At 47.2% G+C, this 115343-nt stretch carries 93 protein-coding genes and 3 tRNA genes (2 of these 96 running past the window's edge); 39 read left to right on the top strand and 57 right to left on the bottom strand.

Annotation, left to right across the window (positions count from 1 at the left end; genetic code table 11):
* Positions 1-1064 carry the 5' portion of an ABC1 kinase family protein gene (locus G8759_RS18910; RefSeq protein ID WP_167210775.1) on the bottom strand. It extends 262 nt beyond the left edge of the window, so the window shows 1064 of its 1326 coding nt (coding positions 1-1064); its start codon is at positions 1062-1064; its stop codon lies beyond the left edge, outside the window.
* Positions 1065-1157: 93 nt separating this feature from the next.
* Complete coding sequence (locus G8759_RS18905; RefSeq protein ID WP_167210772.1) at positions 1158-1829, bottom strand: TetR/AcrR family transcriptional regulator; 672 nt, start codon at positions 1827-1829, stop codon at positions 1158-1160.
* A 299-nt stretch (positions 1830-2128) separates the two neighbouring features.
* Between G8759_RS18905 and G8759_RS18900 the strand changes: the two genes are divergently transcribed.
* On the top strand, positions 2129-2674 hold the full coding sequence (locus tag G8759_RS18900) for a hypothetical protein (protein ID WP_167210769.1): 546 nt from the start codon (positions 2129-2131) through the stop codon (positions 2672-2674).
* Positions 2675-2716: 42 nt separating this feature from the next.
* Here the strand turns inward: G8759_RS18900 and G8759_RS18895 are convergent, their stop codons facing one another.
* The 4 genes from G8759_RS18895 to G8759_RS18880 all read right to left on the bottom strand — a co-directional run bounded on the left by G8759_RS18895 (position 2717) and on the right by G8759_RS18880 (position 7721).
* On the bottom strand, positions 2717-4864 hold the full coding sequence (locus tag G8759_RS18895) for a ComEC/Rec2 family competence protein (protein ID WP_167210766.1): 2148 nt from the start codon (positions 4862-4864) through the stop codon (positions 2717-2719).
* Complete coding sequence (locus G8759_RS18890) at positions 4861-5313, bottom strand: GNAT family N-acetyltransferase (protein ID WP_167210763.1); 453 nt, start codon at positions 5311-5313, stop codon at positions 4861-4863. The genes G8759_RS18895 and G8759_RS18890 overlap by 4 nt, the downstream gene beginning before the upstream one ends.
* A gap of 106 nt (positions 5314-5419) precedes the next feature.
* A complete protein-coding gene (locus G8759_RS18885; protein WP_167210760.1) occupies positions 5420-6775 on the bottom strand; it encodes a M43 family zinc metalloprotease in 1356 nt (451 codons plus the stop codon).
* On the bottom strand, positions 6756-7721 hold the full coding sequence (locus G8759_RS18880) for a PhoH family protein (RefSeq protein ID WP_167219104.1): 966 nt from the start codon (positions 7719-7721) through the stop codon (positions 6756-6758). Before G8759_RS18880 ends, G8759_RS18885 begins: the two co-directional genes overlap by 20 nt.
* Positions 7722-8081: 360 nt before the next feature.
* Between G8759_RS18880 and dnaB the strand changes: the two genes are divergently transcribed.
* Positions 8082-9665, top strand: coding sequence for a replicative DNA helicase (gene dnaB / locus G8759_RS18875; RefSeq protein WP_167210757.1), 1584 nt, complete (start codon positions 8082-8084; stop codon positions 9663-9665).
* 53 nt (positions 9666-9718) lie between these two features.
* On the opposite strand, the gene rlmD is transcribed toward dnaB, so the two are convergent.
* The gene (gene rlmD, locus G8759_RS18870; RefSeq protein ID WP_167210754.1) at positions 9719-11176 is read right to left on the bottom strand and encodes a 23S rRNA (uracil(1939)-C(5))-methyltransferase RlmD; all 1458 of its coding nucleotides are present in this window, start codon (positions 11174-11176) and stop codon (positions 9719-9721) included.
* 72 nt (positions 11177-11248) lie between these two features.
* On the opposite strand from rlmD, the gene G8759_RS18865 reads away from it, so the two are divergent.
* Together G8759_RS18865 and G8759_RS18860 are read left to right on the top strand one after the other, a co-directional pair.
* Positions 11249-13486, top strand: a complete 2238-nt coding sequence (locus G8759_RS18865) for a gliding motility-associated C-terminal domain-containing protein (RefSeq protein WP_167210751.1) — start codon at positions 11249-11251, stop codon at positions 13484-13486.
* 62 nt (positions 13487-13548) lie between these two features.
* Positions 13549-14358 (top strand): SDR family oxidoreductase, encoded by an 810-nt coding sequence (locus tag G8759_RS18860; RefSeq protein ID WP_167210748.1) that lies wholly within the window; start codon positions 13549-13551, stop codon positions 14356-14358.
* Positions 14359-14433: 75 nt separating this feature from the next.
* Here G8759_RS18860 and G8759_RS18855 read toward each other — a convergent pair whose 3' ends face one another.
* Entirely contained in the window at positions 14434-15099 is a 666-nt protein-coding gene (locus G8759_RS18855) for a hypothetical protein (RefSeq protein WP_232073869.1), read from the bottom strand.
* Positions 15100-15233: 134 nt separating this feature from the next.
* Here G8759_RS18855 and G8759_RS18850 point away from each other — a divergent pair.
* Positions 15234-15306, top strand: a tRNA-Lys gene (locus G8759_RS18850).
* 70 nt (positions 15307-15376) lie between these two features.
* On the opposite strand, the gene G8759_RS18845 is transcribed toward G8759_RS18850, so the two are convergent.
* A complete protein-coding gene (locus G8759_RS18845; RefSeq protein WP_167210742.1) occupies positions 15377-15790 on the bottom strand; it encodes a DUF3127 domain-containing protein in 414 nt (137 codons plus the stop codon).
* Between the two features lie 151 nt (positions 15791-15941).
* On the opposite strand from G8759_RS18845, the gene G8759_RS18840 reads away from it, so the two are divergent.
* A tRNA-Leu gene (locus G8759_RS18840) sits at positions 15942-16023 on the top strand.
* Positions 16024-16101: 78 nt separating this feature from the next.
* Here G8759_RS18840 and G8759_RS18835 read toward each other — a convergent pair.
* The 5 genes from G8759_RS18835 to G8759_RS18815 form a co-directional block, all read right to left on the bottom strand.
* A complete protein-coding gene (locus tag G8759_RS18835) occupies positions 16102-17238 on the bottom strand; it encodes a DUF4421 family protein (RefSeq protein WP_167210739.1) in 1137 nt (378 codons plus the stop codon).
* Positions 17239-17482: 244 nt separating this feature from the next.
* Complete coding sequence (locus G8759_RS18830) at positions 17483-20122, bottom strand: ABC transporter permease (protein WP_232073868.1); 2640 nt, start codon at positions 20120-20122, stop codon at positions 17483-17485.
* 20 nt (positions 20123-20142) lie between these two features.
* On the bottom strand, positions 20143-20481 hold the full coding sequence (locus G8759_RS18825; RefSeq protein WP_167210736.1) for a PadR family transcriptional regulator: 339 nt from the start codon (positions 20479-20481) through the stop codon (positions 20143-20145).
* A gap of 246 nt (positions 20482-20727) precedes the next feature.
* Positions 20728-21366 carry a response regulator gene (locus G8759_RS18820; protein WP_167210733.1) on the bottom strand — a complete coding sequence of 213 codons (639 nt, stop codon included), beginning with the start codon at positions 21364-21366 and terminating at the stop codon, positions 20728-20730.
* Positions 21347-23185: a sensor histidine kinase gene (locus G8759_RS18815; RefSeq protein WP_167210730.1), complete on the bottom strand. Its 1839-nt coding sequence runs from the start codon at positions 23183-23185 to the stop codon at positions 21347-21349. The genes G8759_RS18820 and G8759_RS18815 overlap by 20 nt, the downstream gene beginning before the upstream one ends.
* A gap of 1530 nt (positions 23186-24715) precedes the next feature.
* Here G8759_RS18815 and G8759_RS18810 point away from each other — a divergent pair.
* On the top strand, positions 24716-25363 hold the full coding sequence (locus G8759_RS18810) for a hypothetical protein (protein WP_167210728.1): 648 nt from the start codon (positions 24716-24718) through the stop codon (positions 25361-25363).
* Positions 25364-25600: 237 nt separating this feature from the next.
* On the top strand, positions 25601-25879 hold the full coding sequence (locus tag G8759_RS18805; RefSeq protein ID WP_167210725.1) for a hypothetical protein: 279 nt from the start codon (positions 25601-25603) through the stop codon (positions 25877-25879).
* 32 nt (positions 25880-25911) lie between these two features.
* On the opposite strand, the gene G8759_RS18800 is transcribed toward G8759_RS18805, so the two are convergent.
* Positions 25912-27519, bottom strand: coding sequence for a hypothetical protein (locus G8759_RS18800; RefSeq protein ID WP_167210722.1), 1608 nt, complete (start codon positions 27517-27519; stop codon positions 25912-25914).
* A 9-nt stretch (positions 27520-27528) separates the two neighbouring features.
* On the bottom strand, positions 27529-28218 hold the full coding sequence (locus G8759_RS18795) for a hypothetical protein (protein WP_167210719.1): 690 nt from the start codon (positions 28216-28218) through the stop codon (positions 27529-27531).
* A 535-nt stretch (positions 28219-28753) separates the two neighbouring features.
* Between G8759_RS18795 and G8759_RS18790 the strand changes: the two genes are divergently transcribed.
* Positions 28754-29236, top strand: coding sequence for a response regulator (locus G8759_RS18790; RefSeq protein ID WP_167210717.1), 483 nt, complete (start codon positions 28754-28756; stop codon positions 29234-29236).
* Here G8759_RS18790 and G8759_RS18785 read toward each other — a convergent pair.
* Entirely contained in the window at positions 29226-29762 is a 537-nt protein-coding gene (locus tag G8759_RS18785; RefSeq protein WP_167210713.1) for a hypothetical protein, read from the bottom strand. The two genes, G8759_RS18790 and G8759_RS18785, sit on opposite strands and share 11 nt — an antisense overlap.
* A 128-nt stretch (positions 29763-29890) precedes the next feature.
* Here G8759_RS18785 and G8759_RS18780 point away from each other — a divergent pair, with 128 nt between their 5' ends.
* On the top strand, positions 29891-30163 hold the full coding sequence (locus G8759_RS18780) for an alpha/beta hydrolase fold domain-containing protein (RefSeq protein WP_317166793.1): 273 nt from the start codon (positions 29891-29893) through the stop codon (positions 30161-30163).
* A gap of 178 nt (positions 30164-30341) precedes the next feature.
* On the opposite strand, the gene G8759_RS18775 is transcribed toward G8759_RS18780, so the two are convergent.
* Together G8759_RS18775 and G8759_RS18770 are read right to left on the bottom strand one after the other, a co-directional pair.
* Positions 30342-30905 (bottom strand): hypothetical protein, encoded by a 564-nt coding sequence (locus G8759_RS18775; protein WP_167210712.1) that lies wholly within the window; start codon positions 30903-30905, stop codon positions 30342-30344.
* 149 nt (positions 30906-31054) lie between these two features.
* Complete coding sequence (locus G8759_RS18770; RefSeq protein WP_167210709.1) at positions 31055-31453, bottom strand: hypothetical protein; 399 nt, start codon at positions 31451-31453, stop codon at positions 31055-31057.
* A gap of 274 nt (positions 31454-31727) precedes the next feature.
* Between G8759_RS18770 and G8759_RS18765 the strand changes: the two genes are divergently transcribed.
* Entirely contained in the window at positions 31728-32174 is a 447-nt protein-coding gene (locus G8759_RS18765; protein WP_232073867.1) for a hypothetical protein, read from the top strand.
* Positions 32175-32453: 279 nt separating this feature from the next.
* Here the strand turns inward: G8759_RS18765 and G8759_RS18760 are convergent, their stop codons facing one another.
* The 4 genes from G8759_RS18760 to miaE form a co-directional block, all read right to left on the bottom strand.
* On the bottom strand, positions 32454-33155 hold the full coding sequence (locus G8759_RS18760; RefSeq protein WP_167210705.1) for an NUDIX hydrolase: 702 nt from the start codon (positions 33153-33155) through the stop codon (positions 32454-32456).
* 140 nt (positions 33156-33295) lie between these two features.
* The gene (locus tag G8759_RS18755; protein WP_232073866.1) at positions 33296-35002 is read right to left on the bottom strand and encodes a tetratricopeptide repeat protein; all 1707 of its coding nucleotides are present in this window, start codon (positions 35000-35002) and stop codon (positions 33296-33298) included.
* A 229-nt stretch (positions 35003-35231) separates the two neighbouring features.
* Positions 35232-38216 (bottom strand): PD-(D/E)XK nuclease family protein, encoded by a 2985-nt coding sequence (locus tag G8759_RS18750; protein WP_167210701.1) that lies wholly within the window; start codon positions 38214-38216, stop codon positions 35232-35234.
* 86 nt (positions 38217-38302) lie between these two features.
* Complete coding sequence (gene miaE, locus G8759_RS18745) at positions 38303-38899, bottom strand: tRNA-(ms[2]io[6]A)-hydroxylase (RefSeq protein WP_162384236.1); 597 nt, start codon at positions 38897-38899, stop codon at positions 38303-38305.
* Positions 38900-39077: 178 nt separating this feature from the next.
* On the opposite strand from miaE, the gene msrA reads away from it, so the two are divergent.
* From msrA to G8759_RS18725, 4 genes are all read left to right on the top strand, one after another.
* Positions 39078-39770, top strand: coding sequence for a peptide-methionine (S)-S-oxide reductase MsrA (gene msrA, locus G8759_RS18740; protein ID WP_232073865.1), 693 nt, complete (start codon positions 39078-39080; stop codon positions 39768-39770).
* 153 nt (positions 39771-39923) lie between these two features.
* The gene (locus G8759_RS18735) at positions 39924-40628 is read left to right on the top strand and encodes a hypothetical protein (protein ID WP_167210698.1); all 705 of its coding nucleotides are present in this window, start codon (positions 39924-39926) and stop codon (positions 40626-40628) included.
* Between the two features lie 90 nt (positions 40629-40718).
* Positions 40719-41732, top strand: a complete 1014-nt coding sequence (locus G8759_RS18730; protein ID WP_167210695.1) for a hypothetical protein — start codon at positions 40719-40721, stop codon at positions 41730-41732.
* Positions 41733-41822: 90 nt separating this feature from the next.
* Positions 41823-42872, top strand: coding sequence for an acetate and sugar kinases/Hsc70/actin family protein (locus G8759_RS18725; RefSeq protein WP_167210692.1), 1050 nt, complete (start codon positions 41823-41825; stop codon positions 42870-42872).
* A gap of 275 nt (positions 42873-43147) precedes the next feature.
* Here G8759_RS18725 and G8759_RS18720 read toward each other — a convergent pair whose 3' ends face one another.
* The 7 genes from G8759_RS18720 to rsmI all read right to left on the bottom strand — a co-directional run bounded on the left by G8759_RS18720 (position 43148) and on the right by rsmI (position 51643).
* A complete protein-coding gene (locus tag G8759_RS18720) occupies positions 43148-43852 on the bottom strand; it encodes a SanA/YdcF family protein (RefSeq protein ID WP_197933030.1) in 705 nt (234 codons plus the stop codon).
* A gap of 1 nt (position 43853) precedes the next feature.
* Positions 43854-44219, bottom strand: a complete 366-nt coding sequence (locus G8759_RS18715; RefSeq protein ID WP_167210689.1) for a VOC family protein — start codon at positions 44217-44219, stop codon at positions 43854-43856.
* A gap of 47 nt (positions 44220-44266) precedes the next feature.
* Complete coding sequence (locus tag G8759_RS18710; protein WP_167210686.1) at positions 44267-46987, bottom strand: DNA gyrase/topoisomerase IV subunit A; 2721 nt, start codon at positions 46985-46987, stop codon at positions 44267-44269.
* Between the two features lie 158 nt (positions 46988-47145).
* Positions 47146-48078, bottom strand: coding sequence for a D-2-hydroxyacid dehydrogenase (locus G8759_RS18705; protein WP_167210683.1), 933 nt, complete (start codon positions 48076-48078; stop codon positions 47146-47148).
* 214 nt (positions 48079-48292) lie between these two features.
* Entirely contained in the window at positions 48293-49585 is a 1293-nt protein-coding gene (locus tag G8759_RS18700) for an acetylxylan esterase (protein ID WP_167210680.1), read from the bottom strand.
* A 107-nt stretch (positions 49586-49692) separates the two neighbouring features.
* On the bottom strand, positions 49693-50949 hold the full coding sequence (locus G8759_RS18695; RefSeq protein WP_232073864.1) for an Lnb N-terminal periplasmic domain-containing protein: 1257 nt from the start codon (positions 50947-50949) through the stop codon (positions 49693-49695).
* Positions 50912-51643 (bottom strand): 16S rRNA (cytidine(1402)-2'-O)-methyltransferase, encoded by a 732-nt coding sequence (rsmI, locus tag G8759_RS18690; protein WP_167210677.1) that lies wholly within the window; start codon positions 51641-51643, stop codon positions 50912-50914. Before rsmI ends, G8759_RS18695 begins: the two co-directional genes overlap by 38 nt.
* A 131-nt stretch (positions 51644-51774) precedes the next feature.
* Between rsmI and G8759_RS18685 the strand changes: the two genes are divergently transcribed.
* The 6 genes from G8759_RS18685 to G8759_RS18660 all read left to right on the top strand — a co-directional run bounded on the left by G8759_RS18685 (position 51775) and on the right by G8759_RS18660 (position 57629).
* Positions 51775-52845: a cellulase family glycosylhydrolase gene (locus G8759_RS18685; RefSeq protein WP_167210674.1), complete on the top strand. Its 1071-nt coding sequence runs from the start codon at positions 51775-51777 to the stop codon at positions 52843-52845.
* Positions 52846-52891: 46 nt separating this feature from the next.
* On the top strand, positions 52892-54925 hold the full coding sequence (locus G8759_RS18680) for a beta-L-arabinofuranosidase domain-containing protein (protein WP_167210671.1): 2034 nt from the start codon (positions 52892-52894) through the stop codon (positions 54923-54925).
* 115 nt (positions 54926-55040) lie between these two features.
* Positions 55041-56030, top strand: a complete 990-nt coding sequence (locus G8759_RS18675; protein ID WP_167210668.1) for a c-type cytochrome — start codon at positions 55041-55043, stop codon at positions 56028-56030.
* Positions 56031-56444: 414 nt separating this feature from the next.
* Positions 56445-56855 (top strand): nuclear transport factor 2 family protein, encoded by a 411-nt coding sequence (locus G8759_RS18670; protein WP_167210665.1) that lies wholly within the window; start codon positions 56445-56447, stop codon positions 56853-56855.
* Positions 56856-56904: 49 nt separating this feature from the next.
* Positions 56905-57042 carry a hypothetical protein gene (locus tag G8759_RS18665; protein ID WP_167210662.1) on the top strand — a complete coding sequence of 46 codons (138 nt, stop codon included), beginning with the start codon at positions 56905-56907 and terminating at the stop codon, positions 57040-57042.
* Between the two features lie 20 nt (positions 57043-57062).
* On the top strand, positions 57063-57629 hold the full coding sequence (locus G8759_RS18660) for an SRPBCC family protein (RefSeq protein WP_167210659.1): 567 nt from the start codon (positions 57063-57065) through the stop codon (positions 57627-57629).
* A gap of 82 nt (positions 57630-57711) precedes the next feature.
* Here the strand turns inward: G8759_RS18660 and G8759_RS18655 are convergent, their stop codons facing one another.
* Positions 57712-61272, bottom strand: a complete 3561-nt coding sequence (locus G8759_RS18655) for a VCBS repeat-containing protein (protein WP_167210656.1) — start codon at positions 61270-61272, stop codon at positions 57712-57714.
* A 126-nt stretch (positions 61273-61398) separates the two neighbouring features.
* Between G8759_RS18655 and G8759_RS18650 the strand changes: the two genes are divergently transcribed.
* The 6 genes from G8759_RS18650 to G8759_RS35700 all read left to right on the top strand — a co-directional run bounded on the left by G8759_RS18650 (position 61399) and on the right by G8759_RS35700 (position 71808).
* Positions 61399-61992, top strand: coding sequence for an RNA polymerase sigma factor (locus G8759_RS18650; protein WP_162384215.1), 594 nt, complete (start codon positions 61399-61401; stop codon positions 61990-61992).
* 77 nt (positions 61993-62069) lie between these two features.
* Entirely contained in the window at positions 62070-63203 is a 1134-nt protein-coding gene (locus G8759_RS18645) for a sialidase family protein (RefSeq protein ID WP_167210653.1), read from the top strand.
* 117 nt (positions 63204-63320) lie between these two features.
* Positions 63321-64382 carry a FecR family protein gene (locus G8759_RS18640; protein ID WP_167210650.1) on the top strand — a complete coding sequence of 354 codons (1062 nt, stop codon included), beginning with the start codon at positions 63321-63323 and terminating at the stop codon, positions 64380-64382.
* A gap of 60 nt (positions 64383-64442) precedes the next feature.
* A complete protein-coding gene (locus G8759_RS18635; protein ID WP_167210647.1) occupies positions 64443-67859 on the top strand; it encodes a SusC/RagA family TonB-linked outer membrane protein in 3417 nt (1138 codons plus the stop codon).
* A 45-nt stretch (positions 67860-67904) separates the two neighbouring features.
* On the top strand, positions 67905-69485 hold the full coding sequence (locus G8759_RS18630) for a RagB/SusD family nutrient uptake outer membrane protein (RefSeq protein WP_167210644.1): 1581 nt from the start codon (positions 67905-67907) through the stop codon (positions 69483-69485).
* A gap of 178 nt (positions 69486-69663) precedes the next feature.
* Entirely contained in the window at positions 69664-71808 is a 2145-nt protein-coding gene (locus G8759_RS35700; RefSeq protein WP_197933029.1) for a family 43 glycosylhydrolase, read from the top strand.
* A gap of 4 nt (positions 71809-71812) precedes the next feature.
* Here the strand turns inward: G8759_RS35700 and G8759_RS18620 are convergent, their stop codons facing one another.
* From G8759_RS18620 to G8759_RS18550, 15 genes are all read right to left on the bottom strand, one after another.
* Positions 71813-73234 (bottom strand): glycosyltransferase family 39 protein, encoded by a 1422-nt coding sequence (locus G8759_RS18620; RefSeq protein ID WP_167210641.1) that lies wholly within the window; start codon positions 73232-73234, stop codon positions 71813-71815.
* The gene (locus tag G8759_RS18615; protein ID WP_167210638.1) at positions 73231-73794 is read right to left on the bottom strand and encodes a hypothetical protein; all 564 of its coding nucleotides are present in this window, start codon (positions 73792-73794) and stop codon (positions 73231-73233) included. The genes G8759_RS18620 and G8759_RS18615 overlap by 4 nt, the downstream gene beginning before the upstream one ends.
* Positions 73788-74033, bottom strand: a complete 246-nt coding sequence (locus G8759_RS18610; RefSeq protein WP_167210634.1) for a 4a-hydroxytetrahydrobiopterin dehydratase — start codon at positions 74031-74033, stop codon at positions 73788-73790. Before G8759_RS18610 ends, G8759_RS18615 begins: the two co-directional genes overlap by 7 nt.
* A gap of 34 nt (positions 74034-74067) precedes the next feature.
* Positions 74068-75696 (bottom strand): hypothetical protein, encoded by a 1629-nt coding sequence (locus tag G8759_RS18605; protein ID WP_167210631.1) that lies wholly within the window; start codon positions 75694-75696, stop codon positions 74068-74070.
* Complete coding sequence (locus G8759_RS18600) at positions 75693-77945, bottom strand: hypothetical protein (RefSeq protein WP_167210628.1); 2253 nt, start codon at positions 77943-77945, stop codon at positions 75693-75695. The genes G8759_RS18605 and G8759_RS18600 overlap by 4 nt, the downstream gene beginning before the upstream one ends.
* Entirely contained in the window at positions 77942-79132 is a 1191-nt protein-coding gene (locus G8759_RS18595) for a BatA domain-containing protein (RefSeq protein WP_167210625.1), read from the bottom strand. Before G8759_RS18595 ends, G8759_RS18600 begins: the two co-directional genes overlap by 4 nt.
* A 67-nt stretch (positions 79133-79199) precedes the next feature.
* Positions 79200-80066: a DUF58 domain-containing protein gene (locus G8759_RS18590; protein ID WP_167210622.1), complete on the bottom strand. Its 867-nt coding sequence runs from the start codon at positions 80064-80066 to the stop codon at positions 79200-79202.
* Between the two features lie 99 nt (positions 80067-80165).
* Positions 80166-81149, bottom strand: coding sequence for an AAA family ATPase (locus G8759_RS18585; protein ID WP_167210619.1), 984 nt, complete (start codon positions 81147-81149; stop codon positions 80166-80168).
* A 113-nt stretch (positions 81150-81262) separates the two neighbouring features.
* Positions 81263-81880 (bottom strand): DUF4159 domain-containing protein, encoded by a 618-nt coding sequence (locus tag G8759_RS18580; RefSeq protein WP_167210616.1) that lies wholly within the window; start codon positions 81878-81880, stop codon positions 81263-81265.
* A 281-nt stretch (positions 81881-82161) separates the two neighbouring features.
* Entirely contained in the window at positions 82162-83499 is a 1338-nt protein-coding gene (locus G8759_RS18575) for a TldD/PmbA family protein (RefSeq protein WP_167210613.1), read from the bottom strand.
* Between the two features lie 79 nt (positions 83500-83578).
* On the bottom strand, positions 83579-85219 hold the full coding sequence (locus tag G8759_RS18570; RefSeq protein WP_167210610.1) for a TldD/PmbA family protein: 1641 nt from the start codon (positions 85217-85219) through the stop codon (positions 83579-83581).
* 112 nt (positions 85220-85331) lie between these two features.
* Positions 85332-86696 carry a TldD/PmbA family protein gene (locus G8759_RS18565; protein ID WP_162384198.1) on the bottom strand — a complete coding sequence of 455 codons (1365 nt, stop codon included), beginning with the start codon at positions 86694-86696 and terminating at the stop codon, positions 85332-85334.
* An 82-nt stretch (positions 86697-86778) separates the two neighbouring features.
* The gene (locus tag G8759_RS18560; protein WP_394353328.1) at positions 86779-88386 is read right to left on the bottom strand and encodes a TldD/PmbA family protein; all 1608 of its coding nucleotides are present in this window, start codon (positions 88384-88386) and stop codon (positions 86779-86781) included.
* Positions 88387-88504: 118 nt separating this feature from the next.
* Positions 88505-89872 carry a TldD/PmbA family protein gene (locus G8759_RS18555; protein WP_167210604.1) on the bottom strand — a complete coding sequence of 456 codons (1368 nt, stop codon included), beginning with the start codon at positions 89870-89872 and terminating at the stop codon, positions 88505-88507.
* A 124-nt stretch (positions 89873-89996) separates the two neighbouring features.
* On the bottom strand, positions 89997-91655 hold the full coding sequence (locus G8759_RS18550; protein WP_167210601.1) for a TldD/PmbA family protein: 1659 nt from the start codon (positions 91653-91655) through the stop codon (positions 89997-89999).
* Positions 91656-92116: 461 nt separating this feature from the next.
* Between G8759_RS18550 and G8759_RS18545 the strand changes: the two genes are divergently transcribed.
* On the top strand, positions 92117-94936 hold the full coding sequence (locus G8759_RS18545; RefSeq protein ID WP_167210598.1) for a M14 family metallopeptidase: 2820 nt from the start codon (positions 92117-92119) through the stop codon (positions 94934-94936).
* A 1031-nt stretch (positions 94937-95967) separates the two neighbouring features.
* Entirely contained in the window at positions 95968-96234 is a 267-nt protein-coding gene (locus G8759_RS18540) for a hypothetical protein (RefSeq protein WP_167210595.1), read from the top strand.
* 147 nt (positions 96235-96381) lie between these two features.
* On the opposite strand, the gene G8759_RS18535 is transcribed toward G8759_RS18540, so the two are convergent.
* From G8759_RS18535 to G8759_RS18525, 3 genes are all read right to left on the bottom strand, one after another.
* Positions 96382-96786 (bottom strand): DUF983 domain-containing protein, encoded by a 405-nt coding sequence (locus G8759_RS18535; RefSeq protein WP_167210592.1) that lies wholly within the window; start codon positions 96784-96786, stop codon positions 96382-96384.
* A gap of 129 nt (positions 96787-96915) precedes the next feature.
* Positions 96916-97716 (bottom strand): helix-turn-helix domain-containing protein, encoded by an 801-nt coding sequence (locus G8759_RS18530; RefSeq protein ID WP_232073863.1) that lies wholly within the window; start codon positions 97714-97716, stop codon positions 96916-96918.
* A 227-nt stretch (positions 97717-97943) separates the two neighbouring features.
* Positions 97944-98747 carry a MerR family transcriptional regulator gene (locus tag G8759_RS18525; protein WP_167210586.1) on the bottom strand — a complete coding sequence of 268 codons (804 nt, stop codon included), beginning with the start codon at positions 98745-98747 and terminating at the stop codon, positions 97944-97946.
* An 821-nt stretch (positions 98748-99568) separates the two neighbouring features.
* On the opposite strand from G8759_RS18525, the gene G8759_RS18520 reads away from it, so the two are divergent.
* A complete protein-coding gene (locus G8759_RS18520) occupies positions 99569-99841 on the top strand; it encodes a hypothetical protein (protein WP_167210583.1) in 273 nt (90 codons plus the stop codon).
* A 237-nt stretch (positions 99842-100078) separates the two neighbouring features.
* On the top strand, positions 100079-100441 hold the full coding sequence (locus G8759_RS18515) for a T9SS type A sorting domain-containing protein (protein WP_167210580.1): 363 nt from the start codon (positions 100079-100081) through the stop codon (positions 100439-100441).
* 160 nt (positions 100442-100601) lie between these two features.
* Here G8759_RS18515 and G8759_RS18510 read toward each other — a convergent pair whose 3' ends face one another.
* The 6 genes from G8759_RS18510 to G8759_RS18485 all read right to left on the bottom strand — a co-directional run bounded on the left by G8759_RS18510 (position 100602) and on the right by G8759_RS18485 (position 105414).
* Entirely contained in the window at positions 100602-101144 is a 543-nt protein-coding gene (locus tag G8759_RS18510) for an RNA polymerase sigma factor (protein WP_167210577.1), read from the bottom strand.
* Positions 101145-102009: 865 nt separating this feature from the next.
* A complete protein-coding gene (locus G8759_RS18505) occupies positions 102010-102429 on the bottom strand; it encodes a response regulator (RefSeq protein ID WP_167210574.1) in 420 nt (139 codons plus the stop codon).
* A gap of 102 nt (positions 102430-102531) precedes the next feature.
* Positions 102532-102936, bottom strand: coding sequence for a response regulator (locus tag G8759_RS18500; protein ID WP_167210571.1), 405 nt, complete (start codon positions 102934-102936; stop codon positions 102532-102534).
* Between the two features lie 108 nt (positions 102937-103044).
* Positions 103045-104298 (bottom strand): sensor histidine kinase, encoded by a 1254-nt coding sequence (locus G8759_RS18495; RefSeq protein ID WP_317166699.1) that lies wholly within the window; start codon positions 104296-104298, stop codon positions 103045-103047.
* Positions 104299-104315: 17 nt separating this feature from the next.
* On the bottom strand, positions 104316-105131 hold the full coding sequence (locus G8759_RS18490; RefSeq protein WP_167210568.1) for an alpha/beta fold hydrolase: 816 nt from the start codon (positions 105129-105131) through the stop codon (positions 104316-104318).
* Between the two features lie 196 nt (positions 105132-105327).
* Positions 105328-105414 (bottom strand) — tRNA-Ser (locus G8759_RS18485).
* Between the two features lie 340 nt (positions 105415-105754).
* Here G8759_RS18485 and G8759_RS18480 point away from each other — a divergent pair.
* From G8759_RS18480 to G8759_RS18445, 8 genes are all read left to right on the top strand, one after another.
* Complete coding sequence (locus G8759_RS18480) at positions 105755-106051, top strand: hypothetical protein (RefSeq protein ID WP_167210566.1); 297 nt, start codon at positions 105755-105757, stop codon at positions 106049-106051.
* 46 nt (positions 106052-106097) lie between these two features.
* On the top strand, positions 106098-106538 hold the full coding sequence (locus tag G8759_RS18475) for a response regulator (RefSeq protein ID WP_167210563.1): 441 nt from the start codon (positions 106098-106100) through the stop codon (positions 106536-106538).
* Positions 106539-106913: 375 nt separating this feature from the next.
* A complete protein-coding gene (gene mltG, locus G8759_RS18470) occupies positions 106914-107951 on the top strand; it encodes an endolytic transglycosylase MltG (protein WP_167210560.1) in 1038 nt (345 codons plus the stop codon).
* Between the two features lie 77 nt (positions 107952-108028).
* Positions 108029-108439, top strand: coding sequence for an acyl-CoA thioesterase (locus G8759_RS18465; RefSeq protein WP_167210556.1), 411 nt, complete (start codon positions 108029-108031; stop codon positions 108437-108439).
* Between the two features lie 79 nt (positions 108440-108518).
* Positions 108519-109463, top strand: a complete 945-nt coding sequence (locus tag G8759_RS18460; protein WP_167210553.1) for a YihY/virulence factor BrkB family protein — start codon at positions 108519-108521, stop codon at positions 109461-109463.
* A gap of 303 nt (positions 109464-109766) precedes the next feature.
* The gene (locus tag G8759_RS18455; protein ID WP_167210550.1) at positions 109767-110774 is read left to right on the top strand and encodes a glycosyltransferase; all 1008 of its coding nucleotides are present in this window, start codon (positions 109767-109769) and stop codon (positions 110772-110774) included.
* Between the two features lie 91 nt (positions 110775-110865).
* Positions 110866-111486, top strand: coding sequence for an L-threonylcarbamoyladenylate synthase (locus tag G8759_RS18450; protein WP_162384180.1), 621 nt, complete (start codon positions 110866-110868; stop codon positions 111484-111486).
* A 103-nt stretch (positions 111487-111589) separates the two neighbouring features.
* Positions 111590-112618: a hypothetical protein gene (locus tag G8759_RS18445; RefSeq protein WP_232073862.1), complete on the top strand. Its 1029-nt coding sequence runs from the start codon at positions 111590-111592 to the stop codon at positions 112616-112618.
* Positions 112619-112720: 102 nt separating this feature from the next.
* Here G8759_RS18445 and G8759_RS18440 read toward each other — a convergent pair whose 3' ends face one another.
* Both G8759_RS18440 and G8759_RS18435 read right to left on the bottom strand, forming a co-directional pair.
* Positions 112721-113491: a nuclear transport factor 2 family protein gene (locus G8759_RS18440; RefSeq protein ID WP_167210547.1), complete on the bottom strand. Its 771-nt coding sequence runs from the start codon at positions 113489-113491 to the stop codon at positions 112721-112723.
* Between the two features lie 427 nt (positions 113492-113918).
* Positions 113919-115343, bottom strand: the 3' portion of a protein-coding gene (locus G8759_RS18435; RefSeq protein WP_167210544.1) for an outer membrane beta-barrel family protein. The gene runs 981 nt beyond the window's last position; 1425 of the gene's 2406 nt are visible here — the last part of the coding sequence; the start codon falls outside the window, past its right edge; its stop codon occupies positions 113919-113921.

Genomic DNA, 115343 nt, shown 5'->3' with positions numbered 1-115343 from the left:
TGCTTAAACAGATCCGAGAAAAATGCCCGGTCTTTGGGTGAATCCTGTGGAGTTAGAAACTCCAGATTTTCAAAAATCGACTCTGTTAAAGCATTGTTCTCGATGGTGTCAGGATTGACAAGCCGAAAATAATTGTCGTAGTAAAATTCAGGAATGACCTTCACGCAGCCAAAATCGATGACGCCCATTGTTCCATCAGGCCGCATCAGAAAGTTCCCCGGATGCGGATCAGCGTGAACCTGCCGTAACGTATGAATCTGAAAATCGTAAAAATCCCACAGTGCCTGCCCAATCTCGTTCCGAATCGCCTGCGACGGGTTCGTTTTCAGGAAATCTTTTAAGTGAAGTCCGTCCACCCAGTCCATTGTCAGGATGCGTCTGGATGAAAATTCGGGATAGTATTTGGGGAATACCAGGCCCGGTATATGGGCACAGGCTTCCGAAATTTCAATTGAGCGACGGAGCTCTAGTTCATAATCGGTTTCTTCGAGGAGTTTCGATTCTACCTCTCCCATATACCGGTCAATATCTCGCTCATTCAGATTCAGCAACCGAACGGCCAGCGGTTTGGCTATTTTCAGGTCAGAACTCACGGCATCGGCTACGCCAGGATATTGTACCTTCACGGCCAGCTTCTTCCCGTCTTTCCAGGCCAGATGAACCTGACCAATACTGGCTGCATTGACAGCATCAATGTTAAATTTATCGAACAACTGGGTCGGGGTTTTCCCAAAATAAGTCTTGAACGTCTTGACAACCAGCGGACCCGACAACGGTGGCGCTGAATACTGCGCCATGGTAAACTTGTCGGAATAAGCCACGGGTAACAAGCCACGGTCCATACTCAGCATCTGGGCCATTTTCAGAGCAGAGCCCTTCAATTCGCTTAATGCTTCGTAAATATCAGCCGCATTGTCCTTGTGCAATTCCTCTTTCGATAAATCGGGGTCAAGAAGCTTTTTACTATAATGTTTTATATAATTCCCGCCGACCTTCACCCCGGCCTTCACAAACTGGCTGGCACGGGCAACTTTGGTCGTTGGAACGGAGTTTTGGGTTTTCATTTGTTAATGAGTGATTGCGCGACAGGGTGAACAAATGACCGTGTGGAACTGGCTTAGCCAATTAAACACGCTATCGTTCGTACCTCCATTCGCTTATTTATTCTGATAGATAAATTTGGCGAAGTCGAACAGGGTATCGAGCGGAGAACGACCAATAAGATCGAAGGCGGTGTTAACGGCTTTTTCGATAGCGGTATCGGTTTTCTCGAAGTTTTTACTGACATCACGTACCCAGAAATCGAGTAAATAGAGCGTTTGAGCCCATAAAGCATTCGGGTAACGATCGGTAATGAACGGACGTGGTTCTACCTCTTTACTTTCCCGGCCTTCAGCCAAAAGATCGCGGGCATAGTCGAAGAAAGCTTCTTTAAAGGGATTCAGAACCTGGGTTTTAGTCGAAAGGCTGCCGGACAACCTGCCCCGAGCACTGTGTATGCCGCTTTCTGCACGCAGCCGCCCAAAACTATAGACAACAAAACTGCGCTGTGCTTTGAGTAACTCGATCCAGGTATAATAAAAGGCAAGCAATTTTTCCCTGACCGAATAACCTTGGTAGGTATCGTCAGCCTCAACGGTTGCTTTTGCCTGGTTAAAGAACGTTAACCAGATATCAGCTTCTATTGCATCAAACGATGCGTAGTCGTTATAAAAGTCAGCCTCGGCCAGCTTTAGTTTCCTGGCAAACTGAAAGACGGAGGTGGGTTGTTTTCCATTTTCCAGTACGTACTCGGTGTACGCCTTACGGATTTTTTCGAGCGTTTCCATATACTTGGCTAACGGACTGTTTGCGAGAAAAGTTTTGGCTTATTTCCGTTAAATTAAAGGCTTTTCTGGTTTATTACCTGGCAAATGGGCAGGCGAAGCTTCTCGCATTTGGATAAACTTTTTTTACCTGCTTCATACTCTGTCTGTCCCCTATTTGACGATTCACAAGCAATCTTACTGGTTTTTATTGGCCTATTTCCAGAGTTGGCAGGAACCATTCGTTCACTTGTTGTACAATTCTTTTAATTTTTACCGAACTTCGTATTTCAATAACTGTACTTGTTTAGCAAACAATCATCATGAAATTCCGAATTCGTTTAACCACATTGATTTCTAGTATATGCCTGAGTGCTGGCCTACTCTTTGGCCAGCAGAGCTTTGGTCAGTATGGGGGCTATGGTGGTGGATACGGCGGTGGGTATGGCGGCCGGATGGGTGGCGGTATGGGACAAAATATGCCCAGTTCTCCTCCACGGGCTTCAATTCCCAATATAGCCGGGGATATGGCCAATAAAGAAACGAAGTGGTTGAAAGAAAACCTGTCTTTATCCAAAGACCAGCTAAAAGCCGTTAAATCCCTGAATAACGAATACGCCAGCCAACAGCAGGACGCCATTAAAGATATCGTTGGCACGGGTGGAGGACGCCCATCTCCCGAAACGATCAAACAGATTCAGGATATGATGCTGATGATGAACGAAGAAAAAGAGGATAAACTTCATCCAATCCTAACCAACGATCAATGGGCTCTCTATCAGTCTAAAAAAGAAGACATGAAGAAGGAAATTGGGGGGTTCCGTCCACCAGCGCCAAAGAAAGATTCGCTAACTAAGGCGGTAAACTAGTGATAAATGGAGTGATCGTGTATCACTTCTGTTTACACGCTATCACTCTAATTCTCTAACATACGCTCCCATCTGACGTACGGAGTAACAGCTAATTCCACGCGGCCGGGCTTCAGTCAATAGTCTGTCAGTCAGCGGTGTTTTGTTCGAATCATCAAAAATAATGTGCCGGGCCACTACCCGTCCATTCAGTTGATTCCAATCGTGCAGCGCGTTTCGGCGGATAATCAGGTAATCGATAACCGCAGGCAATCGCCATCGGTTTCGGCCCGTCAGTTTATTGACCAGTAAAAGCGTTTTTCCCTGCCAGACCCATAAAGCGTACTCGCTGGTCTGGTAAAACGTGGAAACTCGTTTCGATCCTGACGAGTTGAAACGACTGTATTGTGCAGAAGCCCGATTAAGTCGCGAAACGCCCCATTGGCCGAATGTATTCCTAAGGTAGAAATCAAACGAGCGAGTGTCAGCCGAATCGAGGTCGGTCAGCAGCGTACTTTCGTGGCCAGAAGTCAGGCTAACTGCTGTTCGATGAGGCAGAAAATGAACGGCGAGTCGTTGCTGGTGAGCCTGCTCATAGTCACTCCAGAGCATTGCACCGGAAAGTAGTAATGCACTCATGCATGTAGCCCACAAAAAGGCTCGATGACGAGTCATGACCAGTGCAACACCACACAATAGTACGGCATAGGTAAGCAGCATTGCTACTGGTGTCAGCCATAAACCATCCCAGGCCGCTCCAGGAAGCTGACCGGTTTGTGTTACGGCATAGTTTAAAAGCCAGGCCGTTTTCTGCAAAAGCCAGCCCAACCAATCAGCCAGATAAGGCACCCAGCTAAACGCCAGCGTTGCCATAGCCAGTGGCAATAAAATCTCCGACATGATAATTACGACCGGATTTGCCACCAGAAAATAAGTCGGAAACTGGTGAAAATAGAACACTCCGAGCGGAAAGGTAACGAGTTGCGCCACGATAGCCACTGTCGTTAGCTCCCAAAGTCGATTCAACCATTTATTACGAAATGTAAACAATTGGTTTAGTGATGATTGCCAGGCACCAATTCCTGCCACTGCCAGATAGGACAGTTGAAAACCGGCGGAGAACAAGGCATAAGGATCGAAACATAGGATAAAAAAAGCCGATGCACCTAGCGTATTCATTAGTTGCTGTTGCCGACCGAGCGCATTAGCCAGTATGAGCAGCGTAAACATACCCGCCGACCGAAGTACGGGTGGTGAAAATCCTGTAACGAGGGCATAGAACCACAAAATCACCAATTGCAGTACTGCCATTATGATTTTTCCCCTTGGTCGTTTAATCAGAAAGCTCAGGATGTAAGTCAGAACGGCAAAGAGAATGCCGACGTGCAATCCTGACACCGACAAAATATGAACTGCCCCAGCCGCTGAATAAGCCCGATACAAATCCGCGTCCAGATCGTCGCGAATGCCCAGAATCATGGCATTAACAATACCGTATTCAGCGCGGGAGCCAACTTGTTGAGTAAAAACGCTGTCGGCCCAACGATTAACAACAGTAGCCAGTTTTGTTACCGGATTAGGGGGATCATTACCCACAACCGTTCGTTGATAAGGGCGCAGGTACTGCTGATGATAGATGTTCCGGTAGCTAAGGTAGCGTTTGTAATTAAACTCACCGGGGTTAAGTGGAGGATCGATTGGCCGGGGTGAGCCCGAAACAAGCCATATTTCTCCATAACGGGGCATCCGCTGGCCAGCTTTATCGAGGTACACGATAACCCGACCGCTGATCGATTGCCAGTGGTCACGACCCGTCTTAACAGCCCATTCGCCCTTAGTCATTTCCAGCTCAACGCGGTATGTTCTGGCTCGTTCTTCAGGTTGCGATGCGACTACACCTACATAAGCGCGTAATGATTCACGGAGATGAATACTATTATCGGAACGATTGCTGTCCGTATGCAGGTAGGCAATAGACCAACCCAAGGCGTTAAGTATTAACAACCCTCCAAGGCCTTGCTTGATCTGGATGGGCTTTATAGTCTGATTCGAATGGCGGAGAAATGCCCAACCGAATAGCCCTGTTCCCAGAACTATAGCCAGCAACGGAATAAAAAAGAAATCCGGGAATTGCACATACAGAACAATCCCTGAAATCAACCCTGCCGCATACCGAACAAATGGTTGGCCTCGTGTGCCCAGACCGTTCATTCTTTCGTATAGGCTGAACCGGGTAACACCATTTTATAGTGCTGAATACCAGCCTCTTCGAACATCGGCCCAACGGGTACAAACCCAAAACCCGTATAAAGAGGCATGGCGGTTAACTGGGCATGCAGGTAAATACGTTCGATTGGTTCGGGCTGTTGGCTAAATACATCATCAAGGACGGCCCGAACAAGCGCCTTGCCAACGCCCTGCCCCCGAAACGCCTGAAGAACGGCGAAACGCTCTAACTTAACACCGTTAGATGTGCGTCTCCAGCGGGCAGTACCGCAGGGTTCACCATCGGCGCGAGCCAGAAAATGTGTACTGGTTGATTCAAATTCGTCATATTCCTCCTCAGATCGCACCTTTTGCTCCTCAACAAAAACGGTTCGTCGTATGGAAAAAGCAATTTCCAGCTCCTTAGGATTTGATATTGGTAAAACAGCTATCATAACTTGCCAGTGTTGTAATTTTTCGGGTTACGGTTGCCAAGTATACGATTTATTCTGATAGTTCAGTGCTCGAAATAAGCTTTAAACCATTGCTCAGGCAATCTTTCTACTGAATCAGTAACCGTTTGCTGGAGGATTCACTACCCGTCTTGACCCGTACGACATACAATCCAGTCGTTAATCCACCGATGGGAATAGTTACGCGCGTACTGGGTGCATCGGCGTAATTAAGTGCACGTAACTGCCGGCCACTCATGTCAAAAAGTTCAACCGAAAACGATTGAAATCCCTTTAACTGCACATCTACAGTCGGATCAGACGCTGCCGGGTTCGGATACAGGTTAATGGTCAATGTTTCTGTTTCAGGCAGAGCTGCCACAGACCGGAGAAGTTTTACCCGGCGCGGGCTGAACTGCAACACGGCCCTCATCCGATCGACCTGCCCCTTCGTAAACAGATTCATGCACGCATCCGGTGAATAATCCATGTAATCTTCGGTCAGATCACGGGTCTGTTTACCATTCACACAGGTCGAAAACGTTGTTCGGCATTGTGTCGTTTGATTCGGTGATTTTGTTGGAGGGGTATCGGCTACGTAGTCTTCGGCACAACCATCGCCATCTCCCCAGGTATGAATCAACCCCAGCCAGTGGCCGATTTCATGGGTTGCCGTACGGCCCAATGAGTAAGTAGAACTGGTTACTGTACCTATTTTTCGGCCAAAATACCGATAATCAATCATCGAGCCATCCACAAACTCATTCGAATCACCAGGTAAGCCCTTGATCGTATCGGCCGCCGTCGGAAACTGGGTATAGCCCAGGTAGTTGTTTTGTAAGGTTGTCACCCAGATGTTCAAATAGCGGTCACTTGGCCAGTAAGCAATCTGCGAAAGGAGTACATCATCCGAAAAGATATCAAACGATGATTTCTGGGCGTAATAATGTCGGGTAATTCCCGTCGTTGGCTGACCATTCGGGTCAGTCGTTGCGAGGAAAAATTCAATTTTAGCATCGGCTCCTATCGTGCTCGAATTAAAGCCGTTCGTGCCTTCTTTACGACGATAATCTTCGTTAAGAACCTGAATTTGCGAGGCAATCTGCTCATCGGAAATATTCGGATTGTTGGCCCCGCCAATCTGGCCGGATGCATTACTATGCACCACATGAACAACAATTGGAATCCGGTAAACCGTCTCATCGGCAGCCTGTCGAAGCGAACTACCGTTCGTTTCTGCTTCCTGAATTCGGCGGTTCAGTTCATTAATTTGCTGAAGTCGGTTCGGGTTTCGAACCTGCAAAACCATTTTTTCATAATCGCTGGTGCCACACCGCTTTAGATCCGAGTCTCCTGGTGTCTGTGCCAACGCTGGCGACATCAGAAAGTACATAAAAGAACCGGCCAGCCATAGCCAGTCGGTTCTTAGAAACGTGTTCGTCAGGCTATTGCCCTGCTTTTTCATATGCTGTGATAATTTCCCGCACAAGCCGATGCCGCACAACATCGCGACCGTCAAGTTCGACGAAAGCGATTTCCTTTATCGATTTCAGAATCTCAACAGATTCAATTAGTCCTGATTTCTGCCGATTGGGCAGGTCAATCTGTGATCGGTCGCCGGTGATGATTGCCTTCGACGATGGACCCATCCGGGTCAGAAACATCTTCATCTGCATCGGCGTCGTGTTCTGCGCTTCATCGAGCAGAATAAACGCATTGTTGAGCGTTCGGCCACGCATGTAGGCCAGTGGAGCGATTTCGATGATTCGATTTTCGGTATAAAACTTCAGCTTTTCAGCCGGAATCATATCATCGAGTGCATCATAAATAGGCCGCAGGTAGGGGTCTATCTTTTCCTTCAGATCACCCGGCAAAAAGCCCAGGTTTTCGCCTGCTTCAACGGCGGGGCGCGTAATGATGATTTTCTTTACTTCCTTATTTTTGAGCGCCCTGACCGCAATGGCTACAGCGGTGTAGGTTTTACCTGTACCGGCCGGACCGATGGCAAATACCAGATCGTACTTCTCGGCCGCTTCAACAAGACGTTTCTGATTATCGGTTCTTGCACGTACGACGACGCCACGATTGCCATAAACGAGCACTTCATCATCATCAGGCAGCGCTGGCAGTATTCCCCCGTTACTACCAAGAGGCTGACCGCTATGACTGATGTAGTTCTGCACGTTTTCCTGAGTGATTTTGCCGTACTTTTGATAATGTTCCATCAGCGAATCCAGAATATCACTGATGCGGGTTATCTCGGGCGTAGTGCCTTTGATCCGGATTTCGTTACCGCGTGAAATGATTTTGCTCATAGGGAACGCAGCAGCCACTTCTTTAATGTTGTGGTTCTCTACACCCAGAAAGTCGATGAGCGAGACATTGTCGAGGGTGATGACTTTTTCGACCAAACGATAGTTAGCGTTTAAAATGTGATTCCGAAAAGTAAGCGATTTCTCTTCTTCTACAACACATTTCGCCAAAAAATTATTCGTATATACTAATTTCTTACCGAGTGCGCCCTGTGGATAAAAATGGATGCATTTGTGTGAAGAAATTGCTACCTTGCTGACACTCAGCCTCCTGCCGTTTTTCATATCCTATACGCGAAAATGCCCCTCTACCGTTGCGCAAAAAAAGTATTTTTTTTTCAGGCTGGTAGTGCCAACATTACCAGAATGTTACGGGCAAATCGTGGCTTATATGAACGAAACAACAGTCAACCAGGGCTTGCCTTATGCAGGGATGAATGCGTAAACTTGCAGTAAGAGATGGAAAATAACGCACGCCCTAACCAACACCTTCGCAAACCCTCGGCCTTTGCCGGAGGCCGTCAGCAAGCAGGCAATCACTGGCTCGATACGGGACTTGGTAAACTGCCGCCACAAGCGCTCGATCTTGAAGAAGCGGTGTTGGGTGCGTTAATGATCGAAAAAGATGCCCTCTCATCGGTCGTTGATATTCTTAAGCCTGAAACATTCTATAAAGAGTCTCATCAGCGTATTTATAACGCGATTCTGACCCTATTCGGCAACTCTGATCCGATCGATCTGCTGACGGTTACCAATCAGCTTCGCAAAACAGGAGAGATTGAAATTGTTGGGGGCGGTGGGTTTGTCGCTGAATTAACATTCCGGGTCAATTCGGCGGCTAATATTGAATATCACGCCCGGGTCATTTCAGAACAGGCGCTGAAACGGGCGCTGATCGCGATGTCGTCTACGATTCTGCGCGATGCCTACGAGGATACAACTGATGTGTTTGAACTCCTCGACCGCACGGAGCAATCGCTCTTCAAGATTTCGGAATCGAACATCAAGAAGAATTACGCCGACATGAGTACCATTGTCCGGATGGCCTTAAATGAACTGGAAACCAAGAAAAACCAGGAAGGGCTAACCGGCGTACCATCAGGCTTTACGAATCTGGACCGGGTAACGTCGGGCTGGCAACCCACTGAATTGATCATTCTGGCGGCCAGGCCAGCCATGGGTAAAACTGCGTTTGTGGTTTCGGCGCTCCGGAATGCGGCTGTCGATCATGGTAAACCAGTTGCCATATTCTCGCTGGAGATGTCGTCGGTCCAGTTGGTTAATCGTCTTATTTCGGCCGAAGCCGAGATCGATTCCGAAAAAATCAGAAAAGGAACGCTGGCCCCCCACGAATGGACGCAATTACACCACAAAATTCAACGGCTGACCGAAGCGCCCATTTTCATTGATGATACCCCTGCCCTATCCATTCTGGAATTGCGGGCAAAATGCCGTCGTCTGAAAGCGCAGCACGACATTCAGATGGTCGTTATCGATTACCTTCAGCTGATGTCGGGCGATACGTCGGGGCGGGGTGGTGGCAACCGCGAACAGGAAATTGCGTCGATCTCACGGGCACTTAAAAACCTGGCGAAAGAACTGAACGTGCCGGTTATTGCGCTGTCGCAGTTGAGCCGGGCCGTTGAAACGCGCGGTGGCGATAAGAAACCACAGCTTTCTGACCTTCGGGAATCAGGATCAATCGAGCAGGATGCCGACATGGTCTGCTTCCTCTACCGTCCTGAATATTATAACATTACGCAGGATGAAAACGGCAATTCAACCGCTGGTATCGGCGAAGTAATCATCGCTAAAAACCGAAGTGGTTCGCTCGATACAATCCAGCTCCGGTTTATTAACAAGTTCACCAAATTCTGTGATCTGGATTCGTATTTTGAACCCGTTCCCACTCAGGGATTCAGTCCGGATACAAACGGATTGAGTAGTTTCGATTCACCACCCATGGGTAATGTCTTCAAAAGCAAGGCAAACGACCGATCCAACTTCGGTAATGCCGATCCAAGCCAGGAAACGCCATTTTAAATCGATGAGGTCTTTTTAAACCTATAAGGTCATAAAGACCTTATAGGTTTGGGTTATCGTTTCACCAATAGAGCTACATTTTCTACGTGGTGGGTATGCGGAAACATATCGACTGGCTGCACATCGGCAACCCGATACCCTTCGTCCAGAATTCCAAGATCACGCGCTTGGGTTGCCGTATTACAACTGACATATACAATACGCTCAGGAGCCGCTTTTAGCAGTTGACGGGTAACAGCTTCATCCATGCCCGCTCGGGGTGGATCAGTGATCACTACTTCCGGACGACCATGCTGATCAAAGAAACCATCCGTCAAAATGTCACGCATATCACCTGCAACAAACGTCGTGTTGGTGATCCCATTTACGTCGGCGTTGACACGGGCATCAACTACGGAGGCTTCGACGTATTCGACACCGATCACATGCTGCGCCTGTCGGGCAACGAACAAGGCGATTGTTCCCGTACCGGTATATAGATCATAAACCCGTTCGCGCCCCGTCAGCCCCGCCCAGTCGCGGGCAACTTTATAGAGATTAAACGCTTGTTGCGCATTGGTCTGGTAAAACGATTTGGGTCCAACCCGAAAGGTCAATGGTTGCGGCTCTCCGCCAAGACCACTACCCGCATCCATTAACTCTTCAATATAGGGTTTACCACCCCAATTAATGACCTCCTGGTCCTGATAGCTATCGTTTTTCTTGGTGTTGATGATGTAGTTCAACGACGTGATCTGCGGGAAAGTAGTTTGCAGGAATGTCAGCAATCCGTTCAGTATTTCCGGCTCATCCTGTGCAACCTGCACCGTCACCATGAGCTGACCGGAGGAAGCTGTTCTAATGATAAGAGTCCGAAGAAAGCCCGTATGTACTTTCAGGTTATATAAAGTTAAATCATGCCGGTTCACATAGTCGGCAACTGCCAGCCGGATGGCATTCGACGGATCGGGTTGCAGATAACAGTGATTGATCGGCAGTACTTTATCGAACCTACCCGGCACATGAAACCCAATTGCTCTGGGGTCGACAGGCTGGCTGGTACCCAGTTCGGCCTGTGTTATCCATCGGCCTTCGGCGCACGTAAATTCAAGTTTATTGCGGTAATATTGAGTCGGTTCAGCCGCCATTATCGGGCGAATGTCGGGCAATTGCACTTTACCAATTCGTGTCAAATGATCGACAACCTGCTGGTGTTTGAACCGCAATTGTTCATCGTATCGAATATGCTGCCATTTACACCCGCCACACGTACCAAAATGTTCACAAAAAGGTTGCGTTCTGACCGCCGAAAATTCGTGTATACGCTCAGCAACAGCTTCCCTGTATTGCTTTTTTTTGTTCGTGATTCGGAGGTCAACCACGTCGCCGGGAGCTACGCCTGGCCCGCCCGTTGGATTTTCTACGAAAATTACGCCCTCTTCGGTACGTACAATACATTTGCCCTCGGCTGCAACGGCATCGACCAAAACCGCGTACAACCGTTCGGGGGCTTTATGACTCCTTCTACGCATAAGTCTCCTAAAAAACCGCTAATTTAAGCAGCCGTTTCCGGACGGTCTTACTTTACCTAACCAATTCCTTTTATGGTGCATCTATACCGTAGACGCTTGTTGATGATGGGGATAATCAGTTTATTGCTGATTGTCAGTGGGGTTGTACGCGCTACGCATATCGTTGGAGGTGAATTAGAACTGCGTTATCTCGGTCCGCAGAGCGCCTATTCTCACCGAATTAATTTAAATCTTTATTTTGATGATGTGAATGGCGACCAGGGAGCCGATGATGGGCGCGTATCGGTCGGTGTTTTTTCGAAACGAACGAACGAACTTATTGGATTCGTGCCACTCAATCGGGTGAGCAGTGAATATGTTCCTTACACCAATAACAGCTGTCAGACGGCGATGCTGCGAACCCGGCTTATACGGCACACGCTGGATATCAATCTTGATCCGAATGTGTTTAACGATCCGGGTGGGTATTACTTATCCTGGGAACGATGCTGCCGCAACAGCAGCATTGTTAATTTGCAAAATCCCGGCGATGCAGGGTCAACATTTTATTTGGAATTTCCTGCCCTGTCAACCAAAAATTCATCCCCTGTTTTTACCGTTCCTAAAGGGGATTATGCCTGCATTGGTCAGCCGTTTAGCCTTGACTTTAGTGCCAAGGACGCGGATGGTGACAGTCTGAGCTATACCATTGTAACCCCTTTCAATGGATTTAGCAACCGTGGCACGCCTAACCCTGGTGCGTTAAACCAGCTTAATAATCCTATTTTCTATCCGGGGCCCTACCCGCCCGTTACCTGGATCGCGGGCGTTTCGGTTGCAAATGAAATCCCTGGTACCCAGCCACTACAGGTCAATGCGCGCACCGGGCTCTTGACCGTAACGCCCAATCGCGTGGGGCTCCATGTGTTTTCGGTGCAGGTGGATGAATTTCGAAAAGGAGTTCGGATTGGGCGCGTCCGGCGTGACTATCAGGTATTGGTGGTAGATTGTCCTAAAAACGATCCGCCAAAGTTACTCTTCAGGCCGGAAGGACAGGCAAAGTTCTATACACAGGGCACCGTGTTAACAATTGCCGAAAAAGATACCAATTGTCTTGACCTGTATGTTACCGATCCAAATCCCAACCAACGCATTCGGATTATTAATATGAGTGGATCGCTGCCCGGCCTCACCCTGGCTCCTGGCGACTTGTTTACCCGAAGTACGAGCGATACCTTACGAACCAAATTCTGTTTTGGGCGTTGTGTTGGTGGAAATGGCCAGCCCTTTACGCTATTGATTCGGGCCACCGATGAAGGGTGCCCACAAGGGTTGAGCGATACAATAAGCATCCGGCTGAACATTATTCCTTCCCCGAACAATAAACCGGTTGCTACTACGGACTTACCCAGTAACAAAGGAAATGCCACGGTTGGATCGTCATTAACCTTTACCGCATTTGGCAACGACATCGACAACGACAATATCACGATTCAGGCCGTTGGGCGTGGCTTTACGCTGGCACAGGCAGGAATGACATTTGGTTCGGCAACGGGGGTTGGCAAAGTCGCCCAACCGTTTACCTGGAAACCATCCTGCACCGATGCTACCCGTTCCGAATACATCGTGGATTTTATTGTAACCGATACCCGCTGTAATCGCAACCTGCGCGACACCGTATCGGTCAATTTAGCGGCCACTGGATTACCCAGTAAGCCGCCAACCGTTCGCACAACGCTCTCGCAACAGGTAGTCGAACTAACCGTTGGCCCCAAAGATTCAGTGGGTAGCGCCTTCACGGTTATTGGCGATGATCCCGACCGCGACACGATCCGGCTATCGGCGGTCGGCCGGGGATTTGACTACAAAGCCATGGGCATGAACTTTACCGACAAAACCGGACCCGTGGCTCTCCAATCCTTATTCGGCTGGAAACCCACCTGCGAACTGATGGCCGGTAAGTCGGAAGCTACGTTTGTGGTTGATTTTATAGCCGACGACCGATCCTGTCAGCCTAAACATACCGACACCACAACGGTCATCTTTCACGTAAAAGATCCATCAGTGGCTGCCGACATTAAAGTACCGAACGTTTTTACGCCCAATGGCGATGGTTACAATGATTTTTTTGCCGTGAATGGTCTGCCCGAAAATTCCTGTGCTGAGCAGTTTAATAAGGTTGAAATCTCGAACCGTTATGGACGGACGGTCTTTACCTCCAGTGATCCTAAATTTCGCTGGCTCGGCACGAATGATCCGGCAGGGACCTATTATTACCTCATCCAAACCACGACCCGAACGTTTAAAGGTCCTGTAACGCTAATTCGGTAAGAGGGCAACTGATTATCATACGTACCCTTTTACTGAATTCCCTTATCTTCGCATCCACGATTATGAAGGATAAAGTAGTTCTCATTACAGGGGCATCGTCGGGAATTGGCCGTGCGCTTGCGTTTGCGTTTGGCCGCGAAGGGGCCCGTATTGTTATCTGTGCCCGTAAAGCGGAAGCACTTCAGGAAGTTAGTACTGACTTGCAACAGGCAGGTATCACAGTCCTTTCGCTCATTGCCGATGTTAGCCGGGAAGCCGATGTTCAACAGCTAATTGAACAAACCATTGCCCGATTCGGAAGACTGGACATACTCATCAATAATGCAGGCATTTCAATGCGCTCCATGCTGATTGACACCGATCCTGCAGTGATCCAGAAAGTGATGGACATTAACTTTATGGGCACCGTTTATGCCACTCGTTATGCACTCCCTCATATTCTGAAAACCAAGGGCTCAATCGTTGGTATATCGTCTATTGCCGGTTACCGCGGACTTCCCGTGCGAAGTGGTTATTCAGCCTCAAAATTCGCGATGAATGGTTTTTTAGAGGCTGTACGGACGGAGTTATTGCATACAGGAGTTCACGTTTTAACAGCCTGTCCTGGCTTCACTGCATCTAACATTCGTGTTTCAGCCCTCGATGCCCACGGCCAGGCAAAGGGCGAAACCATGCGTGACGAAAGCAATATGATGAGTGCAGAAGAGTGTGCCGACTACATACTGCGGGCCGTAAAATCACGTAAACGCGAACTCATCCTGACAACGCAGGGGAAATTGACTGTTTTCATTAACAAATGGCTGCCCGCCCTTGCTGACAAACTCGTGTTCAATACGCTGGCCAAAGAGAAAGACTCTCCTCTTAAGAAATGATTGAGTGGTTGAATGATTGAATGGAATTACACACGACTCATTCAACCACTCAATCATTTAATCATTCTATCATTTCTAGATAACCCAGACATTATCGCGTCGGATGTAGTATAATTCATTGTGCCAGAACACCCGAAGGTAAATATCCTGGCTACCAATGATGTTTACTTTATGGCCACGTCCAATAATTTCGGCGACGGGTGCTGCTGCCGATGGATCCGTACGAAGCAAGACACGATCATGGCTTGTTATTCCTGACTGAACACCTTCCGGCAGGTTTACAAAGAGTAATAAACCGATTAGATACAGCAGTAAAACCCATTTCTGCCGAACTGGAATTGTTTCCTTTCGAAACAATTTAACGAGTAGTACGCCAAATGCGTACCCTGCCGGAATTAGCAAAAAGAGAAGGAAATAGATACCGTACTTTTTATAGAACAAATAAAAATAATTGAGGTCGTCCGTTTCATATCCATTGAGATTGTTAGCACGGGCCACTTCGTTCATACGGTGTAGCACGGCATCATCGGGGTGACGGTCAAAATAGACCTGAAGGTAATAAAGAAGGTGAGGTATGTCGTTCTGGTGTTCATAGGCGCTGGCCAGTTTAAGCAACATACCATCTGTGGCTGATTTTCCCTCTGCCATTGCCGTCTCATATAATTTTGCAGCATCAGCCTGAGACCCAGCGGCAAACAGCGAATCGGCCCGCCGAATTGGGTCAACCTGGGCGGCTTTCATCGGCAAGCAACCAGCCATTAGACAAAAAAATAGGCTTATTTTAAGGATAAAGGCTTGCATTGAACGAAATAAGGCTATAATTTTGCACCGCGTTTGATAAACATACCCCTTATCATATATCGCTTATCATCCAAGATTTGGTAGCTCAGCTGGTAGAGCAATACACTTTTAATGTATGGGTCCTGGGTTCGAATCCCAGCCGAATCACTAAAGTAAAAAGGAGGACAGAAATTGATTTCAATTTCTGTCCTCCTTTTTACTTTAGTGATTGTTAGCATCAGAAAGGCAAATCATTGCTTTCATCGTCAAATGTTGTGTTGAAAGGCATTGCAGCTGGTTGGCTCTGAGCAGCCGGGCGCGAAGTCTGGGGTTGCGCCGATCGTGCTGGTGCTGGTGCCGAATAACCGCTATCGCCTTCAGCCACTTCAATCCGAAAGGCACGAAGTTCAGTGTACCAGCGGTCATTATATTCACGCGACTCGGCACTAAATGTTGCTTTCAACGTGTCGCCATCGGCAAACTGTTTCAGGTCATTTGCCTTATCGCCCCAGGCTGTCAGACACACTTTTTTAGGGTACTGGCTATCAAGTGTTTCAATCACAAACTCCTGTTTATTCCATGCACCATTTTTGCCTTGTCCAGTCACTTCGGGCAATACTTTTATAAGTTTTCCTATTAGTTCGAGCGCCATGCTTTGTAAACTTTAAAACGTTATTTCAAGGACTAAAAGTACAAAATTTTGGCCACTTTGAGGGCAGTTTTCAAGAAAATATGAAAAGAAAAACAAGACAATTTGGATCCATAAAATCAAACTACTATGTTTGCACCCGCAATCAGGAAATGGCCACGTGGTGAAACTGGTAGACACGCCATCTTGAGGGGGTGGTGCTGCAAGGCATGGGAGTTCGAGTCTCCCCGTGGTCACATAATCGATTCAATATGAAGCACTTACAAGCAACGGTAAGTGCTTTTTTAATTAGTGGGTAAGACAATGTATTTCCTTTATTGCATCCCTGGTAGTTTCTTGATCATCCCTTTAGGTCTGTAGCGTAGCCGCTTGCCAGCAACTAACCGTATGTAGTCCGTATCTGTACGTAGAAACTCATTCCTGAAGGCTCGATTGAGCCAAGCCGCTGAGGCATAGATACCCCCGTAATACCTGTCTGTGCTATAGCCCAATGTTAAAGAAGCCAGACCCTGCCAGCCCAGACCCAGATGAGTTTGGGGCGATTGATTGGTAAACTTAGTTTGAGTCACCAGAATCGATAAACCAGGGCGTAGGCTCATGTTGATAAAGTAGTACTTGCCCAGTACAACTGTCTGCATATAGCCGCCATCCACCCCTAGCGCCCATGAACTAACGCCCTGTAAAGAAGAGGTGTTTTGAAAGTCGGTCAGGAGAGCAAGGGGGACCAAAGCGGAATCAGCATGAATCCGTTGATATGTTAAAAAGCTCCCAATAACCCATGAACCCGCTGCCTGTCGCTGTCCCTCCCGCTGAAGGAGGCTGGCCGGAATGGATATCTGCAAAGGATTAAACAAATACTGGACATGACTAGTGAGTGTCTGGCTTTTCAGATCATTTCGGTAGGGATACATCGAGTGATTGGCCAACCAGTCGGGCTCTAATAAATGAGGATTAGCCATATAGAAACCCCGATAAAACTGGTACTGACCTGCTATCCAGAGCCGCCGGTTATTAATGTTAAGGCTAATTCCAAAAGGCTTTGTCTTTCCTTTCTGAGCCGTATTATAGCCCAGAAAGGGCAACTTAATCGTCAATTCAGTCCCTGCCCATTTGTAGTCGAATCCCATGCCTAGCGTCCAGGCCAGGTTCGGTTTATAAAGTATGAAATGGTCTGATCCTCTTAATCGCAGGGCGTAATCCTGCCGGTCACTGATCAGATACAGATGTAAACGCCCGTAATAGGTCGTAATATAAGCTGGATTGACTCGTGGTATTTTAGTCTTCAGCAGGGTATCCAATGGAATGCCTAGCAAGCGAAGCCCCTGTCCATAAACAGTTACTGGGTTGGCCAGGCTGATCAGCAACAGCCCTGTCCACACGCTCCAGTTTTGGCAGAAAGTTGCACGTTGCTTTATTCCAGCCTTTGGAATCAGTAGGTTGCAGGACAGCATAGGAATTAGTAGCCGATTAAGATGACTACTAGCTTAATCGACAAAACAGTAAGATGTTTTTCCAGCCTCTATTTTTCCTGCTTTCCTTTTCCTGAATCAGGCTACTGGTAGGATTAAATGATCTAAGTCGGATTATCATGTTCGCTAATGGATTGAATTAGTAAAGCCCCTTACCACTCGTAATAGTTCATCAAAAAAGCACCGCAGAAAATACGGTGCTTTCCAGAAACAGGATGAATTAATCCTACTCGCTACGCAGGCTCCTGACCGGGTTCAGCAGGGCGGCCTTTATACTCTGATAACTGACCGTCAATAGTGTAATCCCTAAAGCGCCAATCGCAGCGACGACAAACACCCACCACGAAATGTCGACCCGGTAATCATACCCCTTGAGCCAGTCGGTGAGGTAGTAATAGGCAATAGGAGTAGCTATTACACAGGCAACCAACACCAACAGCGCAAAATCCTTGGTGAGTAACTGCCAGAGATTCATTACACTGGCACCCAGCACTTTGCGAATGCCGATTTCCTTAGTGCGTTGCTCGGCAATGAAACTCGCCATGCCGAAAATACCCAGGCACGAAATAAAAATGGCCAATACGGCAAAGTAGGCCGATAAGGTACCAATCCGTTCCTCCGCTTTGAATTTGCTACCATACTGCTGATCGACAAATTCATACTGAAAGGGAACATTTGGTACGTATTTCCGCCAAATCTGCTCGAGCACCGCTATTGACTGGCTCGGACTTTTAGCCGCCTTCAGGCGAATGGTCATATTCCATGGCGTATCCGAATCGATGTGATACAGCGAGGGACGAACAGGATAAAAAGGCGATTCAGCCATAATATCACTCACCACGCCAATAATCGTGTAGGGCTTATTCTCCCATTTCAGAATTTTGCCAACCGGATTCTTGAAAGGCAGAAATTGCTTCATGGCTTCATTGATGATAAAGGCCGATGAGTCGGTTGCAAACTCTCGGGAGAAATCGCGCCCTTCTTTTACTTTCCAGCCCACTGTTTTGCCCCATTCGTAGGTTACATTGGAGTTGGGAAAATCAACCCCCAGGTTAGGATCTTTGCCCGCCCAGTCAAAACCACCGTTGGTATTCCACACACCCGTCAGCGGACTACTCGAGGCCGCCATTTCTTCGATGGCACCGGCCTCTTTCAGCTCGGCCCGAAAGGCCTCGAAATGCTCTTTTATTTCTTTCTCAACGCCCAGGTTGACCAGCCCGTTGCGGTTGTAGCCAATGGGCCGGTTTTTGGCGTGCTGGATTTGTTGATAGACGACGATCGTGCCAATAATGAGGACTATGGAGACAGTAAATTGGACGACCACTAAGGCTTGGCGAGGAACAGCAGCCCACTTTCCAACCCGAAACGTGCCCTTCAGCACACTAAGCGGCTGAAACGACGACAGGTAAAAAGCCGGATAGCTACCCGCCACCAATCCGGTGATACCAATAAAAGCCAGGCAGATGAACCAGAATTGGGGCTTGTTCCAAAGAAACTCGATTTTTTTGTCGGCTACTTCATTAAAGGGCGGTAGGAGCAGTAACACCAGCAACACAGCGACCAGGAAGGCCAGAAAAACCACCAGATACGATTCGGCAAAGAATTGATTCACCAACTGCGACCGCACCGAGCCAACAGCCTTACGGATGCCCACTTCTTTGGCTCGTTTCTCGCTACGGGCTGTTGCCAGGTTCATGAAATTGATACAGGCCAGTATCAGGACAAATACGCCAATGATGCCAAACATCCAGACGTATTTGATTTGACCGCCGGTGTTCATGCCATTTTTAAATTCCCCATACAGTTCCCATTTACGCATGGGATGCAGAAAAGCCACCCATTTATACCGGGCTTCTTCCTTACTTAGATTATCAAGTTTTACGTTTTTGATTCGCGTCGACGCATCTTCCATAGCTACGTGGTCAGCCACCTGGGCGTACGTCTGACTAAAGTTGCTTCCCCAGGGTTTTTTCATTGTTTTTACCCAGGGGTTGTCGATGAGCCACAACGCCCAGGGCATAATGACACTTACTTTCCGAAACGAGGTGTTATAGGGCAGGTCTTCATAGACACCTGTCACTTTTACTTCATATTTCCGGCCGACTTTCAGCGTTTTGCCCATCGGATTCTGGTTACCAAAGAGCGACTTGGCAACCGACTCCGAAAGCATAATCGAGTAGGGATCTTTCAGCCCGGCATAGGTTCCCTGTCGCATTCGCAGCCCAAGCATGGCCGGGCCATCGGGTTCAAAATAGATCCCTTCTTTTGATACATGATTATCACCTACTGACAAAACATACGAACCTGGCCAGGACGCCTGCACCACATATTTAAAATTACTCCCATACTTTGCCCGGAGTTCGGGGCCCATGACGGCGGGGTTAGCCACCTGCGATTCGACCTTTCCATTGGAGGTAGCATGCTGCATGACCTGAGCAATTCGGTCGTAGTTAGGGTGATATTGGTTGAAACTGAACTCATCGTATACCCAAAGGCCAATGAGCATGGCAACGGCCATGCCTACCGCCAGCCCACCAATGTTGATAGCCGAATACACTTGATTCTTAGTGAGATTTCGAATAGCGATTTTGAGATAATTCTGAAGCATATCCGTTGTAGAGGGGTTTGGGTACTTATTGGTTTGTCGTTTATAGAAAAAGGGAGTAAGGTAGTGCAGCACTGCCCAACCATACTCCCGTCGGGCTTGAGTGAGACCTACCTGAGTGACACGCTTCAGGAAGATTTCCTGCAAGTCGCCCTGCAGGTCTTCCCGCCGGTGAGGGGCCACAAACCGGTCCAGTAGACGGTCGGCCCAGTGGGGCGGTCGGGGCATCGGTGGTTCAATCCATTCCTTGTTTGTTAACATCAGTTAAGGCAGGTGTTGAATTATTGACCAATCAATTGAAGTTTACCATTTGGGATTGCCTCCCACAACTGCTGGCGCATGGCCTGAATCTCAAGCAGGGCTTTGCTGCCCAAAGCCGTTAATGCAAAAAAGCGCTTCCGCCTGCCACCCCGCTCAGAAGTGGCACCACCCAGCTGCGAGGATAAATAGCCTTTTTCTTCGAGTCGGTACAGCGTGGCGTGTACGGCACTGATGGTGATGCTACGCCCGGTCTGCTGCTGAAGCTGCTCCCAGATAACGACGCCATAGGCATCGTCAGCACAAGCGGCCAACACCAGCAGGACCACTTCTTCAAACTCCCCCAGAAAGGTTCTTTTCATTGGATTGGCGCTCTGAACAGTTAGTTGTAGTAAAGCAAAACAAATCCAGTGCCAATCTGGATAATAAGGCGATTGGGAGTAGAGAGGCCCTATTTGTCCTCAAAAGATCAGTAGCGTCTGTCCAGAAACGGACAGCCAGCGGACACAGGTGGACAGCTAACTGTTAGTCTTTAAATGATCTTCTGCCAATCGAGCCGATTCCTTATCGAGAAGTTATGAGTAGTATTCGGCTAACCGCTTATTTACCTACAATCCATGCTCCTGCGCAAAGTTGATCAGTTCTGAAAGGTGGGCAATTCCCAGCTTACGGTAAATGTTCTTGCGATGTGATTTCACGGTTTCTACGCCAACGAACAACTTTTGGCTAATTTGTGGATTACTGAGTCCCAGTCGAAGTAATTTGATGATCTTGATTTCAGTAGGTGTAAGTTTGAAACGGACGACAAAGTTATCATCAGCATGAAGATCGGTTGTGGGGGGGCTCGGGAAGATACGCTCTCCGGCCATTACATGCCGGATGGTATCGAGCATAGCCGGTACGCGAACATGTTTAAGCAGATAGGCAGCAGCGCCGGCTTCATAACACTCGTTTATGAACCGTCGATAACCATACATCGTCAGCATAATTGTCTTAACCGAAGGGAAGGTAGCTGATAACTGCCTGACACACTCAAGGCCATTGGGAACAGGAAGATTGATGTCCAGCAAAACGATGTCCGGGCTATATTCATGGACGGCAGGCAGTACATCACTTCCCCGGAAAACCTGCGCTACGACCGTTACTGAGGGATCTGCCTGGGTGAGTTGCAAGGCTAGTCCATCGCTGAAAAGCGCATGATCATCAGCCAGGAGAACGCGGATTGATTCAGGGAAGGTGTAGGTCATACGGTATTTCGAGCCGAATGGTGGTACCTGCTACCGATGTGTCAACAGCCATCAGCCCTCGTAACCATTCGGTACGTGAAGCTACACTTTTAAGCCCAATTCCATTCATTGAGCCCGTGTTTTTATTGGGAAATCCCCGACCATTATCTTCTATGGTAATATTCAGCAGATCAGGATGATATACTAACTGAACAACCGACTCAGTAGCCTGACTATGGCGCACTACGTTGTTCATTAATTCCAATATAGCGCGGTATAGAGTCAACTCGGCTATTTGGGAAAGCGGAACGGTTTCACCTGCACTTATAAACAAAAATTTAATTCCTGATGAATCTTCTAACCGACGTGCAGCTTCTCCTACCGCACCAGCCAGCCCAAGCGTCATCAATTCATCGGGCATCAGATTGTGCGACACCGCTCGTACGTCGGCAATAATCTGATCGAGGAAATTGTGTGCATCGGAGCTGTTGGCGGGAAGTTTGCCACGCAGGGCAATAAGCGAAGTGCCGATGTCATCGTGCAGGTCTTTGGCAATACGTCGTCGTTCCGTTTCCTGGGCGTTGAGGAGTTGTTCGGCATACTGCTGGTGTATCGTACTAACCTCCGTTAACGACTCTTCTTTCTCTCGAATTAATTTAAATCCAATACCAATGCCTAACACGATGATCTGGACAAATGGAATAGCATAACCAAACTTAAAAAACACCCAACTTATATCGACCGAAAACAGTACCGAAATGGCAAACCAGGTAATGCTTATTAGTAGGGGGAGAAAGCTAATAAAATAGATCAAGGCTTCATATTTTCGATGAATTAGTCCAAAAACAATAAGGCCTAATATGAGAAGTTCTGTAACCAGGCCAACGATAGCTATAATGGATGAGTTTGTAAAACTGAAAGGCAGGATCAATACATAAACGGCTGCTGAGAGTGAGAGTAAGGAAATAATTTTTATACCATTAATCCATTTCCGATTCAATAGACTCCGAAGTAGCAAAAACTCAATTGTAAAATTTAATTGTGCAAATCCGGCTATACCAAACATAACCAAATGCGTGTTTTCTCCCAATAGAGGGATATTGGGCATATAGTGATCCCAGATACCTACCATGCCCATAAAAGCAATTCCGTAGCTTACGGTATAAATCGCATAATAGCATAACAGACTTTTTTTTGTTACCAGAAATAACGATAAGCTAGTTAAAAACGCAATGAGCAAAATGCCGGTGCCCAGCGAAATCAGCAGATCGAATGAAAACCCGTATTTTATAAATTCATGCTGGCTGTAAAGTGTAATAGGTAACATTAATACACTCTTCTCACGAATTGCTCGGCAATAAAGGGTTAGTGTCTGGTTCGGCTTTATGATCACTGGAAAGGCAAACATACGGTGAGCCATTGGCCGATCAACAATCGGAGTTCTACGGCTAATATGTTCCTTCCTGTAGCGTACTTTTCGCTGATCATCCACGATGTAGAAGGCAAGGTCGTCGATATAAACAAAATCCACCCCAAATACTAACGCCTGTTCCTGGTTCGCTTCATTTCGGATTTGGCATCGGACCCAATGGGCCCAGGGAGCAAATCCTATATTTAATATCTGTTTATCAACCAACTGAAAATCATACTGATTAGCCCTATCGGACAAAAGAGCCTCAATTGTTACGGTTTGAGAGGTATCACTAAAATAGGCTGCATGGCCAAAAAGTGTATTTTTTGCAAAATGGCCATCAATACGCAATACACTTGGGTTATGCTGTGCCATAGCTGTATGGCTACCCCATAAAAACAGAAAGCACAGGCAAGTACGTACCAACATGATCGTAATAGTAAAACCGAAAGCACTAGCAAAGAAAAAATAGTTTAGGGACACAAAAAATCCCCCGGTTGGGGGATAGTTTAGGGCTTTGGGGCATGATAATTTTGTGACGGTCAAAGGCTTTGTTTCAGAGCATCTACGATTGTTTGATGGGCAAACAAATGTGTCAACTAACCAATAGTTCATCAGGCTTTTTCGTACGCAGCTAACAAACAAGCGGCTTTCCGTTACCTATCCACACCTTTCTGATTAATAAAAAAGTTCCACAACTCAATCACCCCTTACCATCCATTTTTTCAATCTTTACTCATTGCAGGACTTTCGCTCATCGGTGGGCGAACGAAAACAACACGCGTGCAAACCCCAATTGGCACAGTTAATTCAGGAAAACATGGGGTTTACACACTGCTTAACGAGCTTTTATTATTACCCATGTCCTACAGTTGCTTTATGTTACTCAAACCTGCTAACATTTACATATAAAGCGCTACAATTCCTTAAGGAATAGTGCCCAATCACAGGTTCCTCTACATTCATCTCCAATGCCACCTGAAGTGGAAATTCATAAAAAGAGAGTTTTGTTTCTGCTAATGCCCTGAACTGGTAACAGCAGGCATTATTGTTGTAATCTTTTTCTGCATTAACAACTTTATTTGGATAGTAGTATACTAACGCCGTATCGTATAGACACGGCGTTTTTTATGCTATCTGTCCAAGTATAGCTATCGTTCATTTAGGCCGGGCTGGCCACTTTTATTCGTATATCGCTTTACATAACCCCTATCCGTAAATTCTGGCCAGATTAACTTAAAACACTTGCGCAGAGATTCCTTTATGATGATACTAAACAGATGAAGGCAAAGGAAACTTTAATCGTCCGCTGGCCTGGTTTTTGCTGACTGGCCAGTGAACTATTAGAAACGGTATAGAAAAGCAGAAAAGTAGGGATTTGGTCAGGTAACCAATAGCTTTTTTCGTTGAGCGATGGCAAATAGGGAGCATTAGATTCAGCTCGTGACAAGCAAGGCCCTTTGTTACCGATTTTTCTATTTAACAAATAAATGCGATATTGCATTAAACAATTAGGATTCAATACAAAAAGTGATCTTAAAGCCCGGATTCGGTGAGTCCGGGCATTTTTATGGTTTACGTTTTTGCGATGTATTACTGTTCTGTATCCGTTTCTTAAATCCGACACCTCAACGACGGTTCGCCGATGCGATTTGAAAACCTGTTCATTCAGGACAGCTGTGATTTATAAAACTGAGGTAGTCAGGTTTTTGAAACGTTCCGCACGCCAATACTCGCAAATACTGATAAATCAAGCCGTGTAGTCTCTAAGTTCAGCAGTTTTATCGATCGTAATCATTCACTCATTTCTGTAGGCAAGTTACCGTTGGGATCGACTACGACACCACTGGAAGAAGCAAATTTCCTTTCCAACAGGAGACGATAACGCAATTGACACATTCCCCAAGCAACGGTTTCGTCCGACTTAGCATCTTTAGCTGGTAAACCGACATCTCATCCATGACCCCTGCTCAACAAAACATACTATCGCTGGTCTGTCTACTGGTCATCATGGCTTATACCATAGCTAAATATGTTGACAGTCAATCTATAGTCAGATGGTCTAGTAAACAGGCTCATAACGATCAACTTAGCCCAGATAGCCTGCAAAAAAACCAACAGCGTTTAGCGGACATTGTATCACTAAACGCTGATCCCAGGCGAAAACAGAAAATAAAGGACTTCAATGATATAGCTTCCCTGCAAACGCACCTGAGCCGGATTGGGACCGGTAAATTACACGGCTGGCGGCAGGCTGATCTGGGTTGGTTATCGTTGGGCGATGTGTATCATTTCGGTTCACCTGGGCCGAACGGGCTTCGTAATAACTTTTCGCTCTCATTGCAATCCCCTTCTGAATCGTCTATTCAAACGCTTACGCTTAAGGTCAACCTCAATAACCCTAATCAGAAGCATATATTACTTATGGAATATGCTTCGATTGGCCAAAGCACCTTAAAAGCCATTGGTATTACCGCGCCGGTTGGTTTGCTAACAGCCTTACTGAATGGAGACCCTTTTGAGGACGAGAACGATCAGCGATTGATCCGCAATGTATTCGAGCCCGGTCGGATTGACTCCTGGAAACTGATTGTAGTTTCGCACTAACCAGCTCGCCAGGTTGGAAATCACATACACATCGACAGAACTGTTGCTTTCCTTAAACAGTATAATGTCACCTACGAATTTAACTAATCTAGTGACCTGACCAGTAAAACGTTCGGCTCAGAATGAGACCAGTTGTTTTATACTCATTACGTAGTCGTAAACGCTAGTAGAGAATGGAAGTTCATGTGTTTTACTAGTCAGGGATATACAACCATTATTTATAAATCGACTCAGCTCATGAAAACAATTCATTTTTCACTGGACCTTCGCTCCTTTTTTCTGGGAGCCCTTACGATAATAGGTGTTCTGATTCTGGCGAACTTTACCGCTAAGGGAACGAATCAACCAGAACCTGGCCAGATCGATACGCGCCGATTCCAGGCCGTATCAAGTGAACGGGAATCCATTATTCTCGACACCAGAACGGGCCAATTTGTCATTTTACCAAGTTACCTTGGACAACCCCGCTGGATCAAAGCCGACTTTGATGAGATTCAAACGAAGGCTAAAAAATAGCATTTTCCAGGCTCCAGCTACATTTCTGGTCGCTACTGTTGACAGATACTGATCGTGTCAGGAAGCTTGATCCGGATAGTCTGATTCCCTGACGTTTGTCCGGAATTGATACGAACGGAGTTGAAACCATTGTAGTCAACTCCGGCTTCATACTCGGTATTGGGCTCAAGACCAACTAGTTTCCCCTGTCCAGCCGTCAAAAATGATTGCTGCCAAATGTCGGCTCCAACTTTCCGGTACCGTACCCAGACGCTTGGAGAAACGACTATATCAGTTCTATTTTCGCAATAAGCAGTCACCGAAATGTCCAGATCAATCAGGTTTTGTGGATAGGTAACAGAGACAGTGTGACTTCCGCATGCATCGCTAACCATCGAACTACCAACAAGCTTACCGTCGGGCGAAAACAAGTCCAGGCGAGCAGTCCCAGACGATAGTCTGGGAATAGTAATCGTATTCTCCGATGATAAACCGTCGCTTACATATTGCTGGTTGGCATTGTAGAGTACCCATTTTATGGGCTTCCCTTCCGGTTTTCCCGATAGGACCCATTGACCTCCTTTGACACAATTCCCCGATGGTGTCCAAAAAGCTAAGTGATAGCCCGACAAATGCCTAACCGGAATCGAAACTACTAAACCAGTAACTGCCTGCGTGAGTGGTACATGTTGCTCGTAGGTCCATTCGCCTGTATTCTCGTTATAGCTAAATACGGGCAGTTGATCTCCCAGTTTTAACGGCTGGCCAGTCTGTGGATTCTTGAGTTGACCGGCGATTTCCAGCGTGGCTATAACGGGTTGGCTAAGCGTAGCCACTTTCTGACCGCTAGCCGAAGTAAGTTCAATGGACAAATACCCAATTGGCGAAAATGTCCCTTTAACATTCGCATTACCCTCGTCGTCGCGAGTTACCCGTGTGGTAAACCCTCCCGGAAAAGCACGTAGCGAGAGTTCCGTTTGACTTGAATAGGCGACCATTTGTGCTGAAAGATTCCCGGAAACAGGTTGCCCTTTAGCATCTGTCAGGAGTATATTGGCGGGTATAGTTACAGTTGCACGGCTCGTCATCGATGCGTTCGTTGGCGTCGTTATTATTTTCGCCTGTTTTGTCACACCCGTTGTTGCTGTTTCAACACCCTCCTGATTGAGAACAACGCCGGCTGGCGGGTCAGTTTTTTTTACAAGCCTGATTGAAAAGGGCTCGGGTCTGGCTTTGTCGATGAATAAATAAATGCTTGAACGGATATAACCGGTTGCGCTGACGACAATCCTTAATTCTGCCGGTTTGGAAGACGACGGCACTTCGCCTTTTAGTCCCAGAAATAAATCCGCTTTAGGACTTTGAAAGGTTGAGACGGCTTCACCCTCATAACTAACGACCCGGTTGGCATCGGGCCCGAAAATAGTAACCTGAACGGGTACACTGAGCGGAGTGCCGGTTTTAGCATCGACCACCAATCCCTGAATGGTGGTGGGCGAAGGTTCATAACTGATCTTGAACACAACCCCTCTCAGCGGATCAAGCTGTTGAATGTCTTTCAGATCCTGACATCCCACCATCAATCCAAGCAGGAGACTTGACAGGATCGACCTATACGAACGAGAACGACTTAACCAGCCAATACGTTTGTAAATGCTCATGTGGTATGGCTAATAGCGAGTGAATCGAATCGTGTAAGAAAGGCCAATGCTGATTAACGGATAATATTTCAGCGGTTTCAGATTGTTCTCGATTACTGGCCCCTGATCGCCGGAAGGTGCTAGCATACCCGTTGTTACGAGTTTGATGCCAGGGGATTGCTGGTAAAAGAATCCGACATCGGCCAGGAGCTTTACCCTGCTGCGCATAAACGGATGCCCCCAGCCAATTCCCACGTATGGGGCTATACGGGGAAAATCCGCCTTTCCTTCAACAATGCCAATCTGATCAATCGTAAAAACGACATCGTTAAATCGAACGTCTTTCGTTGGCTTACCCAGAAAGGTAACCTGATTTAAGTTGTAAAAAGCACCTGCCGTAACTCGAAATCCCGTTTGTTTAAAAGGATAATAATCGAGTAATGCGTTGAATGATAACAGATTTATCGTGTAATTAAACCCGATCTGGAGTTCATCCGTGTCATTACCCGATGTTAACGTTCCTGTATAGGTGAATTTGTTCGCACCGATTCGTAGTGCGAAATGTCGAGAAAGTGATTTATCAATGTTAATTCCGAATCCGGCTGTACCCGCATGGGCAATAAGGGCGATACCTGGCTTAAAAGCTGTACTTCTGTTGGACTGGCCTTGGCTGAGGCAGGGCAGCAATAGAACGGCCCAAATAAGAGCGAACGGCTTCATACCTCAGTCTTTCTTTAAAGTAAGCACTAGTTTATAATATACTACAATAGCATATATTTTGTTTTCTTATTCATTAATTAATTAACTATTTATCTTATTGATTCATAACGAATTAATTAGGGACTACATCCTAGAATTACTAGATCTCAATTAGATTTTGTACTACGTTAGTGCCTTACAATCAATAAGTGATTTTATGATGCATGCGCAATAGCAAGCTTACATGATCAGGCTGGCTTTACTAAGCGTGTTTAGTCCTGTTCACATCACCATCATTAATACACAGTCAGTAAATGTTGTCACTTGCTGCTCGAATGACAGGTTTATTCCACGGCCAAGACAGTAAAATTTTCCGGGAGGTTTGCGTAACCAATGGGTCGCCAGGTTTCAACCTTAGCCAAACATTGGGCGTTTCATTGCTACGAGTGATCAGCAATTAATCAAACCCACTACGATAGCTTAACAGGCAGGTTAATTTTTATAACCTATAGACACAATAGATTGTTACTAAGAGATATTAACACGCTACTAACCCATGAAACTGTCTGCTGATCAATTAGCACGTAAAGCCAACTTTAAACAGGCCAAGTTACTCATCGTTGAAGATAATGACGATCATTGGCTACTTATCCAGTCTGCGATCCGACAGTGCCTGAGCGAAGTAACAGTCGTCCGGGTTAGCACAACTCAGCAGGCACTGGATCGACTCGATCAATGGCAGTATCAGGAGTGGGAACAGCCTAAATTGATTTTGCTGGATCTATACCTTCCCCACAATACCGACGGCTGGCAGTTACTCGAACAGATCAAACAAATGCCGGCTCCACTAAGCCATATTCCGATTGTTATCTTTAGTTCATCAGAGCATAATGACGATATTCTTAAAGCCTATCAGTTGGGTGCTTCCTCTTATTTGATCAAACCTATGAATGCCGAAGAGTGGCTATTTTTTTTTCGTAAGCTACGGAGTTACTGGTGGGATACGGCTACGCTCCCGCGTTCAGGTTTTAGTTTTTGATCGTTAACTCGCCAAGTCGATACACGGCTTGTTGATGGATCAGGCACACCTTTTTAAGTTGCTCCTCATAGTTGATAAGTAGGGAGGCAAAATGATAGCTGACCGCAGCGAAATCAGGATCTTGCAGCATACTGCTTTCAGCACGACAAAGCAGTTGCTTAAAGCGGCTGATATTGCTCTCAATCATTACCATTTGCAATTCGTACTGATCGATACGTTTCTTAAGCCATTCGATCAATTCCGGATGATTGCCATTATCGGCGATTCCGGAAGTCGGCGCATAACCCAGAACTGATAGCCATTCCTGTTTCAATTCCTCGATGGCACCCAGAAAAGGCGCTCCATCAAATGCGTCGATCGGGAGATGGATTAGCTGATTATCTTCTTCCGTACAGGCTTGTATTAAAGTATTTCCCCTGCCAACAATTTCATTTAGAAAATCAAAGGCCTGTTCAAGTTCAGGAAACTGGCATGAAAACTCACGAGTTCGGCTGTTCACATCAATTGCAGTTATGAAAAGAACCATAGGGCTAACGGGTTTAACTGCGTTCAAATAGCTATAAAACGGGATTAGTCAATCAATAGCCTGTTCATAAAGCTAAAATTTAGTTTTGGGCCACGGCAGGCGATTGGGGCCGCGGGCTTCCTTCACATATCTTATCCGTTTATCCTGATCTGAATACGCCTTCCTACAACCAGTTTGCCAACACCATGTCATTAAATCGACCTTTGGTTCAATGGTTCGTTGACAAGTTTTTCCGATCGCCAGCTGGTGGTAATAGTCAACTGATTTCGCTGGTCGCCGTAGCTGATCTGCACGGCATCCCTCCTACTACGATCATTGGTGTAGAAATCGATCCCTTACAAACCGAAGGAATGCAGTTGCGGGATAAGTACCTATCAACTCTTTCAGGGGGTTACCCATGAATTTTTCGGGACATATGCTATTGTACCAAAGGCAGCTCAGGCTCAGGAATTGGCCGCGACTTAATTGCGTAATGCTTTTCAGTAAACTTGCTGTCTTTTCAAGATTAAATTACGAACAGGCGTATGGGTACAGAATTCACTGTACCCATACGCCTGTTCGTTCATGAAAAATCGTTTACTATAAAGTAGCCGTTGATGTTGCCGAGGCTCGACCTGATTTTTGAAAATCGAAAAGCAGCGAAATGTTTAGCAGGAGATAACCAATGATACACACTGGCAGAAGATACCGTACATAGATGGATAACCAGAGGGAAATCTGGAGATAATTAATCCAGTAATTGGTAAATGTGTAATCGGGATAAGCCTCCAGAAGAAACCGAATGGTTTGAGTAACTGGACTAAAAATGGGATAAGCAAGCAGCAAAATAGGCAGAAAGCTGAGTTCATAACGGACAAGGGATGTCCAGTTTAATTTTACCTGGGTAATCTTAAACAAGCGGTGAAACAGGTTCAGCAAGGCCGCGATAATAAGCGCGGTAGAGATCTCAGGAATAATCAGGCTTCGTACCAGGGCAGTTATATATACCCACAGTCCTCCTGCACGGTTGATTAGTTTTAGTTTTGCCTCATAGGCGATGTTCCATGACAGTAACTCGATGAACACTACTATAACAAGCAGAATTATCAGGCTGCTTAAGGGATTCTTTAGAAAGCTTCGAGTCAACTGAACTTCTTTCATCATGTGTTTGGCTTTTCCAGGAAGGTCAATAAACTGCAATCAGTCATTGATTATTAGCAATTTAGCGGGTTGTCGATAATTCGACTGTGTAAATTGATCGATCGGTTGCAGATTAAGACACGGGAAAGGGAATGCCGTATCTTACTCCTGTACTAGTCGTCCAGTAACGTCAACCCTTTCTCTTTATCCAGAAAATAATGACGATAGTTAGATGCTCCATTAAAACCTACATCGAGCCAGAACTCCGTCTCTGAAACCAGCGAGGTCATGCTCTGAACCGAATGGCCCCCATACACCCGAAAGTAATAGGTGTGTCCTCGCTCGAAATGTAAATAGGCGGTTTTCTTATTGGTTACGACAATACCTAAACTATCCGCGTTGGTTTCCAGTAGTGTGCAGCGACCAACCTTGATGGGTTTATCCGGATTCAGCGTCGTATGCAAAGAATTGGCAGGCATAGCTATAAAGTACAGCCTTGTGGTCGCAGGACTCTGGCAATAAGCGACAACGCTAACCATCATTAGCCTTAGAAAGAGCAGTAGTGTTTTCATAAGTTGAGATTTTTCCTAAAAACAGTCAACTGCACCGACTTTACTGTATCAATACGGAAAATTGTGCCGACTCTGAGGAGCCGCCCGACTAGTTCTCACTGTATCACTCGGAAAATGAGATAATCCGGGAATAAGTAGACTATGAAACGAAGAGCTTTAAATTGTATAATTCGACGCGCAAGTAAAACATTTTAAGTATTATATATTTTATTCTTATTGATTCCATCATTTACTTTACTTAACACATTAGTACTATTTATTTGACATCAACGGGATGAAATCAACGAGGATGGTTGAGAGGGCAGCTCTAATTGCTTTGGGTCTATTAGGTTCTGTTTCCTGTCAGGAACGTTCAACGACAACGCCCTGTAGGTTTGCCGATAACATAGCTGTTACAGGAGATTGCTATGATCCATCTGCTGGCCTAACCCTAACGGCTACTGGCTATGGTGATTCGCCATCGGGTTTTGAGTGGGTTATCTATGCGCTTAAGGATTCAGCATCCATAAATGGTTTTACTGCTCGGGACTTGAAGATCAATATAGAGGCCAGTGATCACATGACGGTACCTGACAGCATAGTAAATGCCAATGGACGGTTGATCGTGAAGGTCGCTACCAATTGCCAGGGCACATTAAAGCACTCCATGTACTATGCTTTTGTGAAGCGGACAGATGCAGTCAGTCAGTGTACAACATGGGCTCAACAATATACCAAGTAATAGTTTTCTACAAATAAAAAACGCCCGATCTCAGAGAAATCGGGCATTCGCTTCTATCCACACTATTTTAGGCTTTCAGCCCCAGAAAAGGGCTATACACGGCTACCATGTACAGACTTTATATCAGGTACTTACCCATTGGTTTATAGCCATCGTTTTTTTTCAACAAAGCCCTAACGGATCTGACATACGTTGGCAACTAGAGCAATTTCCTCGGGTTAATCGGTAGCCGTTTCCGTCACTTATCTTCAATTAATTCACCTATCAGCAACTATATTTTTACGGAAGAGCGTCTGGATTGGGAATAAAATTTAAAAATGAATGGGTCAATTGCTGGTATTTCTGCGTATCTACCTGATAGAAATAAGCTCCTTTACGAGAGAACCCTTTCTGTTTCTCATCTAATTTAATGAGCAGATTTGTCGAGAGGATTTTTCGACTAAAGTTCCTTTTATCGAATTCTGTATTGTAAATGGCATCGTACAGCTTCTTCAGTTGGGGAATGGTAAACTTCTCGGGTAAGAGTTCAAAACCGATGGGATGCTGAGATGCTTTGTAACGTAATCGCTTAATGGCTAAATCCACCATGTCGGCATGGTCGAAAAGCAGGGTTGGTAAGTCGTAAAGTGAAAACCAGCGGGCCTGATAGGTCTCCGAAATTTTAGAGGCATAATCTGCAACTTTCACCAGGGCAAAATAGGCTACGGAAATCGTGCGGGCAATTGGATCGCGATCAGGATCACCAAAAACACTGAGTTGCTCCAGATAGACATTGTTTAAGCCCGTGAGTTCCAGCAGAATTCGAGAGGCTGCCTGTCCTAAACTCTCGTCGGGTTGCAGCCAGCCGCCCATCAACGACCAGGTGGTTTCTTCTACCCCCCGTTTGACCAGTAATATCTTTAAACTTTCACCATCGAAACCGAAAATAATGGAATCCAATGCTAGAAGATAGGCATGTTGCTTTTTATACAGGTCGATCATTCGTTGCAATAAAGAGTGCTGTTAAGATAATTGATGGGCCGATTCCAGACTTCAAAAATTGGCATTTCCGCTCATCAAAAACAGAAATGGTACAAACTAAATGCAAGCTACTCGATTTTGCATTCAGAAATGAATCAGGATCATTGTCTCAGTTTCCCGGATTTCAGGTCCTGATCTGCCCATTTCCAGGCCAGATTCAATACCGTCTGCGTTTGCTGCGCTTTTTCAATAGCTCCCTGACTGAGTTGGGCCTGATGCAGACCCGACAACGCCCATCCATTGCGTGGAAACACGGTCAGATCCTGAGCAAATACGGCTTCGGCCTCCCTGTAGCGTTTGGCTTTCAGCAAAACAGTGCCAAGTGTATGGCGTACCGGAAAAAACCAGTCAGGCGGTTCCTGATAATTTAGTCCGTCCTCTAAAGAAACGGCTTCGGTTAATAAGTGTATACTGGATGATAATTGTCCTTCCTGTGCCATTATTTCGGCATTCAGAACCCGACGGGCGATTTCCAGAATTGAACTCATCGGATTAATTCCGGCTATCTTTAATTTGGCAATATCTGGGTCGGCTGTCAGTTTGTTGAGCTCCTGTAGTTCCAGTTTCGCTTTTAGAAGTTGCTGTTTACCAACTAAAGCCAGGCCACGGGCATAGTGCCGAATGGCGGTCGGATACTTTAGCCTTACCGTATCGTCCCGACACATACGAAGCAATTCGTCCCATTGTGAAAACTTGATGGCTACATGATAAGGTATGGTGTAATAATGCTGAAGCGTACTCCAGGCAGGATCGGCCAGCAGTTTTTTACTGGTATTTTCGGTAACTTTCCGGGCCGATTCCATCGCTAACCGGTAATTGCCTTCCATTGTAGCCGTGGCTACCAATAAGTGATAATTGTGTGGAAAGTAGTTCAATGGGAATGCTCCCTGTGCATACTTTCCCATCAAATAAAGGCTATCCACTTTCACGGCCTGCAAATTGCTTTGTGAGCCTTCGTGGTAGTCGCCTGTGCGGATGTATATGTGTGAGGGCATATGCACCAAGTGACTGGCATTTGGTGCCACCTTCCTGAGCATTGCCGCACTATTCAGTCCTCGTTCCGGTGTTTTAGACGCTTCTACGGCATGAATGTAATAATGATTAAGGGCTATATGGCTGGGGTTATTCGCCATTAATGTTTCCAGAGTCGTTATTATTCCGGGCGTCCAGGGCTTGGGTTTACCATCATGTTCCCATAAATCCCAGGGGTGTAAGTCCATCAATGATTCTGCATACAGAGCCGCAATGTCCGCGTCCTCAGGGAATTGTTCGTGAACCACCTTTATTGCCTGCGAATAAGCTTCATCATACGGCCTGCGGTCGTCGACAGGCGAGGCAGTATATCGTTTTGCCAGCGCATCGATCAACGCTTTTTCCTTATTCGTACAAGTTGCCGACAATTTAATTGCCCGTTGAATGGCTACGTAAGCGCGCTCATAGTTATCAGCTTCCATACCCGCATTATAGTTTGGTCCCAGCACGTAGGCAAATCCCCAGTAAGCCATGGCACAGGTCGAATCCAACCGGGTTGCTTCATAAAACGAACGGGCAGCTTCGGCGTGATTGAAGCCAACAGCGAGCATGAGTCCCTGGTTGAAATACCGTTGAACCTCCTGTTTCTGGGTAGTGATGGGAAAGTGCAGATTCCCCAGACTATCGAACAGGGGTGCCTTCTGGCCCGAGCTATACCAGGCTTTGTCAGTCGGTGCAGTGCGGCAGATAACCTGAGCTGTCGTTTGCCCGTCGGTGGCTTTTTGCCGGGATTTACAGGCCAGCAACAAGACGAGGAAGAGTACGGTTACCTTCATGTGGGTAGGCGTTTAGGTGGGTGAATTTAGTAGTCGCAACCAGTCATTCAATTACTACTCATTTCGATCAGGTCGTTGGTTCAATCAATACCTGATCGAAAATCTCCGCGAGGATTGCCTACGATTTTGCGCAGTTAAAGGCAAAGCAGCAAACTGATAACTAGCTATTTATCGTAATTCAGGGCAGGCAAATTACGATAAGCGGTTAATACCAGTCACGCCTATTTAGCTATCGGCCGCAGATTCCCTTAAAATCGCAATACTGGCACATTTCCAGTTGATCTGTCTTACGGAACGGCTCTGTGGGGTCGAGCATTTTCTGGACCAACGCCCGCAGCAATTCTTCCGAATCATGGATATACTGCGCCGGACTATCATCGGCTCCGAATGTAACTGGATTTGATTTGAAGCCACCCTTGAGGTCACGGAATGAATAAAACCCAGCTTCAACGGGTAGATTAGCAGCCGGATAGATATTTCGTTTTGCTTTATCACGGGGCAATCCACCGTGTTCGCTGATATTTTTGAGTGCCAGGTACCGGTAGAGCCATAACTGCCTCATTTTATCTTCCTTACCATCTTTCAGGAGCTTTTCGGCCAGATCTTTGGGCGCTTTATCGGGCAAATCAACCTTCCCCGTTTTATAATCTACAATGCGAATCTGGTCGCCGAACCGTTCAATACGGTCAATTTTTCCGGCAATGCGCACCCGGATCGACTGACCATTAATGAGTGGCACATCGAGGTATGTTTCGAGGGTTTGTTCGGTGCCGATAACCGTTAGTCCGACCTGATCGCTTTGCTGCCGATAAAAGTCGAGCATCAGTTTCTTGGCCAGATCATACAACAGCAGATTCATGCCCGATTCAATAACCCGCCCTTTCATCGACGAGGCAAATTCCTCTTCCAGCAATTTCCGTACGATTGACTCGTCGACAGGCTTCCCTTTTAGTCGATAATCAATATCCAGTCGTTCGAGCACCTTATGAAGCCAGCTTCCGAATTCGGCGGCTCCCATCTTTTCTTCTATTTCTTCTTCTTCACTGATGTTCACGATCCGGCTGAAATAAAACCGCATTGAACACGTAACAAATTGATTCAGATATGACGGATACAGTCCCTTTGTGGTCAACAGTTTGATTAAATCCGCCCGAACGCTTTCTGTTTTAGGAACGCTCAGATCGGATGTATCGGCCAATTGATTTATTCCCGTTCGCCCGAAGCGAACCGTTGGATGCGTAATACGAATAAGGCCATTTGAACGAGGCACCAGTTCATGTTCAATCTGCCGGATAAACCGACTGGGCTCGCCCTTGCTGTTTCCATAAGCATCGGTTGAGGTCGTATGCAACAGCACAATATCGCTGGCCCGTTGCAGCAATCGATAGAAGTGATAGGCCATAACGGCTTCCTGGTCGCGATAGGTAGGCAACCCTAGTTCCTGAGCAATATCAAAGGGAATCAGCGAATTGAGTTTGCGGGATTGGGGTAAAATCCCTTCGTTTACGGACAGAATAATAACCCGTTCAAAATCCAGTGCACGCGTTTCGAGCATACCCATGACCTGCAACTGGCTCTTCCCTTCGCTCGTGAATGGAATACTCGTCTGTCGAATCAACTCATACAGAAACTGCCGGAAGCTACGCACCGTAACGGCCGTTTCGGCATTTCCGGATTCCGTCTGTCGCTCAAGAGTTGCCTCCAGTTGTTTCAGAAGGGTAAAGAACAGGTACAGATATTCGATTTCAATGGCATCCTGGCTGGTTCGATATACGTCGCGCAGCAATTCGATCAGGTCATACAGACAACGGATTGCCTTCATCGGCTCCTCATTGGGCCAGCGCGCAAACAGCACCTGAATCAACGGATCATTCTGGCCTAATTCGTGCATATCCTCTTCGGTGAGGTATACGCGCTGATCTTTTACAATGGTTTTGGCAATCCACTGAAACAAAGGCTCCGGGGGCAGAATCTCGCCCGTTTCCTGCACACCTCCCGGCCACTGCAACGCCCGAATTCGCTCGTATTGCTTAATGAACGGATGGTTCAAAACCTTGACAACATGCCGATGGTGATATTTCGGAATGCGCAGATCGCGACCATCCTTCGTTCGGAACTCATGCACAGTACGCTGCATTTCAACCAGCGTATCAACCAGCGTAAACAGCAATGAACTGCGTAACGATAAGCCCATTGTTACGTTCAGATCGGTAACGCTCTCATCGAGCGCGTAGAGCACAGGCATCAGTAACGTTTCATCAGCCAGCACGATGGCCGTCTTTTTGGTCGATTCGCTCCTCTGCTCCCGACCCCAGTCGGCATAAAGCTTTCCGGCTACCTTCGCCTGCATACTGGCATTGGGAACACCAACGACGCGAATATTTTTTTCGGTACCGAGCAGATTATTAGAGAGTTGACTCAGATCTTCGCGGTTCTTTTTCGAGAAGAACCAGCCATTTTCGCGGTATCGACGCAAAAATTCACCCGCTTCCTGCCCCCAGTCCCGGATGTAATATTGATCGGCATCCCAGATCAATTCGGCTTTATTCGCATCAACCAATACGCGGACAATGTGCTCCTCGGCACGACTGAGTGCATTGAAGCCCACAAAATAGACACGTTCATAGCTTAGATTGTCCCGAATCAGTATGTCGACATTCTGGGCAAGCAACCGATAAGCCATGCCCCGATAAGCCAGTCCCTGATCGGTCAGGCGTTTATGCAATGCATGATAGGCTATCTGAAGGTTTTCGAAGAGCTTAAAGTACCGATTAGTACCGGCTGTTTCCAGAATTGGTTTTGCGGAAACCGGTCGATCCACCTGCCATCGTTCGAGTGCTTTGGCTGCGGTCAGGTAGCTAAACAGCTCAGGGGGATCGATCAGGTACTGATCGATCCGGTCGAAGTCGGCCAGCAGGACGGATGCCCAGCCAATAAATTGCTCGAACTCAACCAACGGATCGATCTCCCGGAAAACGTCGTAGAGCTCAAACAACAAGCTCACTGAATCAACCAGCTGTAGACCAGCTGCCTGCGTAATAAAATCATCGACGGCTAACGCATGGGGAGCCAGAAACGGTCGGTCTGAAAGCGATGCCAGTTCATCAAGAAAAACGGACACTGCCCGTCGGGTAGGCAAAATAACCCAAACATCGCTAAGGCTGGGGCCGTGCGTGTCAAAAATTCGCTGAGCTGTTTGTTTAAGAAAAGTCAAATGAACGTACTGGTTAGTCGCACAGTAAAGGTACAACTTGTCGGGCACTGACTCACGTCGAATGGACTCTTTCCTGAGCAACTATTTCAGTGCATCCGATCGCCCCGAACTTCCAGATTAGCGATAATATCGGCTTCAACGGCCAGAAACTCCTTCCACCGCTCCCGCACGCGCTCAGCGGGTATGTATGTTTCGGCCAGCTCGATGAAATTGCGGTAGTGCCCCGCTTCGGAGATCATTAGTTCCCGGTAAAATTTCCGTAAACTCTCGTCGGCAATGTGTTCAGAGAGAATTTTAAAGCGTTCGCAGCTTCGGGCTTCAATCAGGGCGTTTAGCAACAGATTGTCCATCAATTGTTCTTTCTGATCCCCAATCGACCGGCGTAATCGCGCCCTTAACTGATTAACATACTCATCTTTACGTTGACGGCCGAGTGGAATATTGCGCTTCCGAAGTTCTTTCAATACCCGTTGAAAATGCCCCCACTCTTCAGCAACTACTGGTGTAAGTACTTCTACCAGCTCCTCTTTGTCAGAATATTGAACAATGAGCGATATACACGACGAAGCGGCTTTCTGTTCGCAATATGCGTGATCGATCAAAATATCGCCGATATTCATTTCGGCGATGTTCACCCAGCGTGGATCGGTGGGCAGTTCGAGGCCTAAGGTTGTAAGCGACATAGCAATTAGTCAATGCAGCAACAAAGATACATACGAACCGACTGATTGCCCGGGAACGCACCGCTTCAATCGTAAAGAAACCTTTGACCATTGTCGATGTTATTGATCCGGGACTTAGAAAGTCCTGTAGAACTCCCCGATTCGGAATCCTGACTCCAGATTTCGTGTTTTTAAAGCAATGACTGACGTTTTCATGAATTGGAAAAACATACGATTTGTTCCGGGCTATTTGGTCGTTTTTACGCTGCTTTTTATAGCCTGTAAGCAGGCGCCGACCAACGCAGCGGCCGAAAATACCAATCCAGTGGACACGCGTCTGGCGACCCTGCCTGTGTTAAAGTCTGGCGAGGCCATTGCTACGTTTGCAGGGGGTTGTTTCTGGGCAACCGAAGAAGAAATGAAGTCGCTGAAAGGTGTTCGGGCTGTTGTTTCGGGTTACGCGGGTGGTGACCTCGAATACCCGACCTATGAGCAGGTAGGGACGGACCAAACGGGTCATGCCGAATCAGTACAAATCTATTACGACCCGACTATCCTTTCATATGACACACTACTGGACGCTTTTTTTGCCGGTCATGATGCAACGGAACTTAACCGGCAGGGGCCCGATATAGGTAAACACTATCGCTCTGTTGCTTTTTATCGAACACCCGCCGAAAAATCCAGAATTGACGCTGCCATTCGGCGTGAATCGAAAAACCACAAAGCGCCTATTGTTACCCAAGTGGTTTCCCTCGTTACATTCTATCCCGCCGAAATGTATCATCAGGATTATTATCGACAACACCCTTACAGCCTATACATCCATCTTGTTTCGGAACCCAAAGTCGATAAGTTCCGAAAACGAATGGCGGAGTGGGTAAAGGAATAAATCGGATAAGTATCCAAACATTCGGCCCGTCCCAGGACAATTTGTCAGGCCCCGCAACCGTTCGGCCAAATCTGATATTGCGGGATTGACCTGAACCTTGTAACATTGTTCAGTCTTTTACAACACGGGCGTCCCCGTAATGACAGACAAACTATGCCAGAACCTGATAAATCGCTTGGTCAAAAGATTCTGAATTTCTTCGTTAAAGAAGAAGTGTCAGGCGTTGCAGCCGGAACACCCGCTGCCCCAACACCAACAACGCCACGTCCGGCAGCACCCAACGCGCCAACTCCAGGGCCAGCTCAACCGATCCCTCCGGCTCCGGTAGGTACGGGTGCAGTTGACCCCAAGTTTGCCGAACACCTGGCCAATGTACTGGCACAGAACAATCCGCCCGGGCCCGACTATTTCGAGTATCGGGAAACACTGCGAAGTCTGGCTAATCTGGGCCTTCCTGAAGACAAGCAGTATCAGGCGGCCTGGGCTAGTTTTAAGGCTCTGGGTGGTTCCAGTGATATTGCTGCATTGACTAAAACCGCGAATCAGTATATTGCAGCTCTGAATAACGACCGGGATGCCTTCGCAAAAAGTGTCGACGCTGCCCTCGCTGATCGGGTTGGTGGTTTGCAGAATGAGCAGAAACGCCTGCAAACCGAAAATGAAGCACTGGCCAAACAGCTGGTAGAGATTCAACAGAAGATCAGCGCCAACACCGATCGGCTTACGGCTATCGGTGGCGAAATAACGGATCAAAGTGGTAAAATCACGCAGAACCGGCAGAACTACGAAGTGACATTCTCGCATTACACGGAACAAATCAAAAACGACATTACCAAAATAACTCAGTATTTAAAGTAAGTTTTCAGTTTCCAGTGACGACCTTTTCAGTTGATGTAAACTGAGCTATTCATTGAAGACTGAATGACCTTAAACAGAAAACACTAAACAATGGCTACTCCTGATTTTTCGCAACTTGGTGGTAATACGGACGTGGAAAAGCGTTCGTTCTGGAGCCGCCCCGAAGGCATTCTGGGCATGATTACCCTGGCCGGTATTGCCGGTTTCGGGCTCGTTTATTTCAACCGAATCATTGAATTTCTAATCAGAGCTACCTCAAATGTGCTTGAACTGGCGCTCCTGCTCGGTGCCCTGGGCGTCCTGATTTTCCTGTTCACCAGTAAAGATGTTCGGACTGCGGTTTTCTTTCTGTTCAAAACACTCATGCGCAGCCTGACTGGTACAGTCATTCAACTGAATCCCATTGCGATCATGAAAATCTACATTCAGGATTTGAAAGACAAACGGGAGAAAATGCAGGGGCAAATTAATATTCTGGCGGGGCAACTGGTTAAACTGAACAAGAAAATCGGTGAAAACAATGAGACCATTAAACAGAAATTTGCCGAAGCCAATAAAGCGAACTCCTTAAGCGACAAGCCTGGTATGCGCGAAACGGCTCAATTGGCCACCATCGAGGGCGCTGGTTTGCAGGAAATGAACGAAAAGCTGCTGCCACTTCAGCGGAATATGAAAAACGTGCTGGCCTTCATGGAAAAAGTAAACCAGAGCGCCGATTATATTATCAAGGAGACTGAAATCAAAGTTCGTCTCAAAGAGACTGAATACCAGATTGTTAAAGATAGTTCAAACGCACTTAAAACGGCCGTTAGTATCTTTAAAGGCGATCCGGACAAGAAGTTTTACTTCGACCAGTCAATGGAATATATTCAGGACGATATGAGTATGAAACTTGGCGAAATGAAGCGGGCGATGGACCTCTCGATGGACTTCATCAATGGTGTAGACATTCAGAACGGGATTCTCTCCGATAAAGGAGAAGCCCTGCTGGAAGCTTACAATAAAGGTGAATTTAAAATGGTGCAACTCGATGCACCCGCTCAACCCCTTAATTTAGGCCCCAATCCGCAGAAAGACGCCGGATATCGGAATCTGCTCGATTAATCATGTAGGAGTGAAAGAGCGAATGAGCCATTTAGTTGCTCCTCCAATCTTTCACTCGTTTATTCGTTCACTCTTTCATCCTTTCAACATATGCAACGTTTAACTGTGGCCGGTCGGCTGCTCATCACGGCCCTGATTCTGGCCGCTATTTTCTTCGGGTTCCGGTATTTCGGTGGTAGTGAAGCGCTGCGCAAAATTGCGCCGAAACAATCAGAAGAATCCGCTACGCTCCCCAAATCGGACGAGCAGGGATCGTCTACTTCGGCCGACGAGTCATCGGCTTCAGATAATAACTCGGCTTCATCAGGCGAGGCAACGAGTGCTGGCTCAGGTCGGTCATTTACCTATACGCCCCCTGCTCCCAACGGTGGTAAACTCAAAGGTGTTGTGGAGCTAGGTGCCAGTGGATTCAACTCATTTATTATCCGGGTCGATGATCAGAAAAACTGGAAGCTCGAAAAAGCGGAATTCGGGAATAGTCTGGTCATCGAAAACATGGCTTCGGACGATGATATCCGGTCGGGTTTAAAAAGCTACATCGGCAAAATGCTCGATTTTGGGGTGAGTGGACGCGACATCCATTTTGTGGTAAGTTCAGGAGCAGTAAAAGCCGAGGGAACCCAGAAGATCATCAAAGCGCTGAAATCGCTGAATTACTTTGTAAACACCGTTACACCTGAACAGGAAGGTTCACTGGGACTTAAGTCGGTCCTTCCCGCTGATTATTACAACAATTCATTCGTTGTCGATATTGGCTCTGGTAATACCAAAATTTCCTGGAAAGAAGGTAGCTCGACTAAAGCGCTGGAAACCTACGGAGCCAAATATTTTCAGAATGGGACCAGCGATGAGACAGTAACGACGGAAGTAACGGCCAAAGCCAAACAAGTGCCGGAAGATCACCGCAAAACCTGTTTCATTATTGGTGGGGTGCCGTTCGAGCTGGCCAAATCAGTCAGAAAAGATAAAGAACGCTATACGGTCCTCGACGCACCTTCGGCTTATAAGTTAGACAATGCTAAATCGAAAGCTGGGTTGAACATCTACAAAGCCATTGCGGACGCGACTGGTTGCAACCAGTTTGTGTTCGACTGGGATTCCAATTTTACAATTGGCTTCCTACTTAATATGCCCAACTAACGGGTTTGAGAATCAGGCCCATTCAGCAAAAAGCCCGATCCCAGACGTCTGGAATCGGGCTTTTTGTATACGAAGCATTTTTTTAAATTGTTGCTCTAACAAATACTCTTCCAATTTAGATTTTTTACGTACTCGTCATGAATGTGGTTGATTATAAACCGATTAGATTTTTGAAACTTAATCGGTTTAAAGTGGCCGAGCATTAGGTTGACGGGTTATGTTGGCTAAATGATTGAAAGCCCCGGTATTCTGACGAACCGTAAATCCAATAAAATTTACCGGTCTTTTTTTCGCTCCCAGTTACCTTTCTCCGGTTGTGGGCGCAGCAAATATACGTCGAGGAGGGCGTATGGCCGGGCGAGGTATTCGCGAACGAGGGTGCGAAGGGAGTAACCATCGGGAACATCCTGGGCGGCAAAGGCAATAGCCTCTATTCCCTCATGATTACCAATGTAGAGCGCACGGGCATTGTGGAAATTCTGGGAGATAATCGTAATTTTTTCCTGGTTGAAGACGTCTTTGCAGCGAACGACTGAATCGAATGTCCGATAACCAGCGTAATCGAGTGTCATTACGGATGTTGGTACCCCTAGTTTTACCAGTGCCCGCTGCATGTCTACTGGCTCATTATAGTACTCCGAATCGTTATTTCCGCTCAGAATCAGGTATTTAATTTTCCCCTCCTTCCAAAGTCGGGCAGTAGCTTCCATCCGGTAACGGAAGAAAAGGTTTTCTTTTCCAGATCGAACAAACTTACTCGTGCCAAGCACCAGGCCGACATCGTTAGCGGGTAACTCATTGATGTCAAAATAGATCTGGTCCTGTGTGTTATGAACAACCCACCAATTGCTAATCAACACGACCATGGCCCCCGTGAATGTCAGCGCAATGGTAAACTTGATGGTCCATTTGACCACGCGAACGCCAACCGCTTCGCGGGGCGTGTCGTCGCTGTAGTCGGTGGCCAACGTCGTGTTCATTTTACAAACTAAAATGTGGATTTTCGATTAATCCAACAACATTACCAAATGGATCTTTTATGGATGCAGTCTTAATTCCGTCGCCTACATCCTGAATATCAGTGTGTATACTCGCTCCCAAATTAAGAAATCTTTGTATTACTTTATCAATATCGGCAACGCCCCAATAGCTAACGGTGCTACCCTCAACAATTGACGCATCGGGAATAAGTCCCAGTTCATAACCACCCACGTTGAATCCTACGTAAAAGGGCTCATCGAAATAAGGCTCGATCGCCAGTGCTTTTGCATACCAGGCCTTTGTTGCCGAAAGGTCTGGAGCTGCATAAATTACCGTTCGTAATCCTAAAAAAGGCTTTTCTTCCATGGCTGTATTCACCTTCCAGAATCCAGTTCTGGAAGGATTTAATGGTTCTAGGAAAACAATCCTAACTGAACAGACTCTTTTTCGTCTGTCTCCGTTGTACTGGTTTCAACAGGATCTGCCGGTTTTATTGGATTCTTTACCGCATTCGGAATCACAACCTTTGGAGCCAGCAGTTTTACTTCTTTCACCTTAGCAAAAGGAAGTTTATTTCCTAGTGCTTTCCAACCCCGCACTTCAATAAAACCTTCTGGCTCAAGGACCATTTTTTCGAGTGGACCCCTATCCTTTACCTGATGCACAATTTCAATACGCGGAAAGCGATCGGCTGTTACGGCCAGGTTCTTCGATCCTTTGGTATCACCAATAAAACTAAATTTCTTATCAAGCGATGTTGTTTCGACTTTAAACCGTTTCACATACCACGCCTTCTGATTGATCTCGTAATAGATCGCCGACAGGACCGTTTCCGGATCAAATTTCATTAACACAGCCACCTCATTCGGCTCATACCGATTGGTCAGGTCAAAGCTGGTCAATTCATACTGTCCATCTTTATAAACGACCAGAATGCTATCTTTTGCATCAAAATTGCCGAGAAGTCGTCCGCGTTCGTCGCGATTCAACCGCCCGAGGTGGTCGTCATACCAGATATCGACACCGCCCAACGTTGAAACACCGCCCGATTTCTGAGTAATCTTTCGCACGGGGTATTTGGTTAGAATATTCCCCTGGGCTCCCCGATTCTTAATACCGACCGAAGCAAAGTCGAAATCAAACTGCTTGATTTTTGCGGTAGACTGCGCCGTCAGATTTATCGTTATGATTTCTGCCTCACCATTATCATTCGCACTGAAATAGGATAGCTTCGATTTCGGATTACCCATGGTCAGGTCATACTCGCGATCACGTGTGACGCCCGTAACGGGAAAGCGCTTTGCCATCGAAATTCCCGATTTTCCATCCAGATAAACAAGGTTGTAAATCTTACGCTCGTCGTTTTTCTTGAATACAGAAACGTGCACAATATCCTTGCCGACGAATATCTTTTCCTGAATTTTAGTAACCAGACATTTCGCGTCGCGCCGGAAGATAATGATGTCATCGATGTCGGAACAGTCGCTGACGTACTCATCTTTCTTCAGGCCATATCCGATAAAACCACCTTCTCGATCTACATAAAGCTTCTGGTTGGCAGCAGCCACCACATTAGCAGAAATCGTGTTGAAGGCCCGTATTTCGGTCTTACGTTCGCGACCTTTGCCGTATTTCTTTTGCAGATCTTTATAATAAGCAATGGCATAACGGGTAATATTAGCCAGGTTATCTTCTGTCTCGGCCAATTCCTGCTCCAGCCTGCGCATCAGTTCCTCGGCCTTGAATCCATCGAATTTGGAAATTCGCTTGATCTTGATTTCGGTCAGGCGAATCAGATCATCTTCGGTAATTTCCCGGTAGAACTGCTTCTTAAACGGTTTGAGGGCTTTATCGATCGTTACCAGTACGGCCTCGAACGTTTCACACTCTTCTATTTTACGGTAAATCCGGTTTTCAATGAAAATCTTTTCGAGCGAACTGTACAGCAATCGCTCCATTAATTCACTACGCCGAATTTCAAGCTCGCGTTGCAACAACTGTACCGTTTGGTGTGTGTTGACGCGCAGAATATCCGTTACGCTGACAAAATGAGGTTTGTCGCCAATGATTACGCAGGCATTGGGCGAAATCGACACTTCGCAATCTGTAAATGCATAGAGCGCATCAATGCTCACATCGGGTGATACGCCTGGCTGGAGATGAACCAGAATCTCAACGTCTCTGGCCGTATTGTCAACGACGGCAGCCACGTTACGGCTGGGGGCCTTAATTCTGATTTTACCTAATTCAGCCGCTTTAACGATGGACTCAATCAGTTGTGGCGTGGTAATGCCAAACGGAACGTCACGAATTGCCAGTGTTTTCTTATCGACTTCTTCTATTTTGGCTCGAACCCGAACCTTACCACCCCGATGACCGTCGTTGTAGTTACTGACATCAATCAGTCCCCCCGTCTGAAAATCAGGAAAGAGCGAAACGGGCTTGTCTTTTAGGATCTGGATCGACGCTTCGACCAGTTCATTGAAGTTATGCGGCAGAATTTTGGTAGAAAGTCCAACGGCAATGCCTTCTACACCCTGCGCAAGCAGTAATGGAAACTTGACGGGCAGGGTTACCGGTTCACGTTTACGGCCATCGTAGGATAGCTGCCATTCCGTCGTCTTGTCATTATAAATAGCATCCTGAGCAAACTTCGAAAGCCGAACTTCAATGTAACGAGGAGCAGCAGCCCCATCGCCCGTACGAACGTCTCCCCAGCTTCCCTGCGTATCGAACAGCAGTTCTTTCTGACCAATGTTAACAAGCGCTTCACCAATCGATGCATCACCGTGCGGGTGAAACTGCATGGTCTGGCCGATGACGTTTGCGACTTTGTTAAATCGGCCATCGTCCATTTCTTTGAGTGCATGCAGAATCCGGCGCTGAACGGGTTTCAGACCGTCTTCAACGGCAGGTACAGCCCGCTCAAGTATGACATACGATGCGTAATCGAGAAAGTAATTTTCATACAGCCCTGAAACGACGGTTTGGTCATGCAGGACTTCGTTAATGGTGTCAATCGGTTGTTCATCCGGTCCTATAGCGTCGATTGGCTCTGCGCCGTCGGCAGAATTATCTGCTCCATGCAGTGACTGTTCGTCGTCTATCGGTTCCTGATTTTCTTCGTTCATCATGAATTGTAATAGGTACTATTTCAATGGATAATTAGGCGGGGTTTGCCGAACGATATATCCTCGGTTCAACTCCTTAAATATACAAAAAAAAGTTGAAAAATCGGCTTTAAAAGCCCAAAAATCGACAAAAAATACTAAACTGACTTTTGTATTTACGGTTAATATCCCCGGCCCAATTCGACCCCATTCTCGACTGGTTCACCAGCCCGGAACCGGTTAAAGTTTTTGATAAACTGAACCACCTTACCCGCATCTTCGTCGGGTTGTCCACCGCCGGTGTGCTGCGTCAGCAGCACGTTCGGTAACGTCCAGAGTGGGTTGTCGATGGGCAGTGGTTCAACAGCTGTCACGTCGAGTACAGCGCCCCCCAGGTGTCCGGATTGCAACGCTTTGATCAACGCCAATTCATCCGTTGTACTACCCCGGCCTACATTAGCATAGATACTGCCTTGCTTCATAGCTGCCATCAAATCTGCCGAAACAAATCCGGTTGCTGTACCGGGCAGGCAATTCACTACGATATCGGTTTGAGGCAGGACCGCTTTCAGTTCATCAATCGAATGCAGTTCGGCTTTAGGGTCCGTGCGGGCAAGCATTTTGACCACACAATCAAAGCCACTCATCATCTGCCGCACAGCCTGTCCGATTGTACCCGTACCTAGAATAACAACGTGTTTGTTACGGAGCAATCCGGTTCTGGCCCGAATCGGTGCACCAACCCATTCACTCTGGTTCTGCAAGGTTACTAATTCGGGAATACGCCGGTAAAGAGCCAGAATACCCGCCAGCATAGTTTCAGCGCAGGGCCAGGCGAAGTAATCACCCATGTTGGCCACAATTGCCTGAAGTTGAACGTTTTTGTAGCCATCAAAACCGGCAGAATCCAGCTGCCAGAACTTCAGGTTGGGCAATGACCCTGCAAACCAGGCCGATGGCGGGTTTCCCAGTACTAAATCGGCCGTCTGAAAGGCTGTTTGTTGGTCTGCTGGTGGCAGATCATGGCGAAACACAACGGTTATGTCGGCAGGAAGTTGCTGACTAAGTGTATTTTTAAACGTATTATTGAGTGCCGTGTTAACAAATAGTTGCATACTGAAATTACGTAATTCTGACCGATTTGGTTGCGTTCTAGCGGAAAAACCGACTGTTAAAGAGATAAACTACTTTATCCTGAATTTTTGGCTCAGGTACCCGACAGCCTTCTTTTCCGTTTTCAACAGATGCACAAAGAACACAACGAGTTCTCCCTGTGCGCTTTGTGCCTCCGTACGAAATAGTGGATAAAACAGAACGAATGATGCGCTGTTATTTACTACCGCCTTTTAACTGAGCCAGGAGCCAACTGGTCATTTTTTCGGTTTGCTCAGGAAAGGTCCAGTGGCCTGTATCGAGATAAGTATCGAGTTCTTTTGGGCCGGGAATTACATTGTAGGCCGCATACATGGAGGTTGGCGGACAGGTTTCGTCGTTAAATCCCCACGAATACCGCCCCGGCACTTTCACGAGTCGGGCAAAATTGACTACGTCGTAATAACCCGTCGTTTTAATGCGATCGGGCTTGTTGTTATACGCCAACTCGTTGCCCGCAAACAAGTGTGGCCACCCCCCGGCACGACCATTCAGGTAGCCCGTCACGTCGCTCAGCGCTGGATAATAGGCCGCCAGCCATTTAATTCGCGAATCAAGACCCGCCGTAACAATGGACAAGGCTCCTCCCTGACTACCGCCCGTAACGGCCAGATTCTGACCGTCATACTGCGGCATACTTGCCAGAAAATCGACGGCACGTACACAGCCCAGATAAACACGCTTGTAATAATAGCGGTCACGATCGTCGAGGTTAGCGGCCTGATAACCGCTCAATGCCCCTCGGCTGAGGTTATCATACACGATTTGATTCATCGTGACGGGAACGCCGTGAATACCTACTTCGAGCGTAATAAACCCTTTTTCGGCTTCAGAAATCATGCCATTGTACGGCCGAACCCCCGCTCCGGGCACTCGTAGAATAGCCGGGTATTTACCCTCTTTCTTGGGCACACACAGGATTCCGTAGAAGCGGGAGTTGTTAATGTTTTGAAGACTCAGTTCGTAGACATTCGTTAGTTCGGTACAGCGCTCAGGCAGTAACGTCATGCGGGCGTCGATGGGTATGGCAGCCAGATCGGTTTTTGCCTTGTCCCAGAATGCCTGAAAATCGGCCGGATTGGCAACCGTTGGCTTAATGGTCTGTGGTTCAAAACCCGCCGTTGTGAGCCCCCGGTACTCTTTGCCATCCAGTTCAACGGTCGCGATACAGCGCAGGAAACCAGCCGTTTTCATTGTACCACCATCCAGCGCCAGCGTTCCGTCGCGCAAGGTAACGGTTTCCTTTTTCGTTGGCTCCATCTTTTCGGGGCCAATCTCATACCGAAGTTTCGCACCTTTCAGCAGCACGTTACTTCGGTAAACCGAGATGTTAAATTTGACCGGTTCGCCGGTTTTATAAACCCAGTCGTCGTGATTGGGTGTAACGATAACTTTGACGAGACGCTCGGCCGGTTGGGCAACAAGATCTGCAATACAAAACAAGTAAAGGACAATAAATAGCCGTTTCATGCAAGAGGTAAAGATGTTTACCGGTAGAAGTTGATTCGGATTTTGGCCTACTCATTCTGACGGAACTCCGCGATGAAAACGGACAAAGTTGACGTATGCCCTACTTCCTATGCCACTCGTGCGGGTGTCTGGTAACCACGCCGAACCATCTGAATATTGACAATACAACGGATCAGTAAGGTTAATGGAAACACCACGTCGAAGCCTCCCGGCACTTTTGAGAAGATCATCCCCAATAGAATCAATACAGCAGTAAGACTGAAATACATAGTTCGGCGCCGGGAAGTTGCTTTCGAACTGGTAGCCCAAAAAATCAGAGGCAAATGAAGCGGCATCATGTAAAACAGCGTCGGATTCCAGGCCGTTACGCCGTGATCGGTGCCCACCCATAACAGAAAGAGAAACCAGCCCAGAAAACCAACAATACCAAATAGCCATCGATCGAGCCAGCGGTCCACTTTCCCCGCCTGGTAGCGACGTGCCGTAAATAAAGCGATAATAATACCCACCAGCGTAAACACGACATTAGGGTCCAGAATAAATGGCAACTCATGCGGAAAGGTCTTCGCGGCCGTAAAAAGGGTCTGATCACGAGCTACCAACGGCACTACCTGACCGGAAGCCTGTTTTAATTTGGCCTGCGCCATCTGATCATACACATTTTCGGGCAGGTACATAGCGTGCCAGCCATCGGTCTGTTCATCAGCTGGTTGTCCGATAGCCAGGTTCATTCCGAGTTTGGCCCAGGCTTTTTCGCCCAGATAATCATTCATCCAGTCGCGATAGGATTTACCTGTCATTCGGGATCGCGATGGCATTATCAAACTATCACCGCAGGCCTTGGCGATCACATCGCGGGGCCGAGTTGCACAGTTGTCGTAGAAAAACTTGTACTGGTAAGTTCGATTTTCAGGCAGCATGTTGGTTGCCAGCACCGTAAACAATTGCTGTTTCTGACCCGGCGACAAATTCAGCACCTGTTCCCGGATGGTTCGATTTTCGGCCTGATACGCATACATCATGACGTACATCTCGTACGCATCGATGTAGTAGGGTAATGTGCCGCGCAGAAATTTAACGTAGAAATTATTCTCAGCGAACCGGAATCCTCCCCATCCATACGTTCGGTCAATGTTCTGGGTCGGGTCGTAAATACGAATGGCCGTATGGCCAAAAACTGAATACAGTTCCTCCCCCGACCCGAATGTAAGCAAACTTACCTGCGCCGATGGCGAAAACGGCTGCGCAACTGCTTTGTGATGGCTACTGAGTATGAGTTGAAGAACGAGCAGAAAACTGCCGATTATTTGTTTGACCATCCGGTTGCTATTCATCGTCTTCGTTGTCATCAACGTCATTTTCATACTGTCGTTTGGCCTTTCCTTTGGCCGGTTCTTTTCCCTGAACGCAGATAACAAGCTCACCTTTTATCATTTTTTGGGCAAAATACGCAATTAGTTTGGACAACGATCCCCGCTGATTTTCCTCGAAAACTTTTGTCAGCTCACGCGAAACACTGGCCGGCCGATCGGGACCCAATACTTCCGAAAACTGTTGCAGGGTTTTGATCAATCGATGGGGTGATTCATAGAACACCATGGTCCGCTCCTCTTCGGCCAGTTCGGAAAGGCGTGTCTGGCGGCCTTTTTTATGCGGCAGAAACCCTTCAAAGGTAAATCGATCATTGGGAAGGCCCGAATTAACCAGTGCCGGTACAAAAGCGGTTGGTCCGGGCAGGCATTCGACCAGAATATCGTTTTTGATACACTCACGTACCAGAAGAAAACCGGGGTCTGAGATACCTGGCGTTCCGGCATCGGAAACAAGCGCCAGTGTTTTCCCTTCTTTCAGTTGATTCACCAGCCGCTGAACGGTCTGATGTTCATTAAAAATGTGGTAGCTATGGAGCGGTTTGCTGATGTTCAGATGTCGGAGCAACACGCCCGATGTACGGGTATCTTCGGCCAGGATTGCGTCGACACTTTGCAGCACTTTAATGGCCCGGAGGGTAATATCGTCGAGATTGCCGATGGGCGTCGGCACGAGGTACAGTTTCATGCCGCAAGTTAACTGTCAGCTTCCGTCAATCACAAAAACTTCATGAAGCAGGATAGATTACATTAAAAATGCCTTTATACGTGTAAAGCCATCCACCTACTGGTTTTCCTATCTATTTGCTGTCTGATTTTATGAAATCAACCCTATTCTACTTGATTCGCCGATCACTTAACCTCCTGTTCATCAGCCTTTCGTTATGCTATTCGGCATCAGCTCAGCGCTGGACTGCCCAGCAAGCCAATGACTGGTATAAAACCCAACCGTTTCTGGTAGGGGCCAATTTCATTCCCAGTACCGCCATCAATCAGTTGGAAATGTGGCAGGCCGAATCGTTCGATCCGGCGACGATTGACCGCGAGCTGGGGTATGCCGAATCGATCGGGATGAATATTATGCGGGTGTTTCTGCACAATCTGGTCTGGGAGCAGGATGCAGAAGGGTACAAAAAACGGATCGATCAATTTCTGCAAATCGCCGATAAACATCACATCAAAATTATGTTTGTGCTGTTTGATTCCTGCTGGAACGACGACCCCAAACCAGGCAAACAACAGGAGCCGGTTACGGGCAAACACAACTCAGGCTGGGCACGCTCACCGGGTACTAAGCGTCTGTTCGATTCACGCACATGGGGCGGACTGGAACAATATACTAAAAGTGTGATTACCGCGTTCGGGAACGACAATCGCGTCATCGTCTGGGACTTGTTCAATGAGCCGTCCAATAACGGCTACAACGACGCGGTTCTGCCCCTGCTGACCAAGACATTTACCTGGGCACAATCCGTGCGACCATCGCAACCCATCACGGCGGGCTGGTGGAATGACCATCCCCTATCGAACGACCTGATGTTCAGCCAGTCGGATATCATAACGTTCCACAATTATGCTGAAGCGCCCAAGCTGGAAGCGCAAATTCTTGACCTCCAGAAACTTGGGCGACCGCTCATTTGTACCGAATACATGGCCCGAACCCGTAACAGTACATTTGAAACCTGCCTTCCTGTATTCAAAAAGTATAAAGTTGGCGCCATAAACTGGGGACTGGTAAAAGGGAAAACCAATACCATCTACGCCTGGGACGCCCCAATGCCTAGTGGCGAAGAACCAAAAGTTTGGTTTCATGATATTTTCCGCCCCGATGGCTCAGTTTTCGATCCCAAAGAAACGGCCTTGATCAAGCAACTGGCAACGGGAAAATAATCGATTTTATAACCCTGGTCTTTCGCCGATAGGTTTACTTACTACCATGAAATCTACCTTCCTTAGCCTGACTACTGTTCTTCTAGTGACTTTCGTAAATTCATACGCACAGAAAGCGACCTCTGTCAACAATCGTGCTCCACTGGCTCCGCAGAAATACCTTGAATTGCCGCTTGGAGCCATTAAACCCGAAGGCTGGCTTCATCACCAGCTCGAGGTAATGCGTGATGGGTCAACTGGTCATCTGGACGAGTATTACCCTAAGATCAAAGACGATAACGGCTGGTTGGGTGGTAAAGGCGATGGCTGGGAGGAAACACCCTACTGGCTCGACGGTGCCGTTCCGCTGGGGTATCTGCTGGATGACAAAACCCTTAAAGATAAGGTCCAGAAATACATTAACTGGAGCCTGGAGCACCAGCGGCCCAACGGTTTTTTTGGCCCTTATACCAAAAAGGAAGTAGCCAATGGCGGAAAAATGAATTCCTGTGCCGATGGCGAAGACTGGTGGCCTCGCATGGTGATGCTGAAAGTCCTTCAACAATACTACACCGCCACGAACGACAAACGGGTCATTCCGTTCATGACCCGGTATTTTCGCTACCAGCATGAAAGCTTGAAAACCTGCCCGCTCAATAAATGGACCGAATGGGCCGAGTCGCGCGGGGGCGACAACATTATGGCCGTGTACTGGCTTTACAACCAGACTGGCGACAAATTTCTGCTCGATCTGGCGGATATACTTTATAAACAAACGACCAACTGGACCGACCTGCTCGGTGGTCGTAACTGGGCTATTGGAGCAGCCGTCAACCAGACGAGCCAGCGGTGGATGGATCGGCACGCGGTTAATGTGGGGATGGGGCTGAAACTACCCGCCGAATATTATCGGGGCAAAAAAGACGCAAAGTATCTGTCGGCCGTGAAGACTGGTTTTAATGACCTGATGACACTTCATGGTCTCCCTCACGGCATGTTTTCGGGTGATGAGGATCTGCATGGCAACGAACCAACCCAAGGTGTTGAACTCTGCGCCATTGTTGAAACCATGTTTTCGCTGGAAGAAATCATCGGCATTACGGGCGATCCTGCTTACATGGATGCCCTCGAACGTATGACGTTCAATGCGCTCCCAACCCAAACGACCGATGATTACCATTCCCGACAGTATTTCCAGATTGCCAATCAGGTACAGGTCTCAAGGGGTGTTTATGATTTCTCACTTCCCTTCGATCGGGGGATGAACAACGTGTTTGGCCCCTATGCCGGTTACACCTGCTGTACTGCCAATATGCACCAGGGCTGGACAAAATACGCGTCGCATCTCTGGTACAGGTCTGCCCAGGAAAATGGCCTTGCCGCGCTGGAATACGCACCTAACACTGTTAAGTCGCCGGTTGGTGATGGAACAACGGCAACCATTCAGGAAGCAACAAATTACCCCTTTGACGATCAGATTACGTTCTCGATCAGTCTCCCCAAAACAACCACTTTCCCACTTGATTTACGCATACCAGGTTGGTGTAAAGAAGCTACCATACTACTCAATGGAACGAAACTTCGCTCGGATAAGGGAGGGCAGATCATCAGTCTGAATCGGGCATGGAAAAACGGAGATAAAGTAACGCTACAACTGCCGATGCAGGTCACCACGAGCAACTGGGCCAAAAATTCCCGTACGATCGAACGCGGCCCCCTGGTCTATGCTCTGAAAGTAGAGTCAGAAATAACCGAAAAGAAAATCAAAGAAGAGGGGACTTATTACGAATTTCAGCCGAAGGGTAACTGGAATTATGGCTTACCTAAAGCATTGGTTGATGACCCTGTCAAAAATACGACTGTCGTTATGAAGCCAGTCGCTGCCAATTTTGTGTGGAATGAAACCAACGCACCCATCGAAATCAAAACCACCGGGCGGCAAATTCCTAACTGGAAAATCGTTGAGGGCGTAGCCCGTCAACCCGTTACACCCCGGGATGGTGTTTACAAAGGCGAAGTAAACGACAAAACCGAAACCATTACGCTCATTCCGTATGGCTGCACCAAACTTCGGGTCGTAGCCTTTCCGGTCGTCCCATAGCGATTCACATATCGACCGTTTAAAAACACAATTTATTTGCTATAACTACCAATATTCTAAAAATCAATAAATTATCCTACCTTTAAAGTATCCTCTTTTCTAAATTTAACTGAACATGAAAACAGCTTTAAAATGGATTGGCATCCTTGTATGCGTTGTTATTGTAGGAATTGTTGGCGTAATGGCTTATGTTAAACTAGGTCTGCCAAATGTGGGTGATGCGCCTGCGCTGAAGGTGGAGAAAACACCGGAACGTGTTGAACGGGGTAAGTATCTCGCCAATCATGTTGCGGTCTGTATCGATTGCCACAGTACCCGTGATTTTACCCTTTTTTCAGGACCCTTAGTACCCGAAACGCATGGCAAAGGGGGGGAACTGTTCGATCAGAAAGCCGGGTTTCCCGGCTCATTCACGGCCAAAAACATCACCCCTTTTGGCATTGGAAACTGGACCGATGGTGAAATCTACCGGGCCATTACAACGGGCGTCAGTCGCGACGGTCATGCGTTTTTTCCGGTTATGCCCTATCCCTATTATGGCAAAATGAACGATGAAGATGTGCAAAGCATCATAGCCTACCTGCGTACGCTTAAACCCATCGACAATAAGCCCGCTGAATCGAAAGCAGATTTTCCCTTCAATTTTATTCTGAACACCATTCCCAAAAAAGCTGAGCCAATGCCGCTGCCCGACCCCACCGATGAGTTGGCAACGGGTAAATACCTGGTGACAATCGCCGGTTGTATTGAGTGCCATACCCAGGTTGAAAATGGCCAGATTATCAAGGAAAAGGCATATGCTGGTGGCCGCGATTTTAATCTCCCATCAGGAACACTGTATACACCGAACATAACGCCAGATAAAGAGACAGGCATTGGAAAATGGACCAAAGAGCTATTTGTCTCCCGATTTAAAGCCTACGCCGACAGTAGCTACAAGCCCCATAAAATTGGGCCAACCGATTTCCAGACGCTTATGCCCTGGATGATGTATTCTGGGATGAAAGAGCAGGATCTGGGCGCTATTTACACCTACCTGATGACACTGCAACCCGTTCAGAATAAGGTAGCCAAGAAATTTAAGCCCATCGTGGCCATGCGCTAACACAGTCGATTAACTTAAAATAGCAGTTATTCAGTAGGTAGCTCTAGGGTTATCTACTGAATAACTGCTATTTTTTAGCATTTATAGCCTGGTTATCAGCGAGCTCTATAGCGATTAGAAACGAATAAGTCTTCTTAAGCCTCTAAAACAGTATCAAAAAAAGTACGAAAAAAAATAGATTTTGAAATCCAGAAGGTAAAACCCTGATGTATATATGCTGTAAGACTTCCAGGAGGCCTTTCTGAAAACTCGTTACGAATTCGGCTTTTAATCGCCGATCACTCAACTGATTTATTGCGAATCGGACACTCGTTGTCCCAGCCCGCGAGGAGCCTAAAAGCTCCGATTTGGTACCTGTGTGTCTAATTTTTTATCCTAAAAAAAAATGAAATCAAACCAACAATACCGAATCTGATGAAAACCAATACCGAAACCGTTCAGGCCATCTACGAAGCGTTTGGCCGGGGCGACTTACCTGCGCTCCTTGACTACCTGGCCGACGATGTGAACTTGGAAATCTGGGCCGACAACTCTGCTCAAAAACACAATGTACCCTGGATGGAACCCCATACGGGCAAAGCAGGTGCAACGGAGTTTTTCGGCATTTTAGCTCAGTTAAACATCATCGATTTTCAGGTACTGTCGATTATGGGTGGTGGCAATCAGGTAGCAGCCGAGTTTGTGATCGAAGCGGCCCCATCCGCTCTTAGCAAAGGGTATCGCGACGAAGAAATACACCTCTGGACCTTCAATGACGAAGGCAAAGTAACTCGTCTGCGCCACTACACCGATACGTTCAAGCACATTCTGGCAGCACAGATATAATCGAAACGTAGTACGACAACTTAATAATCAATAACCTCAATCAAAATCAATGAAAAAACTGATTTCTGTTGCCCTGCTGGCGGGAGTGCTGACTGGGAATACTATGGCCCAAACCATGGAGATGAACAAAAAAACTGCCCGTGAGGCTTATGAAGCACTCATAAAAGAACGATCGGTCAACGAGTAACGCCCTTGAACGAATCAGGCATGTCCACTAATCAGATTCTCGAAAAATCTGCCCCAGGTATCAACGCCTACCACTTCATCACTCACTGGCATGTAGCGGCTTTGCCCGAAGAGGTTTACCGGACTCTTGAAGATGTAGATGTACTGGCTCGCTGGTGGCCTTCGGTTTATCTCGATGTTAAGGTTCTGGAAAAAGGGCAACCCGGCGGTGTCGGTAAAGTGGTGGAACTTTACACGAAAGGCTGGCTTCCCTACACATTGCGTTGGAAATTCCGGGTAACAAAAACCAGCTTTCCTACGGGTTTCGCGCTCGAAGCCTTTGGCGATTTCGTTGGTCGGGGCACCTGGACGTTTATGGGGGAGGGTTCGGGTACTCACATTACCTACGACTGGCTAATCGAAGCCGAAAAGCCTCTCCTGAAAAAACTGTCATTTTTACTGAAACCTTTTTTTTCCATGAATCACGAATGGGCGATGCGGAAAGGGCTGGAAAGTCTACAACTAGAACTTCGACGCCGAAAGGGCGAAAAAAACGTTCCGCCACCACCAAAGCCTACCTTCCCACACAATCTGTTGAAACGTTCCTAAAACGCCAGGCTTTCAGGAGATTAGTAGTAGAAAAGTCGAAGTAAGGGAAAAGAAATCAGAAAGAAGCACAATTACCTATAAATCAATAATTTACCCAGGAAGACTGTGACAAATAACCAGAGCCATGATAATATTCTACCCGCTCTGTCCGGCCATCGGTATGCTGAATCAGCGAATGTGTTTCGGTCGGTTTTAGTCGCCCAATTGCAGACTGGCTATTTTTTCGGAGGGCTAACCATTGTACGGGCCCATTGGTATTAGTCACCAGATAACTGACCGAAGATCCTATCGATAAAACGGCCAGCCCTTTGGCATCACCATCGATCTGCAATCCTGCTTCAGCCGAAGGCACCGCACGAAATTGCCCCTTCCCGTTGCCCAGCAATACCGTTCCGCGACCAGCATCATACCAGCCCGAATAGGTTTCGGGTGCGTATGAATTACCGATCAGCAACACATCACGCCAGCCATCCGCATTGAAATCGCCGGTTTGCATCCCGAAAACAGGGGAAATCTGGACAGGTATCGGGAGTGGTTGCGCGACAAACCGGCCTCCTCCTTTGTTTTCGATATAGATACTCCTTAGTTCAGTCGCTTCGAGCCGAATAGCTCCCTTTCGTTCATCATCGGTGAACATCTCGACAAATGACTGCTGGGCATATTGCTGAAAACTAACGAATCGTTTACGGGACAGGGGGCTCATCTGATCGTTCATCACATCCCGAATAGCCACTACCTGCTCGGTTCCTTGGAGGTAGTGGGTCAGGATGGGATCTATTTTACCATTCCCGTCAAAATCGTTACCGTAAATGCGTAATGGCTCTGAAGCAGAGACGTTATACCTCGTATTAAGGCCAGTATTACCCGCGAGGTAATCGATGTCGCCGTCGCAATCGAAATCGGCACCAATTATTGAATTCCACTGCCCAGCTGGCAGTGTAGCAGGCTGTTGCTGAAATTTCCCTTTGCCGTTTTTTACTAACGTGATCGGCATAAATTCGCCCGCAAGCAGTAAATCAGGCCAGCTATCATTATCATAGTCAGTCCAGAGTGCTGCGCAAACCATCCCTATCTGCCGCAAGCCGGGAGCCAGTTGATCGGTAACATCGGTAAACCGACCTCCATCATTCCGAAGTAAATAGCTACGGGGTGGAAATGGATACTTTTCTACCTTGACACGCCCTCCACGGAACAAATCCAGATCGCCATCGTGGTCAAAATCGGCGGCTACAATACAAGAGCCCGAAGAAGTCGTTGGTGGTAGCAAACCCTGCGATCGGGTAAATTTGCCCCGACTATCGTTCAGGTATAATCGATCCTGATAAATATGGCTGCTATCGGGTTGCTGACTTCCCCCACTAACGACGTATAAATCCAGATCGCCATCTTGATCGGCGTCAAAAAACAAAGCCCCCATATCGTTGAGGTCATTGGCCCCCTGAATCAAAGGCGTAAACTGCCCGGCTTTTTTCTGTAAATACACCGTTCGCACCTGACCGGGGCCCGCCCCAACAAACACATCGTCAAGGCCATTTCCATCAACATCGGCAACCGCTATGGCAGGCCCATTTTTCCCGTACACCTGCGGGAGCATAGGCGTTCGCTGCCAATCCGACGAGAGTACAGTCTGATGCATAAAAGGGATACCAATCACTGATGCTGGCTGCGTAACAAACAATCCTGTCGAACTGGTATCTCCCTGGGTCGAGGTAGGGCTATTGGCAGGCAAATAGTGAACGGTTTGCGTTTGGTCGGCTTTTAGCTGCCCCAGTGATTGAACGGTTCCGTCCGCCCAATGAATCTCAACCCCAACCGATGTATGCTTCCCGAGACCAAAATGAACAATCGATTCAACGGAGGAGGTATAGCCCCGAACCGGATGTGCCAGTGTGGTCTGTGTTGTTCCATTGGGCAATTTCAGGCGAACTTCAGCCCCCGAACCGTGTCCATCGGCAGGCAATTTCAGTCGCAGAAAGTGGCGGATAATCGGTTTACCGGTTTGATTCGTTTCATTTCGATAGACTCCGGCTGGCTCATCGATGTTATTGAAAACAAGATCCAGATCGCCATCTTTATCCAGATCAACATAGACCGCACCATTCGAGTAATTGAGTTCACCCAACCCCCAATCCAGCGATTTATCCTCAAAGGTCAGGTCACCCCGATTTCGATACACGTAGTTATGAAGCTTTACCTCAGGAAGTTTATACAGAGCCTCCATGGTCTGTTTATGTGTTGCCGCCAGGCCAAAGCTTGAGATCTGCTGGTTGAGATACACCACATAATCCAGATTGGTAATGTCGCGCCGGTAGCCGTTCGAAACAGTAAGGTCTTTCCAACCATCGTTGTCCAGATCAGCCAACAGCGGTGCCCAGCTCCAGTCAGTTCGCGAAACACCCGCCAACTGGCCTATTTCACTAAAGCCCGGTTCCTGATTCAGACCAGATGGCCCCTGATTGAGTTGCAGGGTATTTCGTACATATTCATCCTGATAGCCCTGCTGACGGGCCAGCGTAAAAAAATCCCAGTTGGTTTTAATGAGCATCATTTTTTGCCTCTCATTCGTCTCCGGCATCATGTCAACGACCATCACATCGGGCCGGGAGTCGTTATTGATGTCCTGAATATCGACACCCATACTGTTGTAACTGGTATGTTTGAAATAATCGGCCGCACGATTGGTGAACCCGGTATGATTCCCTTTTTTATCGTGGTTATTGATCCATACGACATCATTCGACAAAAAATCATTGGCGCAGTATACATCCAGCCAGCCGTCCTGATTCAGGTCTGCAATTGTAAGTCCCAGGCCATACCCTTCGGCCTTGATTCCTTCCTGGCTCGACACATCGACAAACTGCGGTAGCGTTGTGGTTTCGTTCTGAAGCTCGCTTTTCTTCGTTGATTTTTGCTCAGTTGGTGATCGGCTTTCATTTCGATATAGCCGATCCGTGCTTAGGCCGGTTCCATCGAGTCGCCGTGGTCGAATACTATTCCGGCCCGTTCGCTCGAAGGCATTGTTCAGAATATAGCAATCCAGATCACCGTCGTGGTCATAATCAAAAAAGGCAGCCTGCGTATTCATCCCGCTGTCTGCCAGACCCACTTGTTCGGCCACTTCCTGAAATGTCGGAACTCCGCCCGGGCTGCATTTCTGGTTGAGAAAAAGCAGGTTTCTTCGAACAGCCTTTGCCGTATCCGGCCCCGCCACACAGACGTAGATATCCAGCCAACCGTCCTGATTCAGATCAACAACTGAAACACCCGTACACCAGATTCGGGTCTGTACACCAGCCTGTTCGGTAATATCCGTAAACTGGAAGGCCGGATTTTCTTTTTTCGAATGTCCTATTTGGTTCAGATACAGACGGCTACTCACCTTATTTCCGGCAAAAAACAGGTCATCCCATCCGTCATTGTTGAAATCACCAACGCCAACGCCTGCCCCATTATACAGGGGGTCGTAGGTATTGGCATTTAGTGTTTCATTTTCGAAAGGCTGGATTTGATTATTGAACGACAGACCCGATTCGTCAGCGCTGATTTTTGTAAATAAAGGAAGACTGTCGGACGCTGACCGACAACCGGCAAACATACTGATCACAGTGAGTAATACCAGAAATAAAGGGCGTTTAACGATCATAGTTGCAAAAGACATCAGCGAGCATTTTTATCCCTATCGCTAAAAATAAACATTATTTTTCACTGAGTAATTATTACTATTCCTATCCATTACTGTAAATTTAGCCGCTTTTAAATCGACGTAAAGTTGGACGCATCATCAGGCTACCTCTACACGACAGATGCTGTGCTTTGGGATAATTTTCTGGAAGGCAGTAAAAGTGCCTATGCTTATCTGTATGCAAAGTATGCGAAGACCCTCTATAACTATGGCTATAAAATTGCGCAGAACCGGGAAGTAACTGAAGATTGCCTGCAGGATCTCTTTCTGACAATTCTGGAGACACGGGAGCGATTGGGCCGAACGGACTCGATCAAATTTTACCTGATGCGGGCCTTACGCCGGGATATTGTCCGTAAGCTGACCAGTGAGCAACGGTTTAATAATGACCTGGACACGCTGGACTTTACGATTGAATTTCATTACGAACCCACCTGGCTCGATGCACAGATTTCGCTGGAACAATCTACCCTTTTGCTGCGCGAACTGAATAGTCTTCCGGCCCGTCAGAAAGAAGCTCTGTTTTTGAAATACTTCGATAATCTCAGTTACGAAGAGATTGCGGGCGTAATGGGCATTGAACAAAGTTCCGTTTATAAAATTGTTTACAAAGCCATTGCATCGCTCCAGAAACGGATGGCCACGCATGTCGTTTTCCTGCTATTGGCACTCATTCGATAGTAACTAGTACTAATTTACGATAAGGAAGAGATAATTTACGAACGTTGGCTCTTTGGTTAGTATTCACGACCTGAGCCATGATGATAAAACCACCCCTGCTCCTATTTATTAGTCTGGTTGCACTCAGTTATTTCGACATTACCTGTGTCGAATGGAAACAGCCGGTACTCATCAACGATCAGCCCGTTTTCACAGATGCGGGGCTGGTATCCCACGCGGGCGAAACAGAAATACGCAAACACGGTAACTACGGTTCAGAATACGGACGTATGCTTCGCCTGTCGAATGGAACCTGGTTGGCTGCCTACACAATTTCCCGCAATAATGGCTACCAGCGCGATCCGAAAGCAGGTCTGGAGCTACAGGTTTCTGAAAGCCGCGACAACGGTCAGACCTGGAAATCAATCAGCATTCTTACCGACCCTGGCCGCGATCTGGACAACGCCCAGCTTTGCCAACTACCTAATGGAGCCGTTCTGCTGGCTTGCCGGTCTGTCCGCTGGCAGGAGTCATACCGACTGCCTGTTTATCAGAGTACGGATCTGGGCAAAACGTGGTCCAAACACAGTACAATAGACGTGGCAGAAGGGAAACCGGGCACACTGGGTAAGCCCGATAAAGGCATTTATGAACCACACATGGCTTTTCTGGCCGATGGCCGTCTATCGGTCATGTATGCGAATGAAAAACACGTTACGGAAACGCCTTCCTACAGCCAGATTATTTCGCAGAAGATTTCGGTCGATCAGGGCGCAAGCTGGGGTCCGGAAATATGGGTAGCTCATGAAACGGGGCACAATGCTTCCCGACCGGGGATGCCGGTATGGACACGGATGACGAATGGTCAGTATATGGTTGTCTACGAAATTTGCGGCCCCGAAAAATGCATGGTCTACTATAAAACCAGCCCCGATGGTGCCCATTGGGCGGAAGGGTTAGGCACGCCCATTCCCGACCAGTTAGGTGGCCCCTACCTGCTTTCAATAACCGATGGCCGATTGGTAGTATCCTCCAACAGCAGTCATATTTCGGTGAGTAATGACTATGGGCAATCCTGGCAGCGCATCGCCGACGCCTGGCCCAAATCATTGTGGAGCAGTCTGTATCAGCCGGGAGCCAATCAGATTATTGTCATGAATTCTGTAGAGCGTTCAATCGGTGGGCATAACGTTCAGATTCGGTCTGGCCTGTTAAGCCGCCAGATCAAGTAAGGTTTACAATTCACCAAATTGAACTCATCCGCCATTAGTTTGTAAAAAAACAGTATGAACGAGGGATAATCTAAAGCCCACTCGTCTTTTCCTACTACAAGTCACCTGTCTCACCCAATGAAATCACCTGATTATAGCCAGTATTCAATGAATGACTTTGTGTTGGACGAGTCGTTTCGACGTTGGGTTTTTCAACCCAATGAACAGACTATGTCGTTCTGGCATTCATTTATGCTCAGGCATCCCGATAAACAGAACGCCATTGATGAAGCAAGCGCGATTTTACTGCATCTGAGGGTGCACTACGACGATTTAACGGATGCCAGCCAGGAACGCATCTGGCAGGTACTGGATACAGCTTTTGACCGTCAGCTAGCCGCTCGGACGGATACTATTGAACGGGATAAACCAATTCTGAGACGACTAATCAGTTATCCATTCAGGCACTGGCAACTGGCAGCCTCACTCACTGGCCTGTTGTTACTGGCTGGCGGTGGGTGGGCTTACCGGCACTACTGGCAGCGGCAGGAAATTCATACCCGTTATGGCGAACTCCTGACAATAACCCTGCCTGATGGGTCAGAAGTCCGGCTCAATGGTAATTCGACCCTGACCTACCCCAATGACTGGACTGATCGCGACGATCGGGAAGTATGGCTTGAAGGCGAAGCATTTTTCAGAGTAACCAAAAAACAGGCACTGTCAGGACGACTGAAATTCATCACCCATACACCCAATCTGGATATTTCTGTACTGGGAACACAGTTTAACGTGAATACCCGTCGGGGCAATACGCTGGTCATGTTATCGGAAGGAAAGGTCCAGTTATCTAACCCGAATGATAAAAAAGCACCTGTCATTCTGATGAAACCCGGCGATCTGGCAACTGTCCAGACGGGTATCGAACAGGTATCGATCACCCCTGCGAAACCTCAGATACATACCGCCTGGACCAAGCATCAGTTTGCCTTTGAGGATACGCCCCTTCGGGAAATTGCCCAGCAGTTAAGCGATACCTGGGGTATCACGCTGGTTTTTGAAGACAATGCACTCGCCGAAAGACGCTTTACTGGAAACTTATCCAGTCAGGATATGGAAACGCTCATTACAACCCTTACTACGGCTTTCAACCTTCAGGCTGATCGCGAAGGCAATCGAATCATCCTCCACAGGCTGTAAATCACCTAAGCTACCCGATTATCTACAAGAACCGCTCGTAATTCCTTAACTCTTGATGGTATGAAAAAAATGTATTTATCGCTTACTCTCTGGATAGCAGGGACGGCTTTCTTCAGCCTTCCACATTCCTCTGCTGCCCAGTTGCTGACCAGGGCACAGACCAAACCTGATCAACCCGCACTGGACACTCGTCCTACGAAGGCACGCGCACTCAAGAAAGTATTGAATGAACTGGAACGACGCTACAAGGTAAGTTTTGCTTATGAAGAACTGTTAATGGCTGGTCGGCTCACCGAAACCGAGCCCGATGGAACAACTTTAGAGCAAAACCTGAGCCAGCTACTGACTGAACAGGGCCTGCGTTACCGGAAAATCAAAGACAACCTGTATGTCATACAGCCTGATGTAAAGCCCGAGCCGGGTATCGCAACACCTCCAGCTATGGCCGACGCAAACCAGCCAGCCACAATCGCTGAAGTTGCTGTTATCCGGCGTTTAACGGGTCGGATTACGGATGAGAATGGAACCGGATTGCCCGGCGCCAACATTGTCGAGAAAGGTACCGCTACTGGAACCTCAACCGATGCCAATGGAGACTTTTCCTTAAATGTTAGTGACGGGGCAAACACACTGATCATTTCAAGTGTCGGTTATGTTGCTCAGGAAGTCGCCATCGGCAACCGGTCGACCATAACCGTTCAACTGGTTGCCGACAACCGCACCCTCGACGAAGTCGTGGTCGTTTCGTATGGTACAGTCAAAAAGTCAAACCTGACCGAAGCCGTAAGCATTGTGAATGTTGCCGACGCCAAGAAGGTGCAGGCGGCTTCAGTCGTTGATCAGATTCAGGGACGGGCTGCTGGGGTAACGGTAGCATCGGCTGGAGGTGCGCCCGGTGCAACGGCCAGCATCAAAATTCGTGGTTCCAGCACGTTTGGGTCGAATCAGGACCCGATATATATCATCGATGGAGTTATTATTGGCAGCGCATCATCCGACTTTAACCCCAATGACATTGAAACGGTTACGATCCTGAAAGATGCAGCGGCTACGGCGCTCTACGGGTCACGGGGTATGAACGGCGCTATTGTCATCACAACCAAGCGTGGCAAAGCGGGCAAAGCCGTTATTGACTACAATGGCTATTATGGCGTACAAAATATTGACCATCGGCTGCCCCTGGCCACTCGCGACCAGTACATCAAAACCTGGACCGCTGCTTATCAGAATGGCAAACTTCCTGTTCCGGATTTTGGCCAGGGAGGGTTTGATACGGATTGGCAAAAAGAACTGATCAAACCCGGAACCATTACCGATCATAACGTCAGCATTTCGGGTGGTGTTGATAACGGGGTCAATAAGTCAAATTACCGGATTTCGGGGGGGTATTTCTCACAGGACGGCACCATTCGGGGCCGAAAAACCGACGGCACGGAGGTGAGTCCGTATTTTAAACGCTACTCGGCCCGGGTCAATGCGGGAACAACCCGTGGAAAACTGACCATTGGCGAATCGGCCTATCTAGCCTATACCAACGAACGTCGGGTCATTGGGCAGCCTTTCGACAACGTTATCCGGATGCCACCTACCATACCCGTTTTTGATCCTACCAACGCCAGTGGCTATGGGTATGGCAATGCCAACAACGCTACGTTTGGTACGAACCCCATCGGTCAGCAAGCCAAAGATGACAACCTCGCCAATAGCTACAAACTGTTGGGTAACGTATATGGAGAATATGCCATACTTCCCTGGCTGTCGTACCGACTGAGTGTTGGGCTGGATTTCAGCAACTACCAGAACAAGTATTTCGCTCGCCCCGGTGCCCTCAGCTACAACAGCCCCAGTGCACCCAACGGCATTCTGGACGACCGGAATGGACGTTTCTTTAACACGCTGATTGAGAATACTCTGAATATCAACAAAACCATTGGCAAGCACCAGGTCAGCGCTCTGCTGGGCTATACACGACAGCGGTTCGATCAGAACGAAATCTACTCCCATACGGAAGGTATTGTTGGTGAGTTTTACCAGCAGGGTGCAGGTACGGCAAGCCCACGGACAGACGGATTCTCCAGTATTTCCGGCCTGATCTCGTATTTAGGTCGGGTAAATTACACGTTTAATGACAAGTACAATATTCAGGCGAACCTGCGCCGGGATGCGTCGTCGAATTTCCCAAAAGACAATCAGGTTGCCTATTTCCCCTCTGTATCAGCGGCATGGAATATCAACAAAGAGACTTTCATGCGGAATATTCCGGCCATTGGCGATCTGCGTCTGCGTGCCAGTTATGGGTCAGTGGGTAACCAGGCCATTGCTCCCTATTCGCTCGATCCAACCATTCAGCCGAACCTGAACTACGTGCTTGGTGGTGGGAATGTTATTGTTCCGGGCGCATCGAATCGCCAGTTGCAGAATTCAAACCTGAAATGGGAAAGCAAAACCACGACGGATGTCGGTATAGACGCTACATTCCTGAACGGCAAGATTCAGTTGCAGGCCGATTACTTTTACTCATTGTCGAAAAATCTGCTGTTACGCGTTCCCCTGCCCATTACGGCTGGCAACCAGGGAGACAATCCGTACGATAACCTCGGGAAAATTGAAAATAAAGGCTTTGAGTTAAGCCTGACCTATCAGGATAAGTCAGGTGATTTCCGGTACAGCATCAATGGTCAGCTTACCAGCATTCACAACAAAGCCCTACAGTTAGTACCCAGCAATGGCAACCAGCCTTTGTATGGCTACGGCAATGTGACACGAACGGAAGTAAACGGCCCCCTGGCTGGCTTTTACGTATTGCGGCAGGCTGGCATCTTCCAGAATCAGGCCGAAATCGATGCAGCGGCCAAACAACCAAATGTAACACCGGGCGATGTGCGTTACGTAGACACCAATGGCGACGGTCAGATCAATAACGACGACCGGCAAATTGTCGGCACCCCGTTTCCCAAATTCGAATACGGGGCTAACATTTCACTGTCGTATAAAAACATCGATTTCACGGTCTTTTTCCAGGGTGTGTCGGGGAATCTGCTGTTTAATCGCAGCCGAAACTGGACGGATCGGTTCGATGATGTCCAGAATGTTCGGTCTGACGTAACATTCTGGACTGGTCCGGGTAGCTCTACCACTACACCAAAACCAATTAAAGGGGATCCGACCCTGAATCCGGCCTTCAATACGGATCGGTGGGTTGAAAGTGGGGCATACGGGCGAATTCGGACCATGCAACTGGCGTATAATTTTCCAACGGCCATGCTAACCAGGCTCAAAATGGGTTCGGCCCGGATTTATGTGAATGCTCAGAATTTGCTGACCATTACCAAGTATTCGGGCTACAATCCAGATGTGATTGGTGATGTGGGCGATGGGAATCCTCAAAATCGGGGAAATTACATCGGTCGTGGTATTGACCAGGGCAACTATCCCGTTTCGCGGGTCATCAGCGCTGGTTTGCAACTGAGTTTCTAAGCCGTACACTGAATCATTCAGACAATCGTATAACACAACTTCACTATGAATACGAAAACACTGGCGCTGACAGCGATGCTTACGGGTGGAATCCTGTTCAGTTGCAGCGAGAGCAAACTGCTCGACCAGGTCAATCCCAACCAGGCATCAACGGCAACCTTCTGGAAAACGTCCGACGATGCCGTCAAGGGCATCAATGCGGCTTATAGCGGCATGCAGGATCGTCGATTTTCGCTCTGGATTCGCTTCCTGACCGATCTTAGCTCCGATGAAGGATACAGTCAAAGCCCCTGGACAGATCTGGGCAATCTGAGTAAGTTCATCGTAACAGACTATAATATTCCGATGAATATCGAATCGTTTCAGGCGGCTTATCAGGGAATTTACCGCTGCAATCAGGTATTGGAGAACGTTCCAGCCATTAAAATGGACGCTACTCTGCAAAAACGAATTCTTGCTGAAGCCAAAGTAATTCGGGCTTATTGGTACTATAACATGGCCAACATCTGGGGTAATGTGCCGCTGGTGTTAGCCTCTCAAACACTGGGAGATCGACCCAAACAGTCAACGCAGGCGGAGGTTTTTGCACAGGTAATTAAGGATTGTCAGGAAGCAACTACCGATTTACCCGAAAGTTATACGGGTCCGGATGTTGGTCGGCTTCACAAGTATAGCGCGGTGGCGTTGATTGGCAAGGCGTATATGCAGCAACGCAAATGGACCGAAGCCGCTGCGTCTCTCAAGCAGATCATTGACCAGACCCCTACCCGTTTTGACCTGGTCGCCGATTTTAAGGACAACTTCACAACACTGCTTGAAAACAACAAAGAGTCGTTGTTCGAGATCCAGTATTACGACGAAAATGAAAGCAAAGTAGGTGGTGCCGTCAACTACGACGTAGCTGGTGGCTCTGAATCCTCCGAACACGCCCAGTTTTTCGGCCTTCGTAATATCAACGGTTTCAGCAAAGGTGGCTGGTGCGATGGGCAGCCTACGAAGTGGCTCCTGAATGAGTTTATGAAAGAAAAAGACAAGGCCGGAAAGGTCGACTACCGGCTCGATTATACCATGTTCTACGGCGGCAGTTCCCTTAAATCACATGGTTTTTCGTATGCCGATCTAACCAAATTAGCGGCTGGCAGCGATTATTTGCCCGAGCGGGATCGTTTCTGGATTAAATACACCAATTATTACCAGGCTACCGACAGCTATTTTTCGGGGATAAACGACCGGGTAATTCGTCTGGCCGATGTTTATTTACTGTATGCAGAAGCACTCAACGAATTGGGTAAACCCGCCGATGGTATTCCATTTGCCAACAAAGTACGGGCTCGGGTAAACATGCTGGCACTGCCCCTGACGATGACCCAGGCTGATTTTCGGATACAGCTTCGCCATGATCGCGTAGTTGAACTGGCTGGTGAAACCCAACGATTCTGGGATTTGAAACGCTACGGTATTCTCGGTCCTGAACTGGCCGGACCTGATGCGGGTAAAAAACCGGCCAATGAATCGGATTTCGATACTGACTTTACCACATTTCAGAAAGGGAAGAGCGAGTTATATCCCTTGCCACTTTATGAAACAGATGCAAACCCTAACCTGAAACAAAATCCGGGTTGGTAATATATTATTCATAGGTTAGTAGTCGTTTAAAGCCGATTACCTCTATGGTGATCGGCTTTTTTAGACCAGTCAACGCATGAAATACTCGGCTTTCTTTTCACTGCTTATCGGGCAAAATGGCAAAAAAAACTGTCTTGAATCAATACTTAATCTGTTCCTAACCTAAATAATTTAGCCGATGTTTCGTAGAAGTACCAACCCAACTTCGAACTGGCTTCCTCAGCCTCGCTCCTACCTTTTTTTCTTGCTGGCATTCGTGAGTGTATCAGGCGTTTGGGCACAGCTGTCCGGCCAGAAATTAGTGGCCGATCAAACCGCTTACTATCCGCGCGTTATACGGCTCCAGACAGATAATCACACGCCCAAACGGCTCCTTGCCAGTTTTGACCGGGGCAATACCGGTTCTTTTTACGAAAGTCTGGACGACGGAGAAACCTGGAGTACCAGCCCGGTTGGAACGGTCACCGAAACCACTCCACCCCGTACCTGCTGTAGCGGATTTTATGAAGTGCCAACGCCATTGAGTTCAACCGAAGCGGGCACACTTTTCTGGGCAACTTCCGTTGGTACCGACCAGAAACCGCGCACAGATTGCTCGATTCGCTTGTATAAAAGCACCGATAAAGCCCGAACATGGTCTTATTTTTCAACAATTGTGAGTGGTAAAGCCGGGCTTTGGGAACCCGAGTTTACGATCGACCAACAAGGGCGTCTCTTGTGTTATTACTCAAGCGAAGAGTATAAAGACCAGGGCTTTAACCAGCTTATTGCGCACAAAACGTCTACTGATGGCGGCCAAACCTGGACCACCGAAGTTACTGACGTAGCCATGACGGGTGGGGTGCTGCGGCCGGGTATGCCGATCATCCGCAGACTAGTTGAACGTAGTTATGTAATGTCCTATGAGTTGTGTGGCGCAGGCTGTGATGCGTATGTGAAATTTTCCAAAGACGGCTACCAATGGGGTTCAGCGTCGGAAAAAGGTACTCGTATCGAATCCACAAATGGGAATCATTTTGCCCACGCTCCTACAATCAGCTGGGCACCAGATGGTTCACAGACGGGCAAACTGCTGGCAATTGGTCAGGTCCTCCACCGAAATAGTGATAACTCCACACCGCCAACCAATGGTAAAGTGTACATGGTCAACAGCAACAGGGGATTAGGCGCCTGGACGGAGATGGTAGCACCCGTTTGGTCGCCCAATCAGGGGACTGATCCCTGTCCGAACTACAGTTCTCAATTGCTTGTTTCGGCAGATGGTAAAAACGTGCTGGAGATCGCTCTGGCCAAAAATACATCCGGACGTTGCCGCCCTTATGTCAATACGATTCCGATCAACAGTCCAGTTACCGAAAACATACTGACGAATACTTCCGATACGCCTGCCCAGACATTCACCAATCCGTTACTCCCAGATGGGGCCGATCCGTGGGTTATTTTTAACGATGGCTATTACTATTACACCAATACGACCGGCCAAAATCTCACCCTTTGGCGCACGAAAGACTTCACAAATTTAGATCAGACGGAGAAAAAGGTGGTTTGGACGCCACCTGCTTCCGGGCCTAATTCACGCGACATTTGGGCTCCCGAACTGCATCGGCTGAACGGGAAATGGTATTTGTATTATACCGCAACGGACAAAGCTAAACCCGGAGACCTAAATCGGTATGTTTTTGTGCTTGAAAACGAGTCAGCGAACCCCTTGGAAGGAAACTGGACAGACAAGGGACGGGTGAACACAAACTACACGGGCCTGGATGGGTCGGTTTTTGAACACAAGGGGAAAGTCTATTTTCTGTATTCCGGTTACGTAGGCCCACAAAGCAACCTGTTCATTGCCGACATGATAAACCCCTGGACCATAAGCACGAAGCAGGTAGAACTTACGCGCCCGACCTATGCATGGGAAAAATACGACGGGCGTGAAATCTGTGAAGGGCCTCAGTTTCTGCGAGGGAAAAACGGCAGGCTTCATATCATTTATTCGGCCAGTGCCTGCTGGGATGACAATTATTCGCTGGGGATGCTGACAAGTAATGACACCAGTGATTTACTCGATCCGGCTTCCTGGAAAAAGTCGGCGACTCCTGTTTTTTCAAAATCAGTCGAAAATCGGGTTTTCGGGCCGGGACATAACTGCTTTACGAAATCACCGAATGGGCAGGAGGACTGGATTATCTACCATGCAAAAGATATGGCCAATGGCGAATGCAAAAACCGAACACCACGCGCTCAGCCGTTCTCCTGGAAACCCGATGGAAGTCCCGATTTCGGTATTCCAGTAGCCAGTGGAAAGGAAGTTTCCAAACCAAACTAGATTTTCAGGATGTTTGCTCTATTCCAGCAGTCGTGCTGTTAGTTCGCGCTTCCCATCGGTAGAGCCATACGGACATCCAGCGCAATAAAGTCGTTGTGCCCAGATAGAAATACATCAGGAAAAGCAGTTTAAAAAAGCCACGCCTGAAGGTATAGGCAATGTTGGCACCGTCTACGTGTTGTATGATGAACCCAAAAATCAGATAAACGCCAGTTATCCAGGCCAATACCACCAGTCCATGCCTGTCCCGAAAAAGGACAAGGTTCAAACAGGTGGTTACCAAAAAGACTGGAACAGCATAATTCCAGTAGGCAGCGTGGAAAACAACCCGCTTGTTCATGCCCGCAAACACAGCGCTCAGTTCGTCGAAATAGTTTTCACTTATGCCATGAATCTGGCCCACGTTGACATGGGCTGGCAGCGCTACATACCCGCGCAGGAATCCATAATTCCAGAAAAGAACCGGAATCAGGCATAGCAAGGAGAACATTGCGGCCCAGCCAACCGCTCTCAACCGGTTACTTTTCCATTCCGTCAGGAGTACGACCACTGATCCAATTGGTACAAAGAAAATCGTTTCACTCCGTGTCCAGCAGGCAAATTCCAGCAATAATCCACTGGTGATCAACATATTCCACCGATTCGATTCAAGATACCGCTGAAGTAAAATAACGCCCGACGCAACAAAAGCAGCATTGGCCCAATCGGTCTGCACCAGAAACGTATACGCAAAAAGTTCGGGCGTACAGGCTAGCATCGTTACCAGTATTCCGGCCAGAATTGGGTGAATGCGTTCTCTCAGTTCGGCATACAGAAACAGGCCGAAGCTGATAACCAGACTAGTAAGCCATAGTTTCCCGAACATAAACAGACCGGAATCCTGAGCCGCCAACCGATAAATAATTTGCTGCATGGCCGTAAATGGCGCATAAAAGGGCTGGTTGCTGAATACAGATACCAACGGCAAATGTTCTGTAAACACAGAGGAGACCAGGGTTCGCTCCCGAACAGCAAACGTTGCGACCAGATCAGGCCCAACAATGGTATCGAATGGGGTGTTCGGAAACCAGGCACATTTCCAGGCACTTATGACCAGTAAATAAGTCCAGAAGCCGAGAAACGGAAGTTCATAGAGTCGGATCGATACCCGTTTCCATTCAAAAATGGCACTTAGATAAGTCCATTGACCACGAAGGAGCCATAATGACCCAAGTGCCAAAACAACCAGAATGCTCAGAATGGGCAAAGGTGCAATTGGCAATTGAGCAAACTGCACCACAAACGGAGTTATTGAACTTACACCCAGACCTACCAGCATTGATAATCCCAGCAGACTCAAGCCATTGGTAAGGACTCTCAGGCGGGTAACGATTCCGAATCCGATCAGAAATTGAGTACAGACAACAACAGCCAGCGGTAAACTCATTTTCGGGAATAATAGTATTGTCGGGCCTGGCTTGGGGTGTACGCGAAAAAACGGGGATCGTATTTCCTGAATTCAGACAAGACCGACAGCCGGTTTTGGGACGAAAGGGCAAATAAGATTACCCGATTATTTTGCACCCAGAGCGTATGTGTTGCCCGCTGTAGTAACGTGTCAGGACCAGTCATTTCCAGCAAATGAACCGCTTTTCCCAGGTGATAATAAAGAACGCTGGGATAAATCCAGACAAAACCATCAGCGGCACCCTGCCGATAGGCGTTTCGAATGAGATAACGTTGGGGCGGAATCAGGAAGTAATCGGTCGGCTTACACTGCTGCTTGATAAGCATCGTGTAGGTATAGGCATTACCATAGGCAGCCCGCTCCCGACTTTGCCGATCTGTTTTCTGACCCAGTTTCTGATGTTGATCGTAAAAATGCTGAATCGGCCCATTCAGCCAGGCGCTGTTTTCAGGTAACAACAAAATAAACAACACCACCAGCCCGCTCGTGATCAGGTAGACAAATTGCTTTACCCAAAACCGACTAAAAAACTTTACCACACTTCGCCAACAATCAGTTTATCAATTGCCGAAGCCAGCTTTTGATCTTTCTCCGTCACTGTGTTACCCGCGTCGTGAGTAGAGAGTTTAATCGTCACCTGATTATAGACGTTCGACCACCACGGATGATGATCCATTTTTTCGGCAATGAGCGCCACACGGGTCATGAAGGCAAAGGCTTCCGAAAAGTCGGCGAAGGTGAAATCGCGCGTAAGTTGATTATCCTGTTCCTGCCACATAATGGTTTCGTTTGGGTATATAACTACAGGAGTACTACCCAAGTTTAGGCTCTACCCAAAGAGCGCTCAGACAGACGACAAATAATACCAGCCAGACCCAGTCCGGCAGGTGGTTTTCGGTCACTCTTGATACAGCCGTTCGTCCACTCTGGTCGGAAGCATGCGCCATTGCATAGGCCCGCACCAGTCGACTTTGGGCAATGGCTGGCAACCCGTTACCCTCGGCATAAGTCGCCAGAGAATCCAGTACCGGCATCCATCCAGCATGGCTTATCTTAAATTTCCCTTCTGCCGAAAGCGGATTAATGGGCGAATAAGACATCTGAACCGTGTCATTGCCCAGTTGAATGATGGAAGGTCGCGTTGGTATGTTGTTCACATGAACGGCCTCCCGGAAACCAGCAAAAACGGGAGCTTCTATGTCGGCGCTGTTGATCGCTGAGGGCTGAAGCTGAGCCAGAATAGCGTTCCAGACCCGATTGTAGGCAAGGCTATCGCCACTCAGTTTCAATGGAAATGTTTCATTCAGCAAACTAACCCCAACCTTGCCGGACACTTGCTGAACAACCACCGGATAGCCAGGAATAACAGCCTGTGCTACAGTCGGGACAATGGAAAAAGGTAACGCATTCAGACCCTCCGAAACTGGCACCAATGGCTCGTTCGACACTTTCCGAACCTGTAAATTACTCCCAAGGGCTTTATTAATCAGGCGGCAATCGGCCTCTGGATTGGTCAGGTTAATGAATAGCACTGATTTTCCTTCTGCAATCGCCCGCTTCACCACCACATTACCGGCATTGGTAGGATCAGTCACGATCACATCCGGTTTCTTCGACACCCGGTTGATCGTTAACTGGTTGCTGACATCTTTAGAAAGCGTTGCGGTAATCTGAACCGAGTTTCCGTTTTTTCCCAGCCAGTCGGCCAGGGTTCGGCTCTCAAAATCGGGCGTTCCAAGAATGAACTGATACGTCAGCGACTTCATGGGGCGGGTAAAAAACCGAATCGTATCCAGCGTAGTCTGATCGAGTACCAGTTCAGCCTCTGTTCGCCCCAACGTGAACGCAGGAAACCGGAGCGAAAACGACGTCAACCCTTCTGGCAGGTTCAGACTGTCGAGCGTACGGTTTCCATACATGAGCTTGATGCGTTGCTTATGTGACGACTGAAGACTCCCCATCACCTGTTGCATCTCTCCTTTCTGGACAATGCTTTTCCAGCGAACAGCCTGCATCTGATCGGGTGCATAATAGGGAATCCAGCGAACCACCTGCCGACTTAATCGGCTCAGTAATTCGGGGGGAAAATCCTGCCCTACGAGTGTCACCGAATCAAAGCGTTCGCTGTTGAATGTTCGGGCTGTTACGACCTGCCGTACATTCAGACTATCACTTATCTTTTGGCGAAATGTACCCGGAACATCTTCACCAGCCAGCAGCGCATGCGTTGAATTGGCCGTTACGGTCAATACTGGTTGCAGAACGTAGCCAAGCACCACCAGCCAGAGCAGTACGTTCAGGGTCAGGCGAACCGATCTCCGTTGCGTTGTGAGCGAATCGTTTCGTAGGGTGAACCAAACCTGAACCAGTAGCAAAATTACTACGAGTACCAGGATGAGCCATGTAATTGGGTCAGATCGGTCAAAATGGAAAGAAATCATCGCAAATGGTGCCAGAATGACCGTTCAAGTTTTCGTTCACTGGTATAGGATCGACTGGTTTGTAGGGACGTACCCGCCAGGTCATAGAGTTTTGTTTTCAGTTGTTTTTTCTCCGGGTCAGTCAGTGTTTTACCACCGGCGAGTTTCTGTAATCCCGTCAGCACCGACCAGTTCGGCAGACCGCTGTTTACGACACGGTCAGCGAGTGTGTTGCCCAACTGCTGAACAGTCTGTCGCTGTGATGGGCTAAGTTGCTCCAGCGACAGGAAACCCAGCACTTCACCGACCAGCAACTCAAGCCGTGGCTGATCATATACGCGCTTCTGTGTTGCACTGGCATTCACATTTTTCAATTCGCCGGTAAGCCGCGTTTCCAGTTCTTTGATCGGTGGTGGATCGAAGCCGGTTTTCTTCACAAATGACCGTGCTTTTTGCTGCGACAACTTCAGGTACTCCAACGCTTTTTTCTCGAAGGGCAATGCCTTTTCGGGTTCATACAACCGCAAATGCAACTCCGACTGCCACATCTGTTCCAGCGCCATTTTCAGCAAACTCCGGGTCGATTGCTCATGGAAGGTATTCGTTTCGGCATCGTCGTGCGAGTGAACATACTGCTCCATCAAAGCGGCAAGCGGGTCTTTACCATCGTCTGCGTGCCCACCGCCACCGTGGTTATGCCCATCGTCCTGCGTATGCGATTCGCGTTGGGGAGCAGCCGTTTGTTCACCCTCCCCTTCATCGTGTTTATGCATATAGGCCTGAATGGCCGCCATACCCGATACAACAGCGCCATCGCTATTGGTCGGTAAGGGCGGAGGGCCACCCCCACCAATCGATTTTTCGAATTCTTCGCCCAGAAACTGACCATAGCGCAATCGCAAGGCTTTCTGATCGAAACCGATCTCGTTCGATAAACTCTTAAAGGCCATCGTCGCACCCGACTTATCGCTCAGGGTTTTGCGCTTCGCAATGAGCTTTTCGGTGTCAATAATGATTTGTCGCTGGCTCCGAAAATATTCGGGCATAATATTCACGGCCATCGTCGCCAGTTCACCTTCTTCTGCCTTAGTCGTATCCTTATAAACCAGGAAATAGGTGTCTGACTTCGTAAAATTCGGTTCAGGCTGGCGGTTATCGAAAGCTGCCCAGTAATAATAGAGCTCATCACCAGGGGCAAAGTTCAGCGCTTTCAGGTCGATTTGTTTCGTCAGTTTTGCCTCCTTGAAATTGGTTTTGTCCAATGGCATTTTCACTTCCCGAAACTTTACGTTTTCGCCTGATCCCCGCGCCAGTGTCGCCACAATAAACGCCTGACTCACACTAAAATCATCGGATATTGTTGCTGACAGCCCAATTGATTTCGGATCTTTCAGGTAATGATAGCTATATAATTCTTTCGAAACAGGAACAATTTTTGGTGCCAGATCCGGTTGGGCTTCCAGCCGGTAAAAGTCAGACTGATAGACCAGAGAATCTTTCCCCGCCAACCCGGACCAATAAGCTTTAATGGCATATAGGCCAGAACTTATCAGTTTGTCCTGGTAGATGAATCCTGCCGCGGATGGCTTAAACCGAACTTCCACTCCCCGATTACTGACTAGTCGAACCGAGAGATTCCGGTTATCGCTGAAAAGCATTCGCCATGTCAGCATTGATCCGTTAATGGCGGCAGCATTAAGATCCGAAGAAGTCCGCTCTGGCAGGCGTGTATAGGCGGGTGGCTGAATGTGCAATTGGGCCGATTTGAACGATGGAGCAACCGGTTTTTCAACCGATATTAATGTTGCCTGGGTCTCGCCCAGTTTGGGTGGCACTGGCTCCGACCGTTGAAGTAATGGATACCCAAAACGAATACCCAAAGCAGCCAGCAGGACAATTCCATAAACCCAGAGCCGCGAGAAAATGACCGTCGGAATTTTGGCCTCGCGGATTCGTTCGCTGAGTCGTTCCAGTTGCAGTTGTTCGGCAACATTGAGCTGGGTTTTATCCAACAGCGGGAGACTATATTCAGTATCGCCAACCGTCTGATGGATCAGTCGAATGGCTTGCGGCTTCTTGTCCTGATACAGTTTCCCCAAAAATATGCCGAGTCCAAGGCCAGCAAATCCGGCCAGCAAAGCGGGGATTAACGAATTGGTGAACGTAGCCGTGAGGATATAAGCTGATATCGCAAGGACCAGGCACCGAAGCAGGGCATTGGCGTACAGCTGCTTGCTGACCGATGATAGAATTTGTCTTGGATCTGTCATGCGTTCTTTGTTAGCGCCATCCATCGTTCTCCAATCAGTAGAACGACAAAAAGCAGTACGATTACGTTATGAACCAATGTCTGTGGTTTCCGGTCGGTCCGGTTTGCCACGGCAAACAACGACTTCAACTCTTGCTGACTCAACGGTAACGAACTGACCTGCAATCCGTAATGCTGAATCAATTGCTCACCTAACCATTCGGGCAGTTGCCCATTAGCGACCCGTTCATCGGTTTGCGCTGTCAATGCATTCCCCGTATAACAAATATTGGGAGCCATCGGATAGCCCGATTTACCCGAAACGATGTATAACGTCTGGGGCGAAGGATTCGCACTAATCCGATCTGTCAGCACCCATTCATAGGGCGTAGTGCCCGTCTGGTTATGGTCAATCAGAAAATCAAGGCCATATACCTCAGTCAGTGCCTTGAGAGCCGCTTCAACGGTCTGCTCTTCGCGCTGGCTTCGATAATCGAGTAATACACGCAACTGGCCACTATGAACCGGTGCCTGCTGAAACTTCAGCGCTGGTTCGAACACGGCGCTATTTGTTAGCTTTCCTTCATGACCCACAAACAGTTTCTGGCTGCCTTTTGTCACCAGATAAGCACGCGGTGGCCGGGTTGAATCGACAAGCGTATGCAACTGAAACTGGGATGGCACATAAATCGACGGGACGGTTGCTATGGATTCATTGTTCAGTAAATACAGGTGTAGCTCGGTATTTTCCCGACGTAGTTTATCAATGGCTGCCTGAATCAATAACGGCGTAACTGCTTTCCGTTCAGGCAATTCAGTCAATTTGTCGATTGGCTCGGCGGTTTGATTTATCCAGTATAGCTTCTCTCCCCGTTTACTGGCCTCTTCCAGCTCAAACCGAAAATTAGTACTCACTAACGCATTTGGCTGCACCAGATGAATCGGCTGGCTATCGGCCTTACTTTTCAGACTGTTCAATACGGGCTGACTCAGGAGAACAGCCAGCAAGATCAATAACAGACACCGAAGAATCAGCAGCAGAATATTGTCCAGTTTCAGACCACGCTGTTGTTGCTGGTTTTTTTCAACGAGCCATTGGGTAGCTGCCCAAGCCAGCGGTTTCCCTTTTTTCTGGTGCCAGAAATGGATGATGACCGGAATTACTACCGCCAGCGCACCCCACAACAAAAACGGTTCTAAGAATGCCATTTATCAATTAGATGTTGGGTAATGGACATTGGCGTCAATGCCAATTGCCAACGTCCTGAATCCCTTATCACAAGTTCTTCCCGGTCAGAAACGCACTTAACACTCGCCCAATTGGGTCACTCAATCGAACACGAATGAGTCGAACGTGCGGAATACGCAGGGCATCGTCCAGTTTCGCTAAATAATCAGCAGCCGCCTGCCGAACCGTGTCCCGAACTGCATCGGCCTGTAACTCAATCTCTTTACCCGTTTCCAGATCCTGAAATCGGTAAAAGCCACTCAGGTTGAAATCAAGCTCCTGATCGCCCAGAATCTGGAAAATAACGATCTCCCGACGCGGGGCCGCTATACTCTGGATGAGTTTAATCCACTCATCGCCAACCTGTAAAAAGTCGGACACCAGAACCAGCATTTCGGCCTGTTTCCGGCTAAAGTCCGGAAACGAAGGTTGTTTTATGGTCCATTGCCCGGCTGCCTCCGATGTTTCCAGTGTTCCTACAATTTTCAGGAATGCCTGTTTTCCGGTTGGTACCAATGCCTGAACGGCACCATTTTGCAGCCCGTACAAACTCAGTTGATCGTTCTGCCTGTAGCCCAGATAGGCCAGCGAGGCCAGCAGAATCTGGGCATATTGCAACCGGCTTACCCCGGCTTCAGCATAGTTCATCGACCCCGACAAATCCAGCAATAGTCGAATTTGCTGGTTGCTCTCCGTTGCCGATTCCCGCACCAGATAATGACCGCTTCTGGCAAACAGTTTCCAGTCGATTCGCTTCGGATCATCGCCCGGCTCGTAGTGACGATACTGCTCAAATTCGGTTCCGACACCCGACCGACGGCTGGTTTGAATACCCAGCATCATTTCATCACTGACAAGTTTGCTCGCCAGTTGGAGATTATTTAATCGAATCAGATCGGACGTTAGTTGGGGCATACTGCATTTCGTTTTCGGTATTCTGCTTACTGTTTCGCAGGTTTGGTCTGCCACCGTAGTGATAGACCCACCATGAATCAAAAACTGTAAACCGAATCGCTATTTAACAGTAGTCAGCAATTCTTTAATCACCCGATCCGTCGTAATTCCTTCCGCATCGGCGCGGAAATTCAGGGCAATCCGGTGGCGCAATACAGGATAAGCCAGCGTTTGAATATCGTCGGGAATAACGGAGAATCGCTCACTGAGAACAGCTCTGGCTTTTGCGCACAAGACCAGTGCCTGCCCGGCCCGTGGACCCGCGCCCCATTCGCACCATTGCTTCACAAAAGCCGATGGGCTATCCTTTGGGCGCGACGCCCGTACGATCCGATTTATGTACTCGATCAGTTCTTCGCTGATGTGTACCTGTCGGGTAAGGCTCTGCAAATTCAGAATATCTTCGTCGGAAAGGATCGTTTGCAGCACTGGCTTTTGGGTACCCGTCGTGCTTTTCAACACAACCAGTTCCTCCTGTTCCGACGGATAACTCAGTTTAATATAGAGCAGAAAACGGTCGAGCTGTGCTTCCGGTAAGGGATAGGTCCCGGCCTGTTCGATGGGGTTCTGGGTCGCAATGATGAGAAAAGGGCGGGGCAACGCATAATCGCTACCGCCGTACGTGACCTTATACTCCTGCATCGCTTCCAGCATAGCTGCCTGCGTTTTAGGTGGCGTCCGGTTGATCTCATCGGCCAGTACCACATTGGCAAATATCGGCCCTTTGTTAAACTGGAAGGATTTCTTTCCCGTTTCGTGGTCTTCTTCCAGAATTTCGGTACCGACAATATCACCGGGCATGAGATCGGGCGTAAACTGAATACGCTTGAAGCGCATGGCCAGCGCATCGGACATTGTTTTCACCATCAGCGTTTTAGCAAGCCCAGGCACACCTTCCAGCAGGCAGTGTCCACCCGCCAAAAGTGCGATCAGCACTTCGCTGATGACTTCCTGTTGACCAATGATCACTTTACCGATTTCGTTTCGTAGCTGTGGCAAGCGGGCCACGAGCGTTTTGTAGTGGGTTAAGTCTGTTGATTCCAAATTTTTAAGTCAGGTTGTATAGAAGAATGGATGATGAAGATTATTGACTGTACAATTCACGCCAAAAGCAACAGGCACACAATATATATCCTTCGTCATCCATAAAAATAAACTCAGGCAGTCAACGCGTACGTAATGATGTTTACGCCAAATTTCGTGTTATCCTCGGCCAGAAAACGCTTGTTACGAAAATCGTAATCCCATTCGCAACCATAATCTTTGTTGCTGTAGAGAACACCAATGCGACCGTTGATCATAATGGCTTTGAGGTAATCATGCACCAGATCATCCCCCCAGCCGTTCAGTTCGAATGAGGTTGTCGGAGGCCCTTCGTCAAACTTAAAAAAACAGGTGTACAGCGGATGGTTGTTCGGGATCTTCTGTAATGCCTTCGGCCCGAACGTACGGGCCATTTCCTGCTCGAACGATCGGGCAAACAGCGCATCGATGTCGTGATTGCAGTCGTCTACAAATACGAAGCCGCCATTTTGAACATAGCGTTTGAAATGATCGCGCTCCTGGGCGGAAAACTCGACCAGTTTATGACCGCTCATGTAACAGAATGGACTCCTGAACAGGTCAGGACTGCTCAATTGCACCACTTTCTCTTTCTGATCAACCGGAATAGTCGTGTACTCCACCAGTGAGTGCAGTATATTGGACGGCATTCTCTGATCGGTATCCCAGTCGCCGGACGTATATTGGATTCGGGTGAAAATAAATGGTTTCAAAAGAGATTCGTTGCGAAGTGTTTTTTTAAGAAATCATCAATAAATCCGGGCGTTTAACCCCTACCCTTTCTGCATCTGATTGATGATTTATTGGCTTCCAACAAGTCAGTAACACATTTTTAGAGCATTACGGACTATAGTTTTCAGCAGTTGAAGTTACGAATTTTTCAGCGGAGTCGAGCGTAAAATTCGAACTCCGCCGAAAAAGCAAAACAATTCTACATCTTATCCAAAAAACAGCCAATTATAAACCTAAAAACAGCCCAAAAGTCAAAATATTCCTACACTGCATCAGACAAACTCGTGAAGGTAAATTCCCGAATTTTCATCGGCGGTACCAGATAATTCTGATCGGTTTCCGTGCTGACTACCCGTTCCGGCTTGCCCAGCGACTCCAGGTTATTGAGCATTATGATGGGGCTTTCATTGAAGCGGAAGTTCTTGACGGGATACTTGATCTTGCCGTCTTCGATATAAAACGTCCCGTCGCGGGTAAGGCCCGTCAGGAGAATGGTTTGCGGATCAACTTCGCGGATATACCAGAGTTTGGTTACCAGAATACCGCGCTGGGTCGTCCTGATCATTTCCTCCAGCGACGCGTTACCCCCCAGCATGATTACGTTTGTTGGGTTAGGTACTGCTTTTTTACCCGTCTTCTGTGCCCAATACCGGGAATAGGTCAGATTTTTGACAACCCCCTTCTCAATCCACATCGTTTTTTCCTGCGGACGACCATCACCCGACCAGGGCGACGAAGGAAGCTCCGCATTTGTCGGGTCGGTATAGATGGTTACTCGCTCATCAACAATTTTATCCCCCAGCCGTGATTTTCCGCCTGTTTTACTGAAGTAAGACCGACCCTCATCGGCACTCCGGGCATCCAGATTAAAATAGATGTTTTCGAGCAGTACGACGGCAGCTGTCGGTTCCAGAATGACCGTGTATTTGCCCGGCTCAATCGCCCGTGCTTCGGCAGAACCCTGTGCTTTCTGGATCGCAATCCGCGTTGCCGCAACGGTATCCAGCTTTGTAAAATCATTGTAACCCCGAGCCACATAACCCGACCCTTTCCCATCGTCGGTACGGACGGTCAGGGAGAAATTAACGTTTGAGCTGGGGTAATAGGCAAACAATCCTTTGGAGTTCATCATAGCCCTGTAACCATGATTATCCTGCAAAAAACCAGCCGCTGTCAGCTTTTGGTCGCGCGCCAATTGCAAGCTTTTAGCAACAGCCTCCGCCCGGATGTCGGGTGTTATGTTAGCTGTAGCATCAACATAACCGTTGGATTTCAGGTATTGCTGAGGACTGAGCACACCAACGTGTTCAGGGTTTTCGGGAGCCAGCCGAGCCAGTTCCTCCGCCCTTCGTACCACTTTTTCCAGCGATGCATCATCAAATTCATCAATCGTAGCAACGCCTACTTTTTTACCAAATGCCGACTGGACCTGTAAATTCTGATTGGTCAATGAACCGCTCGTAGAGACTTCATTACGAGCATAGCGAAGATTTCCCCGTTCTTCACCGAGAATATTGACCTCACACTCGTCTGCTTTCGAATAACTTAAAACTTTTGTCAGCAGCGCTTTCGCTTCTGCTTCGGTGAGTATGGTTGCCATAAAAGTGTCGTGTTTTATACGCTTCCAGTTTTCAATTGGATGACTCGTCAATGAACTGAAAACTGTAAACGGAGGGCTTTTAGATTTTCCGGGCTGTATTAATCACGTTGACCCCGTTGAAGCGGGCGGTCGAACTACCGTGCGATACTGCGCTGGATTGCGGTGGTTGCCCTTTGCCATCGAAAAACGAGCCCCCTAGTCTATAATCACGCTCATCGCAGACAGCGACGCAGGAGTTCCAGAATTCCTGCGTGTTCGATTGATAGGCTACATCTTTCAGCATACCAGCAATCTGACCGTCTTTGATTTCGTAGAAGAGCTGTCCGCCAAACTGGAAGTTGTAGCGTTGCTGATCAATCGAGAACGAACCATCCCCAATGATGTAGATGCCTTTTTTCACATCTTTAATCATATCCTGAACCGACAGGGGCGTTTTACCAGCGGCCAGCGACACATTGGCCATGCGCTGAAACTGGACAGAGCCCCAGTTATCGGCATAACAGCACCCCTGCGATTCATTTTCGCCGATGATGTGGACCTGATCACGAATGGCCTGGTAGTTCACCAGGGTTCCCTCTTTCACCAGATCCCACTGTTTGGTCTTTACGCCTTCGTCATCCCAGCCAACAGCACCTAATGAACCAACCTGTAATTTATCGGCAAAGAGGTTGACCTGCTTGCTGCCATAATTGAAGTTCTTGGTTTTCCACTTATCCAGAGTAGCAAACGAGGTACCGGCAAAATTGGCTTCATAGCCCAGCACGCGGTCGAGTTCGAGTGGGTGACCCACCGATTCGTGAATGGTCAGCCACAGGTGTGAAGGATCAAGTACGAGATCATATTTCCCGGCTTCAACGGATTTGGCGCTGTGTTTCGCCCGCGCCTGTTTAGCGGCTGCGGTCGCATCTTCAAGCATGTCATACCCCTTATTGTAACGTGTAGTAACGCCTGTCACTTTATCCGCAGGGTTGGCTTGCAGATATTCGTAACCCATGCCGACCGGCGCACTCAGTGCATTGCGCGTTTCGAACTTGCCTGTCTTGGGGTCAATAGCGGTTACGTTGAAAATTGGCCATAGCCGGTGAATATCCTGATCGGCGTAGGTGCCATCGGTCGAGGCAAAATACTTTTGCTCATTTACCATGAACAGCACTGAGTTTACGTAGTTGGCTCCGTTTTTGAGCGCAGCGCTGTTTACGGATAATAAGAGGTCAACCTTTTCTTTAATCGGGACCTCAAACGCATTTTTCTGAATCGGCGCTTTCCAGCTTACTTCGCCGTAGCCTTTCTGGGGAGCCAGTTGAACGGGTTGTTTCATCAATCTGGCATTTGCTTTCGCGATAGCTACGGCTTTTTCGGCGGCTTTGGCCGTATCTGCCTCGCTCTTGGCATCGACAACGGCAGCAAAACCCCAGCAGCCATCGGCAATGACACGAACCCCAACACCGTAAGACTCTGTGTTAACGATATTCTGAACTTTATCCTCACGCGTAATCACGAATTGATTCAGGTAACGACCAATCCTGACATCTGTATACGTGGCCCCTTTGCTTTTGGCCGCGTTCAATGCTGCATCGGCCAGGCGCTTTTTCGTGGCAACATCTACCCCCGGCTCCAGTAAGGCTTCAGGGCTAACGGTACGGGAAAAAGCAGGCAAGTTAGGAAGCAATATCCCGGTTGCTCCCATACCCATCAATTGATTAAAGTTTCGGCGGTTCAAAATAAGTTGTGGTTTTTAGTTTGCGATTCTTAGTTCGTTGTTTCTGGTCTGTAGTTCATGCATTGGGTCTTTGCTGACCTTACCGCATTTACCACAGACCAGAAACGGACGGCTATACAGCGTCCGACAAGCTCGTGAAGGTGAAATCCCTGATTTTCATTGGCGGAATCAGGTTACCCCCCGCCCGAACCGGTTTGCCCAGGGCTTCGAGGTTATTGAGCATGATAACCGGGCTTTCGTTGAACCGGAAATTCTTGACCGGAAACTTAATTTGCCCATTTTCAATATAAAACGTCCCGTCGCGGGTAAGGCCCGTGTACAACTGGGTCTGTGGATCAACAGCGCGGATGTACCAGAAGCGCGTGACAAGTATGCCCTTATCCGTACTTTTGATCAAATCAGCCAGCGATTGCGTACCGCCCTGAACGATGAAACCAGATGGTGGTGGAACAGCTTTAACGCCTTTCTTATCAGCCCAGAAGCGCGAGTAGAACATGTTCTTGACAACGCCATTTTCAATCCAGGTTATCTTTTCCTGAGGTACGCCTTCGCCACCTCCGCCACCGCCAAAGCGGCCACCGCCACCTCCTCCGCCACCACCACCAAATGGAGCGAGCGGCAGATCGGCATTCATCGGATCGGTAATAATCGTAACCCGTTCATCGAACAGTTTTTCGCCCAGACGGGTCCCTCCTCCTTTTTTGCCCAGAAAGCTACGGCCTTCATCGGCACTCCGGGCATCCATGCTGCGCATCATATTTTGCAGCAATTCAACCGAAGCCGTTGGTTCCAGAATAACCGTGTATTTACCCGGCTCAAGCGCTCGGGCACTGGCCGATGCCAATGCTTTCTGCATGGCTATTTCGGTGGTAGACTTTGTGTTTAGTTTGCTGACGTCGTTTACGTCGGGATTGGCATAACCAGATCCCAGCCCGTCAGCAGTCCGAACGGTAATGGAGAAATCAACACCCGTTGACCGATTATAGCCGAATAAGCCCTTGCTATTGCCAATGGCGGTAAAGCCTGTTGTATCTTCCATGTAGCCCGCAGCGGTCAGATTCTTCTGACGGCATGGATCGATGCTATTGAACGCAGCCTGAGCCCGAAATTCAGGGTCAATTTTAGCCGTGCTTTCTGCATACGTACTTGTTTCCAGGTATTTCTGCGGCCCGAGCATAGACATGTACTCTGGATTTTCGGGAGCTAAGCGGGCAATTTCTTCAGCCCGCCGAACGGTTTTCTCCAGCGAAGCATCGTCGAACTCGTTGATCGTAGCGGTTCCGCTGCGTTTGCCGAATACGGCAGTAACCGCCAGCGCTAAATTGTCCGTTTCACCACTGGTCGAAACGGAGTTTCGGGCATACCGAATGTTACCGGTCCGACCACCATTCAGGCTAACACTGGTTTCATCCGCTTTTGAATAGCCCAAAACCTTATCAATGATTCGTTTGGCTTCGTCTTTAGTTAAAATAGCCATTTATTTAGTTTGTCGTTTTAGGTTTATAGTTTGCGGTTGGTTTACACACCGTTTTGCCAGTGTCAGCCAGCCGAAAACTTTTTTAGATTTTCCGGGCTGTATTGATCACGTTGACCCCGTTGAATCGGGCGGTCGAACTACCGTGCGATACCGCGCTCGATTGTGAAGGCTGGCCTTTCCCATCGTTGAAAGCACCCCCTAACCGGTAATCGCGCTCATCGCAGACAGCGACGCAGGAGTTCCAGAACTCACGGGTATTGGCCTGATAGGCCACATCTTTCAACATACCGACAATCTGACCGTCTTTGATTTCGTAGAAGAGCTGTCCGCCAAACTGGAAGTTGTAGCGTTGCTGATCAATCGAGAACGAACCATCCCCAATGATGTAGATGCCTTTTTTCACATCCTTGATCATTTCATCCACGGACAAGGGCGTTTTACCAGCCTCCAGCGACACGTTGGCCATGCGCTGGAACTGTACCGAACTCCAGTTATCGGCATAGCAGCAACCCTGCGATTCTTTCTCGCCGATGATGTGCACCTGATCACGAATGGCCTGGTAGTTCACCAGGATACCATCTTTGACCAAATCCCATTTCTTGGTTTTCACGCCTTCATCGTCCCAGCCAACAGCACCTAACGAACCGACCTGTGTTTTGTCGGCCACGAAGTTTACCGCTTTGCTACCATAGTTGAAGTTCTTCGCCTGCCACTTATCCAGAGTAGCAAACGAGGTACCGGCAAAATTAGCTTCGTAGCCCAGCACGCGGTCGAGTTCGAGTGGGTGACCTACCGATTCGTGAATGGTCAGCCACAGGTGTGACGGATCGAGTACAAGGTCATACTTCCCGGCCTCTACTGACTTAGCCGACAACTTTTCTTTTGCCTGTTTGGCGGCTATGGTAATATCTTCCAGTAAATCGTATCCCTTATTGTAGCGGGTCGTAACACCAGCCAGTTTGTCGCCTGGATTGACCTGAAGGTACTCATAACCCATCCCCATCGGCGAACTCAACGAGTTACGGGTAGAGAACTTTCCATTCTGCGGATCAACGGCCGTTACAGTGAAACTCGGTCCAATCCGGTGAATGTCCTGATCGGCGTAGGTGCCATCGGTCGAGGCAAAATACTTTTGTTCGTTGACCTGAAACAACACATTATTGACGAAGTTCGCGCCATTTTGCATGGCCGCTGCGTTAGCCGCCAATAACAAATCGACCTTTTCCTTGGCCGGAACCTCAAAAGCACTTCGCTTAATGGGCGCTTTCCAGCTTACTTCGCCGTAGCCTTTCTGCGGTGCTAATTGCACGGGTTCAGTCAACAGCCGGGCATTTGCTTTGGCAATTGTCACGGCAGTTTCAGCGGCTTTGGCAACAACGGCTTCATCGCGGGCATCGCCTACGGACGCAAAACCCCAGCAGCCATTGGCAATAACCCGAACACCAACCCCAAACGATTCGGCGTTGATAATTCCCTGTACTTTATTTTCGCGGGTGAGTACGAATTGATTGAGATAGCGGCCAATACGGACATCCGCATAAGTAGCTCCTTTCGCTTTAGCGGCATTCAGGGCCGCATCAGCCAGACGCTTTTTGATCGATACATCCATGCCTGGCTCCATCAGGACTTCGGGAGCGACAGACCGGGAAAAAGCGGGCAGGTTAGGCATCAGCATCCCCGCTGAGCCCATGGCTAGTAGTTGGTTAAAATCGCGACGATTCAAAGTAGTTTTTAGTTTATGATGTTCGGTCTATAGTTTACGGCAATCAGCAAATCGTAGCAACGGATGCCGGGTAAGCCATAAATTTTTACACAGCATCCGACAAGCTGGTGAAGGTAAAATCTCTGATTTTTAGTGGCGGGATCAGATTCCCACCCAGGCGGACGGGCTTGCCCAACGTTTCGAGGTTATTGAGCATAATAATCGGACTTTCGTTAAAGCGGAAGTTTTTGACCGGAAACTTAATCTGCCCATTTTCAATATAGAACGTACCATCACGGGTTAATCCCGTATAAAGAAGCGTCTGTGGGTCAACGGCACGGATATACCAAAAGCGAGTGACAAGAATCCCTTTTTCGGTGCTTTTTATCATATCCGCCAGCGATTCGGTACCACCTGCCATGATAAAATTGGCTGGAGGAGGAATCGCCTTAACGCCTTTTTTATCGGCCCAGTAGCGCGAATAGGACATGTTCTTAACCACGCCTTTTTCGATCCAGGTTACTTTTTCCTGCGGACGCCCGTCGCTCCCACCACCGCCAAGGCGACCGCCACCGCCACCACCGCCAAATGCGGCTGCTGGTACTTCGGCGTTTGTGGGATCGGAGTAGATGGTTACACGTTCATCGAACAGCTTTTCACCCAGTCTCGTACCACCACCTTTTTTACTGAGAAAACTGCGGCCTTCTTCGGCATTACGAGCATCCAGTGAATTCATCATGGCGGCCATGAGCGACGCATCAACATTGGCCAGGAGTGCAGCCGGTTCCAGAATGACCGTGTATTTGCCGGGCTCCAGTGCCCGGGCATTTGTTGAAGCCAAGGCTTTCTGCATGGCGATCTCGGTTGCGTCTTTCGTGCTTAACTTCGACACGTCAGTTACGTCGCGGGTTGAATAACCGGAACCTGTTCCATCTGCAGTGCGAACCGTAATTGAAAATTCAACGGATGTCTCCCGATTGTAAGCCGATAAGCCTTTGGTGTTGCCTATTGCCGTGAAACGCGTCGAATCCTCCATATAACCAGCAGCAGTCAGGTTCTTTTTCCGGCAGGGGTCAATGCTGTCGAAGGTTGCCTGAGAGCGATAAGCCGGGTCAATATTGGCCGTGCTTTGGGCGTAGGGATCAGCTGCCAGATACGTCTGAGGCCCTAACATGGGCATATACTCCGGATTTTCCGGGGCTAGTCGGGCAATTTCTTCAGCTCGCCGAACGGTTTTCTCCAGCGATGCATCGTCGAACTCGTTGATGGTGGCGGTACCGCTTCGTTTGCCAAAAGCCGCCGTTACGCTCAACGACAGATTGGTACCCTCGCCACTGGTCGATACGGCATTGCGGGCATAGCGAATGTTACCGATACGACCTCCCGTTAGATTGGCACTCAATTCATCTGCCTTCGAGTAAGACAGTACTTTATCAATTATTTTTTTGGCTTCGTCTTTGGTTAAAATAGCCATAAAAAAGGGTTCCGTTTTTAGGTTTACGAGTTGTCAGGAGCAGGTTTTCACTTCAAATACGAGTCGCTTTTCGTATATGTTCAATACGAACGAAAACCGCAATGGCAAACCAGCGTAAACTGTATTAGATTTTCCGTCCGGTATTGATCACGTTGACACCATTGAAGCGCGTCGTTGCACTGCCGTGCGACACAGCACTCACCTGAGAGGGTTGCCCTTTCCCATCGAAGAAAGAACCGAACATGCGGTAGTCGTCTTTGTCGCAGAGTTGTGCACAGGAGTTCCAGAATTCCTGCGTATTCGACTGGTACGCAACATCGTCGAGCATGCCCACTATTTCGCCATTCTTGATTTCGTAGAACAGTTGACCACCGAACTGAAAATTATAGCGCTGTTGATCGATGGAATAAGATCCACGGCCAATGATGTAAATGCCTTTATCGACTCCTTTGATCATGTCGAAAACCGAACGTTTTTCAGTCCCATGTTTTAAGGATACATTCGGCATCCGCTGAAACTGCACAGAATCCCAGTTATCGGCATAACAGCAACCATTCGATTCTTTTTCACCCAGAATAGCTGCTTGATCGCGAATGGCCTGGTAATTGACCAGAATACCGTCTTTAATCAGATCCCACTCTTTACTGGGCACACCTTCATCGTCGTAACCAACTTTACCCAGTGAATGGGGCTGTAATTTGTCGGCCACGATGTTAACCAGTTTACTGCCGTAGTTGAATTTTTTGGTTTTCCATTTATCCAGCGTGGCAAAGCTTGTACCGGCATAATTGGCTTCGTAGCCCAATACACGGTCGAGTTCGGTCGGGTGACCTACCGACTCGTGAATGGTCAGCCCCAGGTGGTTTGGATCGAGGACAAGATCATATTTACCCGGCTGAACCGTTTTTGCAGTCAGTTTTTCCTTAGCCTGTTTAGCCGCCAGAATGGCATCCTCAACCATATCGTATGAATTACGATAGCCAACGAGGCCGTTTGGAGCTGCTATTTTTTCGGACGCCAGTCCGTCGAGGTATTCATAGCCCATGCCCATGGGTGAGCTGAGCGCATCGCGGGTTTTAAATTTACCCGCAGCTTTATCGACAGCCGTAACTGTAAAGGTTGGCCAGACACGGTGAATGTCCTGATCGGCATAGGTGCCGTCAGTCGATGCAAAATACTTTTGTTCGTTGACGAAAAAGAGATTAGAGGTAACGAAGCCTGCTCCATTTTTCATGGCCTCGCTGTTTACTTTCATCAGCAGTTCAATTTTCTGTTGAACTGGAATTTCGAAAGCATTTTTTGTAATGGGTGTTTTCCAGGTAACTTCACCGACTCCTTTTTGGGGAGCCAGCACCACCGGCTCGGTCTGGAACTTCGAGTTAGCCTTAGCGATGGCTACGGCTGTTTCTGCACAACGGGCGATGGCTTCGGGCGTAACGTTGCTGGTCGCGGCAAATCCCCAGGTTCCGTTAGCGATCACGCGAATACCCACACCATAGGATTCAGCATTGACAATGTTCTGCACCTTCATCTCGCGGGTGAACATGAACTGTTGCAGGTACCTTCCGATGCGAACGTCGGTGTAAGTAGCCCCTTTGCTTTTTGCGGCATTGAGCGCAATGTCGGCAAAGCGTTTTTTAGTAGCTACATCCACACCGGGTTCGAGCAGGTACTCAGGCACCACTGAATTTCCCAGAACCGGAATACCGGTTGCCGGGATACCGGCCGTCAGTAACGCCCCCATGCCCATGCCAGACAAGTGGATGAAATCTCTTCTTTTCATGTGATGAATTAAGTAATTTACTTAGTTATTTAGCCTTAGTAGGTTAGACTTATTGGTTTTGAGAAGCGCGAATATGGCCAAAAATGACCATTCGAACAATGAGCGACCAAACTTTTATGATGAACGGTGAGAGAATCACCAAATTTTCATTGGCACTAGTACACTTTTTACCAGAAACTTGCTATATCCAGCGACCATTTATACTCTTTTGAAAAAAGCAATACATGCGTGCGTTTGGAGCACCTTTTTTTTTCTGCATCTTATCACACGCCCAATGAAATTTATGCCGCTTTCTTCTTTAAGTTTATGAGGGATTTTGCACAAACTACTGATTTTTGGATTTTCAGAAGAATATATACGACGTAATCTGGTAACGTTCCGCAGAATATTAGGGCGGTATCTATTCTGACCAAACATCAACAACCTCTTTTATGCATTACCCTAAACTAACTCAATTTATCATGTTCAAAGTTTTCCGATTAGTGGCCATTTTACTGCTGATGGTTCAAACCAGCGGATGGTCACAAACACTTCCATCACCCAAAGAGCATTTTGGTTTTAATATCGGCGACGATTACCAACTTGCTACGTACACGCAAACTGAAGCCTATTTTAAAAAACTGGCTACCTCCGATCGCACCAAAATGGTCGACATTGGATTGACGGAAGAAGGCCGTCACCAATTCATGCTGATCGTTTCCTCGCCGGAAAACATTAAAAAACTCGACCGGTACAAGGAGATCTCTCAGAAACTGGCCCGTGCCGAAGGAATTACCGAAGAGCAGGCCAGGGCTATGTCCATGGAAGGGAAAGCAATCGTCTGGATCGATGGGGGCCTTCATGCTACCGAAACGGTAGGTACGCATCAGCTTATCGAAACTGCCTGGCAGTTAGTAAGCCGCAAAGATCCCGAAACGCTACGCATTCTGGATAATGTTGTTATCCTGATGACCCACGCCAATCCGGATGGTCAGGAAATAGTCAGTAACTGGTATATGCGTGAACCCAAGCCCGAAAAACGGTCGCTGGAAAATTTACCCCGACTGTATCAGAAATACGTTGGCCACGATAACAATCGCGATTTCTTTATCATGAATATGAAAGAATCGCAGAATATCGGCCGTCAATTGTTTGTCGAATGGATTCCTCAGATCATGTACAATCACCACCAGCGTGGCCCAGCTGGCTCTGTACTGGCAGGTCCACCCTATCGTGATCCGTTCAACTACGTCTTCGACCCGCTGATGATTACGGGTATCGACGCGTTGGGAGCTGCGATGATCAACCGGCTCAATGCTGAAAACAAGCCTGGTTTTACGCGTTTAGGGGGGTCCGTTTTCTCGACCTGGTATAATGGTGGATTGCGCACTACGACGCACTTCCATAATATGATTGGCCTGCTGACCGAGATTATTGGTAACCCGACGCCCGAAACGGTTCCCCTTGTTCCACAGCGTCTGATTCCGAATGGGAATACACCCTTCCCGGTAACTCCGCAGAAGTGGCACTTCAAGCAATCGATCGACTATTCACTTTCACTCAACTACGCTACGCTCGATTATGCAGCACGGCACCGCGATGAGCTTCTGTATAACATCTACAAGATGGGCAAAAACTCGATTGACCGTGGTAGCAGCGATTACTGGACGCTTTCACCCAAACGGGCGGATGCCATTACACAGGCCTATCAGGCTGATCTGAGAAAAGCGAAACCTGATTCGGCAGGCCGCATAGGTGCAGCTGCCTCCGAATCGGCCAGTGGAAATCCACGCGGAGGTGGTATTCCAGTAAAATACTACGATGCGGTTCTAAAAGACCCTCAGTTGCGCGATCCACGTGGATTTATTATCCCGGCAAACCAGACTGATCTGGCAACAGCTGTTAAGTTTGTCAACGCCCTGATCAAGACGGGTATCCAGATTCAGCAGGCAACGGCCGATTTCACTGTGGCAGGCAAAAAATATCCGGCCGGTTCGTATGTTGTTAAAACCGATCAGGCATTCCGTCCACACGTGATCGACATGTTCGAGCCACAGGATCACCCAAACGATTTTCCGTATCCGGGTGGCCCACCGATTCGTCCTTATGATGCGGCTGGATGGACACTGGCCTACCAGATGAACGTTCAGTTCGACCGTATTCTCGACGCTTTCGACGGTCCGTTCAAGAAACTGCCCTACGGCGAACTCCAGTCCCCAACGGGTCATCTGGACCCTGCTTCGGGTGCTGGCTATGTTTTGAATGCACGGGCGAATAATGCGTTCATTGCTGTCAATGACCTGCTTAAATCGGGCATAGAGGTTTACCGTCTGCCTTCGGGCGTTGCTGGCAAAGCGAACATAGAGTCAGGCTCTTTCTTTATTCCATCATCGGCCAAAGCTAAAACAGCCCTGGAAAAATCGTCGAAAGACCTCGGACTTGACGTAATCAGCATAGCCAAACGTCCAGCAGGTGGATTGGTTAAAGTGTCGCCAATGCGCATTGCTTTATGGGATACTTACGGTGGTTCGATGCCTTCGGGTTGGGTTCGCTGGGTGATGGAACAATATCATTTCCCAATAAATCTTATATACGCACAGGATATCGACGCTGGTGATCTCCGTAAGAAGTACGACGTAATTGTGTTTGTTACACGGGCCATTCCAGGTCTTGGTAATTCGGGTGTTGGTAACCGTGGCGAAGGCGAAGGATTCCAGGGAAGAGAACCCAAAGCAGAAGAGCTGCCTGCCGAATATCGTCCATGGCTCGGCAAAATTACCGCTGATAAGTCAATTCCACAGTTGAAGAAATTTCTGGAAGCAGGGGGAAATGTCGTAACGATCGGCAGTAGTACAAACCTTGCCTACCATCTGGGACTTCCAGTCAAAAATGCATTGATCGAGATGACAAACAGCGGCCAGGAGCGCCCACTACCCGCTGAGAAATATTACATTCCAGGTAGTATTTTACGGGTAACGCTTGATTCAACCCAACAGGCGACCTGGGGTATGCCTACTCAGACGGATGTTTACTTCGACGCAAGTCCTGTATTCAAACTAGCTCCCGATGCTATTGCCAAAGGCACTGTAAAACCATTGGCCTGGTTCTCGACCAACAAGCCATTACGTAGTGGCTGGGCATGGGGACAGACTTATTTACAGGATGGTGTTGCCGCATTTATGGCACCAGTTGGGTCTGGCAAACTCTTTGCTTTTGGCCCCGAAATCACATTCCGGGCTCAGGCTCAAGGCACTTTCAAATTGCTATTCAACCAGCTTTACACGAATTCAGTTGCCCAATGATCGCAACAGTCTAAATTAGTTTTATAACACGAAAAAGCCTGATTGAGTCAATCAGGCTTTTTCATAACAACAGAAATCCTCCGATACTCGAATCCCTGATATATTGGCTCCACAAGATGAGCACCAGACTTCGATACTAGTCCCACGGCATTCAGGGCAAGGTAGTAGGTAAGCACTTCGATATAGGCTAACCGGAGAATCGAAGTCCTCGATATACCCATCCGTACAGAGATTTGAACAATGTCGCCACCGAGTCTCTTCTTGCCCACATACCGGACAAATCGTACCGTTCAATTCATAGTCGTTCATGACTTAGCATCATTACTTAGTCTTCTATGCACGGGCTTAAACAAAAGCTCTTTCCTGAAAGGTGAAGGTGTCGGCAAGTTTAGCAAATAGGAAAAGTACAATTTACACTGATATGATATAAGCTAGCATAACTTGATAAAAAAGGAGATAACTCAAGCACAACTTACTGATAATCTACCAAAACAATAGTACTGAATAGTCAACTGGTATATTTCGTTTTTCGATTCAATCTCGACAAAGGTACGGAAGACTACTATTTCTGTCAACTATCTATTTACGATAATATATTCCTCGCCATGACTGTTTTTAGAAACAATGACCTCATCGACTGCTTTACGGACGAACTACCAGATCGATGATCAATCGTGTGTATTAATCTGATCAATAATACACTTATTTTTTATCGTTCAACAGGTTGAATTTTATAAAACCAATCAAAAGCATTAATCCTAATAAGCCATAAAATAGAGCGATGAGTATATATTGGATTCGATCACGTGTATTTGATTTCGCCTGAATAGCATGATATATATAATTAGCAACCATGAGCAATTCAAACAGCACACCTATACCAATTAGATAATTTGTCATGTTAAGTGACTACAAATAAAAACATATATTGTTTTACAAACTTTTAATTTACAATAAAATCAATTTAATAAATAGAAAGTAAAATTCAAGTTCAAATGCGAAACCTTTTCTGATTTTTACGTCATAGCTTCATGCAAGCCAACATTACACGACCAGATGAAGCTGTTTTTATTGATCAGAATAAGTTCGATCAGCTTCCTTTCGCCATTCAATTAGGTGCGCTCCAGCTATGGGGACTAAAATTTACTTGTTACCAACATGAAAATCAGTTACGGGAATTATACCATTTTAATGAATTCTTTGCGAGAATAGAGTACGATGAAAAAGGGCAACCAAGTAGTGTACGTACTCATTCAGCCATACAACTTATTGATTTTCTGCCTGGTGAATTGAATTAATCCCCTAAAACAAGTGAGATTCTCTTCGGAAGCAAATTACGATGCTTCTGTAGAGAATCTCACTTGTTTTTACGTAAAAGGAATATTCGGCTTTATGAATGGCAAGGCCGTTGTTATCCGCGCAGTCAACGAGTTCCTTTAGTCCGGCTACTGTCTGGCAATTGCCTGCTCGGCTGGCCCATGTTTGTGAACTGGTCTCGGCGCAACAAATAAGGTGAGCCAGGTTCGGCGTGCCATCCGAAAAAAGTAAGGCGTTAACAGGATCAGAGATGGAATTAGCCCCATCAAATAATAATCAAGATCTACATCCAGCCATTGCACAATAATAAAAAATGTAAGCAGCGTCCAGATTGTAAACAACGCATAACTTACGAACATGGATGCCCAGTAAAAGCCAGGTTCGGGGTTAAAATTTTCACCACAATTTGGGCAATGATCGTGCATTTGATCGAAATGACGGCTAAATGCACTTTTTGTAACGAAGAAATCACCCTGATGACAACGAGGGCATTTATTGAACAGGACACTATATAATCGGCTATTGGCTAACATGGCGATGGAACAGTTTCTGTGCGTCAGGCCAGCTCACCCGGCAAGCATCAGTTGCGCACTTAGTATGTCACAAAGGTACGCTAAGCCCAATCGTTACAGAACGATAAAGCAAGCCAAGTATGGTACAAATCAACGATGATCGGTCAGGTGCAACCGAAATTCGGCGGGTGTTTGCTTTGTCTGTTTTTTAAAAAAACGGACGAAGTATGATGGGTCATCGAAGCCTAACCGGAAGGCGATTTCCTTAACTGATTGAGTTGTATGCGTTAACAACCGCTGTGCTTCAACAATTAGCCGTTCATGTACCAGTTGGCTGGCCGTTTTACCCAATATTTTCTTACAGATGTGATTCAGATAATTAGGTGTTATGTTCATCTGGCTGGCATAGGCGCTAACTTCACGAACAGTAATAAACTGATGCTCAAGCAATTCTTCATATTGCCGGATGTGATCATATAACTGGGTGTCGGCTCCAGGCCACTGCTGGCTGTAAAGTCGATTTGCGGTTTCCAGAAGGAGATGCAGGTAAGACAAGAACACGTCAGTGCGGTTTGCCTGCTGCTGCTCATATTCCTCATAGGCAAACGTAAATAAATCGTCAATGAGTTTTTTTCGATCGTTTGCATTCAGCAGAGGCTGGTGCTGATGGGAATGATAGAAAGGATACTGATGCAGCCTGTTTCCAAAGCGGCTACGCAGAAAATTAGCTTCAAAAAATAAATTATAGCCTCGAATGTCGGTCGATAATTCCCAGTTATGAACCTGACCGGGCGTAAGAAAATACAACTGGTTGGCAGCTACATCGTAGGTCTTAAAATCAATTGTATGCGTGCCACTTCCCTGAGTGATCCACATTAACAGGTAAAACGTATGAGAATGGGAGTCGCCGATACCTGTAAATTCGCCAACAAGCCTTTCCAGTCTAGTCATATAAAATAGCGCATTAGGTTCATGACGGGGGAAGGACGCCAGCTTGTATACAGGTACGGATTTTGCCATACTACTCTTCCAGTTTATAGTTTATACGTGATTACAAACCTAAAAGGATTTTGAATTCTTACAGGTTTAAATTGGTCGAGCAATAGACAAGAAAATTATAACCGATAACTGGACAGGTTAACACACCCTGAGTATGAAAACCTGTCCAGACAAACAACTTACTTTATATCCCGATTTCGGGACTTTTTTCCATTTAACCTTGCGTCGACAAAATATGTCATCGCTTTACTAAGGAACGCGGCAAATTCAGGATTTTCCTGCCCATTCCGGCTCGTAAAACGTAGATTGTCAACATACAACTGAGCCAGCCCCTTATAGGCTTCAAGTGGGTTTCCCCCTCCAACCGACTTTCCCCAGAAAGCCAGAATATTTGCATAGTGCCGGGCAACCTGCTCCTGCACGTTAACAGACGCTGGGTCCTGATTGGCCATTGCGGCTAACGTTTGTGCGATTTCTTCCTGTTCTGCTTTTAACTGGTCAAAATTGGTCTTGCCCAATTGCCGTAACTTAATTTCGCTCTCCTCAATGACCTGAGATCCATATTTTTCTACAGCCTCGTTTCGATAGGCTTCCGCTTTATCTTTTGGGAAACCCGCATACAATTCCTCGTCTATCAACATCGCATTTTCTCCTTGTAGTTTAGACACGGTTTTGTCAATCGTTTCCAATAGCCTAGTGAGCCGATTCCGTCGTGTTTCAATGGCGTGCCGATGATTTTGCAACGCCTGCAGCTGGTCGAAATTAGGATCTTTTACCATCTGTAGAATTTCCTCCAGCGAGAAATCCAGTTCTTTATAAAACAGAATTTGTTGTAAGAGAAGTAATTCCTGATCACCATACAGCCTATATCTGGACTCCGTACGGACGGCTGGTTTCAATAGCCCCAATCGGTCGTAATGATGCAGTGTGCGCACACTGATTCCTGCCAGTTTGGCCAGCTTGTGAACGGGATAAAAGCTCATTCTACTATTGATTCGTAATGACGGAACAAAACTAGGCTATGACGTAAGGGGAGAGTCAAGTAAAATTTCAACTTTTTTATTCATTGTTAAAATAGCCTCTTATTCATGGTGTGGTTGGGAGTCACGAAGTAAAACTAAGCTGAAACAATTGTCCGTCGTCGATCAGAATACGGCTTCGTCAGGAATGCCATCTAATTTAATCAATCGGTGAGTTTATCATTTACTAGTTCATTCCTACTTAGTTAATCCTTTAGCGGTGTAGAACAGCTATCGTTTAAGGCATGTATGATCACACCGTTCAAATGTCCAGACTCGTCATACTCAGCTTGGTAAACAAATTTTTTGGAGCAAAACAGTTTTCCGCCGATTGATTTTACCTGAACAGGTTTACCATCGACGACAATTCGTATTGGGTATTTTCTGGGTGCTGGCATGGACTCCCTTCTTTATGTCATTTATACATAAAGAAACTAACGGGTATATTTTTTAAATCGTGCCCAGTAGTCAGCATAATCGTTGCGAAGTCCTAGCATTCCCTGTTATCGATCAATTGCGGCTTAGAAAAGCCTATTTGATGAGCCAGATTGTGCTTAATCAAGAGTAGGCTGGCAATCATATCTGGTTCAAACTACGTTCCGCTCGGAGCGTCGTTATTAGTTTAAATGCTGGTTATCTATTTTATCACTTAGAATCTAGGAGTGACAGGAAAATCAGTGAGCGTTATTCCAGCCAGCTTTCCTCTTTTCAGAAACGCTGCGTTGATCAACTTGTCGTTAATAGCACGAGGCCTAGGGATATAGCCCTTTGATGGGTATAAAGTCATGAACAGTTCGGCATCCACACGGTTGAGGTTGATTGAACTAAAGTTCGATTTCAGAAGTGTATGCTATACGATCAATGATCAGTTGGGGTTATATCTCGGCACGTATAATTGCCAGACGGGAGCCATTACTTTTTATACAATTGGCGGTGATGGCTCCCCCATTCAATTCTCAACACCGGGCATTAGTCGTCCTTCGCCAAGCAGTATGAGCGGCATAATTGAACAGGAACCCAGAAATGACCCCAAACCAATCACGATTTTGGCAACATAAAATGGCAAAACCATCAGTCTTAAAGTTGATTTTGCTGCCTACTGCATCAGCTAACAACCGCCCGTAACTGGCCCATTACAGTTACTAGGTCCTGGCTACGATTGTTCGACGGGGGCAATTCAATTTAATACCAGTGGTGACAATGATAGCGCCATTGAGTTTCAGGCAGCGGGAATTACGGGTTGGACAACCAATCCGAAACAGTTTGTTGATCAGGAAACTCGTACGGTCAATGATGTGCAGCGTTTTCTACTCTCGGCTCGTCAGAGTGGTTTGGTTGTCACCTACAGTTGGGACTTGAAAGCAAGTTGTGGGCGGGCACGTATGGGCGTCGCGGAAGCCCATGACCGATTGCAGGTGAAAGGACTCGGTAATCCAATAGAAGGTAAAACAGCTGAAGTAGAGATCAGTGGTGTATCGGGCAAATTGTTCGACATAGTACTGGTTGATCTCCAGGGCAGGCAGCTGCATCAACACACTATCCTGGAGGCTGGTCCGATGGAGCGAGTTAGTATTCCGGTCAGCACTAAGGGGATGTTTTTGTTAACAATCAGGACAGCAACTGAACGGCAACACGTAAAGTTATTGAAGCACTACTAAATTGACGTACACCCAAAAGTCCAGCCTGTATGCAGGCTGGACTTTTGGGTACAACAGCTTTTCGTACTTTTCCTTTTCAGATTTATCCGGCGATATAACCAAACAGGCTTAATATCAGCACCTGGCAGTTACTATGTAGGCTGCTGCAATTTTTAGTTTTCTATTGCAAACGTTGATTAATCAAACGATTCAATTTATCTCTGGTACGCTTAAGCCGCATCTTGATCGCACTTTCATTGAGATTAAGTTGCTGGCCAATCTGGCTGACGGATAAGCCCTGTTCATACTTAAGTCGCAACAGGGTTACCTCTTCAACTGGCAAATTTTCCATCAATCGCTCAAGTGCCTGTAACTGAAGTTCATCAGTAACGACTGGCTCTTCTGCCAATTCCACCCCTTCAGGAAGTTCCTGAAGATTCATCCGTTTACTGATTCGAATTTGGTCCAGACAGTAATTATGAGCAATCGAGTAAAGCCAGGTCGACGGAGCAGACTGCTGTTTAAAGGTGTCTAATTTACTAAAAACCTTGATAAAGATTTCCTGGGTAAAATCTTGAGCGACTTCACTATCTTTAGTCATCGACAGGCATTTCCGATAAACCTGATCAGCGTATTGCGTATAGAGTGTCTCAAAATCGTCCTTTGCCCATGCAGCTTGCTCTCGCTTACGATTAGGTTTTTGGCCGTTCAACGATTTACGCATATGGGTGTAGACAGTTTTGCTTTGGAATTATATGGTAACAAAATTAGATTTAAAATTATAAATTACTGATTAATATTAAGTTAATGTAATAGCAATGATTTATTTACAAAATCTCAAAAAGATATCTTTAATAAAAAATCTATTTACAATATTTCCTTTTTTTATAAAATAGATGACCTTTTATTAAATAATTTTATAATTAAGGCAATTATATTTCCCTTTTCCTCATATAGAAAATTTATTATATGGTAGTTAGATGGTTTATTTTAAAATTTGTGGTGTAAACAAAATCAACAAAAGAGTCAAATGATATGCTATTTCGGCACCTGGCCATACTGATCAACTATAGCCAGCCCAGTTTGGCAATGCTCAAAGCCTTAGATCAAAACAATGAAAAATACCAACTAAACACCCGCCTATTAATCAGATTGGGCGTTTTCGGATCAAATCCATGAAAACGATTAGTTATGACTAACTACTTTTTGTTAGTGCCATAAGTTTTTATAGCAATAGGGTTCGCTCTAGTCAGCAATACCACGAAGGCCATATTCATCAATTGCTCGTGAGTTATTATTTAAAGCCCAATGGTATCTGAGGTCATGATTGCCCTAATCTTCAAGTGTTGACCTTTGTTTACATTTTTACAATTTCATTAATTAATGTTTTATTGCATATGGATTAAGTATTATTAGGTAGTAGATGCATAAGACACCAAACAGCCCGGCCACTACTAGATCCGGGCTGTTTTCTTAATTTTCGTATAAAGCATCTCTTGCTTAGTTAAAGGAACCACACTAACGTGTCGATAAAACTGTATCCTCGAATATGCTGCTACCTGATTTCTCCCATGTTTGCACAACAGAAATTACATACTGGTAGGCAATTGGACGGTTTCAAACCAATAAATGCATAATGCCCTAACCGATCTTTCCAGACCAGGTTGATCCCCTGACTTCAGGATCACCGAACTGGCTCCGGCCTCATAGCATTGATTTACCTGACTTGCATCCAGCGAACCCGACCAAATCACAATGGGGATTCGATATAAATTAAGATTCTGCTTAAGTGTGGCTACTAGTTCTATTCCCGTAAGTAGCGGCATATGAAAGTCCAGCAAAATCAGATCTGGCAAAGCCGATACGGAGGAAAGCAACTCGGACAGTTCAGCACTACTACTCAGATGTCGAAGTACAAGTTGATTCGAGTACGCTTTAAATGCCTGTTTCAAGAGGTAGTAATCATCGTCATCGTCATCAATTAAAACGACTTCAAGTTGCCGATCCATTTTCAAGGCTATAAAGCTGATATAGTATACGATACTAAGTTAGCTATCGATAATGGCTAAAAATCAGAAAGTTACTGTATGGGATATGAGTCGATAAGCCAACTAAGTCAGCTTCCATTCCTGCACCAATTGGTTAAATAATTTAATGGTTAATTCCATTGTCGGGGGTTTCGTCAGAAATCCATTGGCCCCCAGTCGTTTGGCCTGCTCCCGATCAGTATAATCCGACGAGGTTGTCAGCACAATGACTGGCACCTTCTGAAAAGCAGGCTCTGCCCGTAAATGTTGCAAAGCTTCAAATCCATTCACCCGGGGCATGTTCAAATCCAGGATAATCAGACTAGGCAAAGAATCATGTTGAATCAGGGCGGGCAGTAATTCTTCACCATCATTGAAGAGCTTGATGGAAACGGGAGGAATAAGCTGTTTAAAAGCCATCTCAAACAGATATTTGTCATCATCATCGTCATCAACGATCCAGACAACAGGTGGGACAGCAGAAGGCATAGTTAGGGTGGGAACGATATATATACTGCAAAGAGGAACCGGGGTAAACATACTCATAAATGAGTGGCATATCCATTAAGGTTGGCTTAAAAAGTTCGGTATTGGGAATTATTGGGGCAAATAAATATGGAAGGTAGCTCCCTGACCTGGTTGACTGTTAGCCGTTATAACTCCGCCGTGATTGGCAACGACTTTCTCACAAATGGCCAGGCCAATGCCAGTTCCCAGGTACTCCTTCTTACCATAGAGCCGTTGGAAGACCTGAAAGATTCGATCGAGGTACTTCTCATCAAAGCCGATCCCATTATCCACCACATCGATTCGGTAGTAGGCACTGGAAGACCGTGCCGGATGTATGGTTGTGGGTAGTTCGGTTGCCGCTACAAGCTGCGATAAAATCTGTATTCGTGGTGGAATATCTGGTCGCCGATACTTAAGTGCATTAGAGAGTAAATTCTGAAAAAGCTGGTCGAGTTGTAAAGCGTCTCCCAGGATAGTTGGCAAGTCTTCAACCCTAATTTCTGCCCTGGTTTCTGTAATCACCAACTCCAGGGTCATCAGGGCCCGATCAACTATTTCTTGTAGGCTTGTTGGGCTATTCCTGTCTCGTTGGGTAGATACCCGCGAATAATCAAGCAAATCCCGGATCAGTGTTGACATTCGGTTAGCCGCTGACTGCATTCGTTCTAAAAAAAACAGTTCATCATCCGAAGTGCCTGTATAATTAGTCCGCAAGAGATCGCCAAATTGTTGAATCTTGCGTAGGGGTTCCTGTAAATCATGTGAAGCTACATAAGCAAACTTTTGCAGGTCATCGTTGGAACGGTTTAGGAGTTGATTGGATTCCGTTAATTCTTCATTTATAGCCGCATATTCTTCATTAGCGGCTTCCAGTTCATGGGTGCGCTCCTGCACCAAATGCTCTAACTCAGCCGATAAGGTTCGGTAACGGGCTTCGCTTTCCTCAACGGCGAGACGAGCCTGTTCTGCCGCCTTTCGGGCTTGAATGAGTTCCGCTTCATACGCATGGCGATGCCCTACAGACAGGTAGGCACAGCAAATCAACCCATCATTAAACTGGCGTACCGCATTGAGTAAAATTGGTATACGGCCACCTGTCCGGGTCAACAGCGTTAATGCTACTTCCTCCACATGGTTATGAAGATTTATCAGGGGATAAAAATGAGTCTGGTAAAAAAGTCGGCCAGCCACCGTGAGTATCAGACTAATGGATTGACCAACCAACTCGTCGGTTTCATAGCCAAGTTGTAGCCTGGCGGTTTCATTGATCTTCATGATCAGACCAGCTTCATTGATTAGTACGACTCCACAGGGTAACTGGTTTACCAAATCATCCATCATCAAACTGTGCAGAAAGATTAAATCTTCTTCGTATCGAACAGATACGTTTGCATAAGGGCAATTGTTTCCTCAGGAGCGCTCAAATGTGGACAATGGCCGTTTGCCTTCATATATCGTAGCGTACTCAGGGGAAGATGCTGGTGGGTATATTCACCAACCACCTGTGGTGCAATGATATCATCACTACTCTGTAAAATCAATGAAGGTACTGTCAGTTTAGGTAGATCCTGTCGGTTATCCGACAGGAAAGTAATACGGGCAAATTGCTGCATCACCAACGGATCGGTGGAACAAAAGCTTTGGGTCAGCTCAGCTCCTAAGGCCGGCTGATCGGCATTGCCCATAATGGCGGGGGCTAAGGTATTCGCCCATCGGACAAAATTCTGATCCATCAAGGCTAATAACTCGTCCACATCAGGTCGCTCAAACCCTCCAACATAATCGGGGGCCTCGTTGAGATAACGGGGAGAGGGACCGATCATGATGAGTCGGTCAAAGAACTGAGGTTGTTGGATGGCTGCCAGTAGGCCGATCATTGAGCTTACCGAATGCCCAACAAACACAACGTTGGTTAACTCAAGTGCCTGGCATATATCAAGCACATCCTGAGCATAGCCGTTCAGGTCATCATACCGGAGTGGATCATAGGCGGCTATATCTGACTGGCCAGATCCCACAAAATCAAAAAGAATCAATCGATAGTCGGGCTCAAATACAGGGGCAATATGACGCCACATATTCTGATCACAGCCGAATCCATGAGCAAACATCATGGGTTGAGTTCCCTGGCCTTTGATTTTAACGTTATTGCGTTTAAGGATATCGAAGGCCATTCTAGTTGGGTTTAAAGCAAATATAGACTATTTGTGATTGGATCTGAGTGATCTATACACATGTAAGGTGGGTTATTCATTGCACCACTGAGTGCCGGTTGGCTAGAAGTAACAACTGATCTTTTGCGACGTTCAGTCAGGTACATATTGCAAAAGGCTGTTACTTGCTCAGCAACAGCCTTCTACGTTGATTCTGCAGAGAGGAAGGGATTCGAACCCTCGATACGGTTGCCCGCATACACACTTTCCAGGCGTGCTCCTTCAACCACTCGGACACCTCTCTAGGGGCAGGGCGTAAATAAGTCGGTTTGGGGCGATTGGTAGATAAAGAGAGATACTTGTTCTGTTTCTTTTTTCTACAATTCGCTTTAACCGGCCACAAAAGTACTAATTTTTCGTAAACCTCCGCCTGTGGCTTTAGAAGATTGACAGGAAAACAGTAAAAGTCTTCCATTACCAACTACTTCTGACGAGTTGCCTGAACAAGTCTATGCTCACATGATAAGATCAATCGCACGGACTACGGTATTGTAATTCAAGTCAAAAGCCATTTATCTTTTTCACTTGACAAGAACATAATATCACAAATTGTGTTACGTTAGCAGCAAATTTTTTCAAGTATCATGTGGTGGAAAAAAACAAAGACCTACTCTAAACAAATACTCAAAGACGCCAATCTGGACCCAGTGCCGTATGCAAAAGACCGGCTTCGATCCGAATTCGCCAAAACGCTTTTAGATCCTCTACCCGTAGAGCAGATCGATATCGGTGATTCAGTTGAGTTTAAAGTCGAGGCAATTTTGCTATCTGTTTCTCAATGGCAGGATATCAAGGAACGGTTGTCTACATTGGCCGGGTCAACTCAATCCACAAATCAGGATGCCATCGTTCAACTTATCAATGATATTGAGAATAAGTAGACTGGGGTATTGAGTATTGTTCCCCTTGCCTATTCAGTAATGTTGTATGGCTTACCATTTCCCTATATTAGTCGTTGATGATGATCCGGCTATTGCCGAAATTCTCCAGCGAGCTGCAAAAACCAATTTTCCAGAAGCTTCCTTTACACCTGTTCGTAGTTTTGGGGATGCAACCTCCTACCTGGAAAATCTCGAAGGTAAAGGCCCTAAACTTATTTTGCTGGATATAAATCTGGAAAGTGATGGTGAAGGGCTTGGCTTTTTATCGCTCCTTCGATGCCATCCTCAAGGCCGTTTCGTGCCAACTATTATGCTCTCCGCGAGTGAATCACCCCACCAAATTCGGGAAGCATACGAACTAGGAGCTACTTCGTTTACAAGCAAACCGTATAGTTATACCGAATGGAAAGATTACCTGAGCCGGTTACGAATTTATTGGTACGAGACCGTTAGTTTACCAGGTATCTGGTTTGAAAAAGATGGTTGAGCCTTTGCACTAAATTTGTACTACAGGTCCCATTGACACCAGAACTAACCCATCACAAACCAATAATTAGTGCTGGTTAGTCTGATTGCTGTTTAGCAGAATACCTTCTAACCAGCCAACGGGGTTTTCATTTTTGTAGTAACTTGCCGCCCGAAATCAAAACCAACCTGTTAATTACCGGTGCATTTCTCCAATACCCCCATAACAACCTATAAATCAACCACCTACTCTCTTCCTCATCTTTATGTGGACGATTTACAGCAGGCATGTCTGACGGCAACTTCTGTCATGTTTAAGGCATTCATTAAAGCACTTCTGCACTAATGTACTGCAACGTCGCGTTACCTTCCGTAAATCATAACTTATCCATTTGTTATGTCTCGCAATCTTAAAATTGGCTTATTTCTCACCGTTTCCATCCTGCTAACGACGTTTACCTTTTACTTCTGGCAGATCTTTAAAAGCCCAAACCTTCAGGTCAGGGACAATGATAAAACCTTTGCCCTACTCATTCCGAGAGGCTCTTCTTTCGAGTCGGTGATGGATACGCTTAAAACACATCGGGTTATAAATGATGAACTGTCGTTTCGTTTCCTGGCTAAATTGATGAAGTACCCTGAGCGTGTAAAAGAAGGACGGTATGAGATCAAACCACGGATGGGCAACCGGGACGCTCTCGTTAAACTTCGTAGTGGCAGTCAGGACGCTATGCCCGTAACGTTCAACTCCATGCGCATGAAGAGCGACCTGATCCAGCGATTAGGCAGCAAATTCGAATTTGGCCCCGATGCGCTTGGCAATCTTCTTAACGATCCGGCCACGTGTGAGAAATTTGGCTTTGATACGACGACCATCGTTTGTCTGTTTCTACCAAACACCTACGAATTTTTCTGGACGATCAAACCCGAGGCTTTTCTGGAGCGAATGGGTAGCGAATACAAAAAATTCTGGACCCCCGAAAGGCAGGCCAAAGCCAAAGCACTGGGATTAAGCCAGACACAAACCCAGGTTCTGGCGTCTATTGTGGCTGCCGAAACCAATAAACGGGATGAACAACCCCGTGTTGCCGGTGTTTACCTCAACCGCCTGAAGCAGGGTATCAAACTCGAAGCTGATCCGACGGTAATATTTGCCCTACGCGATTTTAGCATTCGCCGATTGCTCAATCGTCAGCTTACCGTCGATTCGCCTTACAACACCTATCGATATACGGGTCTGCCACCGGGTCCAATTAATTTACCGGCCCCAGCAACTATTGACGCCGTATTGAATGCCGAGCAACACGATTACCTTTATTTTGTGGTTAATGCCAATTTCAACGGCTACCATACCTTCTCGAAAACACTGGCCGAACATTTAGCCAACGCCCGTCTCTATCAGCAGGCGTTGACACGGATGAAAATAATGAAATAGACAATCGGCGTAACTAAGGCAATTGATTAATCTCTTAGTTATGCCGATTGTCTTTACTAGTTGCTTAAGCCCACTTTATGTTTGTTCACGACGTTACAGATATCCGTGTTCGATACTACGATACCGACCAGATGGGTATCGTTTATTATGGCAATTATGCCCGATTTTATGAAATTGGGCGTGTTGAAGCGCTTCGACATTTGGGTATGGAGTACAAAAATCTCGAAGCGCGCGGAATTGGAATGCCCGTTTACGACATGAGTTCCCGCTTTATTCGACCCGCTAAATACGACGATTTACTCACGATACGGGTTACCATTCCTCAGCTTCCTACGACACGTATTCTGTTCCGATACGAAATCTTCAATCAAGACGGCCAATTACTCAATACGGGTGAAACCACGCTCATTTTTCTTAAATCAGCCACAGGTCGCCCCGGTCCTGCTCCAGCCGATTTGGTAGAAGCAGCTAAACCTTTTTTTGAGTAGCCGGTTAAAAAACAGTCAATGAGTTACTAATGAGCCCGTATTTCATTGATTAGCGGCTTATTACTTTATCGACTTATGTATGATTGAAAAACTGTTGAGCTTCAAGGCGTTGCGTGGTACACGCGTATGGCTCCGTGATCATAAGCCGTTCAACTCAAAGCGAAGCTGGTACGATTTTCTAAAAAAGATGGGCGATAAAATCACGGAGAACGATACCAGTGAGCGAGCAGCTTCGGTATCGTACAGCCTTATTTTGTCTGTCTTTCCTACAGTCATTTTTCTGTTTACACTTATTCCTTACATTCCCGTTCCTAATCTCGAGGAGCAAATAATGGGGTTTCTGAAGGAAGTTTTACCCGGCGACACATTCAGTTCGGTTGATACAACGATTCGAGACATCATTAGTCGCCCGCGAGGAGGTGTGCTCTCTTTTGGCTTTCTGCTGGCACTTTATTCAGCAACCAGTGGGGTTGTTGCCCTGATGAATGCCTTTAATTCATCCAACGAAACCCAGGACAGACGTGGATTTTTTCAGGTACGGGCCGTTGCCATTGGCTTAACGTTTATTCTGGCGGTTGCGCTTATTCTGGCCATTATCGTGCTTATTGTTGGGGGTGTCGTAAGCGACTACCTGTTACATTTTGGCATTCTGAATAACCTTATTTTCATCAACCTGCTGGCTTTAGGCCGCTATCTGCTGGTTTTCGCGGTATTTGTGGCAGCGGTTTCGGTCATTTATCACTTCGGCCCTGACGTTCGCATGAAATGGGCATTTGTTACACCCGGATCGGTTACCGCATCGGTCCTGATTGTGCTGACGACACTCGGTTTTTCGTACTATGTTTCCAATTTCAGCTCGTATAATAAAGTCTATGGTTCCATCGGTACGCTGATTGCGCTGATGATCTGGATCAATCTAATTTCGTTATTGCTGATTATTGGTTTCGAGATGAACGTTGCGCTTTATGACCTCGAAGGTGAACGTAATCCCAGCGTTGCCGAAAAAACAACAAACGCCACCTAGAATACTAAGATGGCGTTTGCAAACCCTAACCCATAAATGTAAGTACGGTCGTCCGACTCCAGTTGCTGTCGTCTTCTGAATCCGTTTTTTAATTAATGTCGAAAAACCGTGCCAATTCCATTATTTATTTAGCCAACACGTATTCTTTTTTCCGTTTGCTCAAAAAACAGAAATTCGGTGACAAACCGTTTGTAGTATTGCTGTATAGTTTAGTATTGAATACATAGTTACTTTTATTTCTGCCGTTCTATTAATTGATCAGCCTGTATGATTTCTGTTACTGGCCAATCTAACCCACTCCCGATGAGTCCTTACCTCAATCGGATTAAGCCGTGGGTAAGTGTTATCTGCACCAGTTATAACCATGAAGCCTATATTGAACAAGCACTTCAATCTGTAGTTGACCAGAATTATCCGAATGTTGAACTGATTGTTATCGATAATGGCAGTACTGATCGTTCTGCCGAACTGATTACCAGTTTCGTACAAACGCATCAGGCCGTACGGTTCCTCAAAAATCTTACCAATCTTGGCTTAAACCGGGCTTTTAATCAGGGACTTGCTTTAGCGGGTGGCCGATATGTGATTGATCTGGCTGCCGATGATGTACTCCTGCCGAACCGGATTGCTCAGCAGGCCGACTTATTCGAACAACTGTCAGGGCCTTATGCCGTTGTCTTTTCGAACGCAGTTTACATTGACGAGCAAGGCAAAGAAATTGCCATTCACTACGCCGTCGATTCCGATGGTCGAGCTCGAACTAAAGTACCTTCAGGAGACGTATTTCAGCAGATTCTGGAGTCTTACTTTATCTGCACGCCAACCATGATGATGCGTCGCGATGTGCTGAATGAGCTCGGAGGATACGACGAAACGCTATCGTTTGAGGATTTTGATTTTTGGGTGCGTTCATCCCGAATCTATCATTATGCTTATCTCGACGAGGTCTTAACGCTAAAACGTCGGCTTCCAAATTCAATGCAGGCTCAGGTTGTGTTACCGGAGAACCAATTGCTTAGCTCATCATTAGCGGTATGTTATAAAGCCTTTGACCGTTGCACCACCCCCGCCGAATACCAGGCACTGGCGGGTCGGATTCGAAAATTTATTCGAAAATCATTCTATACAGAACAGTTTGAATTAGTAGCTCAATTCGGGCAGTTATTACAATACATCGAGCAACCAGACCTGTTAACCAATCTGATTCTCAGCCTAAACCATTTCCATCCGCCCGTCAACAGCTTATATCGGCATTACCTTAAATGGAATCGGGCTCACCAATCTCCCTATCCACAGGTGAAACTGGTTTAGCCTGTTTGCAGTTTACAGTTTTCAGTTAAGCATTAGCCTGAAAGCCCCATTTGCGATCTGGGCTAACCAAAAGCTGTAAACCCGATATCCCATGCCAGCTGAATTCATTAAACTATATCCTCAAAACCCCGACCCTCGACGTATTGACTATATCGTGAAAGCGTTACGCGATGGGGCCGTTATTATTTACCCAACCGATACAATTTATGGTATGGGTTGCGATATCCATAACGCCCGGTCTGTTGAACGCGTAGCTCGAATCAAGGGGATAAAGCCAGCAAAAAACGATTTTTCATTCATCTGCTACGACCTGAGCCATATTGCCGATTATGCCCGAGTGAGCAATCAGGCGTTTAAGCTCATGAAAAAATTGTTGCCTGGACCTTTTACGTTCATTCTGGAAGCAAGCGGCAGCGTACCAAAACTGCTCAATACGAATAAGAAAACAGTGGGTATTCGTGTTCCTGACAATAGCATTCCCCGCCAGATCGTCCATGAACTGGGAAATCCAATTATTACAACATCGATCCGCGATGAAGATGAGGTCATTGAGTATTCGACCGATCCGGAGTTAATCTTCGAGAAGTTCCAGCATCAGGTCGATATCGTAATCGATGGAGGCTACGGGGGTAATATCCCCTCAACGATCATTGACGCTACCGATGACGATTTTTCGATAATTCGACAGGGCTTAGGCGAATTAATGCTTTGAAAAGTTACAATAAGATTCTATACTTGCACCCTAGGCTAAGCGTTCATTCATGTGAAACGTAGCCCTTTTCTCACGACTTATCCTTCTAACCTAGTTGATTAACATGCGTTTCCCCCTGGCCGCACTCTCTCTGCTGGCTCTCAGTCAACTTACTGGCTGCACTTCCCAATCTAAACAGGAAAATACCGCTCAAACCGGCAAAATCACTGCTGAAGCATCAGCCGAGCCGGCAAACGCCAAGGTTGACTCGTCAGAAAAGCCCGCGACTGAAGCCCGACCAATGGCGTCAAATCGTGCGGTATCCACGGGAGACTCCACACTCGATTCACTCACATACGCGCCAGAGGGAGCTATTCTTCCCCAAAAGCGAATCTTCGCGTACTATGGTAATCCTCATTCCAAGAAAATGGGAATTCTGGGTAAGTATCCTAAAGAGGAAATGCTGGACAGGCTCGACCGGGAAATAAAAAACTGGGAAAAAGCAGACCCTGCAACGCCCATTCAGCCTGCCCTTCATCTGGTAGCTATATCGGCTCAGGGAGCACCCGGTAAAGATGGCGGCTACCGTATGCGCATGTCAGACAAAACCATCAAGAAAGTCTTGAAATGGGGCAATGAACACAAAGCGATTGTGTTTCTGGACATTCAGCGGGGCCATGCGCCACTTGGCCCGGAGATGGAATTCTTGGGAAAGTACCTGAAACTGCCGTTTGTGCATCTTGGTATTGATCCGGAGTTCTCAATGGTAACAGGCGCTAAACCAGGCACTAAAATTGGTAGCTACGATGCCGCTGATGTTAACCAGGCGGTGCAGTTTCTAAGCCGTATGGTAAAAGAATATAAGTTGCCACCCAAAGTGCTGGTCGTTCACCGCTTTACGCAGGGCATGATCAAGAACTACAAAAACATTAAGCTTGATCCCAATGTACAGATCGTGATGGATATGGACGGTTGGGGCCCACCGGTACTGAAAAAAGATTCGTACCACGATTACATTCAGAAAGAACCGGTTCAGTATACAGGCTTCAAGCTGTTTTACGATAATGATTTCCGTAAGCAAGGCTCGCGTATCATGACCCCCGAAGAAGTACTGGCCTTGACTCCTAAACCCATGTACATTCAGTATCAATAAAGGAGTGGCATTAATATTAAAAACCCGAATGCGTAGCGCTGCCGGGTTTTTTTTGATCCATTAGCTTGCAACAGGCAGAAAATCTGACCCGCTTAAACATCCTTAAAGTATACCGTTTTCATGAGGCATATTAGCTGGTATAGCCTGGCTAACAGCCCATTGCTCGACGATCTCCCCTCCTATCAAACGGAATATATCATAGAATACCGTCGGCTTCCCTGCCAGTTCTCCCTCCGCCTGAACAACCACAAAATTGCCTTCACCAATTATCCGGTGTACCTTATTCATGGAGAAATCATCGGCTCCCCGACTAAAATACGCCAGCAAACCGGCAGTTCCATTAGCTATTTCGGGATTGTGCTGAACAAGATCTACCGCCACAAAGTCGGCAAGCCGGTCAGTTTGTCGCTGAATCAAAACTCGTTGGTAATAATCAGCGACTACTGCTTTGTTGGTTTCTGTTGGCTCGGTCGTATCGGCCTCCACGGCTCCATCCATCATGGCATTCCCGTTGTGGGTGGATTCAGGCTGATCCTGAATTGCATCCCAATGCTCGATCACCTGCCCATTTTCAAATCGGAACAGATCAACAACTACCTTCTGTGAGTCACCCCAACCAAAACTCATGTTTGTTACAACATAATCACCTTCTGCCAGTAATCGCATAAATGGTTTTGAGGTTGTAACGGGTTTGGGCATTTTCCCGAACGCTTCCAGGGATTCAAGGAGGCCCGCTTTGTCAGGTTTGCCCATTGAACTATGCTGAATATACCCGTCGGCCACGATTGCCCTGGCAAAATCGATGTCGCCCTGTCCTAAAGCTCGTCTGTAGAAATCACGGATTAGTGTTTTGTTTATGCTATGTTGATCCATCGTCGATTCACGTTTGGTCTTGAACTGAAAATTTGACATTGAGCACGACACTGACAGGCACGCGATTAGACATACCGTGCCAGGAATGAAATGATTGAATTTCATTGGCATCAGAAAGAAAAAATGAAAAATAAGAAGATTGGCAGGAGAAGCTATCCCTGTCTGGTAAGGTCGCAGCAAACAGCCTACCCTGGTTGTTGACGCCTTGTTTAGTATTGACCTACGGGCGAATGACCAAATAGCAATACCATACTAGCGCAACTAGCTTCGTTCAATAAGCTGAACGGGTAGGTGCCTTTATGAAGGGCTGCGGTATGTGGCAAATGTGATTTTCAGTACGGCAAATGTAGGGTAAATTTCTAAAAAACACAGGGGCTGATTGAAGACGAATTCATTTTTGCGGGGCCCAAAGTCCGGAGAGAAGTCATTAAAACTCGCCTTCTGCGCCTTCTTTTACTTTCTTCTTCGCCTGACGTAACCGATAGCTGAGGGTTAGATTAAACTGACGAAGCCGAAATTGGGAACTGCTTTCGGCGTAAAAATTAGGCCCTTCTGTTATGGACCGAAAGCGACGGGAGTTGAACACATCCAGTACATTGAGGGTCAACGTGCCGTTATTATTGAACAGATCCTTACTTACGGATAAATCGAGCGTTGCCAGCGCTTTCCGTCGTCCCTGAGGAGTTTGCTGAGGAGCTTCGTAATTCCCCCGCAACTGAATATCCGTGGATTTCCAGACGGTAAAACGGGAAATCATCCGGGTAAACCAGCTGTAGGTATCGCTCTGATAATTAACATCGAGGTTACTCCCATTGGTTACGGCCCGAAAAAAGTTGAAACTACCATCGAGCTTCCACCAGGTAAAGGGAGAATACGATCCGGCAAATTCTGCCCCGTAGGAATGCTCACCAGCGAGATTTTCGGGCCGGGTCGTTGAAAAACCCTGATCATTAACCCGTCGAATCGACAGAATTTTATTGTCGGTATGCCTATAGTAAACGGATGAACTAATAGAGCCTTTGTTGAAATATTTGATGTGGCCAATCTCGAACGCATTCGTGAATTCGGGATTCAGGTTCGGATTACCGCTCCAGAAGTTCCGATTGTCACTAAATGTCATAAATGGACTCAGATCATTATACTGCGGTCGGCGAATTCGACGGCTATAACTAAGTTGCAGCGCATGTTGGCGGGGCAAATCGTAGGTGACGTGTACACTGGGAAACAAGTTCGCATAATGACGGGGATTGACATCGTTGGTTTGCCTAAGGGTTGTAGTAACATCGGTCATCTCGGCGCGCAACCCCGCCTGATAGGACAGTTTACGCGCTTTATTGCCAATTATTGCATAAGCGGCATTGATTCGTTCTTCGTACAGAAAGTCGTTGGTCAGGCCCGGCAATGGCGTCCAGCTCCCGTTGTCGGCCCGCTGAGTAACTGAATAATCGTTGGTCATATCGCGTGAACTACTGCGCAATCCGGCCTCAATCTTCCCATTCTTGCTAAAAGGTCGGATATAATCGATCTGAACCAAAAACTGTTTTTCTGTTTCGTCATTGAGTGACCGCTGCAAGGTGGCCGGAGCACTCGCTGTTATTCCATCTGCCTGAAACGTCTGCTGGTTAAAATACTGATCGGAACTTTCCCAGTTGTCGAGGTATCGGACATCAGCAGTCAGTTCGTGACCTTCGCGGGCAAATGTTCGCTTATAGGTTAGCGCATACTCCGAGTTTGGTTCCGTTTCGGTTTCATCCTGCGTGCGATTGGTTGTACTTCGGAGATTATTGGTCGTAAACTGAAAATCGCGATAAACAATATCGGCAAATCGTTTTCCCTTACTCAACCGCCAGGT

Origin of the sequence: Spirosoma aureum (genome assembly GCF_011604685.1) — a bacterium.
Taxonomy (GTDB): Bacteria; Bacteroidota; Bacteroidia; order Cytophagales; family Spirosomataceae; genus Spirosoma; species Spirosoma aureum.
This window is presented reverse-complemented; position numbering and strand designations above follow the sequence as displayed.

Excerpts from the sequence above, each read along its gene's own strand:
- G8759_RS18845 (WP_167210742.1), bottom strand. The coding sequence starts at position 15,790 with ATGGCGCTCGAACTAATAGGAAAACTTATAAAAGTATTGCCCGAAGTG.
- G8759_RS18855 (WP_232073869.1), bottom strand. The coding sequence starts at position 15,099 with ATGAAAGCCGCCCAGGTTGACCCAATTCGGCGGGCCGATTCGCTGTTT.
- G8759_RS18900 (WP_167210769.1), top strand. The coding sequence starts at position 2,129 with ATGAAATTCCGAATTCGTTTAACCACATTGATTTCTAGTATATGCCTG.
- G8759_RS18770 (WP_167210709.1), bottom strand. The coding sequence starts at position 31,453 with ATGAAAACACTACTGCTCTTTCTAAGGCTAATGATGGTTAGCGTTGTC.
- G8759_RS18905 (WP_167210772.1), bottom strand. The coding sequence starts at position 1,829 with ATGGAAACGCTCGAAAAAATCCGTAAGGCGTACACCGAGTACGTACTG.
- G8759_RS18730 (WP_167210695.1), top strand. The coding sequence starts at position 40,719 with ATGGCTACTCCTGATTTTTCGCAACTTGGTGGTAATACGGACGTGGAA.
- G8759_RS18895 (WP_167210766.1), bottom strand. The coding sequence starts at position 4,864 with ATGAACGGTCTGGGCACACGAGGCCAACCATTTGTTCGGTATGCGGCA.
- G8759_RS18630 (WP_167210644.1), top strand. The coding sequence starts at position 67,905 with ATGAATACGAAAACACTGGCGCTGACAGCGATGCTTACGGGTGGAATC.
- G8759_RS18825 (WP_167210736.1), bottom strand. The coding sequence starts at position 20,481 with ATGAAAAGAACCTTTCTGGGGGAGTTTGAAGAAGTGGTCCTGCTGGTG.
- G8759_RS18450 (WP_162384180.1), top strand. The coding sequence starts at position 110,866 with ATGCCAGCTGAATTCATTAAACTATATCCTCAAAACCCCGACCCTCGA.
- mltG (WP_167210560.1), top strand. The coding sequence starts at position 106,914 with ATGTCTCGCAATCTTAAAATTGGCTTATTTCTCACCGTTTCCATCCTG.
- G8759_RS18475 (WP_167210563.1), top strand. The coding sequence starts at position 106,098 with ATGGCTTACCATTTCCCTATATTAGTCGTTGATGATGATCCGGCTATT.
- G8759_RS18525 (WP_167210586.1), bottom strand. The coding sequence starts at position 98,747 with ATGAGCTTTTATCCCGTTCACAAGCTGGCCAAACTGGCAGGAATCAGT.
- G8759_RS18500 (WP_167210571.1), bottom strand. The coding sequence starts at position 102,936 with ATGCCTTCTGCTGTCCCACCTGTTGTCTGGATCGTTGATGACGATGAT.
- G8759_RS18865 (WP_167210751.1), top strand. The coding sequence starts at position 11,249 with ATGGTGCATCTATACCGTAGACGCTTGTTGATGATGGGGATAATCAGT.
- G8759_RS18590 (WP_167210622.1), bottom strand. The coding sequence starts at position 80,066 with ATGCCCCAACTAACGTCCGATCTGATTCGATTAAATAATCTCCAACTG.
- G8759_RS18510 (WP_167210577.1), bottom strand. The coding sequence starts at position 101,144 with ATGCGTAAATCGTTGAACGGCCAAAAACCTAATCGTAAGCGAGAGCAA.
- G8759_RS18795 (WP_167210719.1), bottom strand. The coding sequence starts at position 28,218 with ATGAAGCCGTTCGCTCTTATTTGGGCCGTTCTATTGCTGCCCTGCCTC.
- dnaB (WP_167210757.1), top strand. The coding sequence starts at position 8,082 with ATGGAAAATAACGCACGCCCTAACCAACACCTTCGCAAACCCTCGGCC.
- G8759_RS35700 (WP_197933029.1), top strand. The coding sequence starts at position 69,664 with ATGTTTCGTAGAAGTACCAACCCAACTTCGAACTGGCTTCCTCAGCCT.
- G8759_RS18480 (WP_167210566.1), top strand. The coding sequence starts at position 105,755 with ATGTGGTGGAAAAAAACAAAGACCTACTCTAAACAAATACTCAAAGAC.
- G8759_RS18530 (WP_232073863.1), bottom strand. The coding sequence starts at position 97,716 with ATGACTAGACTGGAAAGGCTTGTTGGCGAATTTACAGGTATCGGCGAC.
- G8759_RS18465 (WP_167210556.1), top strand. The coding sequence starts at position 108,029 with ATGTTTGTTCACGACGTTACAGATATCCGTGTTCGATACTACGATACC.
- G8759_RS18725 (WP_167210692.1), top strand. The coding sequence starts at position 41,823 with ATGCAACGTTTAACTGTGGCCGGTCGGCTGCTCATCACGGCCCTGATT.
- G8759_RS18505 (WP_167210574.1), bottom strand. The coding sequence starts at position 102,429 with ATGGATCGGCAACTTGAAGTCGTTTTAATTGATGACGATGACGATGAT.
- G8759_RS18545 (WP_167210598.1), top strand. The coding sequence starts at position 92,117 with ATGTTCAAAGTTTTCCGATTAGTGGCCATTTTACTGCTGATGGTTCAA.
- rlmD (WP_167210754.1), bottom strand. The coding sequence starts at position 11,176 with ATGCGTAGAAGGAGTCATAAAGCCCCCGAACGGTTGTACGCGGTTTTG.
- G8759_RS18685 (WP_167210674.1), top strand. The coding sequence starts at position 51,775 with ATGAAATCAACCCTATTCTACTTGATTCGCCGATCACTTAACCTCCTG.
- G8759_RS18760 (WP_167210705.1), bottom strand. The coding sequence starts at position 33,155 with ATGATCGACCTGTATAAAAAGCAACATGCCTATCTTCTAGCATTGGAT.
- G8759_RS18535 (WP_167210592.1), bottom strand. The coding sequence starts at position 96,786 with ATGTTAGCCAATAGCCGATTATATAGTGTCCTGTTCAATAAATGCCCT.
- G8759_RS18885 (WP_167210760.1), bottom strand. The coding sequence starts at position 6,775 with ATGAAAAAGCAGGGCAATAGCCTGACGAACACGTTTCTAAGAACCGAC.
- G8759_RS18805 (WP_167210725.1), top strand. The coding sequence starts at position 25,601 with ATGAAAACAATTCATTTTTCACTGGACCTTCGCTCCTTTTTTCTGGGA.
- G8759_RS18610 (WP_167210634.1), bottom strand. The coding sequence starts at position 74,033 with ATGTGGCAGGAACAGGATAATCAACTTACGCGCGATTTCACCTTCGCC.
- G8759_RS18655 (WP_167210656.1), bottom strand. The coding sequence starts at position 61,272 with ATGATCGTTAAACGCCCTTTATTTCTGGTATTACTCACTGTGATCAGT.
- G8759_RS18595 (WP_167210625.1), bottom strand. The coding sequence starts at position 79,132 with ATGGCATTCTTAGAACCGTTTTTGTTGTGGGGTGCGCTGGCGGTAGTA.
- G8759_RS18540 (WP_167210595.1), top strand. The coding sequence starts at position 95,968 with ATGCAAGCCAACATTACACGACCAGATGAAGCTGTTTTTATTGATCAG.
- G8759_RS18600 (WP_167210628.1), bottom strand. The coding sequence starts at position 77,945 with ATGACAGATCCAAGACAAATTCTATCATCGGTCAGCAAGCAGCTGTAC.
- G8759_RS18575 (WP_167210613.1), bottom strand. The coding sequence starts at position 83,499 with ATGGCAACCATACTCACCGAAGCAGAAGCGAAAGCGCTGCTGACAAAA.
- G8759_RS18605 (WP_167210631.1), bottom strand. The coding sequence starts at position 75,696 with ATGATTTCTTTCCATTTTGACCGATCTGACCCAATTACATGGCTCATC.
- G8759_RS18665 (WP_167210662.1), top strand. The coding sequence starts at position 56,905 with ATGAAAAAACTGATTTCTGTTGCCCTGCTGGCGGGAGTGCTGACTGGG.
- G8759_RS18455 (WP_167210550.1), top strand. The coding sequence starts at position 109,767 with ATGAGTCCTTACCTCAATCGGATTAAGCCGTGGGTAAGTGTTATCTGC.
- G8759_RS18790 (WP_167210717.1), top strand. The coding sequence starts at position 28,754 with ATGAAACTGTCTGCTGATCAATTAGCACGTAAAGCCAACTTTAAACAG.
- G8759_RS18860 (WP_167210748.1), top strand. The coding sequence starts at position 13,549 with ATGAAGGATAAAGTAGTTCTCATTACAGGGGCATCGTCGGGAATTGGC.
- G8759_RS18440 (WP_167210547.1), bottom strand. The coding sequence starts at position 113,491 with ATGGATCAACATAGCATAAACAAAACACTAATCCGTGATTTCTACAGA.
- miaE (WP_162384236.1), bottom strand. The coding sequence starts at position 38,899 with ATGTCGCTTACAACCTTAGGCCTCGAACTGCCCACCGATCCACGCTGG.
- G8759_RS18495 (WP_317166699.1), bottom strand. The coding sequence starts at position 104,298 with ATGATGGATGATTTGGTAAACCAGTTACCCTGTGGAGTCGTACTAATC.
- G8759_RS18705 (WP_167210683.1), bottom strand. The coding sequence starts at position 48,078 with ATGCAACTATTTGTTAACACGGCACTCAATAATACGTTTAAAAATACA.
- G8759_RS18815 (WP_167210730.1), bottom strand. The coding sequence starts at position 23,185 with ATGTTGGTACGTACTTGCCTGTGCTTTCTGTTTTTATGGGGTAGCCAT.
- G8759_RS18835 (WP_167210739.1), bottom strand. The coding sequence starts at position 17,238 with ATGCTGTCCTGCAACCTACTGATTCCAAAGGCTGGAATAAAGCAACGT.
- G8759_RS18820 (WP_167210733.1), bottom strand. The coding sequence starts at position 21,366 with ATGACCTACACCTTCCCTGAATCAATCCGCGTTCTCCTGGCTGATGAT.
- G8759_RS18700 (WP_167210680.1), bottom strand. The coding sequence starts at position 49,585 with ATGAAACGGCTATTTATTGTCCTTTACTTGTTTTGTATTGCAGATCTT.
- G8759_RS18810 (WP_167210728.1), top strand. The coding sequence starts at position 24,716 with ATGACCCCTGCTCAACAAAACATACTATCGCTGGTCTGTCTACTGGTC.
- G8759_RS18695 (WP_232073864.1), bottom strand. The coding sequence starts at position 50,949 with ATGAAAATGACGTTGATGACAACGAAGACGATGAATAGCAACCGGATG.
- G8759_RS18735 (WP_167210698.1), top strand. The coding sequence starts at position 39,924 with ATGCCAGAACCTGATAAATCGCTTGGTCAAAAGATTCTGAATTTCTTC.
- G8759_RS18830 (WP_232073868.1), bottom strand. The coding sequence starts at position 20,122 with ATGTTAACAAACAAGGAATGGATTGAACCACCGATGCCCCGACCGCCC.
- G8759_RS18520 (WP_167210583.1), top strand. The coding sequence starts at position 99,569 with ATGAACAGTTCGGCATCCACACGGTTGAGGTTGATTGAACTAAAGTTC.
- G8759_RS18640 (WP_167210650.1), top strand. The coding sequence starts at position 63,321 with ATGAAATCACCTGATTATAGCCAGTATTCAATGAATGACTTTGTGTTG.
- G8759_RS18715 (WP_167210689.1), bottom strand. The coding sequence starts at position 44,219 with ATGGAAGAAAAGCCTTTTTTAGGATTACGAACGGTAATTTATGCAGCT.
- G8759_RS18670 (WP_167210665.1), top strand. The coding sequence starts at position 56,445 with ATGAAAACCAATACCGAAACCGTTCAGGCCATCTACGAAGCGTTTGGC.
- G8759_RS18890 (WP_167210763.1), bottom strand. The coding sequence starts at position 5,313 with ATGATAGCTGTTTTACCAATATCAAATCCTAAGGAGCTGGAAATTGCT.
- G8759_RS18555 (WP_167210604.1), bottom strand. The coding sequence starts at position 89,872 with ATGGCTATTTTAACCAAAGACGAAGCCAAAAAAATAATTGATAAAGTA.
- G8759_RS18710 (WP_167210686.1), bottom strand. The coding sequence starts at position 46,987 with ATGATGAACGAAGAAAATCAGGAACCGATAGACGACGAACAGTCACTG.
- G8759_RS18560 (WP_394353328.1), bottom strand. The coding sequence starts at position 88,386 with ATGGGCTCAGCGGGGATGCTGATGCCTAACCTGCCCGCTTTTTCCCGG.
- G8759_RS18660 (WP_167210659.1), top strand. The coding sequence starts at position 57,063 with ATGTCCACTAATCAGATTCTCGAAAAATCTGCCCCAGGTATCAACGCC.
- G8759_RS18635 (WP_167210647.1), top strand. The coding sequence starts at position 64,443 with ATGAAAAAAATGTATTTATCGCTTACTCTCTGGATAGCAGGGACGGCT.
- rsmI (WP_167210677.1), bottom strand. The coding sequence starts at position 51,643 with ATGAAACTGTACCTCGTGCCGACGCCCATCGGCAATCTCGACGATATT.
- G8759_RS18460 (WP_167210553.1), top strand. The coding sequence starts at position 108,519 with ATGATTGAAAAACTGTTGAGCTTCAAGGCGTTGCGTGGTACACGCGTA.
- G8759_RS18490 (WP_167210568.1), bottom strand. The coding sequence starts at position 105,131 with ATGGCCTTCGATATCCTTAAACGCAATAACGTTAAAATCAAAGGCCAG.
- G8759_RS18800 (WP_167210722.1), bottom strand. The coding sequence starts at position 27,519 with ATGAGCATTTACAAACGTATTGGCTGGTTAAGTCGTTCTCGTTCGTAT.
- G8759_RS18680 (WP_167210671.1), top strand. The coding sequence starts at position 52,892 with ATGAAATCTACCTTCCTTAGCCTGACTACTGTTCTTCTAGTGACTTTC.
- G8759_RS18785 (WP_167210713.1), bottom strand. The coding sequence starts at position 29,762 with ATGGTTCTTTTCATAACTGCAATTGATGTGAACAGCCGAACTCGTGAG.
- G8759_RS18755 (WP_232073866.1), bottom strand. The coding sequence starts at position 35,002 with ATGAAGGTAACCGTACTCTTCCTCGTCTTGTTGCTGGCCTGTAAATCC.
- G8759_RS18550 (WP_167210601.1), bottom strand. The coding sequence starts at position 91,655 with ATGAAAAGAAGAGATTTCATCCACTTGTCTGGCATGGGCATGGGGGCG.
- G8759_RS18620 (WP_167210641.1), bottom strand. The coding sequence starts at position 73,234 with ATGAGTTTACCGCTGGCTGTTGTTGTCTGTACTCAATTTCTGATCGGA.
- G8759_RS18675 (WP_167210668.1), top strand. The coding sequence starts at position 55,041 with ATGAAAACAGCTTTAAAATGGATTGGCATCCTTGTATGCGTTGTTATT.
- G8759_RS18720 (WP_197933030.1), bottom strand. The coding sequence starts at position 43,852 with ATGAACACGACGTTGGCCACCGACTACAGCGACGACACGCCCCGCGAA.
- G8759_RS18445 (WP_232073862.1), top strand. The coding sequence starts at position 111,590 with ATGCGTTTCCCCCTGGCCGCACTCTCTCTGCTGGCTCTCAGTCAACTT.
- G8759_RS18565 (WP_162384198.1), bottom strand. The coding sequence starts at position 86,696 with ATGGCTATTTTAACTAAAGACGAAGCCAAACGAATCATTGATAAGGTT.
- G8759_RS18765 (WP_232073867.1), top strand. The coding sequence starts at position 31,728 with ATGAAATCAACGAGGATGGTTGAGAGGGCAGCTCTAATTGCTTTGGGT.
- G8759_RS18645 (WP_167210653.1), top strand. The coding sequence starts at position 62,070 with ATGATGATAAAACCACCCCTGCTCCTATTTATTAGTCTGGTTGCACTC.
- G8759_RS18775 (WP_167210712.1), bottom strand. The coding sequence starts at position 30,905 with ATGATGAAAGAAGTTCAGTTGACTCGAAGCTTTCTAAAGAATCCCTTA.
- msrA (WP_232073865.1), top strand. The coding sequence starts at position 39,078 with ATGACTGACGTTTTCATGAATTGGAAAAACATACGATTTGTTCCGGGC.